The following is an 82,049-nucleotide window of genomic DNA, read 5'->3' on the forward strand; positions in this document are numbered from 1 at the left end:
CCGCAACCCAGAGCGCAGGAACCGCCCGCTCAGTCCGACACGGTCATTCGAAGCATACAGGTAGTCGACATCAAGCAATTGCAACCTGCGGTTCGCTCAAAGGTCGATGAAATCGTCGCGCAGACAAGCGAAGAAGATTTGCAATCACTTCGGAAGTCCATTGACGCGGCACCGGCGGCAGTATCTGCGCTTAAAGCGAAGGGCTTGAGCTCGTCGCAGGTTGTTGCCATCAACATCGCCGACGGTGTGCTCACGATGTTCGCCAAGACGGCCTAAAGCGGGAAGTTCTAGTGAAAGCTCCACCATGAATTGTCACCACTCCAAGCTTAACGGTACCGTGTTCGGCATACATGATTGGCTTATCTATCTACGGGATCAAGCGGTCACGTGTCGGAAACTTGTCGAGCAGGCCGACGATCGTCTCGTTAAAACCGAACTGCTTGCGTTGGCGTCGGTCTGCGAGGAGATCGCCGATAACATCGAAGATCATTTGGCAGGCGGGGAAGGCCGCGCGCCGCGTGGGGCAAGGCTGTCATGAAAGAGGCCGCCAACTGCGGCGGCCTCAAATGTCCGCAAGGGGTCAAAATCCGAAATACTCAACCTGCGCTAATCTAGTCCGCCATGCCTCGATCAGCGGACTTTAATGAAGCGGGTCGCCACTTCGCCGATGGGCCAGGACCACACCTGATCGTCTGCAATCAGCTAGCTCCGAATCGAACGGCTTGGATCAGCCAAATCACTGCCGCGAGGTTCAGTAGAGCAGTGCCTGCAGGACCATAGGTTTTCATCGGATCTTTGATCGTCCCGCCTATGACGGCATCACCGGCCTGAACGATGATCATGCTCCATGCGACGGCTTGGAGCCATCCAGTTGACCCCGTAATAAATGGGACCGCGCTCGCGATCACTAAAGCCGTGCTTCTCGCACAGGCATAAAGTGCCATGGTGCGGGCAGTGTTGCTCGCACCTAATGCCGCCGCCATGGAAAATCCAAGACTGATGATTGCGCTGATTGCGGTGATGGATGCGCAAGCGATGAAGGGGAGAGTCATTCAACATCCTGGTGCAGTCGTGGTTCGAAAAATCCAGTTATATACTGCTCCCGTCAGACAAACTGTCGTGAGCGCAAAGACGATCGAGATCAATGCGAGCCTGGCTCGACTGCAGTGACTCGACGCGGCTGGTTTGCAGGATCAGTCCTTCGATGTCTGCTTCGGGTCACAAGCGGTCGATGATGACCGCGCCGAACGACTTCCGCTCTGCCCTCGGAAGCTGCCGTCTCTCAGCACGCGCCCTTTGGGCGAAAGCCGTCACCCTCGCCTCCCCGTCCCGTCGGGCAAAACAGCCGCGACCACTTCCGCCACACCGCCTGTCAAGCCCATCTCGCAAAATATTCCACTTTACCGAATTTCTGATTTATCGTACAGACAAAACACCCTGGCCCGAGACAAGGGGCGGATCGCGATCGTCACGAACCGCGGGCTGGGCAGCGATGGACGCGACGGCGTCGGGCGTAACAGGCATTGCAGGGCGGCTTCGGCTGTGAGCAATCGCTTCGCGCCGACGACACGACGCCGACAGCGTCTTCGCATGGCTTCGGGTGTGAGCACACGCCAGCACTCGAAGTCCCAGCGAAGACGTGCGCGGACGAACAAGTCGTGTGGTCCTGACGCCCGGGGTCTGTGCGTCAAGTCCTGCGGTGATGAGGCGGCCCGACCGGGCGCGCGCATCAGCTATCCGCAGGGCGACGGGGGCAATAGTGCATCGCTCCCCGGGGAGAGCACGAAGGACACGTTAAAACCATCGCGCAGGGAAGGCCGGGCGATCCGGCGAACCTGCGGTCCACCCCGTGTGCATTTCTATGGCGCACGGACCTTGCGGGTGCCCGCCGGCGCCCGGCCTTCCCTGCGCCCTTTCCTTGAAGGTGGCGCGAGCGGTAGAACTCGGGCGAAATGCGCCGCGAGAATGCGAACTCTCGCCCGCTGTTTGAAATGTGAATTGAAGAGAAACGGCTGAATCTTGCTGCGTCATAAGACCCTCATGGTGAGGAGCGCGAAGCGCGTCTCGAACCATGAAGGCCCGGATATTTGCCCGAGGCCATCCTTCGAGACGCGCGTTCCGCGCTCCTCAGGATGAGGAGAAGAGTGGTTTGACGCAGCAGAACTACCGCCTCATCATCCGCGCAATCGCTTCCCCAATCATCACCGTCGTGAAGTGGGTGTTGGCGCGGCAGTCCGACGGCATGATCGAGGCGTCGGCGACGCGCAGGCCCGCGATGCCCTTCACCGTACCATCAGGGTTGACCACGCCGTCGGCCTGCTTGAAGCCGGTCATGCGGCAACTGCCGGCGGCGTGCTGGATGTCGCCGGTTTCACGCCGCAGCAGCGCATCGAGTTCACGATCCGGCAGCGCGGCTGCTTGCGGCAGCGTCAGATCGGTGTCGGTCAGCCGGATCCAGTCGGCGATGCCTGATAGCGCCGGCTGGGAGGTGATCACGGCCAGCCGTTTCACCGCATCCATCATGCGCAGCATGTCACGGGGATCGGCCAGCATGTTCTCCTCGACAACAGGATCGATCGCGGGGTCGGTCGAGGCCAGTTTAAGTGTTCCACGAGAATACGCGTTGAACAGCCCGGCGCCGATCGCTCCTGATACGCCGATGCCGCGGTGGTTGAAGGCGATCAGGATCATGTCCCGTTTGCCGCCATCGCCAAGGCCCGACGAATAGGTCACGCAGCAATTGGTGTGGCGGGTGTCGGGATCGCTCGGCTGCAGGTTTTCATGGAGCTGGACCGTGGCGCGAAACAGCGGATGGTCGAAGAAGTGCCGGCCGACCGGCAGGTCGCGCTCGACCGCGATTCCCATAGCCTTCAACTCATCGGCAGGTCCGATGCCCGAGCGCAGCAGGATCGCCGGACTGTGGATGGCACCGGCGCAGAGCACGATCTGGCGCGCGCTGATCTCGCTGGTGCCCTGCCCCTCGATGTGAACGCGAAGGCCGGTCGCCCGGCCGTCACTGATCAGCACGCGATCGACCAGTGCGTGCCCGCGAATCTCCAGATTGGCGCGGCTCCGCGCGGGCTCGAGATAACCTTCATTGGTGGTGATGCGGCGGCTGTCCCGGCTGTTGATGGGATAGCAGGCGACGCCCTCGCCGTCAGGACCATTGACGTCGGCGCACCAGGGATAGCCGCTCGCCAGCGCCGCATCGCGCAAGCCGCGATCGATCGGGCCCCATTTGTCCGGCGGCGCCCGATAGACCGGCAGCGGTCCGCCGCGGCCATGGCCCGCTGCGTCGCCGAACTCCAGATCATCCTCGATCACCGAGAACAACGGCATCACCTCTTTCGCGGACCAGCCGGTGCAGCCATTGGCGGCCCATTCGTCGAACGCATCGGCGACGCCGCGGATGGCGATCTGGCCGTTCATCATCGACGAGCCGCCGAGGCCCTTGCCGCGCCAGTAGAAGCGCGGCTCCTGCCCCGCCACCCGGCGCGTCAGCAGATCAGGCCATTGCCATTTCTCCTGGTACTCGCGCTTGTGGATGATCGGAATGGGATTTGGCGTCATCACTTCCCAGGGCGCCTCGTCGGCGCGCCAGTCGAGACCCGCTTCCAGCAGCAGGACGCGCCGTGCGGGATCTTCGGAGAGCCGTGCCGCAACAGCGGCGCCAGAGGAGCCGCCGCCGACAACAATGACATCGTACATCGCGCTACTTCTCAACGTTCCAGAAAACCGGGATGGCGGACGGTATCAGACCGCGCAAACCGGCGCGAGAGGCGGCGGGCTGGGCGAGCGACGATCCGGTCTCACCCGCCGCGCGTTGCGGCATATGAAAACATAGGACGGAAATCGCCGGCGACGATAATTTGCAGGCGCGGCAGCGGCCCTGCGGCTGGTCGGGGTGATCTGAGCCGAGCTCTATGGCGTGAACTTGTAGGACAGGCCGGCGCGCACGGTATCGATGGTCTGCCGGCCGCCCCGATCCGTGGTGGGCGTGCCGCCTGGCTCAGTGGTCGTGATGTTGCTGGTCGCTTCTACTGTGCCGAAATCGTAGTGCAGATATTCGATGCGGCCGATCCAGTTCGAGTTGCCGAGGAAGGTCTCGACACCGGCGCCGGCGGCCATCCCGAAATGATTGCGCGCCGTCTCGATCACAGCGGCCGTGACCGGGCTGGGGGCCGAGTTGGCCGAGCTATCGATGCGGTGCGCACGTTCGAACGCGAGACCGCCGGTGGCATAGAGAAGCCAACCATTCGAGGGTGTCCAGCCGAGACGCCCGCGCAACGTGCCCAGGTATTTGACGTTGTCCGACAGCGTGTCGCTGATGGTGCCCGCGAGCACGGTTGGCGTCGAGCCCTTGATGCCGGTGGCGCTGCCGTCGATCTCGATACCCGCAACGACGCTCGCATACTGCCAGTTGTAGCCGGCCTGGCCGCCGCCGAGCCAGCCTTTCGACTTGATATCGCCGATGGTGACCCCGCCAAGCAGGGAGGCGTCCGAAAAATCGTTCTGCTTCCAGCCATAGCCGCCATGGGCGCCAAGATAGAAGCCGGACCAGCTTTGCAGCGACGGCGGCGGGCCCGCCTTGGCGTAGGCAAGCGCAGACACCGGCAAAGCCGCGTCCGGCCCGAACTTGTAGGACACGCCCGCGCGCACGAGATCGACGGTTTGATGGCCGATCGCGGTCGCCGCGGCAAAATTCGCGAGCGGCGGCGAGACGGAAACCAGACTTGAATCCGAACGGACGCGGCCGAAATCGTAGTGCAGATATTCCAGCCGCCCGATCCAGTTGCTGCTGCCGAGCATCATCTCGCCCCCCACACCTGCAACCCAGCCGAAGCGGTCGCTCGGTGTGGCCGTCCGCGTGGTGGTGACGCCCGTCGCGGTGGTGTCCTGCTGCACCTGGGAGATCTCGAGCCGTTCCCAGCCGAGGCCGGCGGTACCGTACAGCAGTAAGGTGTCGATCGGCGTCCAGCCGAGACGGCCGCGCACGGTACCGAGATATTTCACCTTCTCGTCAAACTTCAGCGTCGAGGTGAAGCCAGGAACCGCGATCGAAGCTGTCGAGGTGCTGCCCTTGATGTCGGCCGCGCTGAGGTCGGTCTCGAGGCCGGCGACCACGCGATCATATTGCCAGTTGTGGCCGAACTGACCTCCGGCGACCCAGCCTTGCGACTTTGCACCGGTCAGTGCGCCATCCGGTGCAAAGTCGAGCAGCGGCAGCGGCAAGGTCGCGGGATCATCGCCCCAGCCATAGCCACCATGGGCACCCGCATAGAACCCGGCCCAGCCGTTGCGCGCCGATGCCATCACGGGCGCCTTGACGTAAGGCACCGGCGCGAGACGCGCCTGCTCGCCAAACTTGTAGGACACGCCGGCGCGAACCAGCTCGATGGTCTGCGACCCCGACGTCGAGTTCACCTGGCCGATCGCAGCGGTGATCGCGGACGAGTCCGCGATCTGGCCGAAATCATAATGCAGATATTCAATGCGGCCGATCCAGTTCGGGCTGCCCAGCATCGCCTCGACACCGGCGCCGGCGACCCAGCCGAACCGGTCGGTCGGCGTGCCGCTGGACGACAGCGTCGCACCGACCGGCGCAGTCGAGGTCTGCAACGTCTGCGATGTGGAGTCGAGCCGCTCCCAGGCGAGGCCTGCGGTCCCATACAGCAGCACATTGTCGGCCGGCAGCCAACCGAGGCGGCTGCGAACGCTGCCGAGATATTGCGCCTTCTCGCTGAGGGTGATGGTCGTCGCGTCGGTCCCGCCGGCAATCAAACGTTAGGAGGTGCGCGATTTGCGAATCAACAAACCGCACCTCCCGTTTGAACGTCGAGCTACCCGATCACCTTGCCGAACTTGTTCGATTTCGGAAAACCCTTCGGCGCCAAGCGGCCAGCGTCGGCGCGGGTGCCTTGCCACTCGGCCAGTTCCTTCATCGTCGCCGAGAATTCGCGGCCAGCGGAATCCTTCCAGGTCAGCCCCGCCTTGGCGTCGAACACCGCGATGTCCGAAAGGCCGCCGTCCTTGTACTTCTGCAGGCGCGCACCACGGCCACGCGGCATCTCCTGCGTCTGGTCGAGCGGGAAGACCAGCATCTTGCGGTTCTCGCCGATCACCGCGACAGTGTTGCCGAGCACCTCGGTGATCGCGCACGCCTCGTTCGGCATGTCCACGTTGAGGACCTGCTTGCCCTTCTTGGTGGTGCCGACGCAATCGTCCTCGTTGACGACGAAGCCCTGGCCCTCGTGGCTCGCGACCAGGAATTTGCGTCCGCCCTTGTTGACGAACAGCGTGACCGGCGCGGCCTCCGGCTCGAGATCGATGAACTGGCGGATCGGCTCGCCATGACCGCGGCCGCCCGGAAGTTTTGCGACATCGAGCGAGTAGAATTTTCCGTTGGTGGCGAACAGCAGCAGCTTCGAGGTCGTTTCCGCGAAGAACGCGAACCCGAGCTTGTCGTCCTGCTTGAAGGCCAGCCCCGAGAGATCCTCGACATGGCCCTTGAGGGTGCGGATCCAGCCCTTGTCGGAGACGACGACGGTCACCGGCTCGCGCTCGACCAAGGCCTCCTCCATGGCGGCGAGATCGTGCTCGGGCGCGTCCGCAAAGGTGGTGCGGCGCTTGCCGAGCGCGGTCTTCGGCCCGAACATGTCGCGGACCTTGCCAACCTGCTCGGCGACCTTCTTCCACTGCTCGGGTTCGGACGCCAGCAATCCCTCGATGCCCTTCAGCTCTTTGCGCAGATCCTTGTCCTCGCTGCGGATCTCCATTTCCTCGAGCTTGCGCAGACTTCGCAGCCGCATGTTGAGGATGGCTTCAGCCTGCACTTCGGTGAGCTTGAACGCCTTGATCAGCGCCGGCTTCGGCTCGTCCTCGTTGCGGATGATCCTGATCACCTCGTCGATGTTCAGATAGGCAATCAGCAAGCCGCCGAGAATCTCCAGCCGGCGCTCGATCTCGGCCTTGCGATGGTTGGTCCGACGGATCAGCACGTCGCGCAGATGGTCAAGCCATTCGCGCAGGCACTCCGCGAGTCCCACCACCTTGGGCACACGGCCCTTGATCAGCACGTTGAGGTTCAGCGGAATCTTGTTTTCGAGCTCCGTCAGCCGGAACAGCGATTCCATCATCAGCGCCGGATCGACATTCTTCGACTTCGGCTCGATTACGATACGGACGTCTTCGGCCGACTCGTCCCTGATGTCTCCGACCAGCGGCAGCTTCTTCTGGTCCAGCAGTTCGGCGATCTTCTCGATCAGGCGCGACTTCTGCACCAGAAAGGGTATCTCGGTGACGACGACGACCCAGGTGCCGCGTGCGCCCTCTTCCTGCTCCCATCGGGAGCGGACGCGGAACGAGCCGCGGCCGGTGGTATAGGCTTCAGCGATCGCCTGCTTGGAATCGACGCAGATGCCGCCGGTCGGGAAATCCGGGCCCTTGACCCATTTCAGCAGCGCCTTGGATTTCGCGTCGGGCTTCTCGATCAGATGCAGCGCGGCTTCGCAGAGCTCGGCGGCGTTGTGCGGCGGGATCGAGGTCGCCATGCCGACCGCGATACCCTGCGCGCCATTGGCGAGCAGGTTCGGGAAGCCGCCGGGCAGCACGACGGGCTCTTTCGACTGGCCGTCGTAATTAGGGCGGAACTCGACCCCGTCCTCGTCGATGCCGTCGAGCAGAAGCCGCGCGACGTCGGTCAGCCGCGCTTCGGTGTAGCGGTAGGCAGCGGGATTATCGCCGTCGATATTGCCGAAATTGCCCTGGCCGTCGACAAGCGGATAGCGCGAGGAGAAGTCCTGCGCGAGGCGGACCATGGCGTCGTAGATCGCCTGGTCGCCATGCGGATGGAACGAGCCCATCACGTCGCCGACGATTTTGGCGGATTTTTTGAACGCCGTGCCGGGGTCGAGCCGGAGCAGCCGCATGCCGTAGAGGATGCGCCGGTGCACCGGCTTCAGGCCGTCGCGGGCATCGGGCAGCGCGCGGTGCATGATGGTCGAAAGCGCGTAGGCAAGATAGCGCTCTTCCAGCGCCTCACGCAGCGGCACGTCGTGAATTTCGGCCGGTTCCTCCGGCGGAATCAATCGTTTTCCCATGCCGCCCGGTTAAACCGTGGAAGCGAATCGGGCAAGGATCGATTGGTTCCCTGTGGGCGGCCTACTGGCCGGCCCAGCCTGCGGTGAAGGTCTGGGTGGGTTGCGCGTTTTTAGCCTGCGTGGTGGCCGGGGCATTGGTCAGGCACCGCCGCGCCGTCTCGATCTCGGCCTCCGTCGCGCCCTTGGATCGCGCCCATCCCTCTGCGGCTGCAGCGGAATATTTAGCCACATAGAACCTGACGACGGTGCAGGAGGCGCGGCGAAAGACGCCGGGTTGCTCGCCTGCGAGGGCGTCCGGCGCCAGCGTGACAAGCGCCGCCGATATCACAAATCCCTTGATCAGCATGAGGCTTATCCCCGGTTGGAACCCCGAGGGCAAGTCCAGGAAACCCGATTTGGTTCCAATGACGGTTGGCCTATTGAGGCAATGCAGAGCCGCGCCAGCCTCATGGCGCGGGAATCGCGGCCTTCGCCTGCTGTCTCGTCAGCGCGTTGATGAAGCCTGCCCGCGCGTCGGAATGGCCCTGCCCCCGCGGCTCCAGCACATGGCGCAGCAGGAACAGCCCGGTCAACCGAAGGCCGTCCTGAAGATCCTGGTCGGTGACGTCGCTCGCGGCTTCGCCACGACGCAAAAACGGCGGCAGCCGCAACAACCGATCCCGCCACGGCTCGCCCGCGCCGCGTGACACCGCGCCGCCAGATTTCGGCGAGACATAGATCAGGTCGGTAGTCTCCCCGGTTACCGCGCAGTTTTCCAGCGCAAGCCCGAAGCCGAGCTCGGCGAGCATCGCCAGCTCGAAATGGATCAGGTGCACGGCGGCGCCGCCGATGTCGTCGAAATCGTCGAGCGAATGCTCGAGCTGCGCCAGGATGTTTTCGTGCGGATCGCGCTCCGGCAGCAACCGCGCAATCGAGGCGAGATGGGTGATGCCATAGACGCCGTGGGGGGATGTCAGCAGCGTCGCCGCGCGCAGCTTGAGGCCCTCGATGGCATAGGTGCCGAGATGCTCGTCGAGCCGCGCCCGCCACACCACGCTGAGGCTGTTGCCGGGCTGCAGCAGCGGCCGCATCCGCGAGCCGGCGCCGCCGCGGACGAGACCGAGATGGCGGCCGTGCGCACGCGTCAGCAGCTCGACGATGGAGCTACTCTCGCCATGCCGCCGCACGCCCAGCACGATGCCTTCGTCGGTCCATTCCATGTGCGGAGTCTAGCGCATTTCAGGCGATCGTAGGGTCGGCAAAGCGAAGCGTGCCCACGAATTTGATTAACCGCGCAAAGCGGCGAATCCTCACGCGTTGAACCAACCCTGTGCATCTCCGCTGAACGAGAAATACAATCCCATCGCCGTCAGCACGCAGGAGACGATCTCGATGGCGCTGTCGAGTTCCATGCCCTTCTCGCCGATGATCTGGCCGAGCGAGATCACCGACAGCACGAGCGCTGCCGCCAGCACCCATCGCGGCCAGTTCTTGCGCCAGCGTGCAGCGAGCCAGACGAAATAGACCAGCAGCAGGATCATGCCGCCGGCGAGCAGCGTCGCCGTCATGATCATCTGCTCGGTCATCTCGGCATTCGGTGTGCGGTCCTGCACCGCGACCGACAGGGCGTCCAGCATCAAGGATGCATAGAGCAGCGCTTCGAAGCGCCGTACGTTGCCGGGTACGCTCATCGGTGACCGATCTTTTCTTGGTTATTCTTTGGGAAATTCCAGGCCCATCTCGCGGTAGCGATCGGGATCATCGCCCCAGTTCTCGCGCACCTTGACGAACAGGAACAGATGCACCGGCACACCGAGGATCTCGCCGATCTCCTTGCGTGAGTCCGCGCCAATCGACTTGATCGTCGCGCCGCCCGCGCCAAGCACGATCTTGCGCTGGCTCTCGCGCTCGACGAAGATCGTCTGTTCGATGCGGACCGACTTGTCCTTGCGCTCCTCCCACTTGTCGGTCTCGACCGTGGACTGGTAGGGCAATTCCTGGTGCAGCTTGCGAAAGATCTTCTCGCGCGTGATCTCGGCCGCAAGCTGCCGCATCGGCGCGTCCGACATCTGGTCTTCGGGATAGAGAAACGGCCCCGGCGGCACGATCTCGGCGAGAGTATGCCTGAGGTCGTCGACGCCGTCGCCGGAGATCGCCGCGATCATGAAGGTCTTCGCGAAGGCCATGCGCTCGTTGGCCGCCTGCGCCAGTGCCAGCAGCTTCTCGCGCTGGACCAAATCCACCTTGTTGATGACCAGAATCTTCTCGTGCTTGACGCTTGCGACCTTGGTGAGGATCGCCTCGGCTTCCTCGTCGATACCGGCCTTGGCATCCAGCAGCACGCAGACGAGGTCGGCGTCATGCGCGCCGCTCCAGGCGGTCGAGACCATGGCGCGGTCGAGCCGGCGCTTTGGCAGGAAGATGCCGGGCGTATCGACCAGGATGATCTGCGCGTTGTTCTCGATCACGATGCCGCGGATCAGCGCCCGCGTGGTCTGCACCTTGCGCGAGACGATCGTGACCTTGGCCCCGACCAGCGCATTGACCAGCGTGGACTTTCCGACGTTCGGGGCGCCGATCAGCGCGACAAAGCCGCAGCTCGTTGCGGCGGGCGCTTCGCCGCTTGATTCAACCGTCATTGCCGCCGCCAACACCTTCGCGTTCGATCATCACTGAAGCCGCTACCTTCTCCGCTGCGCGCTTGCTGCCGCCGGTGCCTTCGGCCGGCGCCAACCCCGGCAGATCCACCGCGACACGAAACTCCGGATCGTGATGCGGACCGGTGCGCTCGACCTCGCGGTAGACCGGCGTCGGCAGTCCCTTGCCTTGCGCCCATTCCTGCAGAACGGTCTTGGGATCGCGCAAGGGACGCCGCGGCTTGTGCATGCGTTCGGTCCAGTTGCGCTTGACGAACTCGGACGCCGCCGCGTAGCCGCCGTCGAGGAAGACGGCGCCGATCACGGCCTCGCAGATGTCGCCGAGCACGCTCTTGCGCAGGCGCGCGTCGGCACCAGGACCGACCGAGCCGAGCTTGATGTCGTCGAGTAGACCGAGCGACTTGGCGACGTCGGCGCAGCTCTCCTTGCGCACCAGTTCAGCAAGTCGCTTGGACATCTCGCCTTCGTCGGCGTTCGGGAACGCGTGATAGAGCATGTCGGAGACGACAAGTCCGAGCACGTGGTCACCGAGGAATTCCAGCCGCTGATAGCTGTCGCCACGCTTGCGCCCGGACTTCAGCGCCGAGACATGCGTGATGCCCTGCATCAAGAGGTTCGGATCGGCGAAACTGTGGCCGATGCGGGCCTCAAGCGCCGCGTTCGCATCCGGGCCCTTGGTCTTGCTGCTCCGCACCCGCTTCTTCTTTGCAGGGGTCTTGATTTCAAGGGTGTTGGTCGCAGCTTCGCCGTCGGGGCCCGCTTGCGCCTCGGTCGGGTGGGTCGCGATATCCTTGACTTCGTCTTTCATCGGACGATTTTGAAGAAGCGATTCCAGCGCACCGCCCACGGCCAGCGCCAGAACATCCAGGCATGCTCGCCTTCGGCGATCGAGAAGAAGATCATCTGGGCGCGCCCGACCAAATTCTCCTGCGGCACGTAGCCGACCTGGCCGAGGAAGCGGCTGTCGGTGGAGTTGTCGCGGTTGTCGCCCATCATGAAGAAGTGGCCGGTCGGCACGGTGTAGACGTTGGTGTTGTCCACGTAGCCGTTGTCGGCGCAGTCCAACGTCTCATAGGACACGCCGTTCGGCAGCGTCTCCTTCCAACGCTTCACCCGGGAGACGCCGCCGCCTTCCGAACCGCAGGGATCCTCGCCGACAAATTCGCTCATGCGCTGCCGCTCGACCGGCGTGTCGTTGATGTAGAGCAGACCGTCCCGCATCTGGATGTGGTCGCCGGGAAGCCCGATCACGCGCTTAATGTAGTCGGTGGAGTCGTCCTTCGGCAGGCGGAATACGACGATGTCGCCGCGGCTCGGGTCCGAGCCCCAGATCCGCCCCGAAAACAGCGGCGGCGAGAACGGGATCGAGTAGTGGCTGTAGCCGTAGGAATATTTCGAGACGAACAGATAGTCGCCGACCAGCAGCGTCGCCTTCATCGAGCCGGATGGGATGTTGAACGGCTGGAACAGGAAGGTGCGGATCACGAGTGCGATCAAGAGGGCGTGGATCACGACCCGGATGGTTTCGCCCACGCCGGTCTCAGTTTTGGTCCCTGAAGTCACGCTCATTGCTCTCTCAATTCCGGCCGGCGGTCCACAGCGCGCCCCCCTCCCGCGAACGGCCCGTCGGTTCGCGTCCCAAGGAGATTGTCCTGATTCTGATAATGAGAGCCAATTCCGGCGTAAAGCCGAATTCGCCCAGGCTGATTTGCGTCCGCGGACTTTTAGACGGTTGTCGGAGGCCACGCAATCAAGGAACGCATCAAAACTGGATAAGTATTTGATTTTTAATGATAATTATAAAATCGCGGGAGACCCGTCAGGGTTTGGCCAGCGGCACGGCGGAAATGATGACGAAGGCCTGGGCCAACGGCCAGTCATCGGTGATCGACAGATCGATCTGTGCTTCGAACCCCTCCGGCGTCAGGGCCTGGAGCCGGGCCTGCGCCCCGCCCGTCAATTGCATGGTTGGCCGTCCTCCCGGCAGGTTGACCACCCCCATGTCGCGCCACCACACGCCGCGTCTTATGCCGGTGCCGAGTGCCTTGGAGCAGGCCTCCTTGGCCGCGAACCGCTTGGCGTAGGTCGCCACAACCATCTTCTCGTTCTTGGCGCGCCGCTCCGCCTTGGCTCGCTCGGCCGCGGTGAAGATGCGATCGAGGAAGCGCTCGCCATGGCGCTCGATCACCTTGCCGACGCGGGTGATGTCGATCAGATCGGAGCCGATGCCGATGATCATGCCCGGCTCCGGCCGCGGTCCATCGCTGCGCGCATGCTGCGCACCGTCTCGGCGAGACCGACGAACAGCGCTTCGCCCATCATGTAGTAGCCGATGTTGAGCTCCATGATCTCTGGCAGGGCCGCGATCGTCTCCGCCGTGGCATAGTCGAGCCCGTGTCCGGCGTGAATCTCCAGCCCTGCTTGCTTCGCCAGCTTTACGCCCGCCACGATCCGCCGCCATTCGGCCTCGGCCTTGTCGGTGTGGCCATCGACGACGGCGTCGCACCAGGCGCCGGTGTGGATCTCGATCACGGGCGCGCGCAGCCGCGCCGCCATCTCGATCTGGGCGGGATCGGCGGCGATGAACAGCGACACCCGGATGCCGGCATCGTTCAGCCGCGCGATATAGGGCGCCAGCGCGTTGTGCTGACCGACCACGTCGAGCCCGCCCTCGGTCGTCACCTCCTGGCGCCGCTCCGGCACGAGGCACACCGCGTGCGGCTTGGTGGCGAGCGAGATGCGCATCATGTCGTCGGTCGCCGCCATCTCGAAATTGAGCGGCTTGGAGATTTCGGCTTTCAGCCGCGCCATGTCCTCGTCGCGGATGTGCCGGCGATCCTCGCGCAAGTGAGCGGTGATGCCGTCGGCGCCGGCCTGGATCGCCAGTAGCGCCGCGCGTACCGGATCTGGATTGCGGCCGCCGCGCGCATTACGCAGGGTCGCGACATGGTCGACATTGACGCCGAGGCGGAGCGGAGGTGCAGGCATTTCAGGACTCACGGAACCATAGGGACAGACCAAGCCAGAAGGCGTCTATCCATTAACACGTTCGACGCGGGCGACGACCGCCTTCGCGCGCAGCTGGGCCAGGATCGCACTCAAATGCTTCAGATCGTAGACTTCGAGATCGATCGTCGTCTCCGTGAAGTCCGGTGAGCGGCGCTGCATGCTGATGTTGTCGATGTTGCCGTCGTGCTCGGCAATCACGGTCGCGATCTGCGCCAGCGCGCCGGGCTCGTTGACGTTCTCGACCCTGATGCGGGCCGGGAAGCGCTGCGGCGCGGAGTCCTCGATGTCCCAGCGGACGTCGAGCCAGCGCTCCGGCTCTTCCTCGAAATCCTTCAGGGCAGGCGCCTGGATCGGGTAGATGGTGATGCCCTCGCCCGGCGTGACGATGCCGACGATGCGGTCACCGGGCACGGCGCCGCCGTTCGGCGCGAACTTCACCGGCAGGTCCGAATTGATGCCGCGGATCGGGATCGCGACCGAGCTGCGCGGCGGTTCCGACGACTTCTCCTTGAACTTGGCGGCAAGCCCCTTCTTGACGCCGTAGCGCGCGATGCGCTCCTCCTTGTAGTCGGGATACATCGCACGCGCGACGTGGGAGGCCTTGATCTCGCCGCGCCCCACAGCCGCCATGACGTCCTCGATCGAGGTCCGCGCGAGCCGCGGCAGCGCGCCCTTGAGCTTGTCGTCGGCGTATTCGATCTTGGCGCGCTCGAACAGGCGTTCCACGATGCGCCGGCCGAGACCGACATATTGATCGCGCACCGCAGTCCTGGTGGCGCGGCGGATCGCGGCGCGCGCCTTGCCGGTGACCGCGAGCGTTTCCCAGGCGGACGGCGGCGCCGCTTGCGCTTCCGAGGTCAGCACCTCGACCTCGTCGCCGTTCTGGAGCTCCGATGACAGCGGCGCGAACTGGCCGTTGATCTTGCAGCCCACCGCGCTGTTGCCGACGTCGGTGTGCACGGCATAGGCGAAGTCGATCACATTGGCATGACGCGGCAGCGCGATCAGCTTGCCCTTCGGAGTGAAACAGAACACCTGGTCGTGGAACAGCTCGAGCTTGGTGTGCTCAAGGAATTCCTCCGGGTTCGCACTTTCGGAGAGGATGCCGATGGTGTGGCGCAGCCAGGCGAACGCGTTGGACTCGCGCTTGAGGAACTCGGTCGGCGAGCCGGCGCCCTCTTTATAGAACACGTGCGCGGCGATGCCGCGCTCGGCGATCTGGTCCATCGCCTCAGTGCGGATCTGCAGCTCGACGCGCTGGTTGCCGGGGCCGATCACGGTGGTGTGGATCGAGCGGTAGTCGTTTTGCTTCGGGGTCGAGATGTAATCCTTGAAACGCCCCGGTACGACCGGCCAGGTGGTGTGGACGATGCCGAGCGCGCGATAGCAGGACTCGATGTCGTTGACGACGAGACGAAAGCCGAAGATGTCGGACAATTGCTCGAATCCGACCGATTTGCGCTCCATCTTGGTCCAGATCGAGAACGGCTTCTTGCTGCGGCCATAGACCCGCGCGCCAAGGCCCCTGTGCCGCAGATTGTTGGAAAGCTGCGCCTCGATCTCGCCGATCAGATTGCGGTTGCGCTCGGCGAGCGCATCGAGCCGCTGCATCACCACCGAATAGGCTTCGGGATCGAGAGTCCGGAAGGACATATCCTCCAGTTCCTCGCGCATTTCCTGCATGCCCATGCGCCCGGCCAGCGGCGCATAGATGTCGAGCGTCTCCTCGGCGATGCGCCGTCGCGATTCCGTCGGGACGAAGTCCAGCGTGCGCATGTTGTGCAGGCGATCGGCGAGCTTCACCAGCAGCACGCGGACGTCGTCGGCAATGGCCAGCAACAATTTGCGCAGATTCTCGGCCTGCTTGGCCTCCCGCGACACCAGCTCCAGCCGCTTCAGCTTGGTCAGGCCCTCGACCAGCGCGCCGATCTCGGGCCCGAAGATCTGGTCGATCTCGGCCCGCGTCGCTTCGGTGTCCTCGATCGTGTCGTGGAGCAACGCAGCCACGATGGTTGCATCGTCGAGCTTCAGGTCGGTGAGAATCGCCGCCACTTCGAGCGGGTGCGAGAAATACGGGTCGCCTGAGGCGCGGGTCTGCGAGCCGTGCGCCTTCATGGCGTAGACATAGGCGCGGTTCAGCAGGTCTTCGTCAGTGTTGGGATTGTAGGACCTGACGCGCTCGACGAGGTCGTATTGACGCATCATGCGCGCGCGGGACTTCGCCGGACGCGCCACCGGCGCAGTCGGGGCCACGGCAACCGATTCGGTTGCGGCCTGCATCTGCGTTTGTGTGCGACGCCGATATACCATGCCGTCCTGCCTTCAAACGGGCCACGAAGCAGCCCGTTGCATACATCTTAGCTCCGATCGCGCGTGTGTCCGATCAATTCGGTGACAGGGCCCCGCGCGAACCGACAACACTATGGTAACCACGAAAACGCCAACAAAAGCAAAGGCCCGAACAACGGTTCGGGCCTTTGACAAGATCACAAGAAGTCGATGACTGCGACGGGACGATCTACTCGTCCTCCTCGGGCTGCTCCTCGGGTGGCGCGAGGCCTTCGAGACCCTTCAGGAGCTCCTCTTCCGTCATGCGCTCGACCGCGACTTCGGTATCGTCCGCGTCTACGCTTGCACCGGCGGAACCGATCAGCGGCACAGTGTCCGGCTCCGGCTCATCGACCTCGACGAACTTCTGCAGCGAGTGCACCAGCTCCTCGCGGAGGTCCTCCGGCGAGATGGTCGAGTCAGCAATTTCACGCAAAGACACAACAGGGTTCTTGTCGTTATCGCGGTCAACCGTTAGTTGTGAACCAGACGAAATCATGCGGGCACGGTGGGCTGCCAGCAGGACCAGGTCAAACCGGTTGTCGACCTTGTCGATACAATCTTCTACGGTGACGCGAGCCATGGACTGTCGCTCCGTTGTGGGTGGGACGAAATATGTGGATGATTGGCGCTAGTTATAGGGGCCGGGACGGTTTCGCAAGGCCAATTTGTAATTTGGCCTCGCCAAACGGCTCTGCTACGCCCACATTGGGGCTGGGATGGGTGGTTTCCCGGGCTGCCATCGAGGGCGGCGCGGGTGTATGCAAGTGCGCCATAACTATACCTTGATTGCCCCGGCTTCTCCGGATTTGCGGTTTCGACGGGTTTCGGCGGGACTTTAGAACTGCGCGGCTTGCTGTCGCCGCGCCAACAATAAACGATCAATCACGAACTCTACGCGAGCAAACTGAATGTCACCTTCCTCTACCGACAAGATCGCGCTCTTCATCGACGGAGCCAATCTCTACGCGACGGCGAAAACTCTCGGCTTCGATATCGATTACAAGCGCCTTCTGAAGGAATTTCAGAGCCGCGGGACACTGACGCGGGCATTCTACTACACCGCGATCATTGAGGATCAGGAATACTCCTCGATCCGCCCCCTGATCGACTGGCTGGACTACAACGGCTACACGGTCGTGACCAAAGCGACCAAGGAGTTCATCGACGCCTCCGGCCGCCGCAAGGTCAAGGGCAACATGGACATCGAGCTCGCCGTGGACGCCATGGAACTCGCCGAACACATCGACCAGATGGTGCTGTTCTCGGGTGACGGCGACTTCCGCTCCCTTGTCGAGGCCGTTCAGCGCCGCGGCGTGCGGGTCACCGTGATTTCCACGATCGCCAGCCAGCCGCCGATGATCGCCGACGAGCTGCGCCGCCAGGCCGACGTCTTCACCGACCTCGTCGAGCTGCAGGCCAAGCTCGGCCGCGACCCGTCCGAACGCCCCGCCCCGCGTGACCGCGGTGACCGCGAGCCGCGCCATCATGCCCCGCAATTCCTCCAGCGCGCGACGACGATGGCGCCGAGGGGCGATGACGACCTCGACGAGTGAGGCGGCGCGGTCAAGCCGCCCGCCCCTCACAGTCGTCCCCGACCGTGACTGTCCGCTCTGTCCGCGCCTGGTTGCCTTTCGCGAGGCCAACCGCGCGCGCGAGCCATTGTGGCACAATGCGCCGGTTGCGCCTTTCGGCGACATCAAGGCGCGCCTGCTGATCGTCGGCCTCGCGCCGGGGATGCAGGGGGCCAACCGCACCGGCCGTCCCTTCACCGGCGATTATGCCGGCGACCTGCTCTACGCCACGCTGCTCGAATACGGGTTCGCCAAGGGCAAATATCAGGCGCGTCCCGACGACGGCCTGAAGCTGGTCGACTGCCGGATCGCCAATGCGGTGCATTGCGTGCCGCCGCAGAACAAGCCGCTGCCGGTCGAGATCCACACCTGCCGCCAGTTTCTCTTGGCGAATCTCGCAACGATGCCGAACCTGCGCGCGATCATCGCCCTCGGACGCATTGCGCACGACACTGTGCTCAAGCCGCTGAACCTGAAGGCATCGCAAGCCCCCTTCGGCCACGGCGCGGTGCACCAGGCCGGCGCGTTCAGGCTCTACGACAGCTATCACTGCTCGCGCTACAACACGAACACCCGCGTGCTGACGCCGGACATGTTCCGCTCCGTGTTCGCGAAGGTGAAGGCGGATCTCGACTAGGTCTTGGCGGGATTGGCCTTCAGCCAGTCCAGGACATCGCCGGCGTTCCGGTCGGGCGGGAACACCGGATAGAACACATGCGTGATCTCTGCGTCGTCGACGATCAACGCGAGGCGCTTGATCAGCGTGAGGCCTGCGACCTCCATGGTCGGCAAATTCAGGGCGCGCGTGAGCGCCAGCTTCTCGTCCGACAGCACCGGGAACGGCAGATGCAGTCGCGAGGTCATCTCGGTCTGGTACGCGTTGCTCTGGGTCGAGAGGCCGAACACCTGCGCGGCGCCGGCGGCCTTCAGTTCGGCGAACAGATCGCGAAACGCGCAGGTCTGCGGCGTGCAACCGCGGGCGCCGGGAATCATGTCCCAATCGTCGACGAGCGAGATTTTGCCGGGCTCGCCAGTGCGTGGATAGGCGAACACCACGGTGCGACCGGAGAGCGCCGACAGCGTCACCGAAGTGTCGTCGGTCGCGAGCAGGCTGATCGCGGGCAGCGTCATGCCTTTCAGATGCGCCGCGCCGCCGTCATCTGCGGGTGCGGGAATCCGGCTCCAGTCGACCTCAAGCAGGTTTTTCTGAGTCATCTCGCTAGCCCCTAGCCCGCAGCAGGCGGCCCTTCTCCCGGCTCCAATCGCGCTTCTTCTCGGTTTCGCGCTTGTCGTGTAGCTTCTTGCCCTTTGCAACCGCGAGCTGCAGTTTGGCGCGACCGCGCTCGTTGAAGTAAAGCTTGAGCGGGATCAGCGTCATGCCTTCACGATCGACCGCGCCCATCAGCTTGTTGATTTGCTTGCGATGCAGCAGCAGTTTGCGCGGCCGCTTCGGCTCGTGATTGAAGCGGTTGCCCTGGAGATATTCCGGAATGGTGGCGTTGATCAGCCAGATCTCGCCGTCCCTGGAATCGGCGTAGGACTCCGCGATCGTGCTCTTGCCGCTGCGGATCGACTTGACCTCGGTGCCGGTCAGCGCAATGCCCGCCTCGACCGTATCCTCGATCGCATAGTTGAAGCGGGCCTTGCGATTCTCCGCCATGACCTTGATAGGACGTTCGTTCTTATCGGCCATGACAGACAGATCCGGTCGAGATGCGCGCGTAGGCTAACAGTTTGGATGAAGCGCGCGCGTCACTTCTTGAGGAGATCGCGGATCTCGGTCAAGAGCGCGACTTCCGCTGACGGCTTCGGCGGCTCCGCGGGCTTGGCCTCGTCCTTGCGCTTGAACTGGTTCATGGTGCGGATGACCATGAACAGCACGAAAGCGATGATGACAAAGTTCACGACCAAGGTGAGGAAGTTGCCATAGGCCAGTACCGCACCCTGCTTCTTGGCTTCGACAAGATTGGTCTGCGTGACCTGCTTGGAGAGTCCAACGAAGTAGTTGGAGAAATCCAGGCCGCCGGTGGCTGCACCGATGATCGGCATGATGATGTCGTTGACCATCGACGTCACGATGGCACCGAAGGCGGCGCCGATGATGACGGCAACGGCGAGATCGACGACGTTGCCCTTCATTGCGAATTCGCGGAATTCCTTCAGCATATCCGTCCCCTTCCTTCGATGTCACGCGCGGGACCAGCCAGTGCGGATTCCCAGATCTCAGTTGATCAGGCCAGCGTGCACCATAGCGCTGCGCACGGCAACGCGCGTCGGTTCGGTGACCGGAACCATCGGCAGCCGCAGCGTCTCGTCCAGCTTGCCGAGCAACGACAGCGCGTACTTGATCGGCGCCGGGTTGCTCTCGATGAACAGGTTGTTGTGCAGCGGCATCAGCTTGTCGTGCAGCTTCAGCGCAGTGGCATGATCGCCCTTGGCCCAGGCGGCCTGGAACTCCGAGCACAGGCGCGGCGCGACGTTCGAAGTCACCGAAATGCAGCCATGGCCGCCATGGGCCATGTAACCGAGGATGGTCGCATCCTCGCCGGAGAGCTGGTTGAATTCCTCGCCCATCGCCGCGCGTTGCTGCGAGACGCGGACCATGCTGGCAGTGGCGTCCTTGACGCCGGCGATGTTCTTCAGCTCCCACAGCCGCTTCATGGTGTCGACCGACATGTCGATCACCGAGCGCGGCGGAATGTTGTAGATGATGATCGGAATCCCGATCGCGTCGTTGATCGCCTTGAAGTGCTGGTACATGCCTTCCTGGGTCGGCTTGTTGTAGTAAGGCGTTACGACCAGCACCGCGTTCGCGCCCGCCTTCTCGGCGTGCTGGGCGAGCTCGATCGCCTCCTTGGTCGAGTTGGAGCCGGCCCCGGCGACGACGGGCACGCGGCCCTTCGCTTCCTCGATGCACCATTCGACGACCTTCTTGTGCTCGTCATGGCTCAGCGTCGGGCTCTCGCCGGTGGTGCCGACGGGGACCAGGCCGTTGGTGCCCTCTGAAATCTGCCAGTTGACCAGGGAGCGGAACGCCGACTCGTCCAGCGAGCCGTTCTTGAACGGCGTGACCAAGGCGGTGAACGAACCCCGGAATTTCGTCTTGGCTGCCATGGACTTCCTCCTCCGTACGCGGCGATCTCGAGAGCAAGCCGCATTCATATCGGGTCTATCCCGCCGGTAAAAGACCCGCTTCCGTGTGACACACCGTTTAGGCCGCGATTTTGCCGCTGTGGTGGTGCAAACCCGGCAAAGGTAAGCGGCTGTTGGTATTTTGTCCGCATATTCAATCAAGTACAGCCAAATCTTGTACAACTGGGTCTGAGCCAATTGACTGATTCGGGGCGACGAACGCCATGACCTCCTTTCCGCGTGCCACATGGCGATTGACCGGTCTGGCCGTGTGCCTGATGGCAGGGCTATCGGTCGGCTGCGCCGGCTGGGCCAAGTCCAATGAGACGACCGCGGAAGGGGCCAAGGACACGGCGAAGGACACCGCGAAACCAGCCGCCAGGACCACTGCAAAGGGGTCGTCCAAGGGAACCGGCAAGGAAACTTCGAAGGACGCCGCCAAGGACGGTGCCAAGGGCGCGAGCAAGGGTGCGACCAGCGCCCCCGCCAAGGATGCCGCGAAGAAGCCTGCCACGAATGCCAGCAAGGATGCTGGCAAGAACGCCGACAAGCAACCCGCGAAGGACAAGCCCAGGCCTGCGGCGGCCGCCGCGCCAAAATCAAGGCCGACCGCCAACGGTTCGCCCCCCAAACCCGCACCCGCGCCGTCCGTGACGGCCACCGTCAGACCGACCGCCCCGACCCCCGCCAAGCCCGTCGCGGCTCCGGTCCTGGCGCCGGCGACCCGCCAGCATGCCGCGCCGCGCAAGCCGGTCACGCCGGCCGCGGTTGCTGCGACCTCCTCGACGTCGCAAGCCGACAAGGACACGCTGGAGACCGTTATCGAGCTCGTGCGCAAGCGCAAGTCGGGCGACGCCACCAATGCCGCGGCCACGATGTCGGATCCCGTGGCGCGAAAACTCGCGGAATGGATCATCCTGCGCGGCGAGGATAATGGCGCGACCGTGGAGCGCTACCGCGCCTTCCTGTCCGCCAATCCGAGCTGGCCGTCGCAGACATTCCTGCGCCGGCGTCTGGAGGCCGCGATGTGGGACGACAGGCGCGACGATTCAGTCGCGTGGTCGTGGTTCGAGAATGAATCCCCCGTGTCCGCCAAGGGCCGCTTCGCGCTCGCCAAGGCGATGCTGGCGCGCGGCGACCGCGCCAATGCCGAACGTCTGGTGCGCGAAGCCTGGCGCAGCGATGCGATGTCGGAAGACACCGAGAACAACGCACTCGATCAGTTCGGCGCGCTGCTGACGCCCGGCGATCAGAAGGCGCGGATGGACACGCTGCTCTACGGCAGCGAGAACGAGGCCGCGCTGCGTGCTGCAAAGCGCCTCGGTGCTGGCTATGTCGCCCTCGCCAAGGCCCGCATCGCCTCCCTCAAGAAAGCGCCGAACGCACGCGCGCTGCTCGAGGCCGTGCCGCGCGAGCTGCATGGCGATCCCGGCTTCATCTTCAGCAAGATCCAGCTGCTGCGCCGCGAGGAGAAATTTGCAGAAGCCGCCCAGCTCATGCTGTCGGCACCGAAGGATCCGGGCCGGCTCTACAATCTCGACGAATGGTGGATCGAGCGGCGTCTGCTGGCGCGCAAGATGATCGACACCGAGGAATTCCGCAGCGCCTATCTGATCGCGCGTGATGCGGCCCTGCCCTCGCGCGACGTCTACAAGACCGAGCAGGAATTCACCGCCGGCTGGATCGCGCTGCGCTTCCTCAACGATCCCGCGGCCGCCACCCAGCATTTTGCCCGCATCGGGATCGGCAGCGTCAATCCGACCACGCTGGCGCGCGCCGGCTATTGGCAGGGCCGCGCCGCCGAAGCGGCAGGCCGCCAGCAGGAGGCGCGCAACGCCTACGCGCGGGCAGCCGAGCAATCCACCAGCTATTACGGCCAGCTCGCACGCGCCAAGCTCGGCCTGCCGCAGATCGAGCTCAACAGCCAGCCGCGCGGCCGCGGCGCCGAACGGCTGGAGATCGTGCGCGCCGCGCAACTGCTCTACGAGCTCGACGAGCGCGAGATGGCAGTGCCTGTTCTCGCCGACATGGGCGAGAACGGCGATCCCGAAGCGCTTGCCGGCCTCGGCGAGCTCACCCAGCGCTACAACGACGCGCGCGGCATGCTGCTGCTCGGCAAGGCCGCGCTTAATCGCGGGCTGCCGTTCGATTTCTATGCCTACCCCGTTAACGGCATTCCGCAGTTCACGCCGATCGGCCCCGAGGTCGAGCGCAGCATCGTCTACGCCATCGCGCGGCAGGAGAGCGCGTTCAACCCCTCGGTCGTCTCGCCGGCGCAGGCCTATGGGCTGATGCAGGTGACGCCGGACGCCGCGCGCTATGTCTGCAAACGGCACGGCGGGACCTACGATCTGGGGCGGCTGAAGAACGATCCGGTCTACAACGCCACGCTCGGCTCGGCCGAGCTCGGCGGGCTGCTCGAGGACTACCGCGGCTCCTACATCATGACCTTTGCCGCCTACAATGCCGGCCGCGGCAGTGTGAAGAAGTGGATCAATCGCTACGGCGATCCGCGCGACCCGAAGGTCGACGCGGTCGACTGGGTCGAGCTGATCCCGTTCTCCGAGACGCGCAACTACGTGCAGCGGATCATGGAGAACCTTCAGGTCTACCGCGCTCGCTTCGGCGGCGGCACGCGCTTGCAGATCGAGGCCGATTTGCGCCGCGGCGCCGGCAGCGTGGAGTAGAGGCCACCCTCTTCGCTCGCTGCCGGGAAAGCCCATTGAGGACGACGGCCCGGTGCGGGGGCGGCTCCTCGGTTTGGCGAACGGGTTGTCAAACTAATGGCGAAGGAACTTCCTGCAGCCTGACTAAGATCGAACCCCTGTCAGCCGATTTACGAGAGACGGGCGCGAACATGCGACGGCAGAAAGAAATAATAAAATCAATGGCTTAACAGCATCGGCGGGACGGATTCGAATCATTGACAGGCTTCTCTCGAGCAAGCCGCCTCCCCTAATTTGTAAGCAAATTCAACTATTTAGCCGGGTTCAACGAGACCGAAACCCTCCTTGCTACATCCGCAAAAGGTCCAGCGCCGTGTCCGTTGTCGCGACGTTATGTTCTCGCTCCGGGAGCAAACCGCTTCGTTTCGAAAATCGCTGGGAATATTCGAGCGAAAACACGCGCTTCCAAATTGACCGGCCCAAGTAATTAGATGCATAAGGCTCGCACCGGAGAGGTGGCCGAGTGGCTGAAGGCAACGCTTTGCTAAAGCGTCATACGGTCTCAAGCTGTATCGAGGGTTCGAATCCCTCCCTCTCCGCCACCCAGAATCAAAGATCCGTGCGTTCCATCATCTGAAAGCGATCGTTGAGACGGTGCGCAAGCCTGGCGCAAGGATCGGCGCCACGAGCTCAGCTCGATTCGCGCTCTCCTGATATAGGTGTGCCCGCATCCGGCGGATGAATCGCCAGATCGGCCCATGCGAGGGCCAATCGGCACCGCGGCCGTCCGAGTTCCAGATGGCCGTCGTCGGCCGCGATCTGAATCGGCAGCCATTGAGTAAGTCTCGGACCCACGCCGGGTCATTCCCGTCGGGGTCGCTCACGCCGCGCCGGTCCAGATCACGGCACGACGAACGCAATTGACTCAGCGCAACCAGGCTCCGCCGTGAAAACACTGGCCCGGATGTGATGCTGGGCTCAGTGGGCGGAGACCCACGCCCTCGCATCGCGCTGCGCGGCCGAGATTTCGGCATCCGACATCTGCCCGGCGATTTCCTGGCGCAGCGTCACGGCGTCCTTGCGGCCCTTCAGGGCGGCAAGATTGAACCATTTATGCGCGGCGACGAGATCGACGAGACCGGAGCGTCCGCTCGCCCAATAAATCCCGCGCTCGAACAGCACGTCCGACAGCGCGCCTGCGTCGATAGGTGTCGCGGTCTCCAGATCGAAAGTACCCTGAAACATAACGCATCCCCTTTTTTATGCCGTCTCGTCCCCCGAGCGCGGCTCCCGTCCGATCAACTGTTCAACTCATCCCAGCGTCTTTTTGCCCAAGCCGTTTGCCGGCTTGTTGGAGGTAATGATGGCGGGCAAATTTGAATGGCAGTTTAAGTATCGCGATGAAGCAGACGTAAACGCGCCCGCCCGGGGCGCGCGCGATAAATGCAATAAGCCCCTGTTTTGCAGGCACTTCTGCAATTCGTCAGATTCGGTTTACCTTGGGATCTTGGGAGAACGATAACCATCGCGCACGGTGACGCGGGTCCTGTGGCGTCCCCGCCCGCTGTCGTCACCTGCATTCCAGAGACAGCAATTGTCCCACGGGAGGCCGCGGCGTACCGGATCGCCCGGGCGGGGCCCGGCGAAGACACCGCGAATGGAGAAGCGGCGCGGGAACAGCGTGCACTTGCGCCGCAGCCCTCGGCTGCCCGAGGCAGAGCGGCCAAGGCAGAGCAGCCACGTCAGCGCAGCCACGTCGCGGTCAGATCAGCAATGTCGGGATATGGGAATGCCGGCAATACCCCGGCCTCAAGAGAACGAGGGCGTCGGCGAACACGTCAGGACCAGATTTCACGTTGGCCCGAAGGCCGCCTGTGAAATTGCGGAGCTCCTTACGGAGAGCCGCACCGAACGAAGAAAACTTGTTTCTTCTGCCGGACCGGGCTTAGCGAGCGAACCCGCGAAGAGAACGATCCGACCGTTGACCTGATGTCTCGCCGACACCCTCTATCGTCGACCAGAACCTTTTGAGAGGCGCTGATGACGTGCCGGCTCTCTAGGAGCCGGCAACTTCAAAAAGCGAAGTTACTTCTTCTTCGCGACCTTGCGGGTCTTCTTCGCAGTCTTCTTCACTGCGGACTTCGCCTTCTTCGCCTTCTTCGCCTTCTTAGCTTTCTTGGCCATGTTGCCCTCCGATGTGTGAGATGGCTTAATCGCTGCATGCAGTCGGGGATCGAGTGCACACTCATCCCGAATACACCAACACAACGAAAAAAACAGCGTCTCGCTTAAAGAAGTGTTGACGAGCAAAGACGCGTGCGCTTGGCGAGCGCGATGCAAGCGCACTGCATGACGTGTGCTTGCGATCGCGGAGAGTGCCCGCCGCATCAGCTTCCGCGAGAGATGCAATTGCAGGAAACACTATGCAGCAAGTATTTTTCTGCACGCACACATCGCGCGCGATCGTCGCGACGACGCGCATCTCCAATCCCGCGACGGCCTCGCGAAGGCGCTTCGCGGACTCTGAGTCGCGACTTTTGGCAACGAAAATATTTTCATGATTAACGCCGCGAGCGCTCGTCAGAGCGTGTGCAAGCCGCCGTTTTGCGCGAATCGCGTGCGGCGATTCGGTCGGCGTATCGCGGTCGATCAGGATGAAGTTTGCCGCCGAGGATGCGCGCGAGCATCGCATCGCGAACCGAAAGCGAGGTGACGACGCGTGTCCGTCACCTCGTTCGAACGCGCGAAGTCAGATGCCGAGCTTGGACTTGAGCAGGTCGTTGACGCTCTGCGGGTTGGCTTTGCCGCCGGACGCCTTCATCACCTGACCGACGAACCAGCCGAGCGACTGCGGCTTGTCCTTGACCTGCGCGGCTTTGTCGGGATTGGCCGCGATGATGTCGTCGACCACCTTTTCGATCGCCGAAAGATCGGTCACCTGCTTCATGCCGCGGCTTTCGACCAGCGCGCGGGGATCGCCGCCCTCCTGCCAGACGATCTCGAACAGATCCTTGGCGATCTTGCCGGAGATGGTGCCCTCGCCGATCAGGTCGATGATCGCAGCCAACTGCTCGGCGCCAACCGGAGTGCCCGTAATATCCCGGCCTTCCTTGTTGAGACGGCCGAACAGCTCGTTGATGACCCAGTTCGCGGCGACCTTGCCGTCGCGCGCGCGGTTGGCGAGCTTCTCCAGCACGGTCTCGTAGAACACCGCGCTCTCGCGCTCGGCGACCAGCACGCTCGCGTCATAGGCCGACAGGCCGAGATCCGCGACGAAGCGCGTCTTCTTCTGGTCCGGAAGCTCCGGCAGCTTCGCCTTCAGCCCGTCGACGAACTCTTGGCTGAACTCCAGCGGCAAAAGGTCGGGATCGGGGAAGTAGCGATAGTCGTGCGCCTCTTCCTTGGACCGCATCGACCGCGTCTCGCCCTTGTTGGGGTCGTAGAGCCGGGTCTCCTGGTCGATCGCGCCGCCGTCCTCGAGGATTTCGATCTGGCGCCGCGCCTCGTACTCGATCGCCTGGCCGATGAAGGTGATCGAGTTCATGTTCTTGATTTCGCAGCGGGTGCCGAGCGGCGCGCCCGGCTTGCGCACGGAGACGTTGACGTCGGCGCGCAAGCTTCCCTTCTCCATGTCGCCGTCGCAGGTGCCGAGATAGCGCAGGATCGAGCGCAGCTTGGTCACATAGGCCTTGGCCTGCTCGGCATCGCGGATGTCCGGTTTTGATACGATCTCCATCAGCGCGACGCCGGAACGGTTGAGGTCGACATAGGACAGGGTTGGCGACTGGTCGTGCAGCGACTTGCCGGCGTCCTGCTCCAGATGCAGTCGCTCGATGCCGATGGTTGCGGTCTTGCCGCCGTCCAGTTCGACAACGACCTCGCCCTCGCCGACGATCGGCGACTTGTACTGGCTGATCTGGTAGCCCTGCGGCGAGTCCGGATAGAAATAGTTCTTGCGGTCGAACACCGAGCGCAGATTGATCTGCGCATTGAGGCCGAGCCCGGTGATGACAGCCTGCCTGACGCATTCCTCGTTGATGACGGGCAGCATGCCCGGCATCGCGGCGTCGACCAGCGATACGTGACTGTTCGGCTCGCCGCCGAACGCGGTCGAGGCGCCCGAGAACAGTTTTGAGTTCGACGTCACCTGGGCATGGATCTCCAGGCCGATGACCATCTCCCAGTCGCCGGTGGCGCCTTTGAGAAGCTTGTGCGTGGCCGTGCTCATGTCTTGCTCCCGAGCAGCGTGGCAGCGATCCGCTCCCACTCCGCCTGCAATGAATCCTTCGCCACCGGCTGGCCGGCCTGGCGATACCAATAGCCGGCATTGCCGAGGTCGCCCTCGACCCGGTGCAGATAGGCGTGCACCCAGGCGGCTTCGCGGCTGCCCTCGTCCTGAACGATCTTGTGCGCCTGGTCCCAGTCGCCCTTGGCGGCCCACCACAGGCCGGCGAGCGGCGCGCTGAGATCCGGCGCCGGCGCGGCGCCGTCGAGGCTGGCGATATACGCCGCCATATTCACCACCATTTCGCCGGCGTGAAGCGGCCGGCCGCCTGCTCGATCACCTCGCCGAGCGAGAACAGCGTCTCCTCGTCGAAGGGCCGGCCGATCAGCTGCAGGCCGAGCGGCAGGCCCTGCGCGTCCTTGCCGGCGGGCACCGCGATGCCGGGCAACCCCGCCATGTTCACGGTCACCGTGAAGATATCGTTGAGGTACATCTCGACGGGGTCGGCCCCACCCTTCTCGCCAATGCCGAAGGCCGCCGACGGCGTCGCTGGCGTCAGGATCGCGTCGACGCCCTTGGCGAAGCAGTCCTCGAAATCCTTCTTGATCAGCGTACGCACCTTCTGGGCGCGCAAATAGTAGGCGTCGTAATAGCCGGCCGAGAGCACGTAGGTACCGATCATGACGCGGCGCTTCACCTCCGCGCCAAAACCTTCAGCACGGGTGTTCTCGTAGAGTTCGTTGATATTCCTGCCCTGCTCGCGCAAACCGTAGCGCACGCCGTCGTAGCGCGCGAGGTTGGAGGACGCCTCCGCCGGCGCCACGATGTAATAGGCCGGCAGCGCGTACTTCGTATGCGGCAGCGATATCTCGACCAGCTCGGCGCCGGCCGCCTTCAGCCAGGCCGCGCCCGCTTCCCAAAGTTTTTCGATCTCGGCCGGCATGCCGTCGAGACGGTATTCCCTGGGAATGCCGATCTTCATGCCCTTCACGGACTTGCCGATCGCGGCCTCATAGTCCGGCACGGGGATATCGACCGAGGTCGTGTCCTTCGGATCGTGGCCGGCCATCGAGCGCAGCAGCATCGCGGCATCGCGCGTGCTGCGCGCGATCGGACCGGCCTGGTCGAGCGAGGAGGCAAAGGCGACGATGCCCCAGCGCGAGCAGCGGCCATAGGTCGGCTTGATGCCGACGGTCGCGGTGAACGCCGCCGGCTGACGGATCGAGCCGCCGGTATCGGTCGCGGTCGCGCCCATGCAGAGCAGCGCGGCCACCGCAGAGGCCGAGCCGCCGGACGAGCCGCCCGGCACCAGCGTCGTGTTGCTTCCGTCGCGCCGCCAGGGATTGCCGACCGGGCCGAAGCACGAGGTCTCGTTCGACGAGCCCATCGCGAACTCGTCATTGTTGAGCTTGCCCAGCATCACCGCGCCGTCGCGCCAGAGCTGCGAGGTGATGGTGGACTCGTAGGTCGGCACGAAATTGCCGAGGATTTTTGAACACGCCGTGGTGCGCACGCCCTTGGTCGCGAACAGGTCCTTGATGCCAAGTGGAATGCCGGCGAGCGGCCCCGCATCGCCTTTCCCGATCCTGGCATCCGCCTCGCGCGCCATTGTACGCGCCTGATCCGGCGTCTCCATGACGAAAGCATTGAGCACGCGCGCGGCTTCGATCGCGTTCAGATGCGCATCGGTCAGCTCGAGTGACGTGAAAGTCTTGGCCGCGAGGCCCTTGCGGGCTTCGGCGAGCGTCAGCGATGTCAAATCGGTCATTTATTGATCGGGCTGCAGAAGAATGGAGACAGGGACTTGTCGTTGGCCGGGTCGTCTTTCTTGGCGGCCGCTTTCGCAGCCGCCTCGATCTCGTCGAGCACGGCATTGACAGCGACGTTGGGGTCGGCAGCCTTGCCCTGCCTCTCCATCTTGTCGAGATAGTTCATGTAGGCCTGATAGGCCTTCTCGTCATCGCAAAGCATGCACATCGGACAGCGTCCTGAGAATTACTCGACCACTTTGGGCACAAGAAAGAAGTGACCTTCGGTCGCCGGCGCATTGGCAACGATATCGTCGGCGATCTCGCCGTCGTTGACCACGTCTTGCCGCTTCTTCATCTGCATCGGGGTGACCGAAGTCATGGGCTCCACGCCCTCGACATTGACCTCCGAGAGCTGTTCGACAAAGGCGAGCATGGCGTTCAGCTCGCCCTGCAGATGCGGAACCTCGCCTTCGGAAACAGCAATGCGCGCCAGATGCGCGATGCAGCGGACGGTAGCGGCGTCGACGGACATAATATAAGGCCTCTCACGGCAAAACCTATGTGCCGTATAGCAGAGGCCGCTTTTGCGCCGCAACCGGGGCTGGGGACTAGCCGGCCAGCGCCTTCATCCGGGCAAGTGCCGATCTGGCGAGATCCCGGGTCAATTCGGCCGCCGGGACCTCGCGGCCCAAGGCAATGGCCTGGCCAGCCCAGAGATTGGTGAAATCCACCCTGCCCTGCTTCTCGGCAGCCGCCTTCAGCGGTCCGAGCGCCGTTGCGGCATGGGGAAATGGCGGCGCATCCGGCGAGATCGGGCCGGCCTCGCGCATCAGACGGTTCTGGACGCCGCGCGCCGGCCGCCCGGTCATGACATTGGTGATGATGGTGGAATCGTCCCGTCCTTCGGCGAGCGCCGCGCGGGCCGCCGCACTGACCTTGGATTCCGGACAACGCAGATAGGCGCTCCCGATCTGCACGCCGGCCGCGCCGAGCGCAAACGCCGCCGCGATACCGCGGCCATCCGCAATGCCGCCGGCCGCAATCACTGGCACCTTCACCGCGTCGACCACCTGCGGCACCAGAGCAAAGGTGCCGGGCTGTTCCGAGATCTTGTCGGTCAGGAACATGCCGCGATGGCCGCCAGCCTCCGCACCTTGTGCGATCACCGCGTCAGCGCCGTGCTGCTCGAGCCAGACCGCCTCCCTCACCGTGGTCGCCGAGGCGATGACGAGACATCCTGCCGCCCTGACCCGCTTGAGCAGCGCGTCCTCGGGCAGGCCGAAATGGAAGCTGACGATCTCCGGCTTCAACTCCTCCACGACCTCGCAGAAGCCGGCGTCGAACGGTGCGCGGTTTGCGGCATTGATGGGTGCGGCGGGATCGAGGCCATGCTCGCTGTAGTAGCCCGCGAGGCGATGCTTCCAGCGCGCCTTCGCCTCTGCCGTGAGCTCGACCGGTGTATGGCAGAAGAAGTTCATGTTCACCGGCGCGGAGACGCGTTGCCGGATGATGTTGACCTGCTCGCGCGCCTTATCCGGCGACAGCATCGCGCTCGGCAGCGAACCCAGCGCCCCGCCTTGCGCGGCCGCGATCACCAGCTCCGCATCCATCACACCAGCCATCGGCGCCAGCACGATCGGAAATTCGGTCTTGAAGAGGTCGATCAATCGACGGTCAGGCCACATGGTTTTGCTCTCTCGTGGTTCAGGCAAGCGGTGCCATGGAATTACGCCGGCCGGTTAGCAGTTGCTCGGCCTCGGTCGCGATACGTTCGACGATCTCGGCGGCGGGCGGAATATCATGGATCAGGCCGACAGCCTCGCCGGCAAAGACCGCGGCGACCTCAAAATTGCCCGCGGCCCTTGCCGCAGCATACTCAACGGTCACCTCGGCCGCGCGCTGCATCAGCTCGATCTCGCGGCCGGTCCAGCGCCTGATATGATCGTTGACCAGCGTTCGCGCGGTGAACGGAGCCGGCCAGAACAGGCTGCGCGACCAGTCGACGATGACGCCGCGCACCGTGTCATTGGGATCAGCGTCGCGAATGCGCTGCTTCGCTTCCTCCGCACCGGCGGCCTCCACGCTCGCATAGAAGCGCGTTCCGATCAGCACGCCGGAGGCGCCCAGCATCATCATCGCCGCGAGCCCGCGGCCATCGGCAATTCCGCCGGCGGCAACGACCGGCACGCGCCCGGCCGCGAGATCGACGATAACAGGCACGATGTCGACGGTGGTGCGCGATGCGCCATGGCCGCCGGCTTCGGTGCCCTGCGCGATCAGGATGTCCGCACCTGCGTCGAGCGCCTGCTTCGCCATGTCCTCGCTCTGCACCTGGCAGATCAAGCGCGCCCCGCACGCCTTGATGCGCGCCGCAAACGGCGCGGGATCACCGAACGACAGCATGATCGCCTGCGGTTTGGCATCCAGCGCAACGTCGAGAAGTTCAGGTTGTTTTGCGAGGCTCCAGGTGATGAAGCCGATGCCGAATGGCGCAAACCCGCTTAATCTCTTTGCCTCGGCCTCGAGCCGGGCCCGGTCGCCATAGCCGCCACCCAAAATCCCGAAACCGCCGGCTTCGCTGACGGCCCGCGTCAGCCGGCTGCCCGCGATCGTATCCATCGGCGCCAACAGGATCGGATGCGTGAGTCCCAGCAGCTGGGTCAGCGATGTCACGATCGGCATGGTCTCCCTCCCGGCTGGACACGGACACTAGGCTTGAATAACATTCTGGAAAAATGATTTCCAGTGAACGCAACCATCTCAAAAGCGAAACGATACGATGGAACTCAGCGACATCCAGACCTTTGCGGCGGTTGCCCGCACCGGCGGCATCACCCGCGCCGCGGAAGAGCTCAACACCGTGCAGTCCAACGTCACCCAGCGAGTGAAGGCGCTGGAAGCCGAGATCGGCACACCGCTATTCGAGCGGCACAGCCGCGGCATGACGCTGACGAGCGCGGGCAAGCGCCTTTTGCCTTACGCACAGCGGATGGCCGCATTGTCACGCGAAGCTGTGCTTGCCGCCCGCGACGACGGCGAGCCGAAGGGACCGCTTGCGATCGGCTCGATGGAAACCACCGCGGCGGTGCGGTTGCCGCCATTGCTCGCGGACTTTCATCGCCGCTTTCCTGCCGTCCGGCTGAGCCTGCGTACCGCGCCCACCGCCGACCTCGTCGCGAGCGTGCTCGAAGGCACGCTCGACGGCGCCTTCGTCGCGGGTCCGATTGCGCATGCCGATCTCACCGCGACAAGCGCGTTCCGCGAAGAGCTCGTGCTGGTCAGCGCGCGGCGCTGGGCCACGCTTGCCGAGCTACGCGCCGGCACGCCGGAGTCCGGCCCGACCGCGCTGGTGTTCCGCAGCGGCTGCACCTATCGGCAGCGGCTCGAACAGATTTTTGTCGAGTTCGGCTGGCCGTCAGCCGCACGCTTCGAGCTCGGCACGCTCGACGGCATGATCGGCTGTGTCGCCGCCGACATGGGCGTGACGCTGCTGCCGCGTGCCGTCGTCGAACGCAGCGCGATCAACGGCAGCGTGACGATCCACGCGCTCGGCGCCTTGCATGCGCGCGTCGAAACCCTCTTCATCCAGCGCCGCGCCGGGCATCAAACCAGCGCGCTGAACGGGTTTTCCGCCGCCTGCCTGAAGAAAAACGACGACGTCATCGCTGCCTGAGACGCCATCGCCGCAGCGCCACGACCGCCCAGATCGCCTCGACCACGCCGAACGGCCAGGCCCCTTGCAGGAAGCCGTAAGCCGAACCGAGCACGCAGGACATCGCGAACAGCAGCACGAACCAGTGGCTGCGGTCTTCCAGGGCGTAAGTGACCAGCATCGCCGTCACGGCGAACAGGCCAAATAGTGTCAGCGCATCCATTGTTTCGGGTTCACTCCGTAGCGCGACGCGTGATATGCGCTAATCCCATGCCGGCTCTTATCCTGCCTCTCGTCGATGCTGCAACCCACTGGCCCGAACGCGGCGGGTTGGTCGGGCTCGATCTGGGTACCAAGACCATCGGCGTTGCCGTCTCCAATCCGGACCGCCGGCTCGCTACCGGCGTCGAGACGATCCAGCGCAAGGCCTTCAAACAGGATGCCGCCCGGCTGCTCGCGATTGCCGGTGAACGCAAGGCCGTCGGCTTCGTGCTCGGCCTGCCCATCAACATGGACGGCAGCGAGGGCCCGCGCGCGCAATCGACCAGGGCGTTTGCCCGCAACCTCGCCGGCCTGACCGCGCTGCCCATCGGCCTCTGGGACGAGCGTCTGTCGACCGCCGCGGTCGAACGCGAACTGATCGGCATGGACGTCAGCCGCGCCAAGCGCGCCGAGGTGATCGACGAGCACGCCGCGATCTTCATCCTGCAAGGCGCGCTCGACCGGCTCGCCAATCTGCGCGCAGCGCCGGGGCCTGACTGATCCATGGCCGTCGTGATCGCGGCGCTCCTCCCGGTCTTTATCCTCATCGTGCTCGGCGTCGTGCTGAAGCGCACCCTGATGCGGCTCGACACGCAATGGCACGGGCTGGAGCGGCTGACCTATTTCGTGCTGTTTCCGATGCTGCTGATCCAGACGCTGGTGAAGGCCGACCTGTCCAGGGTCCCAGTCGCCGGCGTCGGCGGCGCGTTGCTGCTGTCGGCGCTCGCGATGTCGCTGCTCTGCCTCGCGCTCCGCCCGGCTCTCGCGCGGCTCGACATCGACGGTCCCGCCTTCACCTCGATCTTCCAGGGCGCTACCCGCTGGCAGACTTATGTCGCACTCTCCGTCTCCGCCAACATGTTCGGCGATGTCGGGCTGGCCCTCGCCTCGGTCGCTATGGTCGCGATCATCCCGCTGGTCAACGTGTTCAGCGTCGCGGTGCTGGCCCATTACGCCGCGCCGGAAAAGCAGTCTGCCCGCGCGATCGTAATGACGCTGGTCCGCAATCCCCTGATCTGGGCCTGCGTGATCGGCCTCGTTATCAACGTCGGCCATCTGCCGCTGCCAAAAATCTGGCACGAGGTCGCAGATGCGCTCGGCCGCTCCTCGCTCGCCATCGGCCTGCTCGTCACCGGTGCCGGCCTGCAGCTCAAAGGCCTGCTCCGCCCGAGCGTCGGCGCGACGATCGGCGTAACGTTCAAGCTGGTGCTGATGCCCGTGCTCGCGCTGGCGCTTGCCGTCTGGTTCGGGCTAGCAGGCACCAACCTCGCGATCATCGCGATCTGCGCGGCGGTGCCGACCTCGCCCAGCGCCTACGTGCTGGCCCGCCAGATGGGCGGCGACGCGCCATTGCTGGCGCAGATCATCACGCTGCAAACGATCCTGGCGGCAATCACCATGCCGATCGCGATCGCGATCGCGCTGGTGGCCTAGCTCCCCAGCCACATCGTCAGCACCACCGCCGTCAAATTGTTCAGCGCATGCAGCACGATCGTGAGCCAGAGCGAGCTGCTGCGGTAGCGCATGTAGCCGAACCACAGGCCGATGGAGAAGACCTCGGCGAGGAAGTACATGTCGTATTGCAGATGCACCGCCGTCCACACCAGCGACGACAGGACGATCGCGCCGGGCACGCGCAGGAAGCTCGCCGACCAGCCGCGGTAGAGGAATCCGCGCGCCAAAACCTCCTCGGACATCGGCGCTGCCACGCTGAAGGCGAATAGCAGGAAGAAGGCTGCGCCCTTGTCGCGGCCGGATTTCAGCAGATCGGTCATGAAGCCCGGCGTCGCCTCGCGGCCGAGGCTCCGCGACATCGTCTCCCAGGCCACCACGATCAGGACAAGCCCGACGGCGCCGAACAGGAGTTGCTTCCAGGACGACCAATGCAGCGCGAGATAATCGGCGAAAGCGGCCTTCTTGATGCGGATGGCCAGCCACACCGCGGCCAGCGTCGCCGGCAGGCCCATGGTCACCGACAGCGCAAGCGCCTGCGGCTCGCGGCCGACGAGCTGAAGCGAGGCGAGGTCCATCGGCAGGCCACGCTGCGCCACCAGCAGAACGATGGCGCCGATCTGCCCGACGAACATCGCGACGAAGATGAGCAGGCCCCACAGCGCCGTGCCCAGGAACTTCCAGACGCGCGGCGTCGCAAGGGTCACGGTAAGCGGCGGATGGTCGGGATTGAGGGAGTCCATTAGGGGCTTTCGTTAGAAGCAGTCTATCGAGCGACCGTCATGCCCGGGACGTAGGTGAACGGAAGCGACGCCGTCCTTCGGACGGATGTGCCGGCCATGACGATGTGGTTCCAGCATGCCCCGTTCAAGGCAGCGCCCGCTCCAGCAGTGCACGCATCTCACCGCTCTCCAGCTCCACCGCGCCATACATGCTGGCGTGGTTGGCCGCGAGCCGAGTGACGGCGAACAGCTCGGCATGGCGGGGCGACACAGCGTTGAGCGCGGCGGCTGCGGCAAGTAGGGCCAGCTTCTCGACCGCAAGCCGCGCGACGCGCTCGCCGTCCGCCCGGCGGAAGCTCTCGCCGATGAAAGTGATCGCCTCGCCTGCTCCGGACAAGCCCTTCGTCTCAGCCGCAAGTCCTTGCAGCACCGCCATCGCCGCATCCGCCTCGCGCGAGAGCGCGCGCAGCACGTCGAGGCACATCACATTGCCCGAGCCTTCCCAGATCGCGTTGACCGGCGACTCCCGGTAGTGACGTGCCAGAATGCCGTCCTCGACATAGCCATTGCCGCCGAGGCACTCCATCGCCTCGTAGAGAAACGCCGGCGCGCTCTTGCAGGTCCAGTATTTGATCGCGGGCGTGAGCAGCCGCATATAGGCGGCGTCGGCCGCATCGTGCAGCGTGCGGTCGAAGGCGCGGCAGAGCCGCATAATCAGCGCGACGCTCGCCTCGACATGCAGCGCCATGTCCGACAGCACCGCCTGCATCAAGGGCTGATCGGCAAGATGCTTCTGGAACACACTGCGGTGACGGGTGTGATGCAGCGCGTGCGCGAGCCCCGAACGCATCAGGCCGACGGAGGCGATTGCGCAATCCTGGCGCGTGAGCTGCACCATCTGGATGATGGTGCGGATGCCCTTGCCCTCCTCGCCGACGGCTTCCGCATAGGCGCCGACGAACTCGACCTCGGACGAGGCATTGGAGCGGTTGCCGAGCTTGTCCTTCAGACGCTGGAACTGGATCGCGTTGATCGAGCCATCAGGTGCAAACCGGGGCATGAAGAAGCAGGTCAGCCCCTGCTCCGCCTGCGCCAGCACCAGGAACGCATCGCACATCGGCGCCGACATGAACCATTTGTGGCCGGTGATGCGATAGGCATCCCCATCGCGCACCGCCCGCGTCATGTTGGCGCGCACGTCGGTGCCGCCCTGCTTCTCGGTCATTCCCATGCCGAGCGTGATGCCGCGCTTGTCCCACCACGGCGCGAAGGCGGGATCATAGCTCTTCGTCGACAGCACCGGCATCACCTTGCCGAGCAGATCCGGCTGCATCACCAGCGCCGCGACGGAGGCGCGCGTCATCGTGATCGGACAAAGATGCCCTGTCTCGACTTGCGCGGCGATGTAGAATTTTGCCGCACGAATGACCTCGGCGGCATCGCCCGTAGGCTTTCCATCCGTCGTCCACGTCGAATTGTGCAGGCCGGCATGCGCGCTGTGCGCCATCAGCTCGTGATAGGCGGGATGAAACTCGACCTGGTCGCGGCGGTTGCCCTTGGAATCGAAGGTCCGCAGCTTCGGCGTGTTCTCGTTCGCGACGCGCCCGCGGTCCGCCATCGCGGCCGAGCCCCAATGCCTCCCGAACTCCGACAGCGCCCGTTCCGCCGCCGCGCCGCCATTGGCCTTCACCGCCTCGACTAGCGGCCGATCCATGGCGAACAGGTCGACGTCCTCGAGCGGCGGCGACTGGTTGAAAACCTCGTGAGTCGCGAAGCTGGGCTGGGTCATCTTGTTTCTCGGCGCGGGATCAGTTCCGCCGCGGCGGAATCGGGAAATCATAGGCCGCTCCACCCGTCCCCGGCAGGGAAAAATGCCACCACTCCTTCGAATAGTTCACAAAGCCTTGCTTCGCCATCGCAGCCACCAGCCGCCTGCGCCAGGCGCGCTGGTCCGGATTGATCGACGGTGCGGCGGTGTGCCCTTTCACGTCGGTGCAGTCATAGCCCGTGCCCATGTCGACGCTGCCTTCCGGCAGCCGCGCCTCGACCGGCGCCGTGCAATCGGCATAGCTTTTTGACGGGTCGTATCTGCCCGAATTGTCGGCTTTGAGATCGACCAGGGTGAGATCGAGCGCCGCGCCGGTGGAATGCTGCGAGCGGCTCGCGATGTAGCCGAGGCGGAACAGCTCCGTCTTGGGAATTTTGGGATTGTAGCGCCGCTCGGCGGCGGTCTCGTGGCCGTTCTGCGACCAGCTGACCATGTCGAGCGAGGCCCGCGCCGGCCGGTAGCAGTCGAACATCTTCAGCGAGAGATTTTGCCCCGCCAGTTCCTGCTGAACCGCCTTCAGCCGCAGCCCCACCTCACGCTTCACCACGCATTCACCGGCGCCATAGCCGGCCAGCTGACGGCCGACGAAATTGTTCGAGGTGGCGTAGCGGATGTCCTGGACGATGCTGGCGTCGATGTCGCGCAAATAGACGAAACCGCCGGGAAGCGATTGGGCGTAGGCGGATGAGATTGAGGCGACCGTTAAAAGTACAATCAAAATCAGGCTAGCGGAGCGCATTGAAACTTCCCTCGTTCCGGGTTCGATGCTTCGCATCGCCCCGGAATGCCAGCAAGACAGATCAGGGGATAAGTCACCGGTTCGGCTTTGGCCCTTGCCCCCTCAGCCATCCCCGCCTATAGCTCTCGTTTTAATGACATCGAAATCGACCTTCGTCCTCGGCCACCGGCATTTGCTGGGCATCGAGGGCCTTTCCGCGGCCGACATCACCGGCCTCCTCGACCTGTCCGAAGAATATGTCGAGGTCAACCGCCAGGTTGACAAGAAGCGCACCGTCCTGCGTGGACGGACGCAGGTGAACCTCTTCTTCGAGGCTTCCACCCGGACCCAATCCTCGTTCGAGCTCGCCGGCAAACGGCTGGGCGCCGATGTCATGAATATGTCGGTGTCCTCTTCGTCCATGAAAAAGGGCGAGACGCTGATCGACACCGCGGTGACGCTGAACGCCATGCACCCGGATATCCTGGTGGTCCGGCATCACGCCTCCGGCGCGGTGGAACTGCTGGCCCGCAAGGTCGACGGTTCCGTGGTCAATGCCGGCGACGGCGCCCATGAGCATCCGACGCAAGCGCTGCTGGATGGCCTCACCATCCGCCGCAACAAGGGCCGCATCGAAGGCCTCGTCGTCGCGATCTGCGGCGACGTGCTGCATTCGCGCGTCGCCCGCTCCAACATCATCCTGCTCAACACCATGGGCGCGCGCGTCCGTGTCGTCGCCCCCTCGACGCTGCTGCCGCCGGGGCTCGAACGGATGGGGGTTGAGGTTGCGCGCGACATGCGCGAGGGACTCAACGGCGCGGACATCGTCATGATGCTGCGGCTGCAGCGCGAGCGCATGAACGGCTCCTTCGTGCCTTCCTCCTCCGAATACTTCCATTATTTCGGGCTGGACCAGAAGAAGCTGGCCTACGCAAAACCCGATGCGCTGGTGATGCATCCCGGCCCCATGAACCGGGGCGTCGAGATCGACACGGCGGTCGCCGACGGCGCACAGTCCCTGATCCGCGAACAGGTGGAGATGGGGGTCGCCGTGCGCATGGCCGTGCTGGAAGCGCTCGCCCGTAACCTTCCGAACGCGTGATGCCCATGTTGATCGATCGACGACCCATTCTGCTTGCCAATGCCCGCGTCGTCGATCCCTCCAGGGATTTTGACGGCATCGGCGACGTCCTGATCGCCGACGGCACCATCCGCGAGACCCGCCGCGGCATTGGAGCTGCCGGCGTCCCGGAAGGCACCGACATCGTCAACTGCTCCGGCAAGATCGTGGCACCCGGCCTGATCGACATGCGCGCCTTTGTCGGCGAACCCGGCTTCAGCCATCGCGAGACGTTTGCTTCGGCGAGCCAGGCGGCGGCGACCGGGGGCGTCACCACCATCATCTGCCAGCCCGAGACCGAGCCTGTCATCGACAATTCAGCGACCGTCGACTTCGTGATGCGCCGCGCCCGCGACACCGCAATCGTCAACATCCTGCCGATGGCGGCGCTCACCAAGGGCATGCACGGCGAGGAGATGACCGAGTTCGGTCTCCTGAAGGCCGCAGGAGCGGTCGCCTTCAGCGACAGTGACAGGAGCGTCACCAACGCGCAGGTGATGCGCTGGGCGCTGACCTACGCGCGCGATTTCGACGCGCTGATCGTGCATTATACCGAAGACCCCAAGCTGGTCGGCGAAGGCGTGATGAACGAGGGCGAGTTCGCCACGAGGCTCGGCCTGATGGGCATCCCAAACGCGGCGGAGGCCGTGATGCTGGAACGCGACATGCGCCTCGTCGCGCTTACCGGCGGTCGCTATCACGCGGCTTCGCTGTCCTGCACGGATTCGCTCGACGTCCTGAAACGCGCCCGCGATGCCGGGCTCCCCGTCACCGCGTCGGTCTCGATCAACCACCTCGCGCTGAACGAGAACGACATCGGGCCCTACCGGACATTCCTGAAGCTGTCGCCCCCGCTGCGCACGGAGGACGACCGCCGCGCGCTGGTCGCAGCTGTCGCCTCCGGCCTCCTCGACGTCATCATGTCCGACCACAATCCGCAGGACGTCGAGGGCAAGCGCCTGCCGTTCGCGGAAGCCGCTCCCGGTGCCGTCGGGCTCGAGACCATGCTGCCAGCGGGCTTGCGGCTCGTGCATAATGGCGAGCTGGAATTGAAGACGCTGATCCGGGCGATGTCGACCCGACCGGCCGAGATCCTGGGCTTGCCTGGCGGAACCCTGCGCACAGGTGCCCCGGCCGACGTCATCGTGATCGACCCCGATGTCCCCTGGGTGGTCGATCCCGCCGACCTCAAATCGCCCTGCAAGAACACGCCGTTCGACGAGGCCCGCTTTACAGGCCGCGTGGTGCGCACCATTGTCGGCGGACGGACGGTGTACGAGCATGTCTGACGTGCGGAGCTGCAGCCATGGGATCTTCAGACATGGGATTTTCAGACATGGGGCTTGAATTGTTTCTGCCGGTGGCTTTCGTCATCGGCTACCTGCTCGGCTCGATTCCGTTCGGGCTGATTCTGACCAGGCTCGGCGGTACACAGGATCTGCGCTCGATCGGCTCCGGCAGCATCGGCGCCACCAACGTGCTGCGCACGGGGCGCAAGGGCCTTGCCGCGGCAACCCTGCTGTTCGACGCGCTCAAGGGCACCGCGGCCGTGGTGATCGCCGGTTACATCGCGGGTCCCAATGCCGCGATGCTGGCCGGGCTCGGCGCCTTCCTCGGCCATCTCTTCCCGGTCTGGCTCAAGTTCAAGGGCGGCAAGGGCGTCGCCGTCTATATCGGCATCCTGCTCGGCCTGATCTGGCCGGCAGCGGTGGTGTTCTGCCTGCTCTGGCTCGCCACCGCAGCCACGACCCGCTACTCATCGCTCTCGGCGCTGGTGGCGGCTTTCATCACGCCGATGTTCCTGTGGTGGTTCGGCCAGCCTGCATTGTCTGCGCTATCAGCCGTGCTGACGCTGCTGCTGTTCTACGCGCATCGCGAGAACATCAAGCGGCTACAATCGGGCAAGGAAAGCCGCATCGGCGAGAAGGCCTGAGCCGGGCATCTACGGATACCGAGCCGGCCCCCTTCTGCATTATGTCCCAAATGCTGTTCGCAACTTGCCGCCGAATCACGGCTGTATGGTGGAACGGGTTCCTGGCCTGGCCCTGATCATGGGCATGGCTCTACGCGGTTGCTCAGAATGAGCGAGAAAATTGTCGGCGCGCACGTTGAAGGTGGCTTGCAGGGCACGGCGGCAAGCCGGCTGCTCTCGATGACGGACATCTGGTCCGGTGCGCCCTCGCGGTTTCCTGCTCCCAAGCCTGTGTCCGTTTCGCCACCGGCGCCGCAGCCTGCTCGCATCGCGCAAGCTCCTCTGACGGTTGAGGCCGTGATCGCGGCCGCACCAGTTGCGCCGGCGCGGCCCCGCGCCAACCCATGGCCGCCGCAGAAAGTGTCGCTGGCGCTCCAGGGCGGCGGCACCTTCGCCGCCTTCACCTGGGGCGTGCTGGAGCGACTGCTGGAAGAGCCATCCATCGCGATCGACACCATCAGCGGCGCCAGCGCCGGCGCCATCAACGCGCTGCTGCTCGCCTCCGGTTTCGCCGAGGGCGGCCGTGAAGGCGCGCGCGCGCGGCTGAACCGGTTCTGGATCCGGCTGATGCACGAGGCCTCGTTCCGATCGCTGATGCTGATCGGCGGCTTCTCGCCGGCGGGAAGCTCGGTCGCGTTCGGTCCGACGCTGCGCTCCGGCCAGTTCGATCCGTTCGATCTCGATCCGCTGCGGCAGGCGCTGTCGCGCGACATCAACTTTTCCGCCTTGCGCGACGCGCGTTGCCCGAAGCTTCTGATCGCGGCGACGCGGATCCGCGACGGGCAGCAGCAGATTTTTCGCAATGACGCGATCACCGCCGACGTCGCGCTGGCCTCGACCTGTCCGCCGCTGGTTCACTGCGCCGTGGAGATCGACGGCGAGGCCTATTGGGACGGCGGCCTCGGCGGCAATCCGCCGCTGCTGCGGCTCGTGCAGGACACGACAAGCTCCGAAATCCTGCTCGTCCAGGTCACGCCGGCGCGCGACAGCTACGTGCCGATCACGCTCGCCGCGATCGACCGCCGGCTCGACCAGATCGCGGCCAATGCCGCCCTCAATGCCGAGATCGCGGCAATCGAATGGACGCAATCGCACGCGGCACCTTCGCTGCGGCTCTCCAGGATCGCCGCGGAAGATTTCGTCGACGGTCTGGCGCAGCGCTCATCCACCGATCTCGGCCGCGGCTTCATTCGCGCGCTGCACCGGAGCGGGCGCGAGGCCGCGGAGCGCTGGCTCGGGCAAGGCGCGACAGGCGCGGAGGCCAAACGCGCTCGTCCCGCACCTGAGCCGGCGCTAGCCTGATTTCGTCAACGCGTTCTCCAGGAACCACGCGGCAGCAAGCGCGCCGGGATCGTTGCCGAATCGCGCGATCACCTGCACGCCGATCGGCAAGCCCGCGACCTTGTGCACCGGCACGTTGACGCAAGGATTGCCCATCAGCGTCCAGAGCCTGTTGTAGCGGGGGTCGCCGGTGGAGGCGAGGTCCTTGGCCGGCGGCGCGCCCGGCGCCGAATAGGTGAGCAGCACGTCGACGCCCTCGAACAATTCACTGACCTCGCGGCGGCCGCGGCGGCTGATCCGGCGTGCGTCGTCGTAGTCCTTCGGCGTCAGGCCGACGGTCGCATCGAGGCTGGCGCGCAGCATCGGCGCGATCTCGTCGTGATGCTCCGAAAACTCCCAGGCGAGCGCGCGATGCGCCTCGAAATCCTGGATGATCGGATGGACGCGCCAGGCCTCCTGTACCGCCTCCGGCAGATCGATGGTCTTCACGCTGGCGCCGGCCTTCTCGGCGGCCTTGATCGCGGCTTGCAGCCCCTCTTCGGCCGCCGGCTCCACGGCGCCGGCAAACTCCTGCCTGACCACGCCGATGCGCGGCGCCTTCGCCGCGACGATGCCGGAGAATTCGGTGCGGCCGGTCATCGCCAGCAATCCGCGCGCGAGATCTTCCGCGTGCGCCCCGAACAGGCCGACCGTGTCGAGCGCCCACGAATAGCATTTGACGCCGACCGTCGGCAGCATCCGGAACGACGGCTTGATCGCAGCAGCCCCGCAATAGGCCGCAGGCCGGATCACCGAGCCGCCGGTCTGCGTGCCCAGCGCCAGCGGGATCATGCCGGCACCGACGGCCGCGGCCGAACCGGAGGACGAGCCGCCCGGCGTATGGCCGAGATTGTGCGGATTGAGCGTCGGGGTCGGATCGCGCGAGGCGAATGCCGTGGTCGTGGTCTTGCCGATGATGGTGGCGCCCGCCCGCTTCAGCATCATCACGACAGGCGCGTCCGCGCGCGGCTGCCAGCCGCGATAGATCTCCGAGCCCATCTCGGTCGGGAAATCGGCGGTGTCGATGATGTCCTTGATCCCGACCGCGATGCCGCGCAGCGGACCGGAGGCTTGCGCCTGCGCAGACTTGTCGTGACGGACGAAGGCGTGGACCTCCTTCTCCCGGACCTCGATCGCCGCGTGCGATTGCGCGATGGCGGCCTCGGGCGAAAGCTCGCCGGCTTCGATGCGGCGCTGGAGATCGGCGAGTGAGATCATGGCAATACCCTTCTTATTGCCATCGCTTTTAGCATCGCGACGAGACCGCGCAAGCGCACGTCACTGTTGCCCACGCCCTCAGGTTGTTCCATGCTGCGCCTGCAAGGAGCCGCCGTGGACGCCATCAATCCCAGCGTGGAGCTGACCGAGGCCGACAGGCTCGACCGCCTGCGGCTGATCCGCTCCGACAATATCGGGCCGCGCACCTTCCGTTCGCTGGTCAATCATTTCGGCACGGCCCGCGCGGCGCTGGAGCGGCTGCCTGATCTCGCAAGCCGTGGTGGCGCGCAGCGTTCGGCGCGCATCTGCAGCGCCGACGAGGCGAAGGCCGAGCTTGCCGCAAGCCGCAGGTTCGGCATCGCCTGGCTCGCGCCCGGCGAGGATGGTTATCCGACCCGGCTCGCAACGCTCGACGATGCACCGCCGCTGCTCGCCGTGCGCGGCGACAGTGCAACGTTAATGCGGCCGATCATCGCCATCGTCGGCTCGCGCAACGCCTCGGGCGCTGGACTGAAATTCGCCGGTCAGCTTGCCCGCGAGCTTGGCGAGGCCGGCTTTATCATCATCTCGGGGCTCGCCCGCGGCGTCGACCAGGCCGCGCATCGCGCCAGCGTCGAAAGCGGCACGATCGCGGTGCTCGCCGGCGGACATGATTGCATCTACCCGCCCGAGCACGGCGATTTGCTGGCCTCGATCCTCGACCACGAAGGCGCGGCGATTTCCGAGATGCCGCTCGGCCACGAGCCGCGCGCCCGCGACTTTCCCCGCCGCAACCGGCTGATCTCGGGCGCAGCGCTCGGCGTGGTCGTGGTGGAGGCGGCGCACCGCTCGGGCTCGCTGATCACCGCACGCATGGCGGCCGAACAGGGTCGCGAAGTGTTCGCAGTGCCCGGCTCGCCGCTCGATCCGCGCGCCGCCGGCACCAATGATCTGATCAAGCAGGGCGCGACGCTCGTCACCGAAGCCGCCGACGTCGTCAACGCGATCCAGCCGATCATGGAGCGGCCGCTGATGCATCCGGCGAGAGAACCCGACAGCGAGCCGTTCGAGAGCGATCCGCAAGGGCACGACCGCGACCAGATCACCGGCCTGCTCGGCCCCACTCCTGTCACGATCGACGATCTCGTACGGATGTCGGGCGCCTCGCCCGCGATCGTGCGCATCGTGCTCCTGGAGCTGGAGCTCGCCGGCCGGCTCGAGCGTCACGGCGGTGGTCTGGTGTCGCTGCTTTAGGTTTCGTTGCGCTGATCGAAACGCGTCCTTGCAGCCTCGATTTGCGCCAGATGGTCCATCGCCCATTTGCCGAGTGCCTCGACGGGCTGCGACAGCCCGCGGCCGAGATCGGTCAGCTCGTAGTCCACGCGCGGCGGAATGGTCGGAAAGATCGTGCGCGTGACGAGGCCGTCGCGCTCCAGCCCGCGCAGCGTCAAGGTCAGCATCCGCTGCGAGATGCCGTTGATCATGCGCTTGAGCTCGTTGAAGCGCCTCGGCCCATCGCCGAGCATCATGATCACGAACACGCTCCATTTGTCGCCGACGCGGGACAGCACGGAGGCGACCCCGCGGCAGTCCGCATGGGTGGGATCCGGCCTCGGTGAGGCAGGCAAATCAATGTGTGCAGGTTTCAGGGATGTGCCCATGGCTCAAAAAAGTGCGTTCTTGCGGGGGGTTCGATAGTCACTCATGTAGCTCTGGTTACAAACATATACCAGGGTGACCCCAAATGAAACTCCTCCATCTCGACTCCAGCGTGCTCGGCCCCCACTCCGTCTCCCGGCAGGTCTCCGCTGCTATCGTCGACCGGCTCCGGCAGTCGACACCGTCGCTCGACATCGTCTATCGCGACCTGACCCAGACCCCGCTCGCCCACCTCTCCGGCTCGCACCTCGCCGCCGCGCAAGGCGCACCTGCGCCGGCGGAGCTCGGACCCGATCTTGCCGCGAGCGCGGCGGTGCTGGACGAGTTCCTGGCTGCCGACATCATCGTGATCGGCGCACCCATGTACAATTTCACCATTCCCAGCCAGCTCAAGGCCTGGATCGACCGGGTCCTGGTGGCGGGGAAGACGTTCAGCTACGGGGCGAACGGACCGCAGGGTCTTGCCGGCGACAAGCGCGTGATCGTGGCTATCTCGCGCGGCGGCTATTACGGCCCAGCCGCGCTCGGTGAGCATCTCGAAACCTATCTGCGCTGGGTGTTCGGCTTCATCGGCATCACCAGCCCCGAGTTCATTTTCGCCGACGGTATTCAGGTTGGTCCGGATCACCGCGAGAAAGCGGTGGCTGGCGCACTTGAGGCGGCCACCAGCTTGCGCGCGGCGTAAAGCTTACGCCGACACCAGCCGCTGCCGGACTCCGGCGGCGGCTGAGAGTTCGACGAAATTAAAACCAGGCGCCCTGAACGCCGAGAATGACGGCGACGAGCGAAACGAACAGACCGATGCCTGAGAAAAGAGCCACCCCGATGAACTCGGAGGTGTCGGACCGCTTGGCGGGAATGGCGGAACGTTCGGCGTAAATACGCGGTGCTGAAATCGACGATGAAATGCGAGCTGCCTTCGGCATATCGGGCTCCCTTGAAAATGAGTCTTGTGACCCTGCCGTAAAAGTGTCTTTGCAGCGCAAGCGAAGGTTCAACGCCTCACGCAAGGTTCAGAAAAAACGTCTCGCAGGACGAAGGAACCGGCCGGCGCAACCGCTTGCCGCGGCGCCGACCGATTCAATTTTCGCAAAGATTGATCAGCCGCGATAGATCGGCGCGCCGCTCGGAGAAGCGACCGCGCCGCCGTCGACGAAGATCTCCTGGCCCTGCACATGCGCGGAATCATCGGAGGCGAGGAACAGCACCGTCTTCGCAACGTGATCTGTTTCACCAATGCGGCCGAGCGGCGTCGACAGCGAGATCCGCTTCTCGAACGCTTTCTCGGCTTCGGGTGTCGCGGTCGCAGGTCCCCAGATCGGCGTACGGGTCGCGCCGGGCGAGACCACGTTGACGCGGATGCCGCGCGGCGACAGTTCTGATGCCATGATCCGCGCCATCGCGCGCACGCCCGCCTTCGCAGCCCCGTAAGCCGAGTAGCCGGGAATGCCGAGCACGGAGATCACCGAGCCGTTGAGGACAATCGAGGCATTATCGTTGAGATAGGGCAGCGCCGACTGAACGGTGAAGAACACGCCGGTGAGATTCGTGCGGATGACCTTCTCGAAGACCTCCAGCGTCGACGAACCGAGCGGCGTGCCGCCGGCGATCCCGGCGTTGGCGAACACGATGTCGAACTTGCCGAATTTTTCGGCGCCCTTCTTGATTGCAGCTTCCGTCGCGGCGATGTCAGTGGCGTCGGCGGCGAGCGCGAGCGCGTTCGGGCCAAGCTCTTTCGCCGCAGCCTCCAGCGTCTTCTTGTTGCGCCCGGTGATCACCACCTTGGCGCCCTCGGCCACGAAAAGTTTCGCCGTTGCCAATCCAATGCCGCTGTTGCCGCCGGTGATCAGGGCCGTCTTGTTCTTCAGTCTCACGCTCGCCTCCAGTGGTTGCATCATAAAACTAGATTGCCATCTAGGGCCTACGGTTTTATGATGCAACCACACAAGCGCGTGACTGATGTCAAAACGCACGGCACGACGGAACGAAGACGATGGTGAAACGAACGAGCTTCGAGGGCGATGCCTGCCCGATCGCGCGATCACTGGACGCAATCGGCGACTGGTGGTCTCTGCTGATCATCCGCGAGGCGCGGTTCGGCCTGCGCCGCTTCGGCCAGTTTCAAAACAAGCTCGGCATGGCCAAGAACATTTTGTCCGCGCGCCTGCGTGTGCTGGTCGACCACGGCATTCTGGCAACCGCCCCCGCTTCCGACGGCAGCGCGTATCAGGAGTATGTGCTGACGGAGAAGGGCCGCGGCACCTTCCCGATCCTGGTGGCGCTGCGGCAATGGAGCGAGGAATTCGACGATCACCCGGAGGAGATCGCGACGATTCTGGTCGATCGCGAGAAGGGCCGCCCGGTGAAGAAGCTCGAGATGCGCGCCGAGGACGGGCGGCTGCTCAGTCCCGCGGATACGACGCTGAAGCCGCGGCCGGCGCCGCGGCGGCGGTCGGCTGCAGCGCGCTCAGATCGCTGACCGTCATGCTGAGGTGCTCGTCCTGCAAAGCAGGGCGAGCCTCGAAGGATGACAGCCCGGCTGCTGCATCCCGACCGCTCATCCTTCGAGGCTCCCGGCGCGATGCCATGCATCGCGCCGCTCACACCTTAGGATGACGGGTCTGATACTGGCCGGTGCCCTCACGACAGCTTGCGCTTGCTCCGCAGCCGCAGATGCTCGTCGGCTTCCAGCTTGGTCATCCCCAGGAGATAATGCAGCACGTCGAGCTTGTGCCGCTCGGCGAGCTTGCGCAATGCCGCGACCTGCTCGGTGATGAAGGCTACCGCCTCCTCGACGCCGCCCTCGCCCGGTTCCTCGTGACGCAAGCCCCCCTGCGCGCCTGATGCGGCGCGCGCCCGTTTCTTTCCTGGCCTAGTCACCAGACCCCACCCGAATCCATATCCCCGCAGAAACATTACGCCGACATCGGCCGCAACTCAAAGGTGGTATTTTGCAACTTTCTCGATATGAAACTTTTCCCATCGGGATGGCTTTCAACACCCCTCGATTTGACAGCGAGGGTCGCACCACCCATGTTCGGGACGAAACGGCCGACCCGAATCTCATCGAATTCGGCCCAGATTTTCCCCGTAAGTTACTGGAACTACATGAATATCGTTATTGTGGAGTCGCCGGCGAAAGCCAAGACGATCAACAAGTATCTGGGCTCGTCCTACGAGGTTTTGGCCTCGTTCGGCCATGTCCGCGACTTGCCTGCGAAGAACGGTTCCGTCGATCCCGACGCCAATTTCAAGATGATCTGGGAGATCGACCCCAAGGCGGCCGGCCGGCTCAACGATATCGCAAAATCCCTGAAGGGCGCTGACCGCCTGATTCTCGCGACCGACCCTGATCGCGAGGGCGAGGCCATCTCCTGGCACGTGCTGGAGGTGCTGAAAGAGAAGCGCGCGCTGAAAGACCACAAGATCGAGCGCGTGGTGTTCAACGCCATCACCAAGCAGGCGGTCACGGACGCGATGAAGAATCCGCGCCAGATCGACGGTGCGCTGGTCGACGCCTATATGGCGCGCCGCGCGCTCGACTATCTGGTCGGATTCACCCTCTCCCCCGTACTGTGGCGCAAGCTGCCGGGCGCCCGCTCGGCCGGCCGCGTGCAGTCAGTGGCGCTGCGGCTGGTCTGCGACCGCGAGCTGGAGATCGAGAAGTTCGTCGCGCGCGAATACTGGTCGCTGATCGCGACCCTGCTGACGCCGCGCGGCGATGCCTTCGAGGCGCGTCTCATCGGCGCCGACGGCAAGAAGATCCAGCGTCTCGACATCGGCACCGGCGCGGAAGCGGAAGACTTCAAGAAGGCGCTGGAAACGGCGGCCTTTGCCGTCACCTCCGTCGACGCCAAGCCGGCCCGGCGCAATCCGCAGGCGCCCTTCACCACCTCGACGCTGCAGCAGGAAGCCAGCCGCAAATACGGCTTTGCGCCGGCGCACACGATGCGCATCGCGCAGCGGCTTTATGAGGGCATCGACATCGGCGGCGAGACCACCGGACTCATTACTTATATGCGTACCGACGGCGTGCAGATCGATCCGTCCGCGATCACCCAGGCGCGCAAGGTGATCGGCGAGGATTACGGCAACGCCTACGTGCCCGACGCGCCGCGCCAGTACCAGGCCAAAGCCAAGAACGCCCAGGAAGCGCACGAAGCAATCCGCCCGACCGATATGTCCCGCCGCCCCGACAGCATGAGCCGCAGGCTCGATGCCGATCAGGCGAGACTCTACGAGCTGATCTGGAAGCGCACCATTGCGAGCCAGATGGAATCGGCCGAACTCGAGCGCACCACGGTCGACATCACGGCGAAAGCCGGCGGCCGCACGCTGGATCTGCGCGCGACCGGCCAGGTGGTGAAGTTCGACGGTTTCCTCGCACTCTATCAGGAAGGCCGCGACGACGAGGAGGACGAGGACTCCCGCCGCCTGCCCGCGATGAGCCCGAACGACGCACTGAAGCGGCAGTCGCTCGCCGTCACCCAGCACTTCACCGAGCCGCCGCCGCGCTTCTCCGAGGCCTCGCTGGTCAAGCGCATGGAAGAGCTCGGCATCGGCCGGCCCTCGACCTATGCCTCGATCCTCCAGGTCCTCAAGGACCGCGGCTACGTCAAGCTGGAGAAGAAGCGCCTGCACGGCGAGGACAAGGGCCGCGTCGTGGTCGCATTCCTCGAAAGCTTCTTCGCCCGCTATGTCGAATACGACTTCACTGCCAATCTGGAAGAGCAGCTCGACCGCGTCTCCAACAACGAGATCTCCTGGCAGCAGGTGCTGAAGGATTTCTGGACCGGCTTTATCGGCGCCGTCGACGAGATCAAGGATCTGCGCGTCGCGCAGGTGCTCGACGTGCTCGACGAGGTGCTGGGACAGCACATCTATCCGCCGCGCACGGATGGCGGCGACATCAGGCAGTGTCCGAGCTGCGGCAACGGCCGGCTCAATCTCAAGGCCGGCAAGTTCGGCGCCTTCGTCGGCTGCTCGAACTATCCGGAATGCCGCTACACCCGTCAGCTTGCTGCCGACGGCGAGGCGAGCGCCGACCGTTCGCTTGGTCAGGATCCCGAAACCGGCCGCGACGTCTGGGTCAAGGCCGGCCGGTTCGGGCCCTACATCCAGCTCGGCGAGGCCAAGGATTATGCCGAAGGCGAGAAGCCCAAGCGCGCGGGCATTCCGAACGGCACCTCGCCCGGCGATGTCGAGCTTGAGCTTGCGCTCAAATTGCTGTCGCTGCCGCGCGAGATCGGCAAGCATCCGGAGACCGGTGAGCCGATCACGGCAGGTCTCGGCCGCTTCGGGCCGTTCGTGAAGCACGAGAAGACCTATGCCAGCCTGGAGGCCGGCGACGAGGTGTTCGACATCGGCATCAACCGCGCGGTCACGCTGATCGCGGAGAAGATCGCCAAAGGCCCGAGCCGCCGCTTCGGCGCCGATCCCGGCAAGACGATCGGCGATCATCCCACCCTCGGCACCGTCACGGTGAAGGGTGGCCGCTACGGCGCCTATGTCACAGCCGGCGGCGTCAACGCGACGATCCCGAGCGACATCGAGAAAGATGCCATCACGCTGCCGCAGGCGATCGCGCTGATCGACGAACGCGCGGCCAAGGGTGGCGGCAAGAAACCGAAGAAGACGGCGAAGCCGGCCAAGGCCAAGACCAAGGCCAAGAAGGCCGCGGCCGGCGATGACGCCGCGCCAAAAACCAAAAAGCCGGCCGCGAAGAAGGCGGCCAAACCCAAATCCGAATCCACCAGCAAGGCGCGCGCCGCCGTGTCGTCGTCGGCCAAGACTTCGGCCATCAAGACGTCGCCGACCAAGGCAGCTGGCGCCAAAGCTCCGGCCAAGAAGAGTGCCGGCACCAATTAGAGGCTAAGTGAAACGTAACAATGACCGTGGCTTTCCCGACCGGAACGCCATCGTCGCCTTCATCAAGGCAAATCCCGGAAAGGTCGGAACCCGCGAAATTGCGCGCGAGTTCGGCCTGAAGAACGCCGATCGCGTCAAGCTCAAGCGCATGCTGCGCGAGCTCGCCGACGACGGTCTCGTCAAGAAAAAACGCCACACCATCTCCGAGCCCGACAGCCTGCCGCCGACGCTGGTCGCCGACATCACCGGCCGCGACGCTGACGGCGAGCTGGTCGCCTCCCCCACCGAATGGGACGAGGTCGAAGGCGGCGAACCGCCAAAGATCCTCATCACAATGCCGCGCCGGCCAAGGCCTGGCACCGCGGCCGGCGTCGGCGATCGCGCGCTGCTGCGCGTCGAGCGCTCCGATGAGATCGAAGGCCCGGCCTATCGCGGCCACATCATCAAGGTCTTCGACAAGGCCAAGAGCCGCATCCTCGGCGTCTTCCGCAACCTGCCCGAAGGCGGCGGACGGATCATCCCCGTCGACAAGAAGTCCGCCGACCGCGAGCTGAACATCGCCCCGACCGAGATGCACGGCGCGCAGGACGGCGATCTCGTCAGCGTCGACATCATCCGCTCGCGCGGCTTCGGCCTGGCATCAGGCCGCGTCAAGGAGAAGCTCGGCTCGGTCAAGTCGGAGAAGGCGATCAGCCTGATCGCGATCTACGCGCACGACATCCCGCTGCAATTCCGCCCCGCGGCAGAGCGCGAAGCCGAAGCGGCGGAGCCGGCCAACCTGAAAGGCCGCGAGGACTGGCGCGACGTCCCACTCGTCACCATCGATCCGCCGGACGCGAAAGATCACGACGACGCGGTGCATGCGCAGCCGGATGACGATCCCCACAACAGAGGCGGCTTCATCGTCAACGTCGCCATCGCCGATGTGAGCTTCTACGTCCAGCCGGGCACCGCGCTCGATCGCGACGCGCTCGACCGGGGCAACTCGGTCTATTTCCCCGACCGCGTCGTGCCGATGCTGCCCGAGCGCATCTCCAACAATCTGTGCTCGCTGGTGCCGGGCGAGCCGCGCGGCGCGCTCGCGGTGCGGATGGTGATCGGCCCCGACGGCCGCAAGCGCTCGCATACGTTCCACCGCATCCTGATGCGTTCGGCAGCGAAGCTGAGTTACGCGCAGACGCAGGCCGCGATCGACGGCCGGCCCGACGACACCACAGGCCCCCTGCTCGATCCGATCCTGAAACCGCTCTATGCCGCCTATGCCTGCGTCAAGCGCGCGCGCGACGAGCGCGATCCGCTCAATCTCGATCTGCCCGAGCGCAAGATCCTGCTGAACAGCGATGGCACGGTCGACCGCGTCGTCGTGCCTGACCGGCTCGACGCGCACAGGCTGATCGAGGAGTTCATGATCCTCGCCAACGTCGCGGCGGCGGAGATGCTCGAGAAGAAGTCGCTGCCGCTGATCTATCGCGTGCATGACGAGCCGACGCTGGAGAAGGTCCACGCGCTCGCGGAGTTTTTGCAGACGCTCGACGTTCCCTTCACGAAAGGTGGCGCGCTGCGCCCCGCTCTGTTCAACCGCGTGCTGGCGCAGCTCGAAGGCCACGACCACTTTCCGCTGGTGAGCGAGGTCGTGCTGCGCGCCCAGGCGCAGGCGGAATATTCCTCGGAGAATTACGGTCATTTCGGGTTGAACCTGCGCCGCTACGCGCATTTCACCTCGCCGATCCGCCGCTATGCCGACCTCGTCGTGCACCGCGCCCTGGTCCGCGCGCTCGGCCTCGGCGACGGCGCGTTGCCCGACAGCGAGACGCCGGAAACTCTCGGCGAGGTCGCCGCCCACATCTCGGTGACCGAGCGCCGCGCGATGAAGGCGGAGCGCGAGACCGTCGACCGCCTGATCGCCCATCACCTCGCCGACCGCATCGGCTCGAGTTTTCAGGGCCGCGTCTCCGGCGTCACGCGCGCCGGCCTGTTCGTCAAGCTGGCCGAGACCGGCGCCGACGGCCTGATCCCGATCCGATCCCTCGGCGCGGAATATTTCAACTATGACGAAGGCCGTCACGCGCTCGTCGGCACGCGCAGCGGCACCATGCATCAGCTCGGTGACGTCGTCGACGTCCGCCTGATCGAAGCAGCCCCCATCGCAGGCGCGTTACGCTTCGAGCTGCTGTCCTCCACGGGCGAAACCGCGCCACGGCACCGCAGGTCATCTGGTCCGCAACGCCGCCCCTCGTTCAAGGCGCATCCCGGGCGTAGTCCAGCCAAGAAAGGCAAGCCGGAGAAGCAGAAGAAGCCCGGTAGGGGCAAAAAGGCCAAGGGAAAAGGCAAAGGACAGAAGGGCAAGGCGTGGTGACAACAAGCACAGCCCCAAAAATCTGGACCCGCGAGACCGGCCTCGTCGAGAAGCGCGACGTCTGGACTGCCATGAAGCGCGGCTTTCGCGGCCGCTGCCCGCGCTGCGGCGAAGGAAAGCTGTTCCGCGCCTTCCTGAAGACCGCGGACAATTGCTCCAGATGCGGCCTCGATTTCACGCCGCATCGCGCCGACGATCTGCCCGCCTATCTCGTCATCGTCATCGTCGGCCACATCGTGGTGCCGACTATTTTGTGGATCGAGACCAACTACACCACGCCGGTCTGGATCAGCTTCGCGGCCTACCTGCCCTTCACCTTCGTCGCCTCGCTCGCACTGCTGCAGCCGGTCAAGGGCGCCGTGGTCGGATTGCAATGGGCTCTGCGTATGCACGGGTTTGACGAGAACCCACAGGATGGTATTCCGCCGGTGTAAGCAAAATAAACAAGAAGCGGTTTGGGTGAGGACATGACGGATACGTCGCAGACAGCCGAGAAGGCAAAGATCCACGAGGGCAAGGAAGCCGACCACCATCCCTATTTCCGTCCCCGGGATGCGGCCACACTGATCCTGGTCGATCGCAGCGGCGCCGTTCCCAAAGTCCTGGTTGGCAAGCGCCACGACAAGGTGGTGTTCATGCCCGGAAAGTTTGTCTTCCCCGGCGGCCGCGTCGACAAGGATGATTATCGCGTGCCGTGCGCGGCGCCCATCACCGCCGAGCTCGAAGCCAATCTCGCCAAGGGCAGCCCGAAGACCCCGGCCTCGCGCGCGAAGTCACTCGCCATTGCCGCGATCCGCGAAGCCTGTGAGGAGACCGGCCTCTGCCTCGGGCGCAAGATTCAAGATAAGGCCGAGGGCAAGGCCAAACTCGAAGGTGCCTGGAAGCCGTTCGCGGATGCTGGCCTGTTGCCCGATCCCTCCAGCCTGTTCCTGATCGCGCGCGCGATCACCCCGCCCGGCCGCGTCAAGCGGTTCGACACGCGCTTCTTCACGGCGGACGCCTCCGCGATCACCCATCACGTCGAAGGCGTGATCCATGCGAATGCCGAACTTGTCGAGCTGGTCTGGGTCGAGCTCGGCTCAAAGCCGCTCGCCGATCTGCATCCGATGACGCGCAACGTACTCAACGAACTCCACACGCGCCTTGCCACCGGCCCGCTCCGTCACGATGCGCCGGTGCCGTTCTTCCATTTCTACGGCGGCAAGATGCAGAAGGATATTTTGAGCTGACTACTCGTCCGCATCCGGCTCGGTGGAGACATAGTCGCGCGCGGGAAGGTTCAGCGCTCGCCCGAGCTCGTTGGCGAGCTGGCTGGCTTCCTCGCGCTTGGTGAAGCTCATCAGTGCGATCGGCTCGGTACCCTTGTTGCCGCACAGATTGACGTCGTAGGTCGTCGCTTGCGGATCGTAGTCGTCGGTGATGCCAATGAAATGATAATCGGCGAGATCGCGACGCTTGCGAAAATTCAGCGGACCGAACTGCCTGGTGATGACGATCTGGCGCAGCGTCTCGTTCAGCACGACGAAATAGCGGAACGTCAACAGGATGATTCCGGGAATCCCGACGAGCAGCCCGAGCCCCGTGAACACCAGCACCGGCACGAGATCATCGGCGAGCCTTCCGAAGCCGGCAAAATCCTGGCGCAGGCCGAGCGCGACATTCCACAGCAGATAGCCGCTCGCCGCCAGCAGCGGCAACGACAGCAGCCGCCCGACCCAGGGCATGGGCCGGTCGATGCGGACGATACTGCCGTCCACGGTCATAGCGTCTGCCATTGAAGGCCTCCTCACGAGCCGAAGTCATGGCTTGGTCGGAGCGAGCGGCGGATCGGTTCGATAGCCCCTCGCCGTCGTTCCAGACTCGCGCCCCGGAATGACGGAATTGTGCTGAGTGCGTCGCGAAAAACAAAAAAATCTTCCCGCTCTTACCAATGGCGGAGTTCCCCGGCGTGCCTATGTCTTCTCCAACCACACAAGGAACGGATACGGGGCGATGGCACAACGGCAACTCAAGCTTGGCGCGTTCATGCGCCCGATCAGCATCCACACTGGCGCCTGGCGCTATCCCGGGGCCTGGCCGGACGCCAATTTCAATTTCGGCCACATCAAGACGCTGATTAGAAAGCTCGAGGCCGGCAAGTTCGACGCCTTCTTCATGGCCGATCACCTCGCCGTCTTGAACATGCCGGTCAACGCGCTCAAACGCAGCCACACCGTGACCTCGTTCGAGCCGTTCACGCTGCTGTCGGCGCTCTCCGCCGTCACCGAGCGCATCGGCCTGATCGCGACCGGCTCGACCACCTTTGACGAGCCCTATCACGTGGCACGGCGTTTCGCCTCGCTCGACCATCTCAGCGGCGGACGTGCGGGCTGGAATATCGTCACCACCTCGAATCCGGATGCCGCGCTGAATTTCGGCCTCGACGACCACATGGAACACGCCGAGCGCTACAAGCGCGCCCGCGAGTTCTACGACGTCGTCACCGGCCTCTGGGATTCCTTCGCCGACGACGCCTTCGTGCGCGACGTCGAAAGCGGCGTGTTCGTCGATCCCGCGAAGATGCATGTGCTCGATCACAACGGCAAATATCTGAAGGTGCGCGGGCCGCTCAACATCGCCCGCCCTGTGCAGGGCTGGCCGCTGATCGTGCAGGCCGGCGCATCGGAAGACGGCAGGCAGCTTGCGGCCGAGACAGCAGAGGCCGTGTTCACCGGCGGCGGCAGCCTCGCCGACAGCCAAAAGCTCTATGCCGACATCAAGGGCCGCATGGAGAAGATCGGCCGCGACCCCGAGCATCTGAAAATCCTGCCCGGCGCCTTCGTGGTGGTCGGCGACAGCGTCGACGAGGCCAAGGAGAAGCGTGCGTTGCTCGACAGCCGCGTGCACTACGACAGCGCCATCGCCTCGCTGTCCGTCATCCTCGGCACCGATGCCTCCGGCTTCGATCCCGATGGACCACTGCCCGAAATCCCCGAGACCAATGCCAGCAAGAGCGGCCGGCAGCGCATGGTCGACCTCGCCGCGCGCGACAAGCTCACGGTGCGCCAGCTCGCCCAGCGCGTCGGCGGCTATGGCGGGCTGTCCTTCGTCGGCACCGCAAAAACCATCGCCGACCAGATGGAGGAATGGCTGGTCGGGCGCGGCTCGGACGGCTTCAACATCATGTTCCCGTTCCTGCCCGCCGGCCTCGACGACTTCGTCGACAAGGTCGTGCCGGAGCTGCAGCGGCGCGGGATTTTCCGCAAAGAGTATGAAGGGCCCACCTTGAGGGAGAATCTGGGCCTGCCGCGGCCGAAAAACCGGTTCTTCGAGGGGTGATCGGGCCGATTTGAGTGCTTTTCGACCCCTAAAATCTTGACATCAGGCGGTTTCTGGCTAGGTTGCCGCCCAACGCGGGCCGTTTGGCCGGCTCCAGATTCCCTTATTGTTGAGGTTCAGAACATGGCCAAAGCGGTCACCATCAAGGTCAAGCTCGTGTCCTCGGCCGACACCGGCTTCTACTACGTCGCCAAGAAGAATTCGCGCACCATGACCGACAAGATCGTCAAGAAGAAGTACGATCCCGTCGCGCGCAAGCACGTCGAATTCCGCGAAGCCAAGATCAAGTAAGATCGGCTAAACGCTGCTGAGTTTTGCGGGGCCCTTTCCGGCCCCGTTTTTATTTGTGCCTCTCTCCGTGTCTGCGCTGATGCAAGCGCTTTCACATTTCGGAAAGCTTCCGGAAAGGCGGCCGGCAACCAGACGCCCGGCGTTGGCGCGAGGGCTGCGACTGCGCCCCGCACGTTCTCTCTCGTGTCCCGGACGCGCTGCAGCGTGAAACGCTGCTGCGCCGAGCCGGGATCCAGAAAGCAACACAACACGATGCAGGAGACGTGGGCCCCGGCTCTGCAGCGCACCGCTGAAGAAGCGCTGCGCTGCGTCCGGGGCGCGAGAGCGCGAGGACGCGTGCTTCTGGAAATGTCGCGTCCGCTATGCGCGCAGAAGACTACGCTGAAGCCGAGTCGCTCGATGTCGACAACGGGCCGATAACCGCCATCATCGGCCATTGGACACAGTCAATTCATCGCAGCAAGAACCATTTTTTTCATGTTTGCAAGGGCGTGGTAACCCTTCGCCAATTGCAAAAGGTTTTCCCTTTCCGGTCCATGCGGTAAGCGAGCGGCATCTTCACGCAGGGCTTTCGCGAGTTCGTCGCACTGGTCGATGGTCAGGTGTTCCTCTTGCATAGCGGCCCTCAAAGCATTCGAGTTGGTCGTTCCCAACCGATGCCGGCCCGAGGCGTTCCCGGATCATTGTTTGTGTCCCGCTGGATTAGCTTGTCACACTGACGCAACCGGGAGCTATGCAAATGCGGCAGATTCTTCTAACTTCTATTTTGCTACCGTTGCATAGTTCTCGTCGATTTTTGTTTCCTGGGACAGGCGCTCGATCCGACCGTCGCACCTAGTAATTGCTGAGTGGAGATTGGAAAATGGCTTGGAGCAAAGTTCTCAGCTTTACCGATCCGTTCCCGTATCAGACGAACGTTCGTGCCTCCGACATGCGAATATTTCCCACCGCCAAGGGAGAATTTCGAGGCCAGGTGACGCAAATCGTGATGAACGAATTGTGGATGCAGCGATTTCATGAACAATTGCCACGTGTCCACAAAGGGACGGTGCGGCCCGGCCGCAAGGTATTCACCTTTCTCTCGGAAGCTCAGCCAGAGGTGTATCACTGCGGCCGATTGTTGTCGCAAGGTGAATTGATCTCGGAAGACTACGAAGTACAGCACATGAGGACCACGGGAGATTTCCACCTCGGATGTATTTCTCTTGCGCCGGAAGAACTAGTAAGGGCGAGCAAGGCGATAGCAGGTCGCGAATTTGATATTGAGCGCACCAAACACGTCATTCGGCCAAGGCCAGACCTCGTGAGGCGATTGCTGGCGCTCCATGAGACGGCAGAACACATTGCCAAGACCACGCCAAACTTTTTCGAACTTCCGGAACTTGTTCGGGCATTTGAACAGCAATCTGTTCACGTGTTGATCAGATGTTTGACCGACAGCATTATATCAACGCCCAACAGCCGCAATCTTCGCTATGAAACCGTCGTCGCGCGCTTCGAAGAGTTCCTGGAAGCGAACCCAAACAAGCCCCTATATCTGACCGACGTATGCGCGGCCGTCGGCGTAGCAGAAAGAACTCTGCGATTCGCCTGTGAAGAGCACGTCGGAATGGGCCCTGTCCGCTACCTCAATTTGCGGAGAATGCACCTTGCCCGTCGCGCGCTGGTGCAAGGGATTCCTTCGACGACAACGGTAACCCGAATTGCCACCGATCACGGCTTTTGGGAGCTGGGTCGCTTCTCGGTCGCCTATCGAACGTTGTTTGGTGAAATGCCTTCGGAGACCTTGAGAAGTCCGCCAGTTGACTACAAAGATTTTCCTGATCGCCCGTCGTCGCGCCAAGGTCCAGTCGAGGTGATCAGGACAAGATGATCGATTCGGTCATGTTGATCTCAGCCATGACTATCGATCAATCATCTTGCTTCTCGACCACGACTCCGGACGCCCTTGGCTGCTGATGAAAAACAATATGCTGTACGCGACGATGGTCGAGTCGAGCAGAAAGGGAAGCAGGTAGCCCTTGGCCCATGGCTGCTGCCCAAAATTGCTGATGCACAAGAAGACCATGAAAGCTTTCTCGATGGCGCTGAATACCATGGTCTCGAAGCGCAGCCATGGGCGAAAGGCAGCGACCACCATCAGCACTCCGATCCCGAAGACCATGATGCCCCAGTGCCGCAGGGCTGGCACGCTGGAAGGCGTATAGTCGACGAGGCCGCCAAACATCGGCGTCAGAAGGTGGATGTCGATGGCGAACGGCAATGACAGGCCGGTAGCAATGCCGAACACGATGAGAAATGGTTTGATCGTGTTGATGATGAAGATATCCAAACCCTTCATGGGAATACCTGCCGGTTGTGCTCCGCCCGAATAGCTCTCCGCCTTCGGAAGCCGAACCACGCTATCCTTGCCGGGATCAGATGATCCTGACGCACGCCGATTCTGATTGCGTCACCAATGGAAGGACCAGATGGAAGCAACCGCCTGGTCCGAACCACGGCTTCTAATCCCCTTGCATCTTGAGCTGTCTTGTCGGGTTGTTCCCATCAAGCGCTGGCACAGGATTTTCCGGATTTTGCAAGTTCGGCAGGAGATCAGTCGAGGCTCCTCCCGGGAAGCGCTTGATGTTCGGATATTTTACGATGGACCTGTTGAATTCCTGGAGCGGCAAGTCCAACAGCGATGCGGCCCAACCATTATCCATGCCTGCGTAACGACCCGGAGAGGACGTCGGGTTGCGCGTTGGCGTCGCGCCATTGAAGGTCATGTCGTATTTCTCGAACGGGTCCATGGTCAAATTGTAGATCGAAGGAACCGCGCCCATGTTCAATTCCGGGCCCATCCAAGTATCCTTGGAGGTATAGACCATCTTCCACGCGATCCTCAGCCAAGGAGCATCCGGGTCGCCGCCGATGTCCGCGCGAACGCCGTTGAAGTTCTCGCCGTCGATATAGATCCAAGAATCGCGCGCCGAATGTTCCGCTTTGCCCGTCACATAGGCGCTGTTGTCAATACCGTCGAAATAGATCGGCTTTCCGTTGTTATCTGTCGTCTCGCCCTTTGTCGGAGACTTTAGCCCGACCATCGCCGCGGTTGTGGGCCACACGTCCATATGCGACATCATTTCAGTCAAAACGATCCCTGCCGGAATCTTGCCCGGCGACCACATGATACCGGGAACGCGCCACCCGGCCTCGAATGGTGATCCTTTTTCGCCGCGGAACGGATGGGTCCCGGCGTCGGGCCAGGCGTCCTGCCAGGCGCCGTTGTCGGCTGTGATGATGACGATCGTATCCGGCGCCTCGGCCCGGATCGTGTCCATAATCCGGCCGACATCTGAGTCGAGCTCCATCATCGCGTCCGAATAGTTGCCGAGGTGAGACTTGCCGACGAATGCCTTGCTCGGCCTGTTGGGCTGATGCATTTTCATGAAGTTGATGTCCATGAAGAACGGCTTGCTGTCCTTGGCGTGCTGCTTGATATAGTCGATCGCCGTCTCGGTCTGGCGAACATCAAATTCGGAAAGGTTGCTCAGCGTGATCTCGTCGCCCTTCACCGCGGGCTTGCCAGCTGTGCCGGACCACTCGTAAAGATTCACAGCTTTCCGATACATCGCCCAATATTGTGGGTTGTATTTCGGAAACCACGGGTGCGCGTCAGGTGACGTGTCGCTGTAGGCGTAAACACCCGGATAATAGGCAGCAAAGTGTTGCATCTCGTCGAAGCCGTGCTCGGTCGGATAGAACTCGGGCGCGTCACCAAGATGCCATTTGCCCGAGTAGAAGGTCGAGTAACCGTTCTTCTGGTAAAACTCGCCGATCGTCGGTGTCTCTTTCTTCAGGCCATTGCGGTCGCTGGGAACAACGACCACCGACAATGCCGAGCGAATCGGAATGCGCCCTGTCATGAACGAAGAGCGGCCGGCTGTGCAACTGGCTTGGCCGTACCAGCACGTAAACAGAGCGCCCTCCTTTGCGACACGGTCTATATTCGGCGTCGGGTGACCAAGAGCCGCCCCGCCGCCAGTGTAGGCGCCGAAATCGTTCCAACCGGTGTCGTCGGTCATCAGCACAACGATATTGGGCTTCTTCTGTGCAAACGCCGGCGCGGCGGCAATCGTAACTCCGGCAACTGATGCCAGCAGTCCAAGCCAAAGTTTTCTACTCACCTTCACACTCCTTGACGATAGGGCAACCTCCGCGACCTGACTCTTGCGCGGCAAGCAATCACGACAGTTATGGCTTACGCATCATTCCCATGCGTGGCGGTTGCACGGGAGCTGCCACTCCGTAAATGACGGTGATGCCCAAACCTCCACCCCACGTCGAAGTCGAGCGAACGGGATTGGGTGAGGCAGCGCCGTTGAGGTCGTTCCAGTTGTTTGCCGCCCAAACATTGCCGGCCGCGTCGATCGACGCGTCGGTCAGCATCTGGATGCTGCCGCCTTTGAAAACGTGGATGACATCACCCGTCTTTGTGCCTGCCGGATGGCCCTTCGTGTTGTCTCCAGCCATCAGCACCAACCCACGGCCCCAGAAGTTGCCGATCCATACGTCGTCATTGCCGTCGATATTCAAGCCCCAGGGCACGCTGACTGCCTTGTCACCGGTGAAACCGGTCGAAGCAGGCTGAGAGCCATCGGGGCGGATCATATTGACTACGCCGGTGACCATAGTGGGATTGCTTTCGAGGACCTTGAGCATATGTCCGGCGGCAATCTTGAACTGCTCCATGATCGACGCGCCATCCGGAATGACGGGCGGCGGAAAGTCGAGCGACATATTACTCGCGACCCACACGTTGCCCTTCGAGTCGAGCGCGAGCGCGCGAACACCGATCCCGGCGCGGAATGACTCCGCTTTGGAGGGATCGTCCGCGGGGAACCGCACGACCTTGTCCGACTGGGAGTTGCTGACCCAAACGCGATTTTGGGCATCGATAACGATGTCGAAGGGAGACTTCAGTCCGGCGACTTTTACGATCCGGCCGTCCTTCACTCGTCCGCCAGGAAAGTACAGCAACTGATTGTCCGACCCGTCGGCTATCCAGACGTCTCCATTCGCGGCGACCCCGATGCCCATCAGGCCGAGAAATTTTTCTTTGAACGGGAAGTCGTTCTCTGTACCGATGGGACGACCGTCGAAATCCAGTACGAGGATCTTCCCGTCGAAGCTTGTGGCCCACACCTTGTCTTTCGTCACGGCGGTGCCCCAGCCGACTCCGTCAATCCCCATCCCGGTGAAGCCGGTGATCGGGGGCGAAAGAGCGGTTCCGTTGGGAGAAAGTTTGACCACACCGCCGCCGATACTCTGGTTGACGCCCGACTGCGACCCGGCCATCCAGTTTTGTCCGCTCCAGAGATTGCCCTCGGCGTCAAACATCAGCCGGCCGGCCGAATAAACGCCGCCTCCAGCGAAGCAAAGCGACAGGACGAAATCATCCGGAACGTAGGCCAGATACGGCACGAATGGAGCCTTTCGTCGAGACCCATCCTTGGGTTGCGGATACGCCTCGTCGAACAACGCAAAGATTTCCTTAGGCTGAGCCCATGGCTGGCGGGCGATACTAGCCATTGCATCAATGGTGTTCTTGGGCGTCGTTCCGTCGGGGAGGGTTGCAGCCTTAAGAAAGCGGGCTCGCCAATCGTCGTTGGCTACCGTGGCGAACGCCGTGACGAGCGATCCGAGGGTGTCCAAGTTCGCGAGCGTCGTCGTCTGGGTGCTATTGAGCGGGTCCAAAAGCACTTTGCCCCACCCACCGGTCGCGGGATCAACCAAATTCGAGACATTCCCGGCAGCAATCCGCAGTCCGAGCGGATTACCCGAGATCGCTTCTCCCTTGATGAATTGCGCGGCAACGAACGCCGAGGCCACAGTGGTAAGCTCGTTGACGGTGACGGTTCTGGGTGCGGGATTCCCGAGCAATACCATCAGTGCGATGGCATTGGTGGCGCCTTGGCTCGTGACTGCTCTGGGCGTGCCGCCTTTGGCGACCAGATAAACCGTCGCGTTATTTCCGACCGCAGGTGGAGCGCTAAGCGCAAAACGGCCATCTGCGCCGGTTTGCGCCTGCGCGAGCTGGGCGGGCGCGTCTGGACCCGCCCCCCAAAGAGTGACTGTCGCCCCGCCAATCGGCTCTCCTGCCAAGAGAACCCGACCGTCGAGTGGCTGCTGAGCGGACGCCGGTGCACCCGCGACCGCAATCGCAGCGCCAAGCGCAAGAATACAGATCCAGATTTGTCGAGCCAGCTTCATGAGTCGTCTCCCTGGTCTTCGTCTGTGGTCTTCGTCTGTCGTTCGCGTCGCGCACGGACCTAAATCAATCGGCCGTAAGCACGTCACTTCGACTTGGTGTTCGGCCGGCGAGCAGTCTTTGCAGCGGCCGGGTTGAGGGGATATTCACCGGTCGAAGATTGGCGCATAGCCATTTTTAGGACTATGCATTTTCGGCATTGAATGGATTTTTATGCGGACCTTCATCAGGGCCTTCATGCCGGCTTGGGTCACAAGCGGCCCATCACGACCAAGCAGCGTGGCGTCCGTTCAAAGCTCGCAAGCTGACGATAGCGACCACACGCCCCGCCTACGCCGTCCGTAACACCGGCGCCGGGGGCTGCGACGGCCGGATCAGCGCGAACGCGACCTGGATGATGCCACCGGCGAGGCCGAGCGCCACGCCGATGCGCCAGGCCATGGTGTAGGAGCCGAGCGCGTCGTAGATCACCCCTCCTCCATAGGCGCCGAGGAAGCTGCCGATCTGGTGGCTCATGAAGGCGAGGCCCTGGATCATCGCCTGCCAGCGCAAGCCGAACATCTCGGCGACCGCGCCCGCGACCAGCGGGCCGACGCCCATCCAGAGGAAGCCCATGATCGCGCCGAACAATAGCGTCGAGGCCGGCGTCGCAGGCAGCATGAAGTACCAGGCGAGCGCGAGCGAGCGCAGGATGTAGATGCCGCCGAGTAGCGCCAGCTTGTTCCAGCGCTGGCCGGCCCAGCCGAAGAACAGCGATCCCAGCACGTTGAAGCCGCCGATCATGCCCAGCGTCTGCGCGCTCAGCATCGGGTCGAGGCCGCAGATCGCGAGATAAGACGGCAGGTGCGTGGTGAGGAACACGAGCTGCATGCCGCAGACGAGATAGGCGCAGGTCATCACCACGAAGGATGCGTTGCCGAACGCGGTCCTCGCCGCGGTCGCGGCCGTTGCATCGCCGATGTCATCGGCTGAAGGCTTCGGCAGCGGGATCGCGTCGACACGCCCGGCATACCAGGCCGCAGGGATCATCAGCACCGACATGACGACGAAGCCGGCGAGGCCGGCGCGCCAGCCGAATCCCTCGTTGAGCATCTGCCCGATCGGCGCCGACAGCAGTGCGCCGAGCGAGCCCGCTCCGGAGACGATGCCGAGCACGGTGGAGCGCACCGTCGCCGGCACCGCGCGCGCCGCCACCGACATCGCGATCGCAGCCGCGGTGCAGGCCAGCGACGTCCCGATCAGGACGCCGGCGCCGATCATGATGCTGACGAGCCCGTTGGCGGTCGCCATCAGCACCAGGCCCGCGATGTACATGAACGATCCGGCGATCATGATCGGACGAAAGCCGTAGCGCACGGTCAGCGCGCCGATAGGCGGCTGGAGAAAGCCCCAAGCGAGATTCTGCACGGCCAGCGCCAGCGTGAAGTCGGAGATCGACAGATGAATGTCGTGCGTCAGCGGCTGCATGAAGATGCCGAGGCTCTGCCGCAGCCCCATGCTCAGCGTCAGCATGATCGAGGCGCCGATCAGGATAGGCAATGTCGGACGCAGGACCTGCAGCAGGGGCATTTTCTTCTCCCTCATCGGCGCGGCGCGCGCGCCGTTGTCTGCATCGCTCGTTGATTTTGATTACACAGACCTGTGTACTTAGGCTATGGATAGCGTGCGCTGTCAAGCGAACAGGACATTCACCGCCGCATGGCTCCCCCGCCCGCCCCACAGACGATGAAAGAGCGGATCCTCGAGACCGCCGACAAGCTGTTCTATCTGCAAGGCATTCGCGCCATCGGCGTCGACACCATCGCGGCCGAGATCGGCATCTCCAAGCGCACGCTCTACAACCACTTCCCCTCCAAGGACGCGCTGATCACGGCGTATCTCGAACGCCGCTTCGTGCAGCCCCGCACCTCCGACAAGCCCCCGGCCGAGCAGATCCTCGCCACCTTCGATTCGCTGGAGCGACGTTTTGCGGCCAAGGATTTCCGCGGCTGCCCGTTCGTGAACGCGGTCGCCGAACTTGGCCCGGCGGACCGCGCCGTGAAGAAGATCGCCATCGCCTTCAAGGAAAGCCGCCGCATCTGGTTTCGCGACCGGCTGAATGAACTCGGCGTTACCGACGCGGAGGCGCTGGCAACGCAGCTCGTGCTGCTGGTCGACGGCTCCATCGCGCAGGACCTCGTCCGCGACGATCCCGCGATGGCGCGCGCGGCGAAGGAAGCGGCGAAGGTGCTGCTGCGGAATGCGGGGGTGGATGTGGGAGATAAGGCTGCAGTGAAGCCAGGCAAGCGGGCGGCCCGGTATCCCTGAAGCAGCTGAAAGATCAGAGCCCGATCCGCTCGCCGCAAGAGGCCCGGATAGGCGAGCACGCGCCCGAACCCTGAGGGAGCGGCTTGCGTCAACAATCTGGGAATTCTGGGGCCGACGAATGGGCTTGGAACGACTTGCCGATTGCAAAGTTTTCCCGTTGCCCTTTGCCAAGGGGTGACTGCCTTCCCCAGGGCAGCCTCAACAGCCCCAGCTTCACCGCCCTGAAGCTGGGGTCCTTTTGCTGTCTGGACAATTTGGTCTGCAGACCTCAGGAGGCGTTGATGCAAGCTGATCACGCGACCCTTCTTGTTGAACGGTTTAACGACCTCTCTTCTCAACTGTCAGATCTGAAAGATCTCCGGCTTAAAGTCGAAGAGGCGGAGCGACGCGCTTGCATTGTGCCTCCATTGCAGTCGCCCCCGAGCACTCAATCGCCTCCGGGCCAGCCGACATCTTCCTGAGCGCGTCATGGACCGCGCTGGCCGAACCAGCGCCCCTGAGGCAGTGAGCCTGACGTATTGAAATCCGATGTTCGCCCATGGTAGTTTTCTACTTTTTCCCGATAGTGTTTTTGTGCTGGGGAGGACATTTATGCAAAGCTCTCGCGCAATCCTTTATGCCCAACAACTTAGCGAACTCACTTCTCAGCTCTCAGAATTGGAATATCTTCGAGGTCTAGTCGAAGAAGCAGAGCGAAGCGCCCGCGGTGTGCCTCCATTACGCTTGACACATCCTGCTTCGCGCCGCCTTCGAAGGCGTGAACCGGGCGCCCTGTCTGTCCGCCTCCGTCGCCACGCGCCACCAAGCAGGAATGCAGGAGCTATCAGCCCGCCTGACAACGACAACCAAGTCGATTGGACTTTGCTGGAGCCATTCCCCGACGGATGGTGGGCTTCCCCCTAAACCTCTCCAAGCGCTGGGACGAAGAGATCGGTCCAATGCCCGAGAGACGCTCCCCTGAAGAGAGCGAGCCGATATCCCTGAGGGAGTGGATCGGCACCCTACAATCGGGCCGAAGTTCGAATGCAGCGGAAAATGTGAGCAGTTTCATAAAAGTGCACAGAAAGCAGGGCTAAAATCCGATACCTTCCTTCGGTTCACCGCCTAGTTCGGCTGCCTGCCCTTTCTTTTGCTAAGAGTTTTCAGCGGCTTTGTGTTGGAGGCATTGATGAAGAACTCTACCGGTCTCCTTTTTGCCCAACGGTTGAACGAACTCAATTCTCAGCTCTCAGAATTGGAAGAACTTCGAACTCGGATCAAAGAAGCGGAGCGACGCGCCTGCGGTGCACCTACACTACGATCGAACTCAAAAACTCCGAAGTCTCGAAAATCGATATCTGTCCTGACGCTCGTAACCGTCCCACCTGCCGAACGTCGCCTGAGGCTTCGTCCCTGAGTGGAACGGCTTGCGCTCCGCCTCGATATTGAACAAGCTCATGCGCCACCGGAGCGTAGTATTGGGTGGCCGCCCCACCTTTTATTAGGACCTTTGGCTAAAACCGCCGTCGCCTCCCAGGGCGGCGGCGGTTTCGATTTGTCGATACATATCAAGCGGCTTGAAGGAGTGGAAGGTCTCGGGTGACGCTTGACACGCGACAACAACCCAAGGAAGCATCCGGCGTTTTTCATGCCCTTGGAGATTGCCGATGACTACCATCCACATGGACTCGTCCCTCAGCCAGACCGCCACCCGCGCCGTTTTGAACGGAGGAGTTCTGAGGTGCACAAAGACCAGCGACAAGGACGTTTATTCCCATTCGATTTGGGCGACCGAAAGCAACATCCGTCAATTCACGATGCACGAAGGGGACAGCATCGTCATCCCACCCGGTTCGACCGTGACGATATGGATATTCCGAAGGCAGCCGGGAAATTCTACTTGGACCCTGGACTTCGAACTCAAGGAAAAGGCAGCCTGACAAGCCATTCGAAACAGCCGCTCTCGGAAAGTCCAAGAGCGGTCCTTTGAAGAGAGCGAGCCGATACCCCTGAGGGAGCGGCTTGCCTCAACAAATCCGGGAATTCTGCGGCCGACGAATGGCTTTGGAACGACCTGCCGATGGCAAAGTTTTCCCGTTGCCCTTTGCCAAGGGGCGACTGCCTTCCCCAAAGGGCAGCCTCAAGACAGCCCCAGCTTCACCGCCCTGAAGCTGGGGTCCTTTTGCTCCAGATTCACATGCTTTAATGAAGTTGCGCCCGCCCGATGAATACTCTGAAGTCTTGGAATGGCTTTAGTGCTGGGGCGATAAATACAGGAATTTCGCACGATCCTTTTGGCCCAACGGTTGAACGACCTCTCTTCACAACTCTCAGAGCTGGAAAATCTTCGACTTCAGATCGAACAAGCGGAGCGACGCCGGCGGGCTGTGCTTGCGCGGCGGCTCCCCCTCGATTATTCCGCGTCTGGCTCCTAAGCGCTTGGCACTTCCCTGAGGGAGTGCCGGGGAGCGGATCAGGCCGCTGCGGCCATCAGTGCGTTCGCTACCTGCACCGTTGCGAGAACCAGTCCATGCCGTCACCGGCAAGATGCTGCTGATCTGAGGAAACAACCCAGCTCCGGTTCTGCCCGCGACTCCGCCCGTCGGATAACCTGTGGAGTCCAACCACGATGTGTAGACGCTGCGGCGGACTGGATTCCCCGCCTGCCGCCCACGCTAAAAGCTTCGGCGCCACTGGACCTCACCTCGGCGAAGCCTTGGCGTAGCCGGGTCGCGGGGAATGACGGCGCAGTTTGTTGACGTTCGGGATGCTAGCAGCATGCCCCTGTTTTGCCCGACGAGTCAAACGGCGTTGCTGTCTGCATCAGCCGTTTTGCGGCCGACGTAAGCCGTTGATTCCACTATCACCGGCTACTGTGCATGGGGTTGTTTTCGCTTTTTTTCGCGCGGCCCTGTGCAAGCGACCTCACGCGGCCTGCGACACCACGCGGTTCCGGCCGTCGTGCTTGGCGCGATACATCGCGGTGTCGGCGCGCTTGAGGACGTCGCCAACCGCCTCGCCCTTCTGCTCCAGCGTGGTCAGCCCGATCGAGATCGTGACCTCGATGCGCTTGGTGCCCTTGTGGATCGCGAACGGCTCGCCCGCGATCGAGCGGCGCAGCCGCTCGGCGACCATGCCGGCGACGTGGAGATCGGTCTCCGGCATCACGATGACGAATTCCTCGCCGCCGTAGCGGCAGGCGAGATCGATGCCGCGGATCGACTTGCGCACCCGCACGGCGAATTCGCGCAGCACGTCGTCGCCGGCGTCGTGGCCGTAATTGTCGTTGATCGACTTGAAGTAGTCGATGTCCAGGATCATCAGCGCGAGCGGCTTGCCGCGGGTCGCGGCCTGCTCGGCCAGCGTCGCGAGATGGCTCTCCATGTAGCGGCGATTGTGCAGCCCGGTGAGCGCATCGGTGATCGCCATCTCGATCGAGTTCTGCACGTTGTCGCGCAGATGATCGGTGTAGCGGCGGCGGCGGATCTGGGTGCGGGCGCGCGCCAGCAACTCGATCTTGTCGATGGGACGCAGCAGATAGTCGTTGACGCCGATCTCGAGGCCGCGGAGCAGCCGCGTCGAATTCTCGGGATCTGCGATCGCCAGGATCGGCACGTGGCGCGTACGCTCCAACGAGCGCGCCTGGCTGCATAGCCGCAGCCCGTCGAAATTGTTGAGGTCGAGCGAGACGATCAGGAGGTCGTAATTGCCCTCGGCGGCGTGGAACAGCGCTTCCGTCGGGTTCGGCTCGACGTCGATAGTGTGCTCGGCGGCGAGGATCGTCGCCAGCCGCTCATAGGAGGACTGGCGGTCGTCGACCAGGAGGATGCGGCCGCCCTTGCCGGTGTCGGCCACGGCGGTGCGCTCGGGCGCCTGCATGCCGATCTCGAGCGAGGTGATGGCGCGCATGCGCAGCTCATCGGTCATCATCTTCAGCCGCGTCAGCGAGCGCACGCGCGCGATCAGCACGACGTCGGAGACCGGCTTGGTGAGGAAATCGTCGGCGCCGGCTTCCAGCCCGCGGTTGCGGTCGGACGGGCTGTCGAGCGCGGTGACCATCACGACGGGGATGTGATGCGTGGCCGGATCGGTCTTGAGGCGGCGGCAGACTTCGAAACCGTCCATGTCCGGCATCATGACGTCGAGCAGGATGATGTCGCATTCGGACCGGCGCGAGATCTCCAGCGCCTCGGTGCCGTTCGAGGCGGTCATCACGTCGAAATATTCGGCGGACAGGCGGGCTTCGAGCAGCTTGACGTTGGCAGGGACGTCATCGACGACGAGGATACGCGCGGACACTGTGAACTCACTTCCTATCCGATGAAACGCCGGACCGTCTCGATAAATTTGCCGACCGAGATCGGCTTGGACAAATAGGCTTCGCAGCCGCCCTCGCGGATGCGCTCTTCGTCGCCCTTCATCGCGAACGCCGTGACGGCGACGACGGGAATGCTGCGCAGCTCCGGATCGTCCTTGATCCAGCGCGTCACCTCCAGGCCCGAGACCTGCGGCAATTGGATATCCATCAGCACGAGGTCGGGCCGCGTCTTGCGCACGAGGTCGAGCGCCTCGTAGCCGTTGCTGGTACCCGAGGTCTGGTAGCCGTGCGCTTCCAACAGGTCGCGGAAGAGCTTCATGTTGAGCTCGTTGTCTTCCACGATCAGGACGGTCTTAGCCATCCCGCCCTCCTGTTTGGTCCACAGACCGATACATGTGCCGCCTCAGGCGCCGCTCACCGGCGCTTCGAAAACTGGATTCAAACTAGCCTCAGATTCGCTTGAGTTTCGTTAAACCCGGGGGCCGACTTTCTGCGATGTGGTTTCCAGTTGCTTGTCCGGGGTCGCAAGACTTGGGCACGAGACTCGGGCATGATGACTCCAAAGTAGACACTGAAAGTTAACGGAAAGGCAAACCGGCCACGTGAAAAAGCCTGTTCACAACCCCCGCGAAGTCGCTGAAATCGTTGCGCTTCAGGCGCTGTCCTTCGTCGCCGGCGAGCCTGAGCGGCTGGGCCTATTCCTGGCCGAGACGGGGGTCGGCCCGGAGATGTTGCGCAATGCCGCCTCGGACCCGAATTTCCTCCTCAGCGTGCTCGATTTCGTGATGCGCGATGACGCCACCGTGAAGGCCTTTGCGGACACTGCGGAGCTGCATCCGACCAACGTTGCCGCAGCGCGGCAGGTCCTGGGCGACGCGCTCGGCGACCGCCATTGGGAGCGCGACGTGCCGTGACCGCCCCGGAGGCGGTCGGGCCCCGCTGTTTCTGCCGGGATTGTTCGGCCGATCTGGACATGGCCATCCAAAGCCTGGGCGTGCGGCGCTGTTCCGCCTGCGGTTCCCCTCGCCTCGTCCGCCACCGCGCGCTCGCAAATCTGACCATCGCCCATATCGACTGCGACGCCTTCTACGCGACGGTCGAGAAGCGCGACAATCCTGAGATCGCCGACAAGCCCGTCATCATCGGCGGGGGAAAACGCGGCGTGGTGTCGGCCGCCTGCTACATCGCACGCACCTATGGTGTGCGCTCGGCCATGCCGATGTACAAGGCGTTGGAAGCCTGTCCGCACGCGACGGTGATCGGGCCGGACATGGCCAAATATGTCCGGGTCGGGCGCGAGGTTCGCCAGGCCATGCAGGCGCTGACGCCGCTGGTCGAGCCGCTCTCGATCGACGAGGCCTTCCTCGATCTCTCCGGCACCGAGCGGGTGCACGGCATGATCCCGGCGAAGGTGCTGGCGCAGTTCGCGCGCAACATCGAGCGCGACATCGGCATCAGCGTCTCGGTCGGCCTCTCCTGCAACAAGTTTCTGGCCAAGATCGCCTCCGACCTCGACAAGCCGCGCGGCTTTGCCGCGCTCGACCAGGAGGAAGCCCGCGAGATGCTGGCTTCGAGGCCGGTCGGCTTCATCTTCGGCGTCGGACCGGCCACGCAGGAGCGCCTTGTGCAACGCGGCTTCCGCATCATCGCCGATCTTCAAAAGGCCGACGAGATCGAGATGATGCGGCAGTTTCCGAGCGAGGGCCGCAGGCTGTGGCGGCTCGCGCGCGGCATCGACGACCGCCGCGTCGAGCCTGATCGGGGCGCCAAGACGATCTCGAGCGAGACGACGTTCGAGACCGACATCCGCGAGTTCGCGGCGCTGGAGCGGATCCTGTGGCGGCTGTGCGAGAAGACGTCGTCGCGGCTGAAGAGCAGCGAGCTTGCCGGCTCCACCGTCACGTTGAAATTGAAGACCGCCGACTTCCGCCAGCGTACGCGCTCGCAGTCGATCGCAGCCCCGACGCAGCTTGCCGCAAAGATCTTCTCGATCTGCCGCGAGATGCTGGCCAAGGAGATCGACGGCACCGCCTTCCGCCTGATGGGCGCCGGCGTCAGCGCACTGCGCGAGGGCTCGATCGCCGACGACACCGACATGCTCGACCGCCGCGCCGCCCACGCCGAGCGCGCGGTGGACAGCTTGCGTAAAAAGTTCGGCAGCGCCGCGGTGATCCGAGGCATCGCCTATGAGGGGCCGGAAAAGGCGCAGGAGTGATGACAGGCGAACGCGATCTCGACGCGCTGCTGAGACACATGAAGCCGGAGATGCGGCCGGGCATCTTCGTGTTCTGCGCGATCCCGACAGACCAGCCGATTCCCGCAGCGCTCAGTCCGCTGCTGACGTTTCGCGAACAGGAGGGCATCACGCTCGTGCTCCTGCGCGAAGAGGCCGCAGCGGCAGGCATACGCTACGGGTTCGCCTCGCGCCTGATCACCCTGACGGTTCATTCCTCGCTGGAGGCGGTGGGGTTCTTGGCCGCAATCACAGCGCCTCTCGCCGCAGCCGGCATCAGCGTGAACGCCGTGTCGGCCTTTTATCACGACCATCTCTTCGTGCCTGCTGACCGGGCCGACGAAGCGATGGCTGTTTTGCAAGAGGCGTCTGGAGCGTAGCCCGAAATCAATCCGCGACCGCGATCGCCTCGATCTCGATCATCCACTCCGGCGCGGCGAGCGCGGAGACACCGACGAGGGTAGAGGCCGGCGGCTCCATGCCATCGAAGAAGGCCGAGCGGGCCTTGCCGATGATCGGGCGCAGCTCCGGCTTGTAGTTCACGACGAAGGTCGTGATCTTGACGATGTTGGCGTAGCTCGCGCCGGCCGCTTTCAGCGCGTGACCGAGATTCTGCATCACCTGCGTGGTCTGCGCGGCGAGATCGCCCTCGCCGACGATCCGTCCCTCCTCGTCCACCGACACCTGGCCGGAGATGTAGATGGTGCGCGCCCCCGTGGCGGTGACGACATGCGAATAGGCCGGATTGTGATGCAGGCCGCTGGGGCGAAGATGATCAAGCTTGGGCATGGTTGGGCCTCCCGTATGTCAGTGGTTGGGAGGGAGCGTAGCCGTACAGCGCGCTAAGGGCTAGCCCGCGACATCCCTTTCGTCATTGCGAGGAGCAAAGCGACGAAGCAATCCAGACTGCCACCGTGGAAATAGTCTGGATTGCTTCGCTTCGCTCGCAATGACGAAAGAGAGAAAAACCCTCAATTGCAGGGCTTGCTGTCCTTCGCGTCGAACTTGCCCATCGCGCCCGAAATCACAAAATCGTTGTAGTCGAGCACGAGCTGGCGCGAGACGCCGTTCTCGTAGAGCTCGAACGCCATCGCGTAGACCGGCGTCTGCTCGCCTTCCTTCTGCTGGGCCTCGCGGTCGAAATAGCTGACGGTGACGGGCCAACGTTTGAGCGACTTCATGTGCTCGTCGGACGTCGACGGATCGGGCGAGCCCTCGCGCTCGGCCGGGATCGGCTGGCCGATCACGGTCAGCGTGTTGTAGACCTTCTGGCCATCGTCGGAGCCGTCATAGACAGAGAGCTCGAGCAGCGACTTGCCGTCCTTGGCGGCGGCAATGATGCGCTGGATCTGTTCGGTCGGGAATACGATCTTGCCGTCGAGCGTAAAGCTCTTCGGCGCCGGCAGCTTCAGCTTGACGTTGATGTGGTCGCCGTCGCGCTCGGCCGAGCCGTCGACCCGGCCGGCATCCGCCTCGTTCATCCGCGTCTCGATCTTGAAGCGGTAGCTTTTGCCGGCGGCGTCCTCCCAGGAATTGGAGCGGAGGTCGCTGAGCGTGACCTTGCCCTCGCCGCTGTCGAGCTCGGAGACCTGGCGGAATTCGGAGGTGTAGCCCTCGCACGAACTGCCGGCGAAATTGTAGAGGATGCGACCGCGCGCGCTGTTGACCGAATTGGAGCGCGATTTCACCAGGCTCAAATCGTAGAGTGCCTGATGCGAGAGGAATGGACCGTTGGCGGCCTGCGCGACGCCTCCGGGACCGAAAGCGGCCGCCGCGAGCGCCGTCACACCGAGCGAAGTCCGGAAAAGGTGCAGCATGTCTGGTCCCTTGGGGAAAGCGCAAATTCGACATTTTAATGAACGTTCCATTGCGTCGCAACTGAGGCCGTTTCACGTAAAGTTGCGGCCCCAGTTGAACCACCTGCCCTGCCTCGACAAAATGCAGCCGCTTGCAGGCCCTTGGGCTTGCTTGCATGTGGTGGCACGATGGGCGAAACAGGGCGCGCCCGGCCTGCAACGGATGCGCCCGGGCGGATGGATTTTGGACAACGAGGTCGAACATGGCGGGCACGGTCGAACAGAAGCTGGCGGAACAGGGCATCAAGCTGCACGAGGCCCCCACCCCCGTGGCCAATTACGTGCCGTTCGTGCGTACCGGTAATTTGCTGTTCGTCTCCGGCCAGGTCTGCTTCGCCCCCGACGGCAAGCTGATCGCCAAGGGCAAGCTCGGCGCCGGCGTGACCATCGAAGACGGCGCGGCGGCCGCCCGCGGTTGCGCCGTCAACCTGCTGGCCCAGGTCAAGGCGGCGCTGGGCGACCTCGACAAGGTCGTTCGCGTGGTGCGCCTCGGCGGCTTCATCAACTCGGCGCCGGACTTCCTGGACGGGCCCAAGGTCCTCAACGGCGCCTCCGACCTGATGGTGGCCGCCTTCGGCGACAAGGGCCGCCATGCCCGCACCACCGTCGGCGTCGCCTCGCTGCCCGCGGATGCGGCGGTCGAGGTCGACGGCGTGTTCGAGGTCGCCTGAGCGGAATGCGCGCTCCCGATTGGCTGACAGCCCGGCCGGTCGCCCATCGCGGCCTGCACGAAATTTCCCGCGGCATCGTCGAGAACATGCCGGGCGCGGTTCAGGCTGCGATCGCAGGCAATTTCTCGATCGAAGTCGATATCCAGCTGTCGTCCGACGGCGAGGCCATGGTGCATCACGACCATGAGCTGGGCCGCCTGACCGAAGCCGCCGGCGCGCTGGTCGAGAAGACCGCCGCCGAACTGAAGGCCGTCGCGTTCAAGGACACGGCCGAGCGGATGATGTCGCTCAGCGACCTCTGCAGCATGGTCGCCGGCCGCGTGCCACTGGTGATCGAGGTCAAAAGCCATTTTGACGGCGACCGCAAACTGGTGAAGCGGATGGCCGAGGTGCTGGCGTCCTATCAGGGGCCCGCGGTCGGTATGTCGTTCGATCCCGACCAGGTGCTGGCGCTGCGCGACCTGTTGCCCTCCCTCCCGCGCGGCATCGTCGCGCAGCGGAGCTATGAGAACGAAAATTGGGCTTACCTGAACCAGGAGCAGCGCGACAGCATGCTGTACCTGCGCCACGGCTTCCAGACCCAACCGCATTTCGTCGCCTTCAAGGTCGACCACCTCCCGGCCCCGGCGCCCTGGATCGCCCGCAATGTGCTCGGCTGCGCCCTGCTAGGCTGGACCGTGCGCACGACAGAGCAGCGGACGCGGGTCGGGCAATATGCAGACCAGATGATCTTCGAGGGCTTCGTGCCGTAGGCTTGATGTTCCCACTCTTGAAGTCGCTGCTGCAATGCACGATCTTGGGCACGATGGCACCATCCGAAATCACCCTCGAAGCAGTACCTTCCATTGGCGAAGTGTCGCCGGACGATTGGGACGCCTGCGCCAATCCCGGCAAGATTTGTAACGGGCATGGCAAGGGAACCTCATCCGGGCTTCCAGGCGATTCCCATGGCCTCTCAAGGCCCGCCTATAACCCTTTTGTCTCCCACGCATTTCTTTCTGCGATCGAGAAATCGGGTTCGGCAACAATCCGCACCGGCTGGGGGCCTCGGCATCTCGTGGCCAAGATCGATGGCCGCGTTGCGGGGGTGGCGCCCTGCTATTTGAAATCGCATTCGCAAGGCGAATATGTCTTCGACCGCGGCTGGGCGGATGCCTATGAGCGCGCCGGCGGGCGCTATTATCCGAAGCTTCAGGTCTCGGTTCCCTTCACGCCGGCGACGGGGCCGCGGCTGCTAGTTCGCGACGGCGTTGACCACGAGCGCATCACGGAGGCGCTGGCGAGCGGGCTGGTGGCGCTGTGCGGCGTCAGCAAGGCCTCCTCGGTGCACGTTACCTTCGCGCGCGAGGCGGAGTGGAAGCTGCTCGGGAAGCACGGCTTCCTCCAACGCACCGACCAGCAGTTCCACTGGCACAACCCGGGCTTTGCGACGTTCGACGATTTCCTGGCGACGCTGAACTCACGCCACCGCAAGTCGATCAAGCGCGAGCGGCGCGATGCACTGGCCGCCGGGGTCACCATCCACTGGCTCACGGGCAAAGACATCACCGAAGACGCGTGGGATGCGTTTTTCATGTTCTACATGGAGACCGGCTCGCGCAAATGGGGCCGGCCGTATCTGACGCGGGAATTCTTCTCGCTGATCGGCGAGACCATGAGCCAGGACGTGCTGCTGATCATGGCACGCCGTAACGATCGCTGGATCGCTGGCGCGATCAACTTCATCGGCTCGGACACGCTGTTCGGCCGCAACTGGGGTGCGGTCGAGCATCATCCCTTCCTGCATTTCGAGGTCTGCTATTATCAGGCGATCGACTTCGCCATCAAACACGGCCTGGGGAATGTCGAGGCCGGCGCGCAGGGCGAGCACAAGATCGCGCGCGGCTACCTGCCGCGGACCACCCACTCCGCCCACTTCATCGCCGATCCCGGCTTGCGCCGCGCCATCGACGATTACCTCAAGCGCGAGCGCGCCTATGTCGCGGAAGCCGGACGGGAGCTGGCCGAGCTCGGCCCGTTCCGCAAAGGCGCCGACGAGGCGCCTTGACGGTTCACTGCTGCTGGTGACAGTAGCGCGAAATTCCAGGGAGCCGCCGCCATGACCGCCTACGACACCAACAACATCTTTGCAAAAATTCTGCGCGGCGAATTCCCCTGCCACAAGGTCTACGAGGATGAGCACGTGCTTGCCTTCCTCGACATCATGCCGCGGGCACCAGGCCACACGCTGGTGATTCCAAAAGCCCCTGCCCGCAACATCCTCGACATCAAGCCTGATGACTACGCCCATGTCGCCCGCGGCGCCCACAAAATCGCAGCCGCTGCGATGACAGCGTTTAGGGCTGACGGTATCACCGTGCAGCAGTTCAACGAGGCGGCCGGCGGACAGGTGGTATTTCATCTCCACATGCACGTGATGCCGCGCCACGACGGAGTGGCCCTACTGCCGCCCGCCAGCCGCAAGGAAGACGTCAAGGTGCTGGAAGAGAACGCGACCAAGCTGATCGCGGCGTTGAAGGAGGTTTGAGTTTCTCGGCTCGTCATTGCGAGCGAAGCGAAGCAATCCAGACTGTGTCCGCGGTGGCAGTCTGGATTGCTTCGTCGCAAGAGCTCCTCGCAATGACGCGGATGGAGCGAAGCGCCTTCACTCCGTCTGAAAATCCCCCGGCTGCGGTGCGGCCAGCGGGGTGAACTCGCAACGATCGGGCTTGATGTCGATCAGCGGCGTGTTGTCGATGCAATCGAGTCCACGCACCAGAATCGCATTGCCCTCGATGCCGACGAGCTTCACGATCGACGTGCCGATCGGATTGGGCCGGACCGGCGAGCGCAGCGAGAAGGTGCCCCGGGTCTTCTCGTTGTTCTTAGGGCTTTGCAGGACGATGTCGCGGCGCGACTGGTCGAGCCAGTAGAGCACTTCGAGGTTGCTGTAAAAATCGACGCCCTTGATCGCCGGCACGAACGGTTCGAAGATCTCGAGCCGGCATATAGGGCCGTCATGCCGGCCTTGCCGCGGGGTCTCCAGCCGCGAGGTCCAGGGCGTGCGGATGCGGCCGATGAAGACGAGGCCGGCATCCTGCGTCGATGGCAGCTCGATAGAGACTTCACCCTCGCGGAGCTGGTTTTCGCGAACCATATTTCCAATTCCCTGCTGTTCGCCGGCGGTTTTAGCCCAACCACCACGTACCGGCCAGCATGAAGACTTCGCCCGCGACCACGCCGGCGAAGATCGAGCGGCGGGTCAGCAGGAAAACGATGAGGCCGGCGCCGACCGCACCGTAGCGCAAGGCATCCGGCACGCTCGCAAGCGCCCCGGGCGGCTCGACCACGATCTGGGCGATGACGCCGGCCAGGATCGCGGTGGCGACCGCCCGTACCCAGACCAGAAGCTCGGAGCCCTCGTCGATGCCGCCGCCGAACCACAGGCCGAGCATGCGCCATATCTGGTTGGGAACAACGCCAGCGACGAACAGCACGGCGAGCGCGTGCCAGTCGCCGATGAGCTGTGCAAAGCTCATGCGCGCACCTCGCGCCACCAATGCACGCCATAGGCAATCGTGCCGGCCACGAGGCCGCTGACGAGGATGTCGAGGCCGGAGTTCATCTTCGCGGCCAGCGGATAGAGCAGAACCCCGAGCGCCAGCGCGACGCCGTCGGCGACCTCGCGGCAGTTGCGTGCGGTCGAGAACAAGAAGGACAGCGGCGTCAGCAGCAGGATCGCGGCGCCCAGCGTCTGCGTCAGATTTGCAGCGAGGAAATAGCCGACCGTGTTGGCGGTGAGACACACCGAGACGAGACCGAAGCCAAGTCCGTTGACAAAGGCGATCCGGCGCTCACGCGGCACCTGCGGCAGGAAGCGATGGCATTCGACCCACAGTGTCACCGCGGTGAGATGCGCCGCGAAAAACAGCTCGCGCCGTTTTGTCGTCGGCGTGCGCATCAGCGGCAGCACCGAGACCACCATCGGAAACAGGCGGACGGCGCTGACCGTGACTGCGATCGCCGACTGGATGACGGTCGCGCCAGAGCCGAGCGTGGTGATCAGGATGATCTGCGCCGGTCCCGCCCAGACGAACAGCGTCGAGCAAAGCGCCCATAGCAGGCTGAAATGGCTATCGTGGGCGAGCGCACCAATGCCGAGATAGGTCGCGAACAGGACGAGGGTGAGGATCGTCTGCGTGATCGAGCGCAGTCCCCACGCAAAGGCGCGCCAGGGACTTTGCCATTGAGGTGAATCGAGCGGAGGAAGCGCCACGGGAGTCTTGGACGGATGAGGAATCGTGCCTGCATAACGGGCAATGCGGCGCCTCGCGTCAAGAAAGCGCGCGGCGGGGCTGGCATGCACGCTGGGACAGATGCCCCTACCCGCTCACGCCGCGGTTCTTCAGCACGAAGCACGCCCCGCCGGCCTTGCGGATGCGACCGCAGAGTTCATCCGCCTCGCTCCGCGTATCGGCGCCGATGCGCACCTGGTAGAACGCGCGCGTGCCGCGGCTGCGCATCACCGAGCTCAGCAGGCTCGGATCACGTTCGCCGATCACGTCGCTTAGCCGCGTGACCGCGCGGGAATACATCGCCAGCGCCCGGTTGCGGTCGAAGCCGGCGGCGAGCTGCACGCCCCAGATCTTTGCGGCCGCGAGCTCCACATGCTGCTCGAGCTCGGCGACGAAGGCATTTGGCGCGCGCTTCAGGAGCACCATCAGATCGCGGCAGCTCGTCGGCGGCGAGCTCGGCGGGCCCTTGCCGGTGCTGCCGGCCTTGGCCCATGCATCGACGCTCGTGCCGGTAATGGCGAAGACGTAGTTGCGCGTCTGGTCCGGCATCGGACCGGTGCCGGCGAGCCATTCCTGGACCCGGCGCGGGCCGGCATTGTAGGCGGCGGCCGCCAAGCCGAGATTGCCGAACTGATTGCGCAGCTCGTTCAGAAATTCCGCCGACTTCGGCAGCGCCTGCACCGGATTGAAGGGATTGAGCAGTCCTCGCTCGCTCGCGGTGCCCGGCATGAATTGCGCGATCCCCTGCGCGTGCTCGCCGCTGCGCGTCATCGGCCCCACCGCATCAGCCTGGAAGCGGCTCTCCTGCCAGATCACGCGGGCAAAGAACTCCAGCGGCAGATTGGCATCGCGCGCAGCGGCCTCGATAATCAGGCAGATCGACTCCCGCGTGTCACTCTCGCGCGCATCGCCGGACTTAGCCGGCGGCGTCGCGAGTTCCTCGACGCTGGGGACGGCGACGTCAGTCTTTGCAGGCGAGCTGTCCCATGCTGCGACCCGTGTCGCCGAGACAAGCAGTGTGGTGATGATGCACAACGCAATCTGCACCCATCTCGTGCAGGCATGGTGATGGCGCGCGCCGGCGCGGCGTGCAACAAGATGATCTGCCATGTTGTGGCATCGTGCCATGGTTCGACGAGTTGCCAATATATGCTGCCTGACCTGCTTTTCTCAATGCGATATCCCGCCAAACGGATCCGCGCGATCCTTGCCCTCGCCGCACTCATCCTGAGCGTCGCGCCAGCCGCCGCGCAGGTCAAATGGCGGATGACCACGGAATATCCTGAGAATAACATCTCCGGGATCGGGCTGACGACCTTCGCCAGCCGCATCTCCGAGCGCACCCACGGTTTCGTGACCGTGACCAACGCTTTCGACAACGAGCTCAAGATCAATTCGGGCGAGATGCCGCGCGCGGCGCTGGACGGCCGGATCGCGGGCGGCGATGCCTTCGCGGGCGCGCTCTCGGGCCTCGACCCTGTGCTCGGATTGTCCACCCTGCCCTTTCTCGTGCAATCGGTCGAAATCGCCCGCGCCAGCAATTTGCGGGCGCGCCCGCTCTATGAGAAGGCGCTCGCTGCGCGCGGCCTCAAGCTGCTCTATCTGACGATCTGGCCGGCCACGGGCCTCTGGTCGGAACGGTCGCTCGACAGTGCCGACGATCTGCCGAAACTGAACTTGCGGGCCTACGATGCCAATTCCAGCGAGGTCATGCGCGCGGCCGGCGCGAACGCGCAATTCCTGCCGATGGACGCAGCACTTGCCGGACTGAGGGAGCACCGGCTGAATGCCTTCCTCACCTCCGGCGACGGCGGCGCGGGGCGCAAACTGTGGGACTTCCTGCCGCATTTCACGGCCATCAACTACGCGATGCCGATCTCGATCGCCTTCGTCCGCAGCGACGCATTTGCCGAACTGTCCGAGCCGATGCAGCGCGAGGTGCTGGCTGCTGCGGCCGAGACGGAGCAAAGCCAGTTTGCGCTGCTCGCCCATCGCACATCCGAAAATTATACGCGCATGCGGGACAATGGCGTCCATATCGCCGAGCCGGCGCCTGCGTTCCTTGTCACGGAGCTGCGGAAGGCAGCAAAGGACGCGATCGCCGCCTGGGAAACCCAGGCAGGCGCGGAAGCGACCGCAATCGTCGAATGGGCGAGACAGCAATGAGGAAGCTGTAGCGGCATCTGCGATGAACGCTCCGCTGGTGTCGCTGCTTATCGCCCTAGGTTTTGACCGGAACCGGGAATTCGCCCCGGATGGCGCGGTCGAGGGCATCGATCAGCGCCTGGATCTCGATAAACTTGTTGCGCGCTCGCTCGGCCGTCTCGCGCACAAAGGGAGCGGCCAGCACTTTCGCATGCGCGTCCCTGTCCTCGATCATGCGATCACGGCCTTCTGCAGAGTTTCAAGTCGCTCGCTCATCCGGCCTCTCCCAAAAAATTGTCTCGATCCTAGCAGTCTGCTGAAAAACCCCTCGCCAGGGAGGGGACTTGATGATTCACTTATCATCTCGAATCGGCGGAGACGATCATGCGCGGCAGGTTTACGGATCAGGGCGGCCTGTTTTCGTACATCGCGCCGGATAAGCGAGTGCCAGCGAACCATCCGCTGCGGAAGGTCCGGGAACTTGTCCGGGATGTTTTGAATGATTTGAACCGCAGCCTCGGAAAGCTATACGCCAGCGAGGGACGTCCTTCGATCCCTCCGGAGCAATTGCTGAGCGCCTTGCTGCTGCAGGTGTTCTACGGCATCCGCTCGGAACGCCAGCTGATGGAGCAGCTGGACTACAATCTTTTGTATCGCTGGTTCGTGGGACTGTCGCCGGACGATCCGATCTGGGACCCGACTACCTTTACCAAGAACCGGGAGCGGCTGCAGAACGGCGATGTGTTCACGAAGTTCATGACCAGGCTTCTGAACCATTCTCAGGTCAAGCCGCTATTGTCGGACGAGCATTTTTCGGTGGACGGAACGCTGATCGAAGCCTGGGCTTCGCAGAAGAGTT

The 82,049-nt window shown here is 63.8% G+C and carries 82 protein-coding genes, 1 tRNA gene and 1 pseudogene (1 of these 84 cut by a window edge); 33 read left to right on the forward strand and 51 right to left on the reverse strand.

The window, feature by feature from the left end; translation table 11 throughout:
* A protein-coding gene (locus tag ABIB00_RS15340; protein ID WP_354104924.1) for a hypothetical protein crosses the window boundary here: on the forward strand, positions 1-276 show its 3' portion. It extends 81 nt beyond the left edge of the window; 276 of the gene's 357 nt are visible here — the last part of the coding sequence; the start codon falls outside the window, past its left edge; the stop codon is at positions 274-276.
* A 91-nt stretch (positions 277-367) separates the two neighbouring features.
* Here ABIB00_RS15340 and ABIB00_RS15345 read toward each other — a convergent pair whose 3' ends face one another.
* The 15 genes from ABIB00_RS15345 to rpoZ all read right to left on the reverse strand — a co-directional run bounded on the left by ABIB00_RS15345 (position 368) and on the right by rpoZ (position 16,655).
* Positions 368-490 carry a hypothetical protein gene (locus tag ABIB00_RS15345; protein WP_354051668.1) on the reverse strand — a complete coding sequence of 41 codons (123 nt, stop codon included), beginning with the start codon at positions 488-490 and terminating at the stop codon, positions 368-370.
* A gap of 208 nt (positions 491-698) precedes the next feature.
* Positions 699-1,052 (reverse strand): hypothetical protein, encoded by a 354-nt coding sequence (locus ABIB00_RS15350; RefSeq protein ID WP_354104925.1) that lies wholly within the window; start codon positions 1,050-1,052, stop codon positions 699-701.
* Positions 1,053-2,163: 1,111 nt separating this feature from the next.
* Positions 2,164-3,708 (reverse strand): GMC family oxidoreductase, encoded by a 1,545-nt coding sequence (locus tag ABIB00_RS15355; RefSeq protein ID WP_354104926.1) that lies wholly within the window; start codon positions 3,706-3,708, stop codon positions 2,164-2,166.
* 213 nt (positions 3,709-3,921) lie between these two features.
* A complete protein-coding gene (locus ABIB00_RS15360) occupies positions 3,922-5,781 on the reverse strand; it encodes an outer membrane protein (RefSeq protein ID WP_354104927.1) in 1,860 nt (619 codons plus the stop codon).
* A gap of 59 nt (positions 5,782-5,840) precedes the next feature.
* On the reverse strand, positions 5,841-8,099 hold the full coding sequence (gene parC / locus ABIB00_RS15365; protein WP_354104928.1) for a DNA topoisomerase IV subunit A: 2,259 nt from the start codon (positions 8,097-8,099) through the stop codon (positions 5,841-5,843).
* A 61-nt stretch (positions 8,100-8,160) separates the two neighbouring features.
* Complete coding sequence (locus tag ABIB00_RS15370) at positions 8,161-8,445, reverse strand: hypothetical protein (RefSeq protein WP_354104929.1); 285 nt, start codon at positions 8,443-8,445, stop codon at positions 8,161-8,163.
* Positions 8,446-8,545: 100 nt separating this feature from the next.
* Positions 8,546-9,298 carry a DNA repair protein RecO gene (recO, locus tag ABIB00_RS15375; RefSeq protein WP_354104930.1) on the reverse strand — a complete coding sequence of 251 codons (753 nt, stop codon included), beginning with the start codon at positions 9,296-9,298 and terminating at the stop codon, positions 8,546-8,548.
* 90 nt (positions 9,299-9,388) lie between these two features.
* Positions 9,389-9,769 (reverse strand): hypothetical protein, encoded by a 381-nt coding sequence (locus ABIB00_RS15380; protein WP_247349460.1) that lies wholly within the window; start codon positions 9,767-9,769, stop codon positions 9,389-9,391.
* 21 nt (positions 9,770-9,790) lie between these two features.
* The gene (gene era / locus ABIB00_RS15385) at positions 9,791-10,717 is read right to left on the reverse strand and encodes a GTPase Era (protein ID WP_354104931.1); all 927 of its coding nucleotides are present in this window, start codon (positions 10,715-10,717) and stop codon (positions 9,791-9,793) included.
* Positions 10,707-11,543 carry a ribonuclease III gene (rnc, locus tag ABIB00_RS15390; RefSeq protein ID WP_354104932.1) on the reverse strand — a complete coding sequence of 279 codons (837 nt, stop codon included), beginning with the start codon at positions 11,541-11,543 and terminating at the stop codon, positions 10,707-10,709. Before rnc ends, era begins: the two co-directional genes overlap by 11 nt.
* The gene (lepB, locus tag ABIB00_RS15395; protein ID WP_247349463.1) at positions 11,540-12,304 is read right to left on the reverse strand and encodes a signal peptidase I; all 765 of its coding nucleotides are present in this window, start codon (positions 12,302-12,304) and stop codon (positions 11,540-11,542) included. Before lepB ends, rnc begins: the two co-directional genes overlap by 4 nt.
* A 250-nt stretch (positions 12,305-12,554) precedes the next feature.
* On the reverse strand, positions 12,555-12,974 hold the full coding sequence (acpS, locus tag ABIB00_RS15400; RefSeq protein WP_354104933.1) for a holo-ACP synthase: 420 nt from the start codon (positions 12,972-12,974) through the stop codon (positions 12,555-12,557).
* Entirely contained in the window at positions 12,971-13,723 is a 753-nt protein-coding gene (locus tag ABIB00_RS15405; protein ID WP_247444291.1) for a pyridoxine 5'-phosphate synthase, read from the reverse strand. Before ABIB00_RS15405 ends, acpS begins: the two co-directional genes overlap by 4 nt.
* Before the next feature lie 45 nt (positions 13,724-13,768).
* The gene (locus ABIB00_RS15410) at positions 13,769-16,054 is read right to left on the reverse strand and encodes a RelA/SpoT family protein (protein ID WP_247349466.1); all 2,286 of its coding nucleotides are present in this window, start codon (positions 16,052-16,054) and stop codon (positions 13,769-13,771) included.
* 208 nt (positions 16,055-16,262) lie between these two features.
* Positions 16,263-16,655 (reverse strand): DNA-directed RNA polymerase subunit omega, encoded by a 393-nt coding sequence (gene rpoZ / locus ABIB00_RS15415; RefSeq protein ID WP_024512695.1) that lies wholly within the window; start codon positions 16,653-16,655, stop codon positions 16,263-16,265.
* A 328-nt stretch (positions 16,656-16,983) separates the two neighbouring features.
* Between rpoZ and ABIB00_RS15420 the strand changes: the two genes are divergently transcribed.
* Both ABIB00_RS15420 and ABIB00_RS15425 read left to right on the forward strand, forming a co-directional pair.
* Positions 16,984-17,628, forward strand: coding sequence for a LabA-like NYN domain-containing protein (locus ABIB00_RS15420; RefSeq protein WP_354051643.1), 645 nt, complete (start codon positions 16,984-16,986; stop codon positions 17,626-17,628).
* Positions 17,609-18,283 carry a uracil-DNA glycosylase gene (locus ABIB00_RS15425; RefSeq protein WP_354104934.1) on the forward strand — a complete coding sequence of 225 codons (675 nt, stop codon included), beginning with the start codon at positions 17,609-17,611 and terminating at the stop codon, positions 18,281-18,283. Before ABIB00_RS15420 ends, ABIB00_RS15425 begins: the two co-directional genes overlap by 20 nt.
* On the opposite strand, the gene ABIB00_RS15430 is transcribed toward ABIB00_RS15425, so the two are convergent.
* Genes ABIB00_RS15430 through dapA form a run of 4 tightly spaced genes read right to left on the reverse strand, consistent with a single transcriptional unit; the run spans position 18,280 to position 20,760 of the window.
* Positions 18,280-18,861 (reverse strand): peroxiredoxin, encoded by a 582-nt coding sequence (locus ABIB00_RS15430; RefSeq protein ID WP_354104935.1) that lies wholly within the window; start codon positions 18,859-18,861, stop codon positions 18,280-18,282. The genes ABIB00_RS15425 and ABIB00_RS15430 overlap by 4 nt on opposite strands.
* Positions 18,862-18,865: 4 nt before the next feature.
* Entirely contained in the window at positions 18,866-19,339 is a 474-nt protein-coding gene (gene smpB, locus ABIB00_RS15435) for an SsrA-binding protein SmpB (RefSeq protein ID WP_247340603.1), read from the reverse strand.
* A gap of 59 nt (positions 19,340-19,398) precedes the next feature.
* On the reverse strand, positions 19,399-19,812 hold the full coding sequence (gene mscL, locus ABIB00_RS15440) for a large conductance mechanosensitive channel protein MscL (RefSeq protein ID WP_247340604.1): 414 nt from the start codon (positions 19,810-19,812) through the stop codon (positions 19,399-19,401).
* 57 nt (positions 19,813-19,869) lie between these two features.
* Positions 19,870-20,760 carry a 4-hydroxy-tetrahydrodipicolinate synthase gene (gene dapA / locus ABIB00_RS15445; protein WP_247340605.1) on the reverse strand — a complete coding sequence of 297 codons (891 nt, stop codon included), beginning with the start codon at positions 20,758-20,760 and terminating at the stop codon, positions 19,870-19,872.
* Between the two features lie 242 nt (positions 20,761-21,002).
* On the opposite strand from dapA, the gene ABIB00_RS15450 reads away from it, so the two are divergent.
* Positions 21,003-23,465 (forward strand): transglycosylase SLT domain-containing protein, encoded by a 2,463-nt coding sequence (locus ABIB00_RS15450; RefSeq protein WP_354104936.1) that lies wholly within the window; start codon positions 21,003-21,005, stop codon positions 23,463-23,465.
* A gap of 488 nt (positions 23,466-23,953) precedes the next feature.
* Positions 23,954-24,046 (forward strand) — tRNA-Ser (locus tag ABIB00_RS15455).
* Between the two features lie 376 nt (positions 24,047-24,422).
* Here ABIB00_RS15455 and ABIB00_RS15460 read toward each other — a convergent pair.
* The 8 genes from ABIB00_RS15460 to ABIB00_RS15495 form a co-directional block, all read right to left on the reverse strand.
* Complete coding sequence (locus ABIB00_RS15460) at positions 24,423-24,689, reverse strand: hypothetical protein (protein WP_247340607.1); 267 nt, start codon at positions 24,687-24,689, stop codon at positions 24,423-24,425.
* A 1,504-nt stretch (positions 24,690-26,193) separates the two neighbouring features.
* Positions 26,194-27,672 carry an Asp-tRNA(Asn)/Glu-tRNA(Gln) amidotransferase subunit GatB gene (gatB, locus tag ABIB00_RS15465; protein WP_354104937.1) on the reverse strand — a complete coding sequence of 493 codons (1,479 nt, stop codon included), beginning with the start codon at positions 27,670-27,672 and terminating at the stop codon, positions 26,194-26,196.
* Positions 27,669-27,971, reverse strand: a complete 303-nt coding sequence (locus ABIB00_RS15470) for a hypothetical protein (protein WP_247340609.1) — start codon at positions 27,969-27,971, stop codon at positions 27,669-27,671. The genes gatB and ABIB00_RS15470 overlap by 4 nt, the downstream gene beginning before the upstream one ends.
* Positions 27,962-29,437, reverse strand: a complete 1,476-nt coding sequence (gene gatA / locus ABIB00_RS15475) for an Asp-tRNA(Asn)/Glu-tRNA(Gln) amidotransferase subunit GatA (protein ID WP_247444297.1) — start codon at positions 29,435-29,437, stop codon at positions 27,962-27,964. Before gatA ends, ABIB00_RS15470 begins: the two co-directional genes overlap by 10 nt.
* A complete protein-coding gene (locus ABIB00_RS15480; protein ID WP_007611210.1) occupies positions 29,434-29,646 on the reverse strand; it encodes a hypothetical protein in 213 nt (70 codons plus the stop codon). The genes gatA and ABIB00_RS15480 overlap by 4 nt, the downstream gene beginning before the upstream one ends.
* 18 nt (positions 29,647-29,664) lie before the next feature.
* A complete protein-coding gene (gene gatC, locus ABIB00_RS15485) occupies positions 29,665-29,952 on the reverse strand; it encodes an Asp-tRNA(Asn)/Glu-tRNA(Gln) amidotransferase subunit GatC (RefSeq protein WP_354104938.1) in 288 nt (95 codons plus the stop codon).
* 76 nt (positions 29,953-30,028) lie between these two features.
* Entirely contained in the window at positions 30,029-31,105 is a 1,077-nt protein-coding gene (locus tag ABIB00_RS15490; RefSeq protein ID WP_354104939.1) for an NAD(P)H-dependent flavin oxidoreductase, read from the reverse strand.
* A gap of 19 nt (positions 31,106-31,124) precedes the next feature.
* Positions 31,125-32,102, reverse strand: a complete 978-nt coding sequence (locus tag ABIB00_RS15495) for an NAD(P)H-dependent flavin oxidoreductase (protein WP_354104940.1) — start codon at positions 32,100-32,102, stop codon at positions 31,125-31,127.
* Between the two features lie 97 nt (positions 32,103-32,199).
* Between ABIB00_RS15495 and ABIB00_RS15500 the strand changes: the two genes are divergently transcribed.
* Positions 32,200-33,093: a LysR family transcriptional regulator gene (locus ABIB00_RS15500; RefSeq protein ID WP_354104941.1), complete on the forward strand. Its 894-nt coding sequence runs from the start codon at positions 32,200-32,202 to the stop codon at positions 33,091-33,093.
* Here ABIB00_RS15500 and ABIB00_RS15505 read toward each other — a convergent pair.
* The gene (locus ABIB00_RS15505; RefSeq protein WP_354104942.1) at positions 33,080-33,295 is read right to left on the reverse strand and encodes a hypothetical protein; all 216 of its coding nucleotides are present in this window, start codon (positions 33,293-33,295) and stop codon (positions 33,080-33,082) included. The genes ABIB00_RS15500 and ABIB00_RS15505 overlap by 14 nt on opposite strands.
* Before the next feature lie 47 nt (positions 33,296-33,342).
* Between ABIB00_RS15505 and ruvX the strand changes: the two genes are divergently transcribed.
* Positions 33,343-33,834 (forward strand): Holliday junction resolvase RuvX, encoded by a 492-nt coding sequence (gene ruvX, locus ABIB00_RS15510; RefSeq protein ID WP_247340622.1) that lies wholly within the window; start codon positions 33,343-33,345, stop codon positions 33,832-33,834.
* Between the two features lie 3 nt (positions 33,835-33,837).
* Entirely contained in the window at positions 33,838-34,767 is a 930-nt protein-coding gene (locus ABIB00_RS15515; RefSeq protein ID WP_247340624.1) for an AEC family transporter, read from the forward strand.
* Here the strand turns inward: ABIB00_RS15515 and ABIB00_RS15520 are convergent.
* The 3 genes from ABIB00_RS15520 to ABIB00_RS15530 all read right to left on the reverse strand — a co-directional run bounded on the left by ABIB00_RS15520 (position 34,764) and on the right by ABIB00_RS15530 (position 38,074).
* Positions 34,764-35,528, reverse strand: a complete 765-nt coding sequence (locus ABIB00_RS15520; RefSeq protein ID WP_354104943.1) for a CPBP family intramembrane glutamic endopeptidase — start codon at positions 35,526-35,528, stop codon at positions 34,764-34,766. The genes ABIB00_RS15515 and ABIB00_RS15520 overlap by 4 nt on opposite strands.
* A gap of 124 nt (positions 35,529-35,652) precedes the next feature.
* Complete coding sequence (locus ABIB00_RS15525; RefSeq protein ID WP_354104944.1) at positions 35,653-37,296, reverse strand: acyl-CoA dehydrogenase family protein; 1,644 nt, start codon at positions 37,294-37,296, stop codon at positions 35,653-35,655.
* Positions 37,297-37,315: 19 nt separating this feature from the next.
* Positions 37,316-38,074, reverse strand: coding sequence for a M15 family metallopeptidase (locus ABIB00_RS15530; protein WP_354104945.1), 759 nt, complete (start codon positions 38,072-38,074; stop codon positions 37,316-37,318).
* 133 nt (positions 38,075-38,207) lie between these two features.
* On the opposite strand from ABIB00_RS15530, the gene ABIB00_RS15535 reads away from it, so the two are divergent.
* The 4 genes from ABIB00_RS15535 to ABIB00_RS15550 all read left to right on the forward strand — a co-directional run bounded on the left by ABIB00_RS15535 (position 38,208) and on the right by ABIB00_RS15550 (position 42,447).
* Positions 38,208-39,155 carry an aspartate carbamoyltransferase catalytic subunit gene (locus ABIB00_RS15535; protein ID WP_354104946.1) on the forward strand — a complete coding sequence of 316 codons (948 nt, stop codon included), beginning with the start codon at positions 38,208-38,210 and terminating at the stop codon, positions 39,153-39,155.
* A 5-nt stretch (positions 39,156-39,160) separates the two neighbouring features.
* Positions 39,161-40,462, forward strand: coding sequence for a dihydroorotase (locus tag ABIB00_RS15540; RefSeq protein ID WP_354104947.1), 1,302 nt, complete (start codon positions 39,161-39,163; stop codon positions 40,460-40,462).
* Between the two features lie 47 nt (positions 40,463-40,509).
* Complete coding sequence (plsY, locus tag ABIB00_RS15545) at positions 40,510-41,106, forward strand: glycerol-3-phosphate 1-O-acyltransferase PlsY (protein ID WP_354104978.1); 597 nt, start codon at positions 40,510-40,512, stop codon at positions 41,104-41,106.
* 147 nt (positions 41,107-41,253) lie between these two features.
* A complete protein-coding gene (locus ABIB00_RS15550; protein WP_354104948.1) occupies positions 41,254-42,447 on the forward strand; it encodes a patatin-like phospholipase family protein in 1,194 nt (397 codons plus the stop codon).
* Here the strand turns inward: ABIB00_RS15550 and ABIB00_RS15555 are convergent.
* Positions 42,439-43,683, reverse strand: a complete 1,245-nt coding sequence (locus ABIB00_RS15555; RefSeq protein ID WP_354104949.1) for an amidase — start codon at positions 43,681-43,683, stop codon at positions 42,439-42,441. The two genes, ABIB00_RS15550 and ABIB00_RS15555, sit on opposite strands and share 9 nt — an antisense overlap.
* 90 nt (positions 43,684-43,773) lie before the next feature.
* On the opposite strand from ABIB00_RS15555, the gene dprA reads away from it, so the two are divergent.
* Positions 43,774-44,916: a DNA-processing protein DprA gene (dprA, locus tag ABIB00_RS15560; protein ID WP_354104950.1), complete on the forward strand. Its 1,143-nt coding sequence runs from the start codon at positions 43,774-43,776 to the stop codon at positions 44,914-44,916.
* Here dprA and ABIB00_RS15565 read toward each other — a convergent pair.
* On the reverse strand, positions 44,913-45,323 hold the full coding sequence (locus tag ABIB00_RS15565; protein ID WP_354104951.1) for a winged helix-turn-helix transcriptional regulator: 411 nt from the start codon (positions 45,321-45,323) through the stop codon (positions 44,913-44,915). The genes dprA and ABIB00_RS15565 overlap by 4 nt on opposite strands.
* Before the next feature lie 83 nt (positions 45,324-45,406).
* On the opposite strand from ABIB00_RS15565, the gene ABIB00_RS15570 reads away from it, so the two are divergent.
* Positions 45,407-46,006 (forward strand): FMN-dependent NADH-azoreductase, encoded by a 600-nt coding sequence (locus ABIB00_RS15570; protein ID WP_354104952.1) that lies wholly within the window; start codon positions 45,407-45,409, stop codon positions 46,004-46,006.
* Positions 46,007-46,064: 58 nt separating this feature from the next.
* Here ABIB00_RS15570 and ABIB00_RS15575 read toward each other — a convergent pair whose 3' ends face one another.
* Entirely contained in the window at positions 46,065-46,247 is a 183-nt protein-coding gene (locus tag ABIB00_RS15575) for a hypothetical protein (RefSeq protein WP_247340638.1), read from the reverse strand.
* A 174-nt stretch (positions 46,248-46,421) separates the two neighbouring features.
* The gene (locus ABIB00_RS15580; protein ID WP_354104953.1) at positions 46,422-47,195 is read right to left on the reverse strand and encodes an SDR family oxidoreductase; all 774 of its coding nucleotides are present in this window, start codon (positions 47,193-47,195) and stop codon (positions 46,422-46,424) included.
* A 119-nt stretch (positions 47,196-47,314) separates the two neighbouring features.
* On the opposite strand from ABIB00_RS15580, the gene ABIB00_RS15585 reads away from it, so the two are divergent.
* Entirely contained in the window at positions 47,315-47,800 is a 486-nt protein-coding gene (locus tag ABIB00_RS15585) for a winged helix-turn-helix transcriptional regulator (protein ID WP_354104954.1), read from the forward strand.
* A 161-nt stretch (positions 47,801-47,961) separates the two neighbouring features.
* On the opposite strand, the gene ABIB00_RS15590 is transcribed toward ABIB00_RS15585, so the two are convergent.
* Positions 47,962-48,147: a hypothetical protein gene (locus ABIB00_RS15590; protein ID WP_354104955.1), complete on the reverse strand. Its 186-nt coding sequence runs from the start codon at positions 48,145-48,147 to the stop codon at positions 47,962-47,964.
* 282 nt (positions 48,148-48,429) lie between these two features.
* On the opposite strand from ABIB00_RS15590, the gene topA reads away from it, so the two are divergent.
* From topA to ABIB00_RS15610, 4 genes are read left to right on the forward strand one after another with little or no spacing between them, the layout of a single operon-like run.
* A complete protein-coding gene (topA, locus tag ABIB00_RS15595; protein WP_354104956.1) occupies positions 48,430-51,189 on the forward strand; it encodes a type I DNA topoisomerase in 2,760 nt (919 codons plus the stop codon).
* 7 nt (positions 51,190-51,196) lie between these two features.
* Positions 51,197-53,545, forward strand: a complete 2,349-nt coding sequence (rnr, locus tag ABIB00_RS15600; RefSeq protein ID WP_354104957.1) for a ribonuclease R — start codon at positions 51,197-51,199, stop codon at positions 53,543-53,545.
* Positions 53,539-53,979 (forward strand): DUF983 domain-containing protein, encoded by a 441-nt coding sequence (locus tag ABIB00_RS15605; protein WP_247444317.1) that lies wholly within the window; start codon positions 53,539-53,541, stop codon positions 53,977-53,979. The genes rnr and ABIB00_RS15605 overlap by 7 nt, the downstream gene beginning before the upstream one ends.
* A gap of 33 nt (positions 53,980-54,012) precedes the next feature.
* Positions 54,013-54,774 carry an NUDIX hydrolase gene (locus ABIB00_RS15610; RefSeq protein ID WP_354104958.1) on the forward strand — a complete coding sequence of 254 codons (762 nt, stop codon included), beginning with the start codon at positions 54,013-54,015 and terminating at the stop codon, positions 54,772-54,774.
* On the opposite strand, the gene ABIB00_RS15615 is transcribed toward ABIB00_RS15610, so the two are convergent.
* Positions 54,775-55,320 carry a hypothetical protein gene (locus ABIB00_RS15615; RefSeq protein ID WP_354104959.1) on the reverse strand — a complete coding sequence of 182 codons (546 nt, stop codon included), beginning with the start codon at positions 55,318-55,320 and terminating at the stop codon, positions 54,775-54,777.
* A 217-nt stretch (positions 55,321-55,537) separates the two neighbouring features.
* Here ABIB00_RS15615 and ABIB00_RS15620 point away from each other — a divergent pair, with 217 nt between their 5' ends.
* Both ABIB00_RS15620 and rpmG read left to right on the forward strand, forming a co-directional pair.
* The gene (locus ABIB00_RS15620) at positions 55,538-56,863 is read left to right on the forward strand and encodes an LLM class flavin-dependent oxidoreductase (protein WP_247340647.1); all 1,326 of its coding nucleotides are present in this window, start codon (positions 55,538-55,540) and stop codon (positions 56,861-56,863) included.
* Positions 56,864-56,986: 123 nt separating this feature from the next.
* Positions 56,987-57,154: a 50S ribosomal protein L33 gene (rpmG, locus tag ABIB00_RS15625; protein ID WP_247321864.1), complete on the forward strand. Its 168-nt coding sequence runs from the start codon at positions 56,987-56,989 to the stop codon at positions 57,152-57,154.
* Positions 57,155-57,600: 446 nt separating this feature from the next.
* On the opposite strand, the gene ABIB00_RS15630 is transcribed toward rpmG, so the two are convergent.
* Entirely contained in the window at positions 57,601-57,771 is a 171-nt protein-coding gene (locus ABIB00_RS15630; protein WP_247340648.1) for a hypothetical protein, read from the reverse strand.
* A 245-nt stretch (positions 57,772-58,016) separates the two neighbouring features.
* Between ABIB00_RS15630 and ABIB00_RS15635 the strand changes: the two genes are divergently transcribed.
* Complete coding sequence (locus tag ABIB00_RS15635; RefSeq protein WP_247340649.1) at positions 58,017-59,027, forward strand: AraC family transcriptional regulator; 1,011 nt, start codon at positions 58,017-58,019, stop codon at positions 59,025-59,027.
* 30 nt (positions 59,028-59,057) lie between these two features.
* Here ABIB00_RS15635 and ABIB00_RS15640 read toward each other — a convergent pair whose 3' ends face one another.
* The 4 genes from ABIB00_RS15640 to ABIB00_RS15655 form a co-directional block, all read right to left on the reverse strand.
* The gene (locus ABIB00_RS15640) at positions 59,058-59,495 is read right to left on the reverse strand and encodes a hypothetical protein (RefSeq protein ID WP_247340650.1); all 438 of its coding nucleotides are present in this window, start codon (positions 59,493-59,495) and stop codon (positions 59,058-59,060) included.
* A 163-nt stretch (positions 59,496-59,658) separates the two neighbouring features.
* Positions 59,659-61,323, reverse strand: coding sequence for an arylsulfatase (locus tag ABIB00_RS15645; protein ID WP_247340653.1), 1,665 nt, complete (start codon positions 61,321-61,323; stop codon positions 59,659-59,661).
* 67 nt (positions 61,324-61,390) lie between these two features.
* Entirely contained in the window at positions 61,391-63,409 is a 2,019-nt protein-coding gene (locus tag ABIB00_RS15650) for an NHL repeat-containing protein (protein WP_354051595.1), read from the reverse strand.
* A 328-nt stretch (positions 63,410-63,737) separates the two neighbouring features.
* Positions 63,738-64,976, reverse strand: a complete 1,239-nt coding sequence (locus ABIB00_RS15655; protein WP_354104960.1) for an MFS transporter — start codon at positions 64,974-64,976, stop codon at positions 63,738-63,740.
* A gap of 129 nt (positions 64,977-65,105) precedes the next feature.
* Here ABIB00_RS15655 and ABIB00_RS15660 point away from each other — a divergent pair, with 129 nt between their 5' ends.
* Together ABIB00_RS15660 and ABIB00_RS15665 are read left to right on the forward strand one after the other, a co-directional pair.
* Entirely contained in the window at positions 65,106-65,714 is a 609-nt protein-coding gene (locus ABIB00_RS15660) for a TetR/AcrR family transcriptional regulator (RefSeq protein WP_354104961.1), read from the forward strand.
* Between the two features lie 1,646 nt (positions 65,715-67,360).
* The gene (locus ABIB00_RS15665; protein WP_354104962.1) at positions 67,361-67,633 is read left to right on the forward strand and encodes a hypothetical protein; all 273 of its coding nucleotides are present in this window, start codon (positions 67,361-67,363) and stop codon (positions 67,631-67,633) included.
* A gap of 985 nt (positions 67,634-68,618) precedes the next feature.
* On the opposite strand, the gene ABIB00_RS15670 is transcribed toward ABIB00_RS15665, so the two are convergent.
* Together ABIB00_RS15670 and ABIB00_RS15675 are read right to left on the reverse strand one after the other, a co-directional pair.
* Positions 68,619-69,992, reverse strand: coding sequence for a PleD family two-component system response regulator (locus ABIB00_RS15670; RefSeq protein ID WP_247444324.1), 1,374 nt, complete (start codon positions 69,990-69,992; stop codon positions 68,619-68,621).
* Between the two features lie 14 nt (positions 69,993-70,006).
* Entirely contained in the window at positions 70,007-70,372 is a 366-nt protein-coding gene (locus ABIB00_RS15675; RefSeq protein WP_247340659.1) for a response regulator, read from the reverse strand.
* Between the two features lie 241 nt (positions 70,373-70,613).
* Between ABIB00_RS15675 and ABIB00_RS15680 the strand changes: the two genes are divergently transcribed.
* The 3 genes from ABIB00_RS15680 to ABIB00_RS15690 are packed head-to-tail and all read left to right on the forward strand — an operon-like array spanning position 70,614 to position 72,624.
* Positions 70,614-70,925 (forward strand): DUF3572 domain-containing protein, encoded by a 312-nt coding sequence (locus ABIB00_RS15680; protein ID WP_354051590.1) that lies wholly within the window; start codon positions 70,614-70,616, stop codon positions 70,923-70,925.
* Entirely contained in the window at positions 70,904-72,226 is a 1,323-nt protein-coding gene (locus ABIB00_RS15685) for a DNA polymerase IV (RefSeq protein WP_502917822.1), read from the forward strand. Before ABIB00_RS15680 ends, ABIB00_RS15685 begins: the two co-directional genes overlap by 22 nt.
* The gene (locus tag ABIB00_RS15690; RefSeq protein WP_247340665.1) at positions 72,226-72,624 is read left to right on the forward strand and encodes an ACT domain-containing protein; all 399 of its coding nucleotides are present in this window, start codon (positions 72,226-72,228) and stop codon (positions 72,622-72,624) included. Before ABIB00_RS15685 ends, ABIB00_RS15690 begins: the two co-directional genes overlap by 1 nt.
* 7 nt (positions 72,625-72,631) lie before the next feature.
* On the opposite strand, the gene ABIB00_RS15695 is transcribed toward ABIB00_RS15690, so the two are convergent.
* Positions 72,632-73,033, reverse strand: a complete 402-nt coding sequence (locus ABIB00_RS15695) for a RidA family protein (RefSeq protein ID WP_247340667.1) — start codon at positions 73,031-73,033, stop codon at positions 72,632-72,634.
* A 182-nt stretch (positions 73,034-73,215) separates the two neighbouring features.
* Positions 73,216-74,061, reverse strand: a complete 846-nt coding sequence (locus ABIB00_RS15700; protein WP_354051584.1) for a cell envelope integrity EipB family protein — start codon at positions 74,059-74,061, stop codon at positions 73,216-73,218.
* 242 nt (positions 74,062-74,303) lie between these two features.
* Here ABIB00_RS15700 and ABIB00_RS15705 point away from each other — a divergent pair, with 242 nt between their 5' ends.
* The 4 genes from ABIB00_RS15705 to ABIB00_RS15720 are packed head-to-tail and all read left to right on the forward strand — an operon-like array spanning position 74,304 to position 77,298.
* Entirely contained in the window at positions 74,304-74,771 is a 468-nt protein-coding gene (locus ABIB00_RS15705; protein WP_247340671.1) for a RidA family protein, read from the forward strand.
* Positions 74,772-74,776: 5 nt separating this feature from the next.
* On the forward strand, positions 74,777-75,523 hold the full coding sequence (locus ABIB00_RS15710; protein ID WP_354104964.1) for a glycerophosphodiester phosphodiesterase: 747 nt from the start codon (positions 74,777-74,779) through the stop codon (positions 75,521-75,523).
* Positions 75,524-75,576: 53 nt separating this feature from the next.
* Positions 75,577-76,818, forward strand: coding sequence for a GNAT family N-acetyltransferase (locus tag ABIB00_RS15715; protein WP_354104965.1), 1,242 nt, complete (start codon positions 75,577-75,579; stop codon positions 76,816-76,818).
* 51 nt (positions 76,819-76,869) lie between these two features.
* On the forward strand, positions 76,870-77,298 hold the full coding sequence (locus tag ABIB00_RS15720; RefSeq protein WP_247340675.1) for an HIT family protein: 429 nt from the start codon (positions 76,870-76,872) through the stop codon (positions 77,296-77,298).
* 117 nt (positions 77,299-77,415) lie between these two features.
* Here ABIB00_RS15720 and tsaA read toward each other — a convergent pair whose 3' ends face one another.
* From tsaA to ABIB00_RS15740, 4 genes are all read right to left on the reverse strand, one after another.
* Complete coding sequence (tsaA, locus tag ABIB00_RS15725) at positions 77,416-77,907, reverse strand: tRNA (N6-threonylcarbamoyladenosine(37)-N6)-methyltransferase TrmO (protein ID WP_354104966.1); 492 nt, start codon at positions 77,905-77,907, stop codon at positions 77,416-77,418.
* Between the two features lie 31 nt (positions 77,908-77,938).
* On the reverse strand, positions 77,939-78,289 hold the full coding sequence (locus ABIB00_RS15730) for an AzlD domain-containing protein (RefSeq protein WP_247340677.1): 351 nt from the start codon (positions 78,287-78,289) through the stop codon (positions 77,939-77,941).
* A complete protein-coding gene (locus tag ABIB00_RS15735) occupies positions 78,286-79,026 on the reverse strand; it encodes an AzlC family ABC transporter permease (protein WP_354104967.1) in 741 nt (246 codons plus the stop codon). The genes ABIB00_RS15730 and ABIB00_RS15735 overlap by 4 nt, the downstream gene beginning before the upstream one ends.
* A gap of 106 nt (positions 79,027-79,132) precedes the next feature.
* On the reverse strand, positions 79,133-80,173 hold the full coding sequence (locus ABIB00_RS15740; RefSeq protein ID WP_354069353.1) for a transglycosylase SLT domain-containing protein: 1,041 nt from the start codon (positions 80,171-80,173) through the stop codon (positions 79,133-79,135).
* Between the two features lie 21 nt (positions 80,174-80,194).
* Here ABIB00_RS15740 and ABIB00_RS15745 point away from each other — a divergent pair, with 21 nt between their 5' ends.
* On the forward strand, positions 80,195-81,211 hold the full coding sequence (locus ABIB00_RS15745) for a TRAP transporter substrate-binding protein (RefSeq protein ID WP_354053406.1): 1,017 nt from the start codon (positions 80,195-80,197) through the stop codon (positions 81,209-81,211).
* A 55-nt stretch (positions 81,212-81,266) separates the two neighbouring features.
* Here the strand turns inward: ABIB00_RS15745 and ABIB00_RS15750 are convergent.
* Positions 81,267-81,466, reverse strand: a pseudogene (locus tag ABIB00_RS15750) (hypothetical protein).
* A 108-nt stretch (positions 81,467-81,574) separates the two neighbouring features.
* Here ABIB00_RS15750 and ABIB00_RS15755 point away from each other — a divergent pair.
* A partial coding sequence (locus ABIB00_RS15755; protein ID WP_354104968.1) for a transposase occupies positions 81,575-82,049 on the forward strand: 475 nt, incomplete at its 3' end.

The organism is Bradyrhizobium sp. LB14.3, from assembly GCF_040547985.1.
GTDB lineage: Bacteria > Pseudomonadota > Alphaproteobacteria > Rhizobiales > Xanthobacteraceae > Bradyrhizobium.

Bases quoted from the DNA above. Each gene is read 5' to 3' on its own strand.
- ABIB00_RS15540 (WP_354104947.1), top strand. From the start codon at position 39,161: ATGTTGATCGATCGACGACCCATTCTGCTTGCCAATGCCCGCGTCGTC.
- ABIB00_RS15500 (WP_354104941.1), top strand. From the start codon at position 32,200: ATGGAACTCAGCGACATCCAGACCTTTGCGGCGGTTGCCCGCACCGGC.
- ABIB00_RS15740 (WP_354069353.1), bottom strand. From the start codon at position 80,173: ATGGCACGATGCCACAACATGGCAGATCATCTTGTTGCACGCCGCGCC.
- ABIB00_RS15550 (WP_354104948.1), top strand. From the start codon at position 41,254: ATGAGCGAGAAAATTGTCGGCGCGCACGTTGAAGGTGGCTTGCAGGGC.
- ABIB00_RS15640 (WP_247340650.1), bottom strand. From the start codon at position 59,495: ATGAAGGGTTTGGATATCTTCATCATCAACACGATCAAACCATTTCTC.
- ABIB00_RS15495 (WP_354104940.1), bottom strand. From the start codon at position 32,102: ATGCCGATCGTGACATCGCTGACCCAGCTGCTGGGACTCACGCATCCG.
- ABIB00_RS15380 (WP_247349460.1), bottom strand. From the start codon at position 9,769: ATGAGCGTACCCGGCAACGTACGGCGCTTCGAAGCGCTGCTCTATGCA.
- dprA (WP_354104950.1), top strand. From the start codon at position 43,774: ATGCTGCGCCTGCAAGGAGCCGCCGTGGACGCCATCAATCCCAGCGTG.
- ABIB00_RS15565 (WP_354104951.1), bottom strand. From the start codon at position 45,323: ATGGGCACATCCCTGAAACCTGCACACATTGATTTGCCTGCCTCACCG.
- rpoZ (WP_024512695.1), bottom strand. From the start codon at position 16,655: ATGGCTCGCGTCACCGTAGAAGATTGTATCGACAAGGTCGACAACCGG.
- ABIB00_RS15730 (WP_247340677.1), bottom strand. From the start codon at position 78,289: ATGAGCTTTGCACAGCTCATCGGCGACTGGCACGCGCTCGCCGTGCTG.
- ABIB00_RS15345 (WP_354051668.1), bottom strand. From the start codon at position 490: ATGATCTTCGATGTTATCGGCGATCTCCTCGCAGACCGACGCCAACGC.
- ABIB00_RS15480 (WP_007611210.1), bottom strand. From the start codon at position 29,646: ATGTGCATGCTTTGCGATGACGAGAAGGCCTATCAGGCCTACATGAAC.
- ABIB00_RS15555 (WP_354104949.1), bottom strand. From the start codon at position 43,683: ATGATCTCACTCGCCGATCTCCAGCGCCGCATCGAAGCCGGCGAGCTT.
- rnc (WP_354104932.1), bottom strand. From the start codon at position 11,543: ATGAAAGACGAAGTCAAGGATATCGCGACCCACCCGACCGAGGCGCAA.
- ABIB00_RS15525 (WP_354104944.1), bottom strand. From the start codon at position 37,296: ATGACCCAGCCCAGCTTCGCGACTCACGAGGTTTTCAACCAGTCGCCG.
- parC (WP_354104928.1), bottom strand. From the start codon at position 8,099: ATGGGAAAACGATTGATTCCGCCGGAGGAACCGGCCGAAATTCACGAC.
- ABIB00_RS15660 (WP_354104961.1), top strand. From the start codon at position 65,106: ATGGCTCCCCCGCCCGCCCCACAGACGATGAAAGAGCGGATCCTCGAG.
- ABIB00_RS15690 (WP_247340665.1), top strand. From the start codon at position 72,226: ATGACAGGCGAACGCGATCTCGACGCGCTGCTGAGACACATGAAGCCG.
- topA (WP_354104956.1), top strand. From the start codon at position 48,430: ATGAATATCGTTATTGTGGAGTCGCCGGCGAAAGCCAAGACGATCAAC.
- ABIB00_RS15720 (WP_247340675.1), top strand. From the start codon at position 76,870: ATGACCGCCTACGACACCAACAACATCTTTGCAAAAATTCTGCGCGGC.
- ABIB00_RS15615 (WP_354104959.1), bottom strand. From the start codon at position 55,320: ATGGCAGACGCTATGACCGTGGACGGCAGTATCGTCCGCATCGACCGG.
- ABIB00_RS15700 (WP_354051584.1), bottom strand. From the start codon at position 74,061: ATGCTGCACCTTTTCCGGACTTCGCTCGGTGTGACGGCGCTCGCGGCG.
- ABIB00_RS15630 (WP_247340648.1), bottom strand. From the start codon at position 57,771: ATGCAAGAGGAACACCTGACCATCGACCAGTGCGACGAACTCGCGAAA.
- ABIB00_RS15425 (WP_354104934.1), top strand. From the start codon at position 17,609: ATGACGACCTCGACGAGTGAGGCGGCGCGGTCAAGCCGCCCGCCCCTC.
- mscL (WP_247340604.1), bottom strand. From the start codon at position 19,812: ATGCTGAAGGAATTCCGCGAATTCGCAATGAAGGGCAACGTCGTCGAT.
- dapA (WP_247340605.1), bottom strand. From the start codon at position 20,760: ATGGCAGCCAAGACGAAATTCCGGGGTTCGTTCACCGCCTTGGTCACG.
- ruvX (WP_247340622.1), top strand. From the start codon at position 33,343: ATGCCGGCTCTTATCCTGCCTCTCGTCGATGCTGCAACCCACTGGCCC.
- ABIB00_RS15470 (WP_247340609.1), bottom strand. From the start codon at position 27,971: ATGGTGGTGAATATGGCGGCGTATATCGCCAGCCTCGACGGCGCCGCG.
- ABIB00_RS15635 (WP_247340649.1), top strand. From the start codon at position 58,017: ATGGCTTGGAGCAAAGTTCTCAGCTTTACCGATCCGTTCCCGTATCAG.
- ABIB00_RS15410 (WP_247349466.1), bottom strand. From the start codon at position 16,054: ATGGTATATCGGCGTCGCACACAAACGCAGATGCAGGCCGCAACCGAA.
- ABIB00_RS15715 (WP_354104965.1), top strand. From the start codon at position 75,577: ATGGCACCATCCGAAATCACCCTCGAAGCAGTACCTTCCATTGGCGAA.
- ABIB00_RS15585 (WP_354104954.1), top strand. From the start codon at position 47,315: ATGGTGAAACGAACGAGCTTCGAGGGCGATGCCTGCCCGATCGCGCGA.
- smpB (WP_247340603.1), bottom strand. From the start codon at position 19,339: ATGGCCGATAAGAACGAACGTCCTATCAAGGTCATGGCGGAGAATCGC.
- gatA (WP_247444297.1), bottom strand. From the start codon at position 29,437: ATGACCGATTTGACATCGCTGACGCTCGCCGAAGCCCGCAAGGGCCTC.
- ABIB00_RS15460 (WP_247340607.1), bottom strand. From the start codon at position 24,689: ATGTTTCAGGGTACTTTCGATCTGGAGACCGCGACACCTATCGACGCA.
- ABIB00_RS15675 (WP_247340659.1), bottom strand. From the start codon at position 70,372: ATGGCTAAGACCGTCCTGATCGTGGAAGACAACGAGCTCAACATGAAG.
- plsY (WP_354104978.1), top strand. From the start codon at position 40,510: ATGGGGCTTGAATTGTTTCTGCCGGTGGCTTTCGTCATCGGCTACCTG.
- ABIB00_RS15650 (WP_354051595.1), bottom strand. From the start codon at position 63,409: ATGAAGCTGGCTCGACAAATCTGGATCTGTATTCTTGCGCTTGGCGCT.
- ABIB00_RS15450 (WP_354104936.1), top strand. From the start codon at position 21,003: ATGACCTCCTTTCCGCGTGCCACATGGCGATTGACCGGTCTGGCCGTG.
- ABIB00_RS15695 (WP_247340667.1), bottom strand. From the start codon at position 73,033: ATGCCCAAGCTTGATCATCTTCGCCCCAGCGGCCTGCATCACAATCCG.
- acpS (WP_354104933.1), bottom strand. From the start codon at position 12,974: ATGATCATCGGCATCGGCTCCGATCTGATCGACATCACCCGCGTCGGC.
- ABIB00_RS15575 (WP_247340638.1), bottom strand. From the start codon at position 46,247: ATGCCGAAGGCAGCTCGCATTTCATCGTCGATTTCAGCACCGCGTATT.
- ABIB00_RS15520 (WP_354104943.1), bottom strand. From the start codon at position 35,528: ATGGACTCCCTCAATCCCGACCATCCGCCGCTTACCGTGACCCTTGCG.
- ABIB00_RS15665 (WP_354104962.1), top strand. From the start codon at position 67,361: ATGACTACCATCCACATGGACTCGTCCCTCAGCCAGACCGCCACCCGC.
- ABIB00_RS15355 (WP_354104926.1), bottom strand. From the start codon at position 3,708: ATGTACGATGTCATTGTTGTCGGCGGCGGCTCCTCTGGCGCCGCTGTT.
- tsaA (WP_354104966.1), bottom strand. From the start codon at position 77,907: ATGGTTCGCGAAAACCAGCTCCGCGAGGGTGAAGTCTCTATCGAGCTG.
- ABIB00_RS15420 (WP_354051643.1), top strand. From the start codon at position 16,984: ATGTCACCTTCCTCTACCGACAAGATCGCGCTCTTCATCGACGGAGCC.
- gatC (WP_354104938.1), bottom strand. From the start codon at position 29,952: ATGTCCGTCGACGCCGCTACCGTCCGCTGCATCGCGCATCTGGCGCGC.
- ABIB00_RS15350 (WP_354104925.1), bottom strand. From the start codon at position 1,052: ATGACTCTCCCCTTCATCGCTTGCGCATCCATCACCGCAATCAGCGCA.
- ABIB00_RS15745 (WP_354053406.1), top strand. From the start codon at position 80,195: ATGCTGCCTGACCTGCTTTTCTCAATGCGATATCCCGCCAAACGGATC.
- ABIB00_RS15570 (WP_354104952.1), top strand. From the start codon at position 45,407: ATGAAACTCCTCCATCTCGACTCCAGCGTGCTCGGCCCCCACTCCGTC.
- ABIB00_RS15535 (WP_354104946.1), top strand. From the start codon at position 38,208: ATGACATCGAAATCGACCTTCGTCCTCGGCCACCGGCATTTGCTGGGC.
- ABIB00_RS15370 (WP_354104929.1), bottom strand. From the start codon at position 8,445: ATGCTGATCAAGGGATTTGTGATATCGGCGGCGCTTGTCACGCTGGCG.
- ABIB00_RS15430 (WP_354104935.1), bottom strand. From the start codon at position 18,861: ATGACTCAGAAAAACCTGCTTGAGGTCGACTGGAGCCGGATTCCCGCA.
- gatB (WP_354104937.1), bottom strand. From the start codon at position 27,672: ATGAGCACGGCCACGCACAAGCTTCTCAAAGGCGCCACCGGCGACTGG.
- ABIB00_RS15505 (WP_354104942.1), bottom strand. From the start codon at position 33,295: ATGGATGCGCTGACACTATTTGGCCTGTTCGCCGTGACGGCGATGCTG.
- recO (WP_354104930.1), bottom strand. From the start codon at position 9,298: ATGGAATGGACCGACGAAGGCATCGTGCTGGGCGTGCGGCGGCATGGC.
- ABIB00_RS15405 (WP_247444291.1), bottom strand. From the start codon at position 13,723: ATGCCTGCACCTCCGCTCCGCCTCGGCGTCAATGTCGACCATGTCGCG.
- era (WP_354104931.1), bottom strand. From the start codon at position 10,717: ATGACGGTTGAATCAAGCGGCGAAGCGCCCGCCGCAACGAGCTGCGGC.
- ABIB00_RS15490 (WP_354104939.1), bottom strand. From the start codon at position 31,105: ATGTGGCCTGACCGTCGATTGATCGACCTCTTCAAGACCGAATTTCCG.
- ABIB00_RS15515 (WP_247340624.1), top strand. From the start codon at position 33,838: ATGGCCGTCGTGATCGCGGCGCTCCTCCCGGTCTTTATCCTCATCGTG.
- rpmG (WP_247321864.1), top strand. From the start codon at position 56,987: ATGGCCAAAGCGGTCACCATCAAGGTCAAGCTCGTGTCCTCGGCCGAC.
- ABIB00_RS15610 (WP_354104958.1), top strand. From the start codon at position 54,013: ATGACGGATACGTCGCAGACAGCCGAGAAGGCAAAGATCCACGAGGGC.
- ABIB00_RS15530 (WP_354104945.1), bottom strand. From the start codon at position 38,074: ATGCGCTCCGCTAGCCTGATTTTGATTGTACTTTTAACGGTCGCCTCA.
- ABIB00_RS15655 (WP_354104960.1), bottom strand. From the start codon at position 64,976: ATGCCCCTGCTGCAGGTCCTGCGTCCGACATTGCCTATCCTGATCGGC.
- lepB (WP_247349463.1), bottom strand. From the start codon at position 12,304: ATGAGCGTGACTTCAGGGACCAAAACTGAGACCGGCGTGGGCGAAACC.
- ABIB00_RS15705 (WP_247340671.1), top strand. From the start codon at position 74,304: ATGGCGGGCACGGTCGAACAGAAGCTGGCGGAACAGGGCATCAAGCTG.
- ABIB00_RS15710 (WP_354104964.1), top strand. From the start codon at position 74,777: ATGCGCGCTCCCGATTGGCTGACAGCCCGGCCGGTCGCCCATCGCGGC.
- ABIB00_RS15620 (WP_247340647.1), top strand. From the start codon at position 55,538: ATGGCACAACGGCAACTCAAGCTTGGCGCGTTCATGCGCCCGATCAGC.